This is a genomic window from Curtobacterium caseinilyticum, from assembly GCF_030363035.1.
In the GTDB taxonomy this organism is placed as follows: domain Bacteria; phylum Actinomycetota; class Actinomycetes; order Actinomycetales; family Microbacteriaceae; genus Curtobacterium; species Curtobacterium caseinilyticum.
The window spans coordinates 1-115343 of the sequence record NZ_JAUCMN010000010.1; the positions used below are offsets into that span (position 1 = coordinate 1).

General features: G+C 72.5%; 99 protein-coding genes and 1 tRNA gene (1 of these 100 running past the window's edge). 60 read left to right on the top strand and 40 right to left on the bottom strand.

Going from position 1 to position 115343, the window contains the following annotated elements:
* Positions 1 to 165: 165 nt before the first annotated feature.
* From QUG93_RS13410 to QUG93_RS13420, 3 genes are all read left to right on the top strand, one after another.
* Positions 166 to 1098: an NADP-dependent oxidoreductase gene (locus QUG93_RS13410; protein WP_289474631.1), complete on the top strand. Its 933-nt coding sequence runs from the start codon at positions 166 to 168 to the stop codon at positions 1096 to 1098.
* Between the two features lie 63 nt (positions 1099 to 1161).
* Positions 1162 to 1698, top strand: a complete 537-nt coding sequence (locus tag QUG93_RS13415; protein ID WP_353067772.1) for a DUF805 domain-containing protein — start codon at positions 1162 to 1164, stop codon at positions 1696 to 1698.
* On the top strand, positions 1695 to 2297 hold the full coding sequence (locus tag QUG93_RS13420) for a DUF805 domain-containing protein (protein ID WP_289474632.1): 603 nt from the start codon (positions 1695 to 1697) through the stop codon (positions 2295 to 2297). Before QUG93_RS13415 ends, QUG93_RS13420 begins: the two co-directional genes overlap by 4 nt.
* Positions 2298 to 2367: 70 nt before the next feature.
* On the opposite strand, the gene QUG93_RS13425 is transcribed toward QUG93_RS13420, so the two are convergent.
* From QUG93_RS13425 to QUG93_RS13450, 6 genes are all read right to left on the bottom strand, one after another.
* Positions 2368 to 3012 carry a TNT domain-containing protein gene (locus QUG93_RS13425; protein WP_289474633.1) on the bottom strand — a complete coding sequence of 215 codons (645 nt, stop codon included), beginning with the start codon at positions 3010 to 3012 and terminating at the stop codon, positions 2368 to 2370.
* A gap of 70 nt (positions 3013 to 3082) precedes the next feature.
* Positions 3083 to 3856, bottom strand: a complete 774-nt coding sequence (locus QUG93_RS13430) for a succinate dehydrogenase iron-sulfur subunit (protein ID WP_289474634.1) — start codon at positions 3854 to 3856, stop codon at positions 3083 to 3085.
* Complete coding sequence (gene sdhA, locus QUG93_RS13435) at positions 3856 to 5649, bottom strand: succinate dehydrogenase flavoprotein subunit (protein WP_289474635.1); 1794 nt, start codon at positions 5647 to 5649, stop codon at positions 3856 to 3858. Before sdhA ends, QUG93_RS13430 begins: the two co-directional genes overlap by 1 nt.
* Positions 5650 to 5734: 85 nt before the next feature.
* Positions 5735 to 6181, bottom strand: a complete 447-nt coding sequence (sdhD, locus tag QUG93_RS13440; protein ID WP_289474636.1) for a succinate dehydrogenase, hydrophobic membrane anchor protein — start codon at positions 6179 to 6181, stop codon at positions 5735 to 5737.
* 20 nt (positions 6182 to 6201) lie between these two features.
* Positions 6202 to 6651: a succinate dehydrogenase, cytochrome b556 subunit gene (sdhC, locus tag QUG93_RS13445; RefSeq protein WP_289474778.1), complete on the bottom strand. Its 450-nt coding sequence runs from the start codon at positions 6649 to 6651 to the stop codon at positions 6202 to 6204.
* A gap of 76 nt (positions 6652 to 6727) precedes the next feature.
* Entirely contained in the window at positions 6728 to 7966 is a 1239-nt protein-coding gene (locus QUG93_RS13450; RefSeq protein ID WP_289474637.1) for a glycosyltransferase family 4 protein, read from the bottom strand.
* Between the two features lie 250 nt (positions 7967 to 8216).
* On the opposite strand from QUG93_RS13450, the gene QUG93_RS13455 reads away from it, so the two are divergent.
* The 16 genes from QUG93_RS13455 (at position 8217) to QUG93_RS13530 (ending at position 25578) form a co-directional block, all read left to right on the top strand.
* Positions 8217 to 9332, top strand: coding sequence for a mannose-1-phosphate guanylyltransferase (locus QUG93_RS13455; protein WP_289474638.1), 1116 nt, complete (start codon positions 8217 to 8219; stop codon positions 9330 to 9332).
* A gap of 67 nt (positions 9333 to 9399) precedes the next feature.
* Positions 9400 to 11328 (top strand): alpha/beta hydrolase, encoded by a 1929-nt coding sequence (locus tag QUG93_RS13460; protein ID WP_289474639.1) that lies wholly within the window; start codon positions 9400 to 9402, stop codon positions 11326 to 11328.
* A 163-nt stretch (positions 11329 to 11491) separates the two neighbouring features.
* Complete coding sequence (locus tag QUG93_RS13465; RefSeq protein WP_289474641.1) at positions 11492 to 11896, top strand: hypothetical protein; 405 nt, start codon at positions 11492 to 11494, stop codon at positions 11894 to 11896.
* A gap of 151 nt (positions 11897 to 12047) precedes the next feature.
* Entirely contained in the window at positions 12048 to 12395 is a 348-nt protein-coding gene (locus tag QUG93_RS13470; RefSeq protein ID WP_289474643.1) for a hypothetical protein, read from the top strand.
* Positions 12396 to 12665: 270 nt separating this feature from the next.
* Positions 12666 to 13736, top strand: coding sequence for a BMP family lipoprotein (locus QUG93_RS13475; RefSeq protein ID WP_289474645.1), 1071 nt, complete (start codon positions 12666 to 12668; stop codon positions 13734 to 13736).
* A 95-nt stretch (positions 13737 to 13831) separates the two neighbouring features.
* The gene (locus tag QUG93_RS13480) at positions 13832 to 15352 is read left to right on the top strand and encodes an ABC transporter ATP-binding protein (RefSeq protein WP_289474646.1); all 1521 of its coding nucleotides are present in this window, start codon (positions 13832 to 13834) and stop codon (positions 15350 to 15352) included.
* Complete coding sequence (locus QUG93_RS13485; RefSeq protein WP_434533116.1) at positions 15349 to 16695, top strand: ABC transporter permease; 1347 nt, start codon at positions 15349 to 15351, stop codon at positions 16693 to 16695. The genes QUG93_RS13480 and QUG93_RS13485 overlap by 4 nt, the downstream gene beginning before the upstream one ends.
* Positions 16692 to 17978 carry an ABC transporter permease gene (locus QUG93_RS13490; RefSeq protein ID WP_289474648.1) on the top strand — a complete coding sequence of 429 codons (1287 nt, stop codon included), beginning with the start codon at positions 16692 to 16694 and terminating at the stop codon, positions 17976 to 17978. The genes QUG93_RS13485 and QUG93_RS13490 overlap by 4 nt, the downstream gene beginning before the upstream one ends.
* Positions 17979 to 18126: 148 nt before the next feature.
* Positions 18127 to 18525 carry a cytidine deaminase gene (locus QUG93_RS13495; protein WP_289474782.1) on the top strand — a complete coding sequence of 133 codons (399 nt, stop codon included), beginning with the start codon at positions 18127 to 18129 and terminating at the stop codon, positions 18523 to 18525.
* Between the two features lies 1 nt (position 18526).
* Entirely contained in the window at positions 18527 to 19816 is a 1290-nt protein-coding gene (locus tag QUG93_RS13500; protein WP_289474649.1) for a thymidine phosphorylase, read from the top strand.
* Between the two features lie 120 nt (positions 19817 to 19936).
* On the top strand, positions 19937 to 21049 hold the full coding sequence (locus QUG93_RS13505; RefSeq protein WP_289474650.1) for an adenosine deaminase: 1113 nt from the start codon (positions 19937 to 19939) through the stop codon (positions 21047 to 21049).
* A gap of 3 nt (positions 21050 to 21052) precedes the next feature.
* On the top strand, positions 21053 to 21499 hold the full coding sequence (locus QUG93_RS13510) for a PTS sugar transporter subunit IIA (RefSeq protein ID WP_289474651.1): 447 nt from the start codon (positions 21053 to 21055) through the stop codon (positions 21497 to 21499).
* Positions 21496 to 21774: a PTS sugar transporter subunit IIB gene (locus tag QUG93_RS13515; protein ID WP_289474653.1), complete on the top strand. Its 279-nt coding sequence runs from the start codon at positions 21496 to 21498 to the stop codon at positions 21772 to 21774. Before QUG93_RS13510 ends, QUG93_RS13515 begins: the two co-directional genes overlap by 4 nt.
* 100 nt (positions 21775 to 21874) lie before the next feature.
* Positions 21875 to 22702, top strand: coding sequence for a purine-nucleoside phosphorylase (locus QUG93_RS13520; protein WP_289474654.1), 828 nt, complete (start codon positions 21875 to 21877; stop codon positions 22700 to 22702).
* A gap of 74 nt (positions 22703 to 22776) precedes the next feature.
* A complete protein-coding gene (locus QUG93_RS13525) occupies positions 22777 to 24438 on the top strand; it encodes a phospho-sugar mutase (protein WP_289474784.1) in 1662 nt (553 codons plus the stop codon).
* Between the two features lie 201 nt (positions 24439 to 24639).
* Positions 24640 to 25578: a hypothetical protein gene (locus QUG93_RS13530; protein WP_289474655.1), complete on the top strand. Its 939-nt coding sequence runs from the start codon at positions 24640 to 24642 to the stop codon at positions 25576 to 25578.
* 107 nt (positions 25579 to 25685) lie between these two features.
* On the opposite strand, the gene QUG93_RS13535 is transcribed toward QUG93_RS13530, so the two are convergent.
* Together QUG93_RS13535 and QUG93_RS13540 are read right to left on the bottom strand one after the other, a co-directional pair.
* Positions 25686 to 27464: an acetyl/propionyl/methylcrotonyl-CoA carboxylase subunit alpha gene (locus tag QUG93_RS13535; RefSeq protein ID WP_289474656.1), complete on the bottom strand. Its 1779-nt coding sequence runs from the start codon at positions 27462 to 27464 to the stop codon at positions 25686 to 25688.
* A 79-nt stretch (positions 27465 to 27543) separates the two neighbouring features.
* Positions 27544 to 28353, bottom strand: coding sequence for a Maf family protein (locus QUG93_RS13540; protein WP_289474657.1), 810 nt, complete (start codon positions 28351 to 28353; stop codon positions 27544 to 27546).
* A gap of 14 nt (positions 28354 to 28367) precedes the next feature.
* On the opposite strand from QUG93_RS13540, the gene QUG93_RS13545 reads away from it, so the two are divergent.
* The 4 genes from QUG93_RS13545 to QUG93_RS13560 all read left to right on the top strand — a co-directional run bounded on the left by QUG93_RS13545 (position 28368) and on the right by QUG93_RS13560 (position 32812).
* Positions 28368 to 29627: a class I SAM-dependent RNA methyltransferase gene (locus tag QUG93_RS13545; protein ID WP_289474658.1), complete on the top strand. Its 1260-nt coding sequence runs from the start codon at positions 28368 to 28370 to the stop codon at positions 29625 to 29627.
* Between the two features lie 130 nt (positions 29628 to 29757).
* Positions 29758 to 30474 (top strand): response regulator transcription factor, encoded by a 717-nt coding sequence (locus QUG93_RS13550; protein WP_058728855.1) that lies wholly within the window; start codon positions 29758 to 29760, stop codon positions 30472 to 30474.
* Positions 30475 to 30479: 5 nt separating this feature from the next.
* Positions 30480 to 31763, top strand: coding sequence for a sensor histidine kinase (locus tag QUG93_RS13555; protein ID WP_289474659.1), 1284 nt, complete (start codon positions 30480 to 30482; stop codon positions 31761 to 31763).
* Positions 31760 to 32812: a DUF8320 family protein gene (locus QUG93_RS13560; protein WP_289474660.1), complete on the top strand. Its 1053-nt coding sequence runs from the start codon at positions 31760 to 31762 to the stop codon at positions 32810 to 32812. The genes QUG93_RS13555 and QUG93_RS13560 overlap by 4 nt, the downstream gene beginning before the upstream one ends.
* Positions 32813 to 33299: 487 nt before the next feature.
* Here QUG93_RS13560 and QUG93_RS13565 read toward each other — a convergent pair whose 3' ends face one another.
* Together QUG93_RS13565 and QUG93_RS13570 are read right to left on the bottom strand one after the other, a co-directional pair.
* Positions 33300 to 33581 (bottom strand): acyl-CoA carboxylase subunit epsilon, encoded by a 282-nt coding sequence (locus QUG93_RS13565; RefSeq protein WP_289474661.1) that lies wholly within the window; start codon positions 33579 to 33581, stop codon positions 33300 to 33302.
* Between the two features lie 31 nt (positions 33582 to 33612).
* Positions 33613 to 35208, bottom strand: coding sequence for an acyl-CoA carboxylase subunit beta (locus QUG93_RS13570; protein ID WP_289474663.1), 1596 nt, complete (start codon positions 35206 to 35208; stop codon positions 33613 to 33615).
* A 74-nt stretch (positions 35209 to 35282) separates the two neighbouring features.
* Between QUG93_RS13570 and QUG93_RS13575 the strand changes: the two genes are divergently transcribed.
* The 3 genes from QUG93_RS13575 to QUG93_RS13585 all read left to right on the top strand — a co-directional run bounded on the left by QUG93_RS13575 (position 35283) and on the right by QUG93_RS13585 (position 38137).
* Positions 35283 to 36170, top strand: a complete 888-nt coding sequence (locus QUG93_RS13575; protein WP_289474664.1) for a biotin--[acetyl-CoA-carboxylase] ligase — start codon at positions 35283 to 35285, stop codon at positions 36168 to 36170.
* Between the two features lie 4 nt (positions 36171 to 36174).
* Positions 36175 to 36723, top strand: coding sequence for a PH domain-containing protein (locus tag QUG93_RS13580; RefSeq protein WP_289474665.1), 549 nt, complete (start codon positions 36175 to 36177; stop codon positions 36721 to 36723).
* 106 nt (positions 36724 to 36829) lie between these two features.
* Complete coding sequence (locus tag QUG93_RS13585; protein WP_289474666.1) at positions 36830 to 38137, top strand: UDP-glucose dehydrogenase family protein; 1308 nt, start codon at positions 36830 to 36832, stop codon at positions 38135 to 38137.
* An 84-nt stretch (positions 38138 to 38221) separates the two neighbouring features.
* Here QUG93_RS13585 and QUG93_RS13590 read toward each other — a convergent pair whose 3' ends face one another.
* Both QUG93_RS13590 and QUG93_RS13595 read right to left on the bottom strand, forming a co-directional pair.
* Complete coding sequence (locus tag QUG93_RS13590; protein WP_289474667.1) at positions 38222 to 39784, bottom strand: DUF2142 domain-containing protein; 1563 nt, start codon at positions 39782 to 39784, stop codon at positions 38222 to 38224.
* Positions 39785 to 39819: 35 nt separating this feature from the next.
* Positions 39820 to 40314, bottom strand: a complete 495-nt coding sequence (locus tag QUG93_RS13595) for a GtrA family protein (RefSeq protein WP_289474669.1) — start codon at positions 40312 to 40314, stop codon at positions 39820 to 39822.
* 141 nt (positions 40315 to 40455) lie between these two features.
* Here QUG93_RS13595 and QUG93_RS13600 point away from each other — a divergent pair, with 141 nt between their 5' ends.
* The 4 genes from QUG93_RS13600 (at position 40456) to purE (ending at position 45078) form a co-directional block, all read left to right on the top strand.
* Positions 40456 to 41592, top strand: coding sequence for a 5-(carboxyamino)imidazole ribonucleotide synthase (locus tag QUG93_RS13600; RefSeq protein WP_289474671.1), 1137 nt, complete (start codon positions 40456 to 40458; stop codon positions 41590 to 41592).
* 209 nt (positions 41593 to 41801) lie between these two features.
* The gene (locus QUG93_RS13605) at positions 41802 to 43319 is read left to right on the top strand and encodes a glycoside hydrolase family 6 protein (RefSeq protein WP_289474672.1); all 1518 of its coding nucleotides are present in this window, start codon (positions 41802 to 41804) and stop codon (positions 43317 to 43319) included.
* 46 nt (positions 43320 to 43365) lie between these two features.
* The gene (locus tag QUG93_RS13610; RefSeq protein WP_289474673.1) at positions 43366 to 44559 is read left to right on the top strand and encodes a hypothetical protein; all 1194 of its coding nucleotides are present in this window, start codon (positions 43366 to 43368) and stop codon (positions 44557 to 44559) included.
* 9 nt (positions 44560 to 44568) lie between these two features.
* Complete coding sequence (gene purE, locus QUG93_RS13615) at positions 44569 to 45078, top strand: 5-(carboxyamino)imidazole ribonucleotide mutase (RefSeq protein ID WP_289474674.1); 510 nt, start codon at positions 44569 to 44571, stop codon at positions 45076 to 45078.
* Positions 45079 to 45202: 124 nt separating this feature from the next.
* Here the strand turns inward: purE and QUG93_RS13620 are convergent, their stop codons facing one another.
* On the bottom strand, positions 45203 to 46345 hold the full coding sequence (locus tag QUG93_RS13620) for a glycosyltransferase family 4 protein (protein WP_289474675.1): 1143 nt from the start codon (positions 46343 to 46345) through the stop codon (positions 45203 to 45205).
* Positions 46346 to 46478: 133 nt separating this feature from the next.
* Here QUG93_RS13620 and QUG93_RS13625 point away from each other — a divergent pair, with 133 nt between their 5' ends.
* Positions 46479 to 47609: a glycosyltransferase family 4 protein gene (locus tag QUG93_RS13625; protein WP_289474676.1), complete on the top strand. Its 1131-nt coding sequence runs from the start codon at positions 46479 to 46481 to the stop codon at positions 47607 to 47609.
* A gap of 198 nt (positions 47610 to 47807) precedes the next feature.
* Here QUG93_RS13625 and QUG93_RS13630 read toward each other — a convergent pair whose 3' ends face one another.
* From QUG93_RS13630 to QUG93_RS13650, 5 genes are all read right to left on the bottom strand, one after another.
* The gene (locus tag QUG93_RS13630) at positions 47808 to 48761 is read right to left on the bottom strand and encodes a lysylphosphatidylglycerol synthase domain-containing protein (protein ID WP_289474677.1); all 954 of its coding nucleotides are present in this window, start codon (positions 48759 to 48761) and stop codon (positions 47808 to 47810) included.
* Complete coding sequence (rfbD, locus tag QUG93_RS13635; protein ID WP_289474678.1) at positions 48758 to 49609, bottom strand: dTDP-4-dehydrorhamnose reductase; 852 nt, start codon at positions 49607 to 49609, stop codon at positions 48758 to 48760. The genes QUG93_RS13630 and rfbD overlap by 4 nt, the downstream gene beginning before the upstream one ends.
* The gene (rfbB, locus tag QUG93_RS13640) at positions 49606 to 50592 is read right to left on the bottom strand and encodes a dTDP-glucose 4,6-dehydratase (protein WP_289474680.1); all 987 of its coding nucleotides are present in this window, start codon (positions 50590 to 50592) and stop codon (positions 49606 to 49608) included. Before rfbB ends, rfbD begins: the two co-directional genes overlap by 4 nt.
* A 136-nt stretch (positions 50593 to 50728) precedes the next feature.
* Positions 50729 to 53602, bottom strand: a complete 2874-nt coding sequence (locus QUG93_RS13645; protein WP_289474681.1) for a glycosyltransferase family protein — start codon at positions 53600 to 53602, stop codon at positions 50729 to 50731.
* Between the two features lie 4 nt (positions 53603 to 53606).
* Positions 53607 to 54548: a glycosyltransferase family 2 protein gene (locus QUG93_RS13650; RefSeq protein ID WP_289474682.1), complete on the bottom strand. Its 942-nt coding sequence runs from the start codon at positions 54546 to 54548 to the stop codon at positions 53607 to 53609.
* Positions 54549 to 54747: 199 nt separating this feature from the next.
* Between QUG93_RS13650 and QUG93_RS13655 the strand changes: the two genes are divergently transcribed.
* The 3 genes from QUG93_RS13655 to QUG93_RS13665 all read left to right on the top strand — a co-directional run bounded on the left by QUG93_RS13655 (position 54748) and on the right by QUG93_RS13665 (position 58052).
* The gene (locus QUG93_RS13655; protein ID WP_111238994.1) at positions 54748 to 55356 is read left to right on the top strand and encodes a dTDP-4-dehydrorhamnose 3,5-epimerase family protein; all 609 of its coding nucleotides are present in this window, start codon (positions 54748 to 54750) and stop codon (positions 55354 to 55356) included.
* Between the two features lie 13 nt (positions 55357 to 55369).
* Complete coding sequence (gene rfbA / locus QUG93_RS13660; protein WP_289474684.1) at positions 55370 to 56233, top strand: glucose-1-phosphate thymidylyltransferase RfbA; 864 nt, start codon at positions 55370 to 55372, stop codon at positions 56231 to 56233.
* A gap of 76 nt (positions 56234 to 56309) precedes the next feature.
* On the top strand, positions 56310 to 58052 hold the full coding sequence (locus QUG93_RS13665; RefSeq protein WP_289474685.1) for a glycosyltransferase family protein: 1743 nt from the start codon (positions 56310 to 56312) through the stop codon (positions 58050 to 58052).
* A gap of 192 nt (positions 58053 to 58244) precedes the next feature.
* On the opposite strand, the gene QUG93_RS13670 is transcribed toward QUG93_RS13665, so the two are convergent.
* From QUG93_RS13670 to QUG93_RS13690, 5 genes are read right to left on the bottom strand one after another with little or no spacing between them, the layout of a single operon-like run.
* Positions 58245 to 59099 (bottom strand): glycosyltransferase family 2 protein, encoded by an 855-nt coding sequence (locus QUG93_RS13670; RefSeq protein WP_289474686.1) that lies wholly within the window; start codon positions 59097 to 59099, stop codon positions 58245 to 58247.
* Positions 59096 to 60256 (bottom strand): glycosyltransferase family 4 protein, encoded by a 1161-nt coding sequence (locus tag QUG93_RS13675; protein ID WP_289474687.1) that lies wholly within the window; start codon positions 60254 to 60256, stop codon positions 59096 to 59098. Before QUG93_RS13675 ends, QUG93_RS13670 begins: the two co-directional genes overlap by 4 nt.
* A gap of 59 nt (positions 60257 to 60315) precedes the next feature.
* On the bottom strand, positions 60316 to 61428 hold the full coding sequence (locus QUG93_RS13680) for a glycosyltransferase family 2 protein (RefSeq protein ID WP_289474688.1): 1113 nt from the start codon (positions 61426 to 61428) through the stop codon (positions 60316 to 60318).
* Positions 61347 to 62576, bottom strand: coding sequence for an ABC transporter ATP-binding protein (locus QUG93_RS13685; protein WP_289474689.1), 1230 nt, complete (start codon positions 62574 to 62576; stop codon positions 61347 to 61349). The genes QUG93_RS13680 and QUG93_RS13685 overlap by 82 nt, the downstream gene beginning before the upstream one ends.
* Positions 62577 to 62578: 2 nt before the next feature.
* Positions 62579 to 63481: an ABC transporter permease gene (locus QUG93_RS13690; RefSeq protein WP_289474690.1), complete on the bottom strand. Its 903-nt coding sequence runs from the start codon at positions 63479 to 63481 to the stop codon at positions 62579 to 62581.
* Positions 63482 to 63697: 216 nt separating this feature from the next.
* Between QUG93_RS13690 and QUG93_RS13695 the strand changes: the two genes are divergently transcribed.
* Both QUG93_RS13695 and QUG93_RS13700 read left to right on the top strand, forming a co-directional pair.
* Positions 63698 to 64297 carry a hypothetical protein gene (locus QUG93_RS13695; protein ID WP_289474691.1) on the top strand — a complete coding sequence of 200 codons (600 nt, stop codon included), beginning with the start codon at positions 63698 to 63700 and terminating at the stop codon, positions 64295 to 64297.
* Positions 64297 to 66738 carry a hypothetical protein gene (locus QUG93_RS13700; RefSeq protein WP_289474692.1) on the top strand — a complete coding sequence of 814 codons (2442 nt, stop codon included), beginning with the start codon at positions 64297 to 64299 and terminating at the stop codon, positions 66736 to 66738. Before QUG93_RS13695 ends, QUG93_RS13700 begins: the two co-directional genes overlap by 1 nt.
* Before the next feature lie 81 nt (positions 66739 to 66819).
* Here the strand turns inward: QUG93_RS13700 and QUG93_RS13705 are convergent, their stop codons facing one another.
* Entirely contained in the window at positions 66820 to 68109 is a 1290-nt protein-coding gene (locus tag QUG93_RS13705; RefSeq protein WP_289474693.1) for a glycosyltransferase family protein, read from the bottom strand.
* 251 nt (positions 68110 to 68360) lie between these two features.
* On the opposite strand from QUG93_RS13705, the gene QUG93_RS13710 reads away from it, so the two are divergent.
* On the top strand, positions 68361 to 70850 hold the full coding sequence (locus QUG93_RS13710; protein WP_289474695.1) for a glycosyltransferase: 2490 nt from the start codon (positions 68361 to 68363) through the stop codon (positions 70848 to 70850).
* 211 nt (positions 70851 to 71061) lie between these two features.
* Here the strand turns inward: QUG93_RS13710 and QUG93_RS13715 are convergent, their stop codons facing one another.
* A complete protein-coding gene (locus QUG93_RS13715; protein ID WP_289474697.1) occupies positions 71062 to 72363 on the bottom strand; it encodes an O-antigen ligase family protein in 1302 nt (433 codons plus the stop codon).
* A gap of 140 nt (positions 72364 to 72503) precedes the next feature.
* Here QUG93_RS13715 and QUG93_RS13720 point away from each other — a divergent pair, with 140 nt between their 5' ends.
* A complete protein-coding gene (locus tag QUG93_RS13720) occupies positions 72504 to 73862 on the top strand; it encodes a hypothetical protein (RefSeq protein ID WP_289474698.1) in 1359 nt (452 codons plus the stop codon).
* 78 nt (positions 73863 to 73940) lie between these two features.
* On the opposite strand, the gene QUG93_RS13725 is transcribed toward QUG93_RS13720, so the two are convergent.
* Together QUG93_RS13725 and QUG93_RS13730 are read right to left on the bottom strand one after the other, a co-directional pair.
* Positions 73941 to 75320, bottom strand: a complete 1380-nt coding sequence (locus QUG93_RS13725) for an O-antigen ligase family protein (RefSeq protein WP_289474699.1) — start codon at positions 75318 to 75320, stop codon at positions 73941 to 73943.
* 50 nt (positions 75321 to 75370) lie between these two features.
* On the bottom strand, positions 75371 to 77464 hold the full coding sequence (locus QUG93_RS13730) for an acyltransferase family protein (protein WP_289474701.1): 2094 nt from the start codon (positions 77462 to 77464) through the stop codon (positions 75371 to 75373).
* A 76-nt stretch (positions 77465 to 77540) separates the two neighbouring features.
* On the opposite strand from QUG93_RS13730, the gene manA reads away from it, so the two are divergent.
* The 5 genes from manA to QUG93_RS13755 all read left to right on the top strand — a co-directional run bounded on the left by manA (position 77541) and on the right by QUG93_RS13755 (position 84790).
* Complete coding sequence (manA, locus tag QUG93_RS13735) at positions 77541 to 78749, top strand: mannose-6-phosphate isomerase, class I (protein WP_289474702.1); 1209 nt, start codon at positions 77541 to 77543, stop codon at positions 78747 to 78749.
* Positions 78750 to 78803: 54 nt separating this feature from the next.
* A complete protein-coding gene (gene galE / locus QUG93_RS13740) occupies positions 78804 to 79766 on the top strand; it encodes a UDP-glucose 4-epimerase GalE (protein ID WP_289474704.1) in 963 nt (320 codons plus the stop codon).
* 178 nt (positions 79767 to 79944) lie between these two features.
* Positions 79945 to 80283, top strand: coding sequence for a WhiB family transcriptional regulator (locus tag QUG93_RS13745; protein WP_289474705.1), 339 nt, complete (start codon positions 79945 to 79947; stop codon positions 80281 to 80283).
* Between the two features lie 239 nt (positions 80284 to 80522).
* Positions 80523 to 83390, top strand: coding sequence for a glycosyltransferase family 2 protein (locus QUG93_RS13750; RefSeq protein ID WP_289474707.1), 2868 nt, complete (start codon positions 80523 to 80525; stop codon positions 83388 to 83390).
* Complete coding sequence (locus QUG93_RS13755) at positions 83387 to 84790, top strand: DUF5719 family protein (protein WP_289474708.1); 1404 nt, start codon at positions 83387 to 83389, stop codon at positions 84788 to 84790. Before QUG93_RS13750 ends, QUG93_RS13755 begins: the two co-directional genes overlap by 4 nt.
* A gap of 249 nt (positions 84791 to 85039) precedes the next feature.
* On the opposite strand, the gene QUG93_RS13760 is transcribed toward QUG93_RS13755, so the two are convergent.
* A complete protein-coding gene (locus QUG93_RS13760; RefSeq protein WP_289474709.1) occupies positions 85040 to 85480 on the bottom strand; it encodes a metallopeptidase family protein in 441 nt (146 codons plus the stop codon).
* Between the two features lie 80 nt (positions 85481 to 85560).
* Here QUG93_RS13760 and QUG93_RS13765 point away from each other — a divergent pair, with 80 nt between their 5' ends.
* Positions 85561 to 85821, top strand: a complete 261-nt coding sequence (locus tag QUG93_RS13765) for a DUF3499 family protein (protein ID WP_353067773.1) — start codon at positions 85561 to 85563, stop codon at positions 85819 to 85821.
* Between the two features lie 243 nt (positions 85822 to 86064).
* Positions 86065 to 87543 carry an adenosylhomocysteinase gene (gene ahcY, locus QUG93_RS13770; protein ID WP_289474710.1) on the top strand — a complete coding sequence of 493 codons (1479 nt, stop codon included), beginning with the start codon at positions 86065 to 86067 and terminating at the stop codon, positions 87541 to 87543.
* A 139-nt stretch (positions 87544 to 87682) separates the two neighbouring features.
* Here ahcY and QUG93_RS13775 read toward each other — a convergent pair whose 3' ends face one another.
* A complete protein-coding gene (locus QUG93_RS13775; RefSeq protein WP_289474711.1) occupies positions 87683 to 88552 on the bottom strand; it encodes an RDD family protein in 870 nt (289 codons plus the stop codon).
* Between the two features lie 79 nt (positions 88553 to 88631).
* On the opposite strand from QUG93_RS13775, the gene QUG93_RS13780 reads away from it, so the two are divergent.
* Positions 88632 to 89627 (top strand): stage II sporulation protein M, encoded by a 996-nt coding sequence (locus QUG93_RS13780; protein WP_289474712.1) that lies wholly within the window; start codon positions 88632 to 88634, stop codon positions 89625 to 89627.
* Positions 89628 to 89632: 5 nt separating this feature from the next.
* Here QUG93_RS13780 and QUG93_RS13785 read toward each other — a convergent pair whose 3' ends face one another.
* From QUG93_RS13785 to QUG93_RS13805, 5 genes are read right to left on the bottom strand one after another with little or no spacing between them, the layout of a single operon-like run.
* Positions 89633 to 90988 carry a DUF58 domain-containing protein gene (locus QUG93_RS13785; protein ID WP_289474713.1) on the bottom strand — a complete coding sequence of 452 codons (1356 nt, stop codon included), beginning with the start codon at positions 90986 to 90988 and terminating at the stop codon, positions 89633 to 89635.
* Positions 90988 to 91980, bottom strand: coding sequence for an AAA family ATPase (locus tag QUG93_RS13790; protein WP_289474716.1), 993 nt, complete (start codon positions 91978 to 91980; stop codon positions 90988 to 90990). Before QUG93_RS13790 ends, QUG93_RS13785 begins: the two co-directional genes overlap by 1 nt.
* On the bottom strand, positions 91977 to 93299 hold the full coding sequence (locus QUG93_RS13795) for a DUF4350 domain-containing protein (RefSeq protein WP_289474717.1): 1323 nt from the start codon (positions 93297 to 93299) through the stop codon (positions 91977 to 91979). The genes QUG93_RS13790 and QUG93_RS13795 overlap by 4 nt, the downstream gene beginning before the upstream one ends.
* Complete coding sequence (locus QUG93_RS13800; protein ID WP_289474719.1) at positions 93296 to 93934, bottom strand: DUF4129 domain-containing protein; 639 nt, start codon at positions 93932 to 93934, stop codon at positions 93296 to 93298. The genes QUG93_RS13795 and QUG93_RS13800 overlap by 4 nt, the downstream gene beginning before the upstream one ends.
* Positions 93931 to 95502, bottom strand: a complete 1572-nt coding sequence (locus QUG93_RS13805; protein WP_289474721.1) for a glycerophosphoryl diester phosphodiesterase membrane domain-containing protein — start codon at positions 95500 to 95502, stop codon at positions 93931 to 93933. The genes QUG93_RS13800 and QUG93_RS13805 overlap by 4 nt, the downstream gene beginning before the upstream one ends.
* A 145-nt stretch (positions 95503 to 95647) precedes the next feature.
* On the opposite strand from QUG93_RS13805, the gene mtrA reads away from it, so the two are divergent.
* From mtrA to secA, 6 genes are all read left to right on the top strand, one after another.
* Complete coding sequence (mtrA, locus tag QUG93_RS13810) at positions 95648 to 96322, top strand: MtrAB system response regulator MtrA (RefSeq protein WP_289474722.1); 675 nt, start codon at positions 95648 to 95650, stop codon at positions 96320 to 96322.
* Between the two features lie 134 nt (positions 96323 to 96456).
* The gene (mtrB, locus tag QUG93_RS13815) at positions 96457 to 98085 is read left to right on the top strand and encodes an MtrAB system histidine kinase MtrB (RefSeq protein ID WP_289474725.1); all 1629 of its coding nucleotides are present in this window, start codon (positions 96457 to 96459) and stop codon (positions 98083 to 98085) included.
* Positions 98085 to 99764, top strand: a complete 1680-nt coding sequence (locus QUG93_RS13820; RefSeq protein WP_289474727.1) for an LpqB family beta-propeller domain-containing protein — start codon at positions 98085 to 98087, stop codon at positions 99762 to 99764. Before mtrB ends, QUG93_RS13820 begins: the two co-directional genes overlap by 1 nt.
* Before the next feature lie 232 nt (positions 99765 to 99996).
* Positions 99997 to 100863 (top strand): ComF family protein, encoded by an 867-nt coding sequence (locus tag QUG93_RS13825; protein ID WP_289474729.1) that lies wholly within the window; start codon positions 99997 to 99999, stop codon positions 100861 to 100863.
* A 150-nt stretch (positions 100864 to 101013) separates the two neighbouring features.
* A complete protein-coding gene (gene hpf, locus QUG93_RS13830) occupies positions 101014 to 101742 on the top strand; it encodes a ribosome hibernation-promoting factor, HPF/YfiA family (protein WP_289474731.1) in 729 nt (242 codons plus the stop codon).
* Between the two features lie 143 nt (positions 101743 to 101885).
* A complete protein-coding gene (secA, locus tag QUG93_RS13835; RefSeq protein WP_289474734.1) occupies positions 101886 to 104669 on the top strand; it encodes a preprotein translocase subunit SecA in 2784 nt (927 codons plus the stop codon).
* 94 nt (positions 104670 to 104763) lie between these two features.
* Here secA and QUG93_RS13840 read toward each other — a convergent pair whose 3' ends face one another.
* Complete coding sequence (locus tag QUG93_RS13840; protein ID WP_289474736.1) at positions 104764 to 105285, bottom strand: Rv3235 family protein; 522 nt, start codon at positions 105283 to 105285, stop codon at positions 104764 to 104766.
* 109 nt (positions 105286 to 105394) lie between these two features.
* On the opposite strand from QUG93_RS13840, the gene QUG93_RS13845 reads away from it, so the two are divergent.
* Positions 105395 to 106900, top strand: coding sequence for a sensor histidine kinase (locus QUG93_RS13845; protein WP_289474738.1), 1506 nt, complete (start codon positions 105395 to 105397; stop codon positions 106898 to 106900).
* 73 nt (positions 106901 to 106973) lie between these two features.
* Here QUG93_RS13845 and QUG93_RS13850 read toward each other — a convergent pair whose 3' ends face one another.
* Positions 106974 to 107222: a WhiB family transcriptional regulator gene (locus QUG93_RS13850; protein WP_022904217.1), complete on the bottom strand. Its 249-nt coding sequence runs from the start codon at positions 107220 to 107222 to the stop codon at positions 106974 to 106976.
* A 256-nt stretch (positions 107223 to 107478) separates the two neighbouring features.
* On the opposite strand from QUG93_RS13850, the gene QUG93_RS13855 reads away from it, so the two are divergent.
* Positions 107479 to 107910 (top strand): hypothetical protein, encoded by a 432-nt coding sequence (locus QUG93_RS13855; RefSeq protein ID WP_289474740.1) that lies wholly within the window; start codon positions 107479 to 107481, stop codon positions 107908 to 107910.
* 78 nt (positions 107911 to 107988) lie between these two features.
* Here the strand turns inward: QUG93_RS13855 and bcp are convergent, their stop codons facing one another.
* Positions 107989 to 108459 carry a thioredoxin-dependent thiol peroxidase gene (gene bcp, locus QUG93_RS13860; RefSeq protein ID WP_289474741.1) on the bottom strand — a complete coding sequence of 157 codons (471 nt, stop codon included), beginning with the start codon at positions 108457 to 108459 and terminating at the stop codon, positions 107989 to 107991.
* Positions 108460 to 108572: 113 nt separating this feature from the next.
* Between bcp and QUG93_RS13865 the strand changes: the two genes are divergently transcribed.
* A tRNA-Lys gene (locus QUG93_RS13865) sits at positions 108573 to 108648 on the top strand.
* Here the strand turns inward: QUG93_RS13865 and QUG93_RS16035 are convergent.
* Entirely contained in the window at positions 108607 to 109542 is a 936-nt protein-coding gene (locus QUG93_RS16035; protein ID WP_353067774.1) for an IMPACT family protein, read from the bottom strand. The genes QUG93_RS13865 and QUG93_RS16035 overlap by 42 nt on opposite strands.
* An 82-nt stretch (positions 109543 to 109624) precedes the next feature.
* On the opposite strand from QUG93_RS16035, the gene QUG93_RS13875 reads away from it, so the two are divergent.
* The 4 genes from QUG93_RS13875 (at position 109625) to QUG93_RS13890 (ending at position 111881) form a co-directional block, all read left to right on the top strand.
* The gene (locus QUG93_RS13875; RefSeq protein ID WP_289474742.1) at positions 109625 to 110065 is read left to right on the top strand and encodes a hypothetical protein; all 441 of its coding nucleotides are present in this window, start codon (positions 109625 to 109627) and stop codon (positions 110063 to 110065) included.
* Positions 110062 to 110523: a M48 family metalloprotease gene (locus tag QUG93_RS13880; RefSeq protein WP_289474744.1), complete on the top strand. Its 462-nt coding sequence runs from the start codon at positions 110062 to 110064 to the stop codon at positions 110521 to 110523. Before QUG93_RS13875 ends, QUG93_RS13880 begins: the two co-directional genes overlap by 4 nt.
* On the top strand, positions 110520 to 111458 hold the full coding sequence (locus tag QUG93_RS13885; protein WP_289474747.1) for a hypothetical protein: 939 nt from the start codon (positions 110520 to 110522) through the stop codon (positions 111456 to 111458). Before QUG93_RS13880 ends, QUG93_RS13885 begins: the two co-directional genes overlap by 4 nt.
* 210 nt (positions 111459 to 111668) lie before the next feature.
* Positions 111669 to 111881, top strand: coding sequence for an SCO4848 family membrane protein (locus QUG93_RS13890; protein ID WP_289474748.1), 213 nt, complete (start codon positions 111669 to 111671; stop codon positions 111879 to 111881).
* A gap of 243 nt (positions 111882 to 112124) precedes the next feature.
* Here QUG93_RS13890 and QUG93_RS13895 read toward each other — a convergent pair whose 3' ends face one another.
* Both QUG93_RS13895 and QUG93_RS13900 read right to left on the bottom strand, forming a co-directional pair.
* Positions 112125 to 112430 (bottom strand): hypothetical protein, encoded by a 306-nt coding sequence (locus QUG93_RS13895; protein WP_289474749.1) that lies wholly within the window; start codon positions 112428 to 112430, stop codon positions 112125 to 112127.
* A 99-nt stretch (positions 112431 to 112529) separates the two neighbouring features.
* The gene (locus tag QUG93_RS13900; protein ID WP_289474750.1) at positions 112530 to 114077 is read right to left on the bottom strand and encodes an amino acid permease; all 1548 of its coding nucleotides are present in this window, start codon (positions 114075 to 114077) and stop codon (positions 112530 to 112532) included.
* 114 nt (positions 114078 to 114191) lie between these two features.
* On the opposite strand from QUG93_RS13900, the gene QUG93_RS13905 reads away from it, so the two are divergent.
* Positions 114192 to 115343 carry the 5' portion of a mechanosensitive ion channel family protein gene (locus QUG93_RS13905; RefSeq protein ID WP_289474751.1) on the top strand. It continues 27 nt past the right edge of the window, so the window shows 1152 of its 1179 coding nt (coding positions 1–1152); the start codon lies at positions 114192 to 114194; its stop codon lies beyond the right edge, outside the window.

Here is a 115343-nt window from a genome sequence, read left to right on the forward strand (position 1 = left end):
GGTGCGCCTGGCGATCGGCACCCTGGGGGTGGTGCGGGCCGCCGGCCCCCCCCCCCCCCCCGGCGGGGGGGGGGGGGGGGGCCCGGGGCCACCGCGCCTCCCGTCCGTCCGCGGGTCGTGTCCAGGGCTGAGGATGCCGGAGCCCGGCGGCGTACCGTCCACACCATGACGAAGCACTGGGTCGCCCCCGAGTTCGGCGGCAGCGAGGTCCTCGAGTACGTCGACACCGAGGTGCCCGCTCCCGGCACCGGCGAGGTCACCATCGACGTCCGCGCCGCGGGCATGAACCCCGCCGACACCAAGCACACCCGGCAGGGGGACCCGTCCGACCTGCCGATCCCGGTCGGCTACGAGGTCTCCGGGGTGATCAGCGCGATCGGCCCCGACACCGAGATCGCCTCCGGCGGGGGAGCGGTCGGCGACGAGGTCCTCGCCTTCCGCGTCGAGGGCGGCTGGGCCGAGCGCATCACCGTCCCGGCCGCGGACGTCTTCGCCAAGCCGGCGTCGCTCGATCACCCCCAGGCGGCGAACCTGCTCCTCGCCGGGACCACCGCCGCCGACATGATCCGCGTCACGCGCGCCGAGGGACGCGACACCGTGCTGGTCCACGGCGCCTCCGGCGCGGTCGGCGTCGCCGCCCTCCAGCTCCTCCGCCAGCTCGGCACCCGCGTCATCGGCACCGCCTCCGAGCGCAACGCCGACACCGTCCGCCGCTTCGGCGGTGAGTGGATCGCGTACGGCGACGGCCTGGAGGCACGCCTCCGCGACCTCGCACCCTCCGGTGTGGACGTGGCCCTGGACTGCGTCGGCACGGACGAGGCGGTCGACGTCTCGTTGGCACTCGTGGCCGACCGGTCGCGCATGGTGACGATCGCGGCCTTCGGGCGCGCGCAGCAGGACGGCTTCCCGGCCGTCGGCGGTGGCCAGCCGGAGAGCCAGGCCTTCCGCGACTCCGTCCGACAACGGCTGGTCGACCTCGCGGCGGCGGGGCAGCTCGAGGTGCCGGTGGCCCGGACGTTCCCCCTGACCGAGGCGAAGGCCGCGGCGGAGCTGCTCGAGTCGCAGCACCCCGGTGGGAAGCTCGCGCTCGTGCCGTGACGGGCGTCACTTCTGGTTGACTCGTGGGGTACGTCGCACGACCGACACCACGAGGGGGAACACGTGAGCGACCACATGACGTCCGACCAGCCGTACCCGAGCGCACCGCCGCCGCAGCAGCCGTACCCGACAGCGGGCGGGGAACCCCCGCGGTGGGCCCCGCGCTACGGCGCCTCCTTCGGGCAGGCGCTCGGCCGGTTCTTCGGCAAGTACGCGACCTTCTCCGGGCGGGCCAGCCGCAGTGAGTTCTGGTGGCCCTACCTCGTGGTCACCGTGGTGGGGCTGGTGCTGGCGACGATCCCGTTCGTGTACCGCTTCGCCACGATCGAGTACACGACGGTCGACCTGAGCGGCGTCGAGTACCGGGTGACGAACCCGCCGTCGCCACTGTTCTGGGTGCTGCTGGTGCTGCCGGCGATCTGGTGGCTCGCGACGATCGTGCCGTCGCTGGCGCTCGGCTGGCGGCGGCTGCACGACGCGAACCTGCCGGGAGCGCTCTGGATCATCGCGGTCTTCGTGGGCCTCGTCGGCATCGTCTTCGGGCTCCTGCCGTCGAACCCGCAGGGCGCACGCTACGACCGACCGGACGGCGCACGATGAGCGACGACCGGCGCGGGCAGCAGCCGCAGCAGCCGTACGGGCAGCAGCCGCAGCAGCCGTACGGACAGCAGCCGCAGCAGCCGTACGGACAGCCGTACGCGCAGTACCAGCAGCAGGCGCCGGTCCCGGTGGACGCCAGTGGTGCCCCGCCGCTCTGGGCGCCCTGGTACGGCATCGGGTTCCTCGACGCGTTCACCCGGTTCTTCAAGAAGTACGCCCGCTTCGACGGCCGCGCGAGCCGCAGCGAGTACTGGTACTGGGTCCTCGCGAACGCGATCGTCACGATCGTGCTCTACGGCGGCGGCATCGCCGGCATCGTCGGCTGGAGCGCTGCGAACTCGTCGACCGACGAGTACGGGTACACCCAGACCGTCGGCTCACCGCCGGCGTGGGCCCCGCTCCTGCTCGGCCTCTTCGGCCTGTGGTGGCTCGCCACCATCGTCCCGAACCTCGCGCTCGCCTGGCGTCGCATGCACGACATCAACCTGCCCGGCCCGCTGTGGTTGATCTCGATCATCGCGTGGCCGGCCGCGATCGTGTTCGCCTGCATCGCGCCCAACCCTGCTGGCGCGCAGTACGATCGGCCCGACGCTCCCTGACCGTCGTCACGATGAAGCGGCCCGCCCCGGGGAGGGCCGGCCGCTTCGTCGTGACGCGGTGGCCGGCGGCTCAGACCACCCGGAGGCGGACCAGGGAGCCGTCGACGACCAGGTCCCGCACCGTGACGGACTGGTCGGCGGTCGCGAAGCGGAGCGCGCCTCCCGGCTGGTCGAACCAGGGCTGCGCGAACGTGACCGTGACCAGGAACGGCCGGTCGACCACGTAGCGGTGCACCTCGGGGGCTGCGGCGACGTGCGGCGGCAGCGACCGCTGGGGGAGCGGCGTGTCGAGCGGGTGCAGCAGGTACCCGTCCGGGCCGCCCACGCGGTCCACCGGCACACCGGCCGGGACCTGGATGGTGAGCCCCTGCGGTCCGGCCTGGGCGACCTGCTGCGCGAGCTGCGGGTACGACGACGCCGCACGGTCCCGGAGCCCGTCGAGCTCGTGCCGGGGGATGTCGCGCGGGGCGGGGAACGCCCGGTTGAGGAACCGGCGGAGCATCTCCACCGCGTCCGCCTCGCCCCGAGCGGTGGCCAGGCGGCGTGCGGTGCCGTAGTCGACGACCTCGAGCGCGAAGTCGCCGTGCGTCTCGGCCGGGACGACACGGAGCGCACCCTCCACCGGCGGCTCGGTGAGCGCCTCTCCGGGGAGCTGCACGTACCGGATCGTGTAGCCGAGCTGGTCGAGGATGGGGCGGGTCTCCGCGAACGTCATGCGCGCGAGCCTACCGGCCGGTTGCATGCCGTTCGCCGAGACACCGCCGCGCGACCGGTGTGACGACCGGTCACGCGCCGCCGCGCATGATCGCCTGCTTGACCTCGGAGATCGCCTTCGTCACCTGGATGCCGCGAGGGCAGGCGTCGGTGCAGTTGAAGGTCGTGCGGCAACGCCACACGCCCTCCTTGTCGTTGAGGATGTCGAGCCGGACGTTCGCCGAGTCGTCACGCGAGTCGAAGATGAACCGGTGCGCGTTCACGATCGCGGCCGGGCCGAAGTACTGCCCGTCGGTCCAGAACACCGGGCACGACGACGTGCACGCTGCGCAGAGGATGCACTTCGTGGTGTCGTCGAACCGGGCGCGGTCGGCGACGGACTGGACGCGCTCCTTGCCCTTCTCCGGCTTGCTGGACGCCTGCAGGAACGGCTGGACCTCGCGGTAGGACTGGAAGAACGGCTCCATGTCCACGACCAGGTCCTTCTCGAGCGGCAGGCCCTTGATCGCCTCGACGTAGATCGGCTTCGACACGTCGAGGTCCTTGATCAGGGTCTTGCACGCGAGCCGGTTGCGGCCGTTGATGCGCATCGCGTCCGAGCCGCACACGCCGTGCGCGCAGGACCGACGGAAGGTCAGCGACCCGTCCTGCTCCCACTTGATCTGGTGCAGCGCGTCGAGGATGCGGTCCGTCGGGAGCATCATGACGTCGAAGTCCTGCCAGCGCGGCTCGTCGTCGACGTCCGGGTCGAACCGGCGGACGATGATCGTGACCGGGAACGAACCGGGAGGGGCGCTCTGCACGGTGTCGGTGCGCGGGCTGTCGGAGACCAGGGTGTCGGTCATCAGTACTTCCTCTCCATCGGCTGGTACCGGGTCACCACGACGGGCTTCCAGTCGAGCGTGATGTGGTCGTCGGCGAGTGACGAGTGGGGGTCGCCCGTCAGGTACGCCATGGTGTGCTGCATGTAGTGCTCGTCGTCGCGCTTCGGGTAGTCGTCGCGCATGTGACCGCCGCGGCTCTCCTTGCGGTTCCGCGCGGAGAACACGACGACCTCGGCCAGGTCGAGCAGGAAGCCCAGCTCGACGGCCTCGAGCAGGTCGGTGTTGAACCGCTTGCCCTTGTCCTGGACCGCGATGTTCAGGTAGCGGTCGCGCAGCTGGTGGATCGTCTCGGTCATCTTCGCGAGCGACTCGTCGGTGCGGAACACCTGCGCGTTCTTGTCCATCTCGTCCTGCAGCTCCTTGCGGAGCACCGCGATGCGCTCGGTACCGGTCGACGCGCGGAGCTGGTCGAGCATGCCGCGGACGCCGGCTGCCGGGTCCTCGGGGAGCGGCAGGAACTCGGCGGTCTGCACCCACTCGGCGGCGTTGTTGCCGGAGCGCTTGCCGAAGACGTTGATGTCGAGCAGCGAGTTCGTGCCGAGGCGGTTCGAGCCGTGCACCGAGACGCAGGCGCACTCGCCGGCGGCGTAGAGCCCGGGCACGACGGTGGTGTTGTCGTACAGGACCTCGGCGTTCGTGTTCGTCGGGATGCCGCCCATCGCGTAGTGCGCGGTGGGCATCACGGGCACGGGCTCGACGACCGGGTCGACGCCGAGGTAGGTGCGGGCGAACTCGGTGATGTCCGGCAGCTTCGTCTCGAGCACCTCGGCACCCAGGTGCGTGCAGTCGAGCAGCACGTAGTCCTTGTTCGGGCCGGCGCCGCGCCCCTCGGCGACCTCCTGCACCATGCAGCGCGCCACGATGTCGCGCGGCGCCAGGTCCTTGATGGTCGGGGCGTACCGCTCCATGAAGCGCTCACCGGACGCGTTGCGGAGGATCGCGCCCTCGCCGCGTGCGCCCTCGGTGAGCAGGATGCCGAGACCGGCCAGGCCGGTCGGGTGGAACTGGAAGAACTCCATGTCCTCGAGCGGCAGGCCCTTGCGCCACACGATGCCGACGCCGTCGCCGGTCAGGGTGTGCGCGTTCGAGGTCGTCTTGTACATCTTGCCGAAGCCGCCGGTCGCGAAGATCACGGCCTTGGCGTGGAAGACGTGCAGGTCACCGGTGGCGAGCTCGAACGCGACGACGCCCGCGGGCTGCTGGCGGGTCACGCCGTCCTCGCCGACCACGTCCACCATGACGAGGTCGAGGGCGTAGAACTCGTTGTGGAACTCGACGCCGAGCTTCACGCAGTTCTGGAACAGCGTCTGCAGGATCATGTGGCCGGTGCGGTCCGCCGCGTAGCAGGCTCGGCGGACCGGGGACTTGCCGTGGTCGCGCGTGTGGCCGCCGAAGCGCCGCTGGTCGATCTTGCCCTCGGGCGTGCGGTTGAACGGCAGACCCATGTTCTCGAGGTCGATGACGGCGTCGATCGCCTCCTTCGCCAGGATCTCCGCGGCGTCCTGGTCGACCAGGTAGTCACCGCCCTTGATCGTGTCGAAGGTGTGCCACTCCCACGAGTCCTCCTCGACGTTGGCCAGGGCAGCGGCCATGCCGCCCTGCGCCGCTCCCGTGTGCGACCGCGTCGGGTACAGCTTCGAGATGACGGCCGTCTTCGCCTTCGGGCCGGCCTCGATGGCGGCGCGCATGCCGGCGCCGCCCGCGCCGATGATGACGATGTCGTGCTGGTGGTGGTGAACGGTGGTCTCGGTCACTGGGGCCTTTCAGGGTGGGTCAGCGCGACGGCAGCGGTGTGCGCGGCGTGCTCGGAGGTCGTGGCGGCTGCTGGTGCCCGGCGGACTACTGCGCGGGGCAGAACGACGGCAGGTCCGCCGCGGCAGCGCCGGCGGGGCACGGGTCGAAGGTCCAGCAGACGAGCAGGCCGAGCACGACCAGCGCGACGCAGGCGATGAGCACCGCGAGCAGCAGGGTCTTCCGGATGCCGGGCTTGGCGACGTAGTCGTTGATGATCGTCCGCATGCCGTTCGAGCCGTGCACGAGGGCGAGGACGAGCATCAGCGAGTCCCACACCTGCCAGAAGGGGTTGGCCCACTTGCCGGCGACGAAGGCGAAGTCGATCTGCTTGACGCCCTCGCCGGCGACCATGTTCACGAAGAGGTGGCCGAAGATGAGCACCACGAGCAGGACGCCCGAGGCGCGCATGTAGATCCACCCCCACTTCTCCCAGTTGGTGGTGCGGTGGGCTGCGGCGGCCGAACGGGGCGCCTCGACGGTCTGTGTGGTCATGTCCGTGTCCGTCCCGTCGCCTACTGGAAGTCCGCGACGAGGTTCATGAGCTGACGGGGCAGGAAGCCCGCGATGAGGATGGCCCACACGACCATGACGATCCAGAACATGGCCCGCTGGTACTTGGGGCCCTTCGACCAGAAGTCGACCAGGATGATCCGCAGCCCGTTGAGTGCGTGGAAGACGATCGCCATCACGAGCGCGATCTCACCGAGGTTCATGATCGGCGTCTTGTAGGTGCCGATCACGGCGTTGTACGCCTCCGGCGACAGCCGCACGAGTGCGGTGTCGAGGATGTGGACGAGCAGGAAGAAGTAGATCGCGACACCGGTGATGCGGTGCAGCACCCACGACCACATGCCCGTGGACCCGCGGTAGAGCGTCCCCTCGAGCTTCCGAGAAGCGCGGGGCGCCTCGATCGTCACCTTCGGTTCGACGATCGTCGTCCCGCCTGCGGTCTGCTCGGCCATGAGCAAGTCCTCCCATAGGACGGGCTCGCCGATCGGCGAGCCCTTGCCGTTCGTGTTCGTGTGGAACACGTCCATCCTATGCGCGCGCGCTGACACTCTCGTCCCACCCGGCGCGGACCGCGCGGGTCGCCGCCGGCGGGGCACCGATGGTGCGGGCCGTGTCGTGGTGTGCGAGGAGCTGGTCGCCGACCGCCTCCCAGGTGGTCCCCTCCACCCGGAGCCGTCCCGCGGACCCCATCCGCGCGGCCGCTGCCGGGTCGCGCACCAGGCCCAGGACGGCTCGTCGCAGGGCCTGCGGTGCGTCCGGGTCGTAGAGCTCCCCGTCGAGCCCGGGGGCGACGAGGTCGATCGGTCCGCCGGACGCCGGGGCGACGACCGGCAGGCCGCTCGCGTGCGCCTCCTGCAGCGTCTGCCCGAACGTCTCGGCGGGTCCTGTGTGCACGAAGACGTCGAGCATCGCGTACGCATCGGCGAGGGCCTCGCCGCGCAGCGGACCGGTGAACGTGACGTCGAGGTGCCGCAGCCGGCGCTCGAGGAACGCCCGCGACGGACCACCGCCGGCCACGACGAGCCGGATGCCGGGGAGTCCACCGAGCTCGGCGAGCCGCTCGACCTCCTTCTCCGGGGCGAGCCGTCCGACGTACCCGACGATCGTCTCGCCGCTCGGCGCGATCCGGCGGCGGGCGGCCCGGACCTGCGCACCGGCACGGCGACCGGGGTGGAACAGCTCGGTGTCGACGCCCCGGCCCCATCGTGCGACGCGCGGCACGCCGTCCTCGGCGAGCATCGCCGCGGTCGCGCTCGACGGGGCGAGCGTCAGCGACGCCCCGGCGTGGATGCGGCCCAGGATCCTCCTGACCAACGGGACGGTCGCGGTCAGGCCGTTGCGGCGGGCGAACCCGGCCACGTCGGTCTGGAAGACGGCGACGGAGGGGATGCCGAGCCTCCCGGCCGCCGTGATGGCGCGTCCGCCCAGCAGGAACGGACTGGCGGCGTGGAGCACGTCGGCGCCGGAGGCGGCGAGGATCGTGTCGAGCACGGGGTGGGGGAGGGCGACCGGGAACTGCCGGTACGCGACCGCGGGCACCCGGTGCACGTCGAAGGACCGGTACCGCTCGACCTGCGACCTGGACCGGAACTGCGCGAGTCCCGGGGTGTCCGGGGCGATCACGACCGCGCGGTGGCCGCGGCGCTCCAGGTGGTCGAGGACCGCGAGGACGCTGGTCGTCACGCCGTTGAGGGTGGGCAGGAAGCTCTCGGTCACGACGGCGACGGTCCGCTGGGACGTGCCGCGCTCCACGCTGCGTGCGCTCATGGTGCTGCCCATGCTCCGCGCGTGCCGTGACCGGCCGGGGCGGGCCGGGTGAACGGCCGGCACGCAGGCGGTGAACTCGACGGGGCGGGTCCGGTGGCGGGTCGGCGGGGATGGCGGACGGGAGGCACGGCCTCCGCCCGGCGGGTCCCGTGCGGTCCGTCCGTGGTCGGTGCACCCACCGTGCGGGCTTCCGCACGCATCGTGCGGGTGACGTCCAGGCCCCGTCCGGCTGCACCGGTACGGTGAGCGGGTGGCAGACGCACTCGAGGACTTCTACGCGATCATCCCGGCCGGCGGCATCGGTTCCCGCCTCTGGCCGCTCTCCCGCGCGGACGCGCCCAAGTTCCTGCACGACCTGACCGGCTCCGGCACGTCGCTCCTGCGTCAGACGTGGGACCGGTTGGCGCCCCTCGCCGGCGACCAGCGGATCATGGTCGTCACCGGTCGGGCGCACCGGGTCGCGGTCGAGTCGCAGCTGCCGGGGGTGGCCGACCACAACGTCGTGCTCGAGAGCGAGCCCAAGGACTCCACCGCGGCCATCGGCCTGGCGGCGGCGATCCTCCGCCGTCGTGAGCCCGACGTGGTCATCGGCTCGTTCGCCGCAGACCACGTCATCGGGGATGCCCGCGGCTTCCGCCGGTCGGTGCGCGAGGCCGTCGCCGCCGCCCGTGCCGGGTACGTGACGACCATCGGCATCACCCCGACCGAGCCGGCGATCGGCTTCGGGTACATCCACGCCGACGGTGAGGCGCTCGACGTCGAGGGCGCCGCGACCGTGCACGCCGTGGAGTCCTTCGTCGAGAAGCCCGACCTGGAGACCGCCACGGCGTACCTGGAAGAAGGCAACTACCTCTGGAACGCGGGCATGTTCATCGCCCGCGCCGACGTGCTGCTCGCCGAGATCGGTCGGACGAAGCCGGAGCTGCTCGCGGGCATCGAGGAGCTCGCCGCGGCCTGGGACACCTCGTCACGCGGTGCCGTCGTCGACGCGATCTGGCCCGGGCTCGAGAAGATCGCGATCGACTACACCGTCGCCGAGCCGGCCGCGGCCGCCGGCCGCATGGCGGTCGTGCCGGGCGACTTCGACTGGGACGACGTCGGAGACTTCGCCTCGCTCGCGAAGCTGCAGTCCGGCGGTCGGGCGAACAACCTCGCCGTGCTCGGCGACGGCGCCCGCATCCTCGCCGACTCGTCGAGCGGCATCGTCGTGGCGCACAGCCAGCGGCTCATCTCGCTCATCGGGGTCGAGGACATCGTCGTCGTCGACACCCCGGACGCCCTGCTCGTCACCACGAGCGCGAACGCGCAGCGGGTCAAGGGTGTGGTGGACGCGCTGAAGATCAGCGGCCGGGGCGACGTGCTCTGAGGTTCCGCGGACCTGGTGTACGGTGATGTTCCGGTCGCGGGGGCCGGGCTGACTCGGGGGAGTGCTGATGGGGGACGTCCAGTTCGACGCTGCGGACGCGAGTGCGCTCGCACGCGTCGCGCGGCGAACGGCTGGCACGTTGCGGGGGCAGGCCGGTCCGCGGTCGGGCGCCGTCGCATCGGCGCTCGACGACTTCGAGGGGGCCTACGCCGACCGGTTCCGTGACGCCGCCGTGGTCGAGGCCGAGGACCGGGCACGACTGGCGGGCGTGCTGGTCGACCTCGCCGACCAGATCGACGCCGCGGTCGCTGCTGCGGAGCGTGAACGGGAGCGCCAGCGTGACCACGCCGACTGGAAGGCACGTGACGCCGACCGGAAGCGGGCGGCGTCCGTGGCCGAGGCCTTCGCCGGTTCCGCAGGACGGTCGGTCGTCGACGCACTGGAGCGCTTCACCGATCCCGAGCCGGCGACCGAACCCGAGCCGAGGCCGGAGGTCGACGCTGAGTTCCGAGGTCGGGAGCGTGCGCGCTACGGCGACGGAGCGAGCCGCGGCAGGAGTTCTGCCGATCCGGGCGCGCTCCGGGCCTTCTTGACGACGACCTCGGGACTGGACACGACCGCGTCGGCCGAGTCCGAGCGCGTGCGATCGGCGTGGTCCTCCTTCCGGTCCTCCTGCGCCTGGGTCACGGTCGACCGCGCGAGCATGCCGGCGGGTTTTGCGCGCTACGTGCGCGAGAACGACGAGGACCGGAGATGGATCGGCAGGATCGCCGACGCCTTCGAGGCCGCCGGCGGCAGTGGGTCGCTGTCGAACGCGGCTCTCGACATCGCGGCGACCGGACAGGCGGCGCCTGCCCTCCAACGGCTGTTCGCGGAGCACCTGACGCCGACGGAGGTCGCGGAGCGCTGGGCTGCGCTCGGGCTGACGACGGCCGACGCCAGCGTGTTCGACGGTTTTCCGACGGACGTGCTCGCGCGACTCGGGAACCTCGAGGGTGTCCCGTACTGGGCGCGGAGTACGGCGAACGCCCTCGTGCTGAACCAGCGACTGGTCGACGTGGAGCGCCAGATCGAGCAGCTGGAGCGGACGGTCGCATCGGCGGGTGACGGCTCACGGGTGTTGGCGCGGGAACTCACGGCGCTGTACGCGGACCGCAAGGCCCTCCGGAACGTCAATGCTGCGTTGACGAAGAAGGGTTCCGACGGCAAGCGCTTCCTCATCGCACTCACCGACGATCGACCGCCGCTCGCTGCTGTCTCGATCGGCGATCTCGATCGTGCAGATTCGGTGACCTGGGCTGTCCCGGGGATGAACACGACGTCCGCGGACATGACGATGTGGTCGAGAGGCGCCCAGAACATCTACCAGGAGCAAGCCCGTCGCCCGGGATCTCCGTCGCACGCGGTCGTCGCGTGCATCGGCTACGCGACCCCCGACGAGAAGGACGTGCTGTTCATGGGCAAGGCGAAGAAGGGCGGCGGACAGTTGGCTGACGCGCTCCGGGGACTCGACGCGGTCCGTGCGGGTCAGGTGCCTGAGACGAACGTCGTGGCGCACTCGTACGGCACGACGACCGCGGCCGTCGCCCTCGCAGAGCAGGGTGTCCACGTCGATCGCTTCGTCGCTCTGGGCTCGGCCGGGCTTCCGGATCACCTGCGCTCGATCACCGACATCCACGCGGACCACGTGTACGCAGCACGGGCGAAGGACGCGCCGACCGGCAAGGAAGGTCTGGGGGACGAATGGGCCGAGTTCGGCCGTGAACAGAGTTACGCGCACCACGTGGACCCGACACGCGACATCTTCGGCGTGAACGTGTTCGGAGTGGACGGCGCGACGGCTGCGGACGGGACAGACCTCGCACCGGTTCTCCATCACGATCCCTTGAGGAGTGACCTTCGGGGGTACCTCGACCGAGGTACCGAGAGTCTGCGCAACGTGGGACTCGCGACCACGGCCCGCGATGCCGAGCTCACACCGGCGTCATCAGGATGAGCGGCCGGAGAGCCTCGAGAGGAGACGAATGTCTGCCCAGCTGACCGTGCGGCGCCTGACGAGCGTTGCCCTCACACCCCTTGCACTGCTGATCTTCATCAGCGGTTGCGCTCGACATCCTTCGGTAGGCGAGACGCCATCCGGAGACGGAAGGACGGCCCAGATGGACCCCGAGACTGCTCAGCGGAAGATGACCGAACTCGTCGACAGGACCGCGTCGGAGCTCCGGGGCGAGTGGGTCACCACGCAGGGTCCGGATTACGTCGACAGCTGCACGCTCCCCGACGGTGGAGAAGGAGCCAACTGGGTCTACCTGATCACCAGGACGGACGAAGGTGGCAGTCCGGACAACGACGCTGCGACGGTCACGAGTACCTGGCAGTCCGCGGGCATGACCGTCGAACGAGTCGCGGATCCTGACGGCCCGGTCGTCGTCGGACGAGGTGGAGCGTCGACCGCGTTGATCGATCTGTACGCGTTCCCTGGCAAGTACACCTTGGAGGCCGAATCGCTCTGCTTCCCGGGGAGTGCCGATGAGATCGAAGAGGAGCAGAGCAGCGGGTCCTGAGCTGGCCCGACGGATGCTCAGGCACTTGCCCGCGAGACGTCCTGCCTGTCGCATCACCACGGTCACGGCGCTGCTGCTGCTGTCTGCGGTCACGACCGTCGGCTGTGCCGGTCAGCGCGGTGCAGCCCCATCGACCGAGAGGATCACGCCTGTGGACGCGGACACGGCTCAGCGCACCAGGATCGACATCGTCGATGAGACGACCGGTGCGCTCGGCGGCGAAGGGGCAACGCGGACGTCTCCCGACTACGTCGAGAGCTGTCAGCTGACGAGCGACGAAGAAGGAGCCCGGTGGGTGTACCGAGTTGCGCGATCAGAGTCGGGTGACGCGCAGGCCGATCCTGTTGCTGCCTCCGACATCTGGAGACCCGCCGGCATGAGGGTGGACCGTCTTGTCGACGCCAAGGGGCCAGCGATGGTCGCTCGCGGCGGCGATCGCGTCTCGCTGTGCTTCCCCGGCGACGCTGACCGCATCACGGAGCAGCAGGCTGACGAGTGACGCTCGGATCGACGTCTGGTGCTTCCGTGCACGATCGACGGCAGGTGTCGCCCGCTGTAGCGCTCCACCACGAAATCCCCGGATCGTCCCCCAGACCGAGTCCCCGGGGGACGTCGGCGTTACGGGCGCGTTTCGTCGGGGTCGCGATCGGGTAACTGATCCCAGCAGTCCCTCAGGGGCGTTCTGTACCGGCCCGACGGTCGTGTACTGTCGCCACGATCGCCCGGAACAGCACGTGGTCCGGGCACCGCCCCCCGGAGGAACCAACCCGTGACAACTCGTACCCGTCAGGTCGTGCTCAGCGGCCTCGCGCTCGCCGGCACCATGGCCGTCCTGGCCGGCTGCTCGGCCGCCCCGTCCGACACCGCCTCGGCGAAGAAGACCGACTTCCGCCCCTGCATGGTCTCCGACGCCGGTGGCTTCGACGACAAGTCCTTCAACCAGCTCGGCTACGAGGGCATGGTCGACGCCGCGAAGGACCTCGGCGCCGACTACAACAAGGCCGAGTCCAAGGACGCCACGGTCTACGACTCGAACATCGAGCAGCTCGTCAACCAGAACTGCAACCTCATCGTCACGGTGGGCTTCAACCTCGCCGACGCCACGAAGAAGCAGGCTGCCGCGAACCCCGACACCGAGTTCGCGATCATCGACGACGCGTCGATCGACGCCAAGAACGTCAAGCCGATCACGTTCGACACCTCGCAGGCGGCGTTCCTGGCCGGCTACGCGGCCGCGTCGTACTCGAAGACCGGCGTCGTCGGCACCTTCGGTGGCATGCAGATCCCGACCGTCACCATCTTCATGGACGGCTTCGCGGACGGCGTGAAGTACTACAACGAGCAGAAGAAGAAGGACGTCAAGGTCGTCGGCTGGAACGTCGAGACCGGCAAGGGCTCCTTCACCGGTGGCTTCGAGGCGGGCACGCAGGCCAAGTCGGTCGCGCAGACCCTGCTCGACCAGGACGCCGACGTGATCCTGCCCGTCGGTGGCCCCATCTACCAGTCGGCTGCCGAGGCGATCAAGGACGCGAACAACGGCTCCGTCCTCATCGGCGCGGACAGCGACCTCTACGAGGCCGACCCGCGCTACAAGGACATCGCCTTCACCTCGGTCATGAAGGGCATGCGCCCCGCCGTCAAGGACGTCGTCGAGCAGGCCGCCGACGACAAGTTCTCGAAGGAGCCGTACGTCGGCACCCTGAAGAACGAAGGCGTCGGCATCGCACCGTTCCACGACTACGAGTCCAAGGTCGACTCGGGTCTGCAGGGCGAGCTCGACACCATCAAGTCGGGCATCATCGACGGCTCGATCACGGTCGAGACGCAGTCGAACAAGTAGTCGGGTGAACGCGGGCGGGGGATCGATCCTCCGCCCGCGTTTCCGCGCGCTGACCGACGGGTCGCGTGCTGACCAACAGAAACGCAGTTGAGAACATGAAGCTCGAGCTCCGCGGCATCACCAAGCGGTTCGGCCCGCTGGTCGCGAACGACCACATCTCCCTCACCGTGGAACCCGGTGAGGTGCACTGTCTCCTGGGCGAGAACGGTGCGGGCAAGTCCACCCTGATGAACGTGCTCTACGGCCTGTACCAGGCCGACGAGGGCGAGATCCTGCTGGACGACGTCGTCCAGGACTTCGACGGCCCCGGTGACGCGATGCGCTCGGGCATCGGCATGGTGCACCAGCACTTCATGCTCGTGCCGGTGTTCACCGTCGCCGAAAACGTCATGCTCGGTCAGGAGCAGACGACCTTCGGCGGACGACTCGACCTGGCCGGCGCCCGCAAGCGGGTCCGCGAGATCAGCGACCGCTTCGGGTTCGACGTCGACCCGGACGCCCGCATCGAGGACCTGCCCGTCGGCGTGCAGCAGCGCGTCGAGATCATCAAGGCGCTGTCCCGCGACGCGAAGGTGCTCGTGTTCGACGAGCCCACCGCCGTGCTCACGCCGCAGGAGACCGACGAGCTGATGGGCATCATGCGCCAGCTCCGCGCGGCCGGCACCGCCATCGTCTTCATCACGCACAAGCTGCGCGAGGTCCGCGAGGTCGCCGACCGCATCACGGTCATCCGGCTCGGCAAGGTCGTCGGCGAAGCGTCGCCCACCGCGACGAACAACGAGCTCGCCGCCCTCATGGTCGGCCGGGCCGTGTCCCTCGTCGTCGACAAGACGCCCGCGTCCGGCGGCGAGGACGCCCTCGTCGTCGACGGTCTCACCGTCACCGACCCGTCCGGCGTCGTCCTCGTCGACGACGTGTCGTTCACCGTCCGCCGCGGCGAGGTCCTCGCCATCGCCGGCGTGCAGGGCAACGGGCAGACCGAGCTCACCGAGGCGATCATCGGGCTCGAGCCCGTGCACGCGGGACGCATCACACTCGACGGCAAGGAGCTCACCGGTCGCACGGTGAAGCAGGTCCTCGACGCGGGCGTGGGCTTCGTGCCCGAGGACCGCAAGGAGGACGGCCTGGTCGGCGAGTTCACCATCGCCGAGAACCTCATGCTCGACCGCGCGGACCACGACGAGTTCGTGCGCGCCGGGACCATCCGGTCGGCGGAGCGCGACGCGTTCGCCGACGAGAAGATCGCCGAGTTCGACATCCGCACGCCCTCGCGCACCACCGCGGCCGGTCGGCTGTCCGGCGGCAACCAGCAGAAGATCGTCCTCGCCCGCGAGCTGAGCCGCGAGCTGCGGCTGTTCGTCGCCGCTCAGCCCACGCGCGGCATCGACGTCGGCTCGATCGAGTTCGTGCACAAGCGCATCGTCGCGACCCGCGACACCGGCGTCCCGGTCATCGTCGTCTCCACGGAGCTCGACGAGGTCGTGGCGCTCGCCGACCGGATCGCGGTCATGTACCGCGGCGGCATCGTCGGCATCGTCCCCGCGGACACCCCCCGCGACGTCCTCGGCCTGATGATGGCCGGGGAACTGCCCGAAGGAACGGAGCTGGCAGCGTGAGCACCCCCACGCCGGACAACGCACGGCCGGTGACCCCGGTCGACGCACCCACCGACGACCGCCTGCAGGACGTCGAGGGCACCCCGCACCTCATGACCGACTCCGCCGCCGACACCGAGCGCCGCGCCGGCGGCGGCGACCGCTGGAGCACCGCGCTGCAGAGCATCGTCAACGGCTCCGTGCTCGTCACGGTCCTCGCCGTCGTGCTCGCCCTGGTCGCGTGCGGTGTCCTCATCGCGGTCACCGACGAGAACGTCCGCGCTGCGGCCGGGTACTTCTTCGCCCGCCCGTCCGACACCTTCCAGGCCGTCTGGACGGCCGTCGGCGGCGCGTACTCCTCGCTCTTCCAGGGCTCCGTCGTGAACTTCGGCGCGAGCTCGTTCGCGCAGGCGATCGCCCCGATCACCCGCTCGGTCGACTACGCCGTGCCGCTCATCGCCGCGGGCCTCGGCATCGCCCTGTCGTTCCGCGCCGGCCTGTTCAACATCGGCGGTCAGGGACAGATCCTGATCGGCGCCGCCGCGGCGGGTTGGGTCGGGTTCTCGTTCGACGGCCCGGCGGCGGTCCACATCCCGCTCACCGTCCTCGCCGGCATCGTCGGCGGTGCGGTGTGGGGCGGCATCGTCGGGATCCTCAAGGCACGGACCGGTGCCAACGAGGTCGTCCTGACGATCATGCTCAACTACGTCGCGCTGTACCTGGTCAGCTACCTGCTCCGCACCCCGGGGCTGCTGCAGGCCCCCGGCAGCTCGAACCCGATCTCGCCCGCCACGAAGGAGAGCGCGGTGTTCCCGGCGCTCTTCGGTCCGCGGTTCGGCATCGACCTCGGCTTCGTCGTGGCCCTCGTGGCCGTCGTCGTGGTCTGGTGGCTCGTCAACAAGTCGTCCCTCGGTTTCCGCTTCCGCACGATCGGTGAGAACCCGCGTGCGGCCCGCGTGGCCGGCATGAGCGTCCCGGCGCTGACCATCTGGGTGATGGTCATCTCGGGTGCGCTCGTCGGCATCGCCGGCGCCTACCAGGTGCAGGGCGCCGTCACCTCGGGCTTCACCTCGGGCATCGACGCCGGCATCGGCTTCGACGCGATCACGGTGGCGCTCCTCGGCCGGTCGAAGCCGTGGGGCGTGTTCTGGGCCGCGATCCTGTTCGGCGTGCTGAAGAACGGCGGCTACGCGATGCAGGCCGCCAACGACATCCCGATCGACATCGTCGGCGTGATCCAGGCGCTCATCGTCCTGTTCATCGCCGCGCCGCCGCTCGTCCGTGCGATCTTCCGCATCCCGCAGCCGGGTGCGCGTCGCCGTGGTCGTGCCGCGAAGAACTCCCGGAAGGCGGTCGCCGCATGAGCACCACCACCACCGCGGCGCCCGCACCGGCGCTGTCCGACCGTCCGATCGAGACGACCCGGAGCTGGAAGGCCCCGATCGGCTTCGGTGTCTTCACCCTGCTCGCGCTGCTCTTCTTCGGCGTGCTGCACCGGGCCGGGGAGACCACGTTCCGGCTGGCGAACGGCGGCGACTTCTTCGCACTGCCGAACGTGCCGCTGCCCGCCACGGGCACCGGGATCGTCGTCATCGTCCTGCTCGCCCTCGCCACGGTGTACGCCGTCGTCGAGGTGCGCGGAGCACGGAGGATCCCGCTCTGGCTGACCGCGGTCTTCGCGATCGTGTTCGTGGTCGGCTTCCTCACGTGGTCGGCGGCGGGGGACACCATCCCCGTGCCCGGTCTGCTCGTCGGTGCGCTGGGCCTGAGCGTCCCGCTCGTGTTCGGTGCCCTCGGCGGCGTGATCTCCGAGCGCGTCGGCGTCGTCAACATCGCGATCGAGGGCCAGTTCCTCGCCGGTGCGTTCACGTCGGCGATGATCGCCTCGCTCACCGGCTCCGCGTGGGTCGGCCTCGTCGGTGCGCTGATCGCCGGCGTGCTGGTGTCGTTCGTCCTCGCGGCGTTCAGCATCAAGTACCTGGTCGACCAGGTCATCGTCGGTGTCGTCATCAACGCGTTCATCTCCGGCCTGACCGGCTTCCTCTACTCGCAGGTGCTGTCGCCGAACGAGCAGACACTCAACGTCGGCGTGCGCTTCCCGAAGATCGAGATCCCGGTCCTGCACCAGATCCCGGTCATCGGGCCGGTGTTCTTCGAGCAGACCGTCGTCGTCTACCTGGCCTACGTCGCGGTCGCGGTCGTCACCTTCGCCCTGTTCAAGACCCGCTGGGGCCTGCGCCTCCGCGCGGTCGGCGAGCACCCGCAGGCGGCGGACACCGTCGGCATCAACGTCGCGCGGACCCGCTTCTGGAACGTCTCGCTCGCCGGTGCGATCGCCGGCCTGGGCGGCGCGTACTTCACGCTCGACGCTGTCGGCCCGTTCACGAAGGACATGACCGCAGGCGCCGGCTACATCGCGCTCGCGGCCGTCATCTTCGGACGCTGGGACCCGATCCGGGCGACGCTCGCGGCACTGCTGTTCGGCTTCGCGTCGAACCTCCAGAACATCCTCGGCGCGATCGACTCGCCGGTGCCGAGCGAGTTCCTGCTCATGCTGCCCTACGTCGTCACGATCTTCGCGGTCGCCGGCCTGGTCGGGCAGTCGCGCGGACCGGCGGCCGCCGGCAAGCCGTACACGAAGAGCTGACGGACGGGAGGCACGACACATGACCCACACGGACCCTGCGGACGGCGACGGGGTCGCCACCGACCCCGCGACCGGCGAGCCGTCCTGGACGGACCCGGCCACGAGCCTCCAGGCCGAGACCGACACCGTCCTCGACGCGCGCGTCGACGTGGACTGGAGCGCGCTGCGCGAGGCGGCGACCGCCGCCATGCGACGCGCCTACGCGCCGTACTCGTCCTTCCCGGTGGGCGCCGCGGCGCTCACCGACGACGGACGCATCGTCTCCGGCTGCAACATCGAGAACGCGTCGTACGGGGTCACCCTGTGCGCCGAGTGCTCGCTCGTGTCGCAGCTGCACATGACCGGCGGCGGCAAGCTCGTCGCGTTCACGTGCGTGGACGGCGACGGCGCGACGCTCATGCCGTGCGGCCGGTGCCGGCAGCTGCTGTTCGAACACTCGACCGAGGGCATGCTCCTCGAGACGGTCTCGGGCATCCGCACGATCGACCAGGTGCTGCCCGACGCGTTCGGGCCCCGCACCCTCGCGACCTACCAGCAGGAGCACTGACATGGCAGTCGAGCCCTTCGACACCGTCGACCTCATCCGCACCAAGCGCTCGGGTGATGCCCTGGCGACCGCCGAGATCGACTGGCTCGTCGACGCCTACACGCGCGGCTACGTCGAGGACCCGCAGATGGCGGCGTTGGCGATGGCGATCTTCCTCAACGGCATGGAGCGGCGGGAGATCAAGGACCTGACGCTCGCGATGATCGCGTCGGGGGAGCGGATGTCGTTCGGCTCGCTCGGCAAGACGACCGTCGACAAGCACTCGACCGGTGGTGTCGGGGACAAGATCACGCTGCCGCTCGCACCGCTCGTGGCCTCGTTCGGCGTGGCCGTGCCGCAGCTGTCCGGGCGCGGACTCGGCCACACCGGCGGCACGCTCGACAAGCTCGAGTCGATCGCCGGCTGGCAGGCGTCGATCTCGAACGACCGCATGATGCAGGTGCTGTCGGACGTCGGAGCGGTCATCTGCGCCGCCGGCTCCGGCCTGGCCCCGGCGGACAAGAAGCTCTACGCGCTCCGGGACACCACCGGCACCGTCGAGTGCATCCCGCTCATCGCGTCGAGCATCATGTCGAAGAAGATCGCCGAGGGCACGGGCGCGCTCGTGCTCGACGTGAAGTTCGGCTCGGGTGCCTTCATGCCGACCTACGAGGCGTCGAAGGAACTGGCGCAGACGATGGTCGACCTCGGGAACGACGCCGGGGTCGCGACCTCGGCGCTGCTCACCGACATGGAGGTCCCCCTCGGCATGACCATCGGCAACGCGCTCGAGGTGCGGGAGTCGGTGGAGGTGCTGGCCGGTGGCGGTCCGGCGGACGTGGTGTCGTTGACCGTCTCGCTCGCGGAGGAGATGCTCCGGCTCGCCGGGCTGCCCGACGCCGACCCGGCGGCGGCGCTGGCCGACGGGCGGGCGATGGACACCTGGCGCAGGATGATCGAGGCGCAGGGCGGCGACGCGTCGGCACCGCTTCCGGTGTCCCGCGAGCAGCACGTCGTCACCGCTCCCTCCTCCGGCGTCCTCACCGAACAGCAGGCGTTGCCGTTCGGCATCGCCGCGTGGCGCCTCGGCGCCGGTCGGGCCCGTGCGCAGGACCCGGTGCAGGCGGGCGCCGGCATCGAGCTGCACGTGAAGCCGGGCGACACCGTGACGGCGGGGCAGCCGCTGTGGACCCTGCACACCGACGAGCCGGCGCGGTTCGAGCGTGCGCTGGAGTCGCTCGACGGTGCGTGGGCGATCGGGACGACCGCGCCCGAGCGTGGGCCGATCGTGCGCGAGCGGATCACCGGCTGACCACACCGTCCCGACGACCGGAGGCTCCCCGCACGGCTGTGGGGAGCCTCCAGTGCGTCGTGGCTGCTCTTGTCCACAGGCACCTGCGCCGAGTCGGCGACCACCGATAGCCTGGATCGCATGAGCGCCGACGCCCCCACCTACCGCCTGCCCGACGCCGGAGCGGTCATCGACGACCTGCCCAAGGTCTCGCTGCACGACCACCTCGACGGCGGCCTGCGGCCCGCGACGATCGTCGACCTCGCGGACCAGGCCGGGGTCTCGCTGCCGGTGACGGATCCGGAAGCACTCGGAGCGTGGTTCGCCGAGCAGTCGAACAGCGGTTCGCTCGTCGAGTACCTGAAGACCTTCGACGTCACCACGTCGGTGATGCAGACCGCTCCCCAGCTGCACCGCGTTGCGAAGGAGTTCGTCGAGGACCTGGTCGCCGACGGCGTCGTCTACGGCGAGGTCCGGTGGGCGCCGGAGCAGCACCTGCGCGGGGGCCTGACCCTCGACGAGGCGGTCGAGGCGGTCCAGGCCGGCATCGCCGAGGCCGTCGACGCGGCCGACGGGTCGATCCGCATCGGACAGTTGATCACCGCGATGCGCCACGCCGACCGGTCGCTCGAGATCGCCGAGCTCGCCGTCCGGCACCGTGACCGCGGCGTCGTCGGCTTCGACATCGCCGGGGCAGAGGCCGGCTTCCCGCCCGCGGACCACCGCGCGGCGTTCGACCACCTGGCCTCCGAGCTCTTCCCGACGACCGTCCACGCGGGCGAGGCGGACGGCCTCGCGTCCATCCGCTCGGCGCTCGTCGACGGGCGGGCGCTCCGCCTCGGGCACGGCGTGCGGATCTTCGAGGACATCAGCCTCTCCGACGCGGGCGACGGCACCACCTTGGCATCGCTGGGCGAGGTCGCGTCGTGGGTCCGTGACCGTGAGATCCCGCTCGAGGTCGCGCCGTCGTCGAACCTGCAGACCGGTGCGGTCGCCGCGTGGGGCGACGACCTCGCCGACCACCCGTTCGACGTGCTCTACCAGCTCGGGTTCCGGGTCACGGTGAACACCGACAACCGTCTGATGAGCAACACCTCGCTGTCGAAGGAACTCGCGCTCCTCGCCGGCACGTTCGGCTACGACCTCGACGACCTGGCCGCGTTCCAGATCAACGCCGCGCTCGGGTCCTTCCTGCCGCTCGAGGACCGCGAGGAGATCATCGCGACCATCACCGCCGGACACCAGGAGGCCTAGCCGATGCCACTGCCGCCGCTGCCGGACGACGCCGTGGTGCTCGGAGCGAGCGCGTCCTCGTGGCGCGAGGCGCTCCGGCTCGCCGGTGGTGCGCTCGTGTCCTCCGGGTCAGCGACGCCGCCGTACACCGACGCGATGATCGCGCTCGTCGAGGAGCACGGGCCGTACATCGTCATCTCCCCGGGGCTGGCGTTCGCGCACGCCCGACCCGGGCCCGCGGTGCTGCGCGACGGGCTGGCGGTGGTGACCCTGCGTGAGCCGGTCACGTTCGGGCACCCGCACAACGACCCGGTGTCGGTCGTGCTCGGGCTCGCGGTGGCCGCGGTCGGCACGCACCTCGAGGCGATCGGTGAGATCGCGAACACGTTCAACGACGCCACCGCGACCGGGCGGTTGGCCGCAGCTGCCTCGGCGGACGAGGTCCGGGCGATCATGGGGGTGCGGGCATGAAGATCGTGACCATCTGCGGTGCGGGCATCGGCTCGAGCGGGATCCTCAAGGTGAACGCCGAGAAGGCCCTCGACGCACTCGGGCTGTCGGCATCGGTCGTGGCGGCCGACGTCGCGTCCGTGCGGGCCGTGGCCGACGACGCGAACGTGATCCTGACGAGCGCGGAGTTCGTCGAGGCGATCGGGGACACCTACGCCGAGGTCATCGTCATCCGCAACCACTTCGACCAGGGCGAGATCACCATGGCGGTGGACCGGGCACTCGGGGAGCACTGAGCGGGTCCGGTGTTCCTGCACCGGACCTGCTCGCGCCCGCCCGTCCACACCGGTGGCGTGCCCGGCCCGGTCCGGGAGCGCCTCGCCCTAGGATCGGGGCATGAGCACGGAGAACCCGCTGAACGACCCCGCCGCCGACCCGTTCGAGGTCGCGCGCGACGCCGCCGCCGTCATCGCCGACCGGTCCGGCATCGAGCGGCACGACATCGCCCTGACCCTGGGCTCCGGCTGGGGAAAGGCCGCCGACATCATCGGCGAGACGGTCTCGACGATCGACGCTGCCGACGTCCCGGGCTTCAGTGCCTCGGCCGTACCGGGGCACTCGGGCACGGTCCGGTCGATCCGGCTCGAGGACGGCCGGCACGCGCTCGTCATCGGCGCACGGACGCACTACTACGAGAACCACGGCGTCCGCCGTGTCGTGCACAGCGTGCGCACCGCCGCGGCGACCGGGGCGTCGATCATGGTGCTGACGAACGGTGCCGGTGGCATCAAGGAGACCTGGAAGCCGGGCACGCCGGTGCTCATCAGCGACCACATCAACCTCACCGCTGACAGCCCGCTCGAGGGTGCGACGTTCGTCGACTTGACCGACCTGTACTCGGCCCGTCTGCGCGAGGTCGCCAGGTCGATCGACCCGTCGCTCGACGAGGGCGTCTACACGCAGTTCCGCGGCCCGCACTACGAGACCCCGGCCGAGGTCCAGATGGCGAAGACCATCGGCGGGCACATCGTCGGCATGTCGACCGCGCTCGAGGCCATCGCCGCCCGTCAGGCCGGCATGGAGGTCCTCGGCTTCTCCCTCATCACGAACCTCGCTGCGGGCATCCAGAAGACGCCGCTGTCCCACGCGGAGGTCCTCGAGGCCGGTCGCGAGGCCGAGCCGGTCATCGCCGACCTGCTCGCCCGCGTGGTGGCCGCGCTGTGACCCGCCACGAGGGCGCGTCGGACGGCGCGATCGCGGACGGCGACCTGGGCGAGGGCGCCGAGCCCCGCGACGGTCTGGGGGCGCTCCTCGCCGCCGCCAGGTCGTGGTCGGCTCAGGACCCGGACGACGAGACCCGGGCCGAGCTCGACGCGCTCGTCGCCTCCGCCTCGTCCGGGGACACCGCAGCGGCGGACTCGCTGCACGAGCGCTTCTCCGGGCGTCTGGCATTCGGCACCGCGGGGCTCCGCGCCGAGCTCGGGGCCGGCCCCCAGCGGATGAACCGCGTCGTCGTGACGCAGGCCGCCGCCGGACTCGGCCGCTTCCTCATCGACACCGGCCGTGACCGCAGCGTCGTCATCGGCTACGACGGTCGCGTGAACTCGGACGTCTTCGCCCGCGACTCGGCCGAGGTCATGCGCGGCCTCGGGCTCGACGTCACGCTGCTGCCGTCGGCGCTGCCGACGCCGGTGCTCGCGTTCGCCGTCCGGCACCTCGGGGTCGGCGCGGGCGTCATGGTGACGGCGAGCCACAACCCGCCGCGGGACAACGGCTACAAGGTGTACCTCGGCGGTGAGGACGACGGTTCCCAGATCGTCCCGCCGGTCGACGGCGAGATCGCCGCAGCGATCGACGACGTCGCGGCGGGCGACGTGCGCGACCTCGCTCGGGCGACCGACTACACCGTGGCGGGCGACGCCCTGGTGCGGGCGTACGTCGACGCGACGGCCGCGACCGTGCCGACCCCGCGCCTCCCGGTCGACGCGCAGCCGAAGGTCGTGTACACGGCGATGCACGGGGTCGGGTGGGAGACGGCCCGCGCCGTCTTCGCAGCGGCGGGCTTCGCCGAGCCGGTCGTCGTGCCGGAGCAGATCGAGCCGGACGGGGCGTTCCCGACGGTGTCGTTCCCCAACCCGGAGGAGCCCGGCGCGATGGACCTGTCGGTCGCGCGCGGGGTGGCCGTCGGAGCGGACCTCGTCATCGCGAACGACCCGGACGCCGACCGCCTCGCGCTGGCGATCCCGGACGGTACGGGCTCCTTCCGCCGGCTCTCCGGCAACGAGGTGGGCTGGCTGCTCGGGTGGCGGGCGGCCGCTCGCGCGCAGGCCGCGGGTTCGTCGGACGGTCCTGGCGTGCTCGCCGCGTCGATCGTGTCCTCGCCCGCGCTCGCTCGTGTGGCCGAGCGGTACGGGCTCGAGTACCGCGACACGCTGACTGGCTTCAAGTGGGTGTCGCGCGTGCCCGGGCTGGTGTTCGGGTACGAAGAGGCCCTCGGCTACCTCGTCGATCCCGACGTGGTGCGGGACAAGGACGGCATCTCGGCGGCGCTCGCACTCCTCGACCTCGCGGTGGGGCTCGCGGCGTCCGGCAAGACGGTCGCCGACCAGCTCGACGCATTCGCGGCGGAGTTCGGGGCGTTCGCCTCGGGGCAGGTCGCCACCCGCGTGGACGACCTGTCGCGCATCGGAGCGATCATGACGTCCCTGCGCTCGTCGGCACCGGATTCGCTCGGCGGCCTCGACGTGGTCGGTGTCACGGACTACTCGGACGGCGTCGAGGGGTTCCCGCCGTCCGACATCCTCCGCTACGACCTCGACGGCGGCGCGCGCGTCATCGTCCGCCCGAGCGGTACCGAGCCCAAGGTGAAGGTCTACATCGACACCGTCGCGGCCACCCCCGCCGAGGCCCAGGCGCTCGTCGACGCCCTCGCCGCCGACGTCCGCCCGCTCGTGTCGTAGCGCACCGGCCCGCGCACGGAACCAGGTTCCGGACACAGCACCGCGCTTCCGCGCGGTGCTGTGTCCGTTCCCCGGTGTCCGGCGACCGCTGCCCACCCGCTAGCAGCTGAAGTCGTCCTGCACAGGGCTGTGCGCAGCACGTCGGTCCACCGATCGAGTTGCTCACGAAACCGCAGGACCGGAGCGGGCGATCGTCAGGGGATGGAACGACTCCCACTGCTCCTGACACCGGCCGACCATGCCACCGCGCGCGCGATCAGACGGCGAGTCCAGGACGGCGAACGGGTCAAGGTCGGCCACGGCGTCACGACCTCGGCAGAAGCCTTCGCAGCGGCGTCGGAGGCCACGCGTCATCGCGCCCGCATCGACGCCGTGGTCGCCCGCCAGAGGCCAGGTCTGATCGTGTCGCACGAATCGGCGGTCGTCATGCACGGGCTGCCGTGGTTCGGGCCGTTACCCGAACGGGTCCTGCTCACCGACCCGACGCGAGACCGGGCACAACGGCTGCGGTTCAGTGACAAGGTCCCCGCTCGGGGGCGGTCCGTGGGCACCGCCGTCGTGGACGGGGTCCTGACGACTGATCTCGTCGAGACGGCCGTGGACGTCGCCCTCCGATGCGATCGCGGGCACGCGGTCGTCGTGCTCGATGCCGTGCTCAGGAGGGGCGTTGCACGGGAAGCGCTCGTCGCCGAGCTCGACCGGAGACCGGTGCGACGAGGCAAGGTTCGAGCACACCGGCTCGTCGACGTCGCAGACGCGCGGATCGAGTCTCCGGGTGAGAGCCTGACGAACCTGGTCGTGCACGACCTCGGATTGCCGACACCGGTCCTGCAGCACGAGTTCCGAGTCGGCGCGCAGCTCGTGGCACGGGTTGACTTCTGGTTCCCCCAGCAGGGCGTGGTGGTCGAGTTCGACGGCCTCGCGAAGTACCGCGATCGGCGTCTGCGCGGTGGGCGTTCGGCCGAGGAGGTCGTCGTCGAGGAGAAGCTCCGCGAAGATGCAGTGCGGGCATTGCCGGGAGTCGACGGCGTCGCCCGTCTGGTCTGGCGCGACGTCCTGCCCGGCGGTGCCGCTCCGCTGATGCTCGCACGCGCCGGACTGCCGGTGCCCTCGGCGACCGAGAGAACACCGCCGTGGTGATCGAGCGGCGCGGCTCACACCGTGGAACGGACACAGCACCGTGGAAGTCCACGGTGCTGTGTCCGGAACCTGGTTCCTGCGGGTCCGAGCGCCGCGCGCGCCGCGCGCTACGCCAGCTCGAGCAGCACGTGGCCGGACGAGACCGTCTGGCCGACGGGGGCGTTCAGCCCGGTGACGACACCGTCGCGCGGGGCCTGCACGGGCTGCTCCATCTTCATGGCCTCGAGGACGACGAGCAGGTCGCCCTTCACCACGGTGTCACCCTCGGCGACCGCGGTCTTCACGACCGTCGCCTGCATCGGCGAGGTCACCGAACCCGAGGAAGCGATGCCGCCGCGCACGCCGGACGAGCGACGCTTCGGGGGAGCGGAGGGACCGGCCGGGCGACGACCTGCGCCACCCGCGGCGCCGCCACCGACGATCGAGGGCATGGTGACCTCGATGCGCTTGCCCTGCACCTCGACCACGACGCTCTCGCGTGCAGCCGGGGCCGGGATCTCCTCGGGCGAGCCGCTCCAGGCGGGGATGTCGTTCTGGAAGTCGGTCTCGATCCACTGCGTGTAGACGCTGAACGGGGTCTCGTCGTCCGTCGCGAACGCCGGGTCGGCGACGACCGCGCGGTGGAAGGGCAGCACGGTCGGCAGGCCGGTGACCTCGAACTCGGCGAGGGCACGGCGCGAGCGCTCGAGCGCCTCTTCGCGGGTGGCGCCGGTGACGATGAGCTTCGCGAGCATCGAGTCGAACGAGCCGGAGACGACGTCCCCGGAGACGACACCGGAGTCCACGCGGACGCCGGGACCGGAGGGGGCGGTGAACGCGTGCACCGGGCCCGGTGCCGGGAAGAAGTTGCGACCAGGGTCCTCGCCGTTGATGCGGAACTCGAAGGAGTGGCCGCGCGGCGCCGGGTCCTCGTAGTCGAGCTTGCCGCCCTCGGCGATGCGGAACTGCTCGCGGACGAGGTCGATGCCGGTGACCTCTTCCGAGACGCAGTGCTCGACCTGCAGGCGGGTGTTGACCTCGAGGAACGACACCGTGCCGTCGGCACCGATGAGGAACTCGCACGTGCCCGCTCCGACGTAGCCGACCTCGCGGAGGATCGCCTTCGACGACTCGTACAGGCGCGACTCCTGGTCCGGCGTCAGGTACGGCGCGGGGGCCTCTTCCACGAGCTTCTGGTGGCGACGCTGCAGCGAGCAGTCGCGCGTGGAGACGATGACGACGTTGCCGTGCTCGTCGGCGAGGCACTGGGTCTCGACGTGCCGCGGCTTGTCGAGGTACTTCTCGACGAAGCACTCGCCGCGACCGAACGCCGCGATGGCCTCACGCGTCGCCGATTCGAACTGCGAGGCGACCTCGTCGCGCGTCCGTGCGACCTTCAGGCCACGGCCGCCGCCGCCGAAGGCCGCCTTGATGGCGACCGGCAGACCGACCTCGTCCGCGAACGCGATGACCTCGGCAGCGTCCGCGACGGGCTCGATGGTGCCCGGCGCGAGCGGCGCGCCGACCTTCTCGGCCACGTGGCGGGCGGACACCTTGTCACCGAGCTGCTCGATCGACTCCGGCGACGGGCCGATCCAGGTCAGCCCGGCATCGATGACGGCGCGGGCGAAGTCGGCGTTCTCGGCGAGGAACCCGTAGCCCGGGTGCACCGCGTCCGCGCCGGAGCGGCGCGCCACCGAGATGATCTTGTCGATGACGAGGTAGGTGTCGGCGCTCGTGGTGCCGTTCAGCGCGTAGGCCTCGTCGGCGAGGCGGGCGTGGAGGGCGTCACGGTCCTGGTCGGCGTAGACCGCGACCGATGCCTTGCCTGCGTCGCGGGCCGCGCGGATGATGCGGACGGCGATCTCGCCGCGGTTCGCGATGAGGACCTTGCTGATACGGGGCATGGTTCGTCAGCCTATTCGTGCCCCGGCACTCGGAATTGACCGGCACGTACAAAGAAACCGGGCCGAGCAGTGTGGATGTCTACAGTGCCCAGAGGTCGTGCCAGGAAACGCCGAAGCCGCGGAGCAGCATCGCGCGCAGCACCGGGAGTGACAGCCCGACGACGGCCGACGGTGCGCCGTCGATGCGGGCGATGTACGCCGCGGCCCGCCCGTCGATCGTGAAGGCCCCGGCGACCTCGAGCGGCTCGCCCGTCGCGACGTACGCGTCGATCTCGTCGTCGCTCACGTCCTCGGCGAAGGTGAGCACCGCGCTGTCGACCGCCACGACGTGGTCGCCGGCGGCGACCAGGGTCGACCCACCGGGCGCGACGTGGTCCAGGTGACCGGCCACGCCGAGCGCCCCGCCGCCCGACGCGTCCACCTGTCGGACGGGAGGCACGGTGCCCGCCCGCCCCGCGCCTCCCGTCCGGCCCGTGGCCGAGTCCGCGCCCGTCGCCAGCGAGCGGTCCAGCCGCCGGTCGACGACGCAGTGGCCGCTCCACAGGGTGCCGCCACCGGCGGCGAGCATCTGCCGCCACCGCGCCCGCGCGACGTCGGGGTCGTGGGGCTTGCCGTAGAGGACGCCGTCCACCTCGAAGGCGGAGTCGCCGCCGAAGACGAAGCCGTCGACGGGGGAGCCCGCGATCCGTGCGTCCGCGACGGCGTCCGCCTTGGCGACCGCGAGCAGCCCGACCAGCTCCGGACCGGTCAGGTCCCGCCCGAGCGACGCTGCCGCGGACGCGACGGCCGCGTCCTCGTCCACCCCGGGCGCGACGAGCACCGGCTCGATGCCGGTCTGGGCCAGGAGCGCACGACGGGCGGGGGAGGTACTCGCGAGGTACAGACGCATGGGAACATCGAACCATGGGTGAATCCGTCGGCACGCTGCTCGAACTCGACGTCACCGGGATCGCCCACGGCGGCATCTCGGTGGCACGGCACGAGGGGCGCGTGGTCTTCGTCTCGGACGCGGTGCCGGGTGAGCGCGTCGTCGCTCGGGTGACGGAGGACCGGAAGAAGTCGTTCTGGCGTGCCGACACGGTGTCCGTCGTGACGCCGAGCGAGCACCGCGTCGACCACGTCTGGCCCGAGGCCGCACTCGACCGGGACCCCGCCGTCCGCGCCGGCGGCGCCGAGTTCGGGCACATCGCGCTCCCGCACCAGCGGACGCTCAAGCACGACGTCCTGGTCGACGCCTTCGCGCGCTTCGCCCGCACCGACCTGACCGAGGTCCTCGGGCACGACGTCACGGTCGAGGCCGCACCCGGCGACGACGAGGCGAACGGGCTCGGGTGGCGCACCCGGGTCCGTCTGCACGTCGACGAGGACGGGACCGCCGGACCCTTCGCCGCCCGGTCGCACACCGTGGTGCCCGTGACCTCCCTGCCGCTGGCGTCGCAGCGCGTGCAGGACAGCGCTCCCCTCGGCCGTGGGGCGATGCCCGGCGCCAGCGTCGTGGACGTCCTCGCGCCGAGCGGAGCCGAGGGCGCCCGTCTCGTCATCGACGAGCAGAAGCCGACCGTCGTGACCGAGACCGTGGGGGACCGGTCGTTCACCGTCGACGACAACGGGTTCTGGCAGGTGCACCGGCAGGCCCCAGCGGTGCTGACCGCCGCCGTGCAGGACCTGGTCGACCGCGAGCGGCTGGACCCCGAGGGACAGCACCTCGACCTCTACGGCGGTGTCGGACTCCTCGCCGCCGCGCTCGGCGACGTCGTCGGTCCGAAGGCACGGATCACGAGCGTCGAGAGCGCGCCGCGGGCCACCGAGCACGCGCAGGAGAACCTGGCCGAGTGGATCGGTGCCCGTGCGGAGACCGGCCGCGTGGACCGCTGGCTGGCCCGTACGGCGGCCGACGCGTCGCGCTCGGAGCTCCAGCGCTTCCGAGCGGGCACCGTCGTGCTCGACCCGCCGCGCTCGGGCGCCGGGCGCGAGGTCGTCGTGCAGGTCGCGGCACTCCAGCCGGCACAGGTCGTCTACGTCGCCTGCGACCCGGTCGCCCTGGCCCGCGACGTGGCGACGTTCGCCGACCTCGGGTACCGCCTCGAGGCGCTGCGGGCCTTCGACCTGTTCCCGCACACGCACCACCTGGAGGCCGTCGCACGCCTCGTGCCGATCGCCTGAGCGCCGAGCGCACGACGCGCAGTGTGACGCGGTGACCAGGAACCCCGTTGCTGGGTCCGACCTGGGTATCCTTGGTCGGTGATCGCTCCCGGCGACAGGGGCCGGGCGTGCATCGGAACGAGAGGCCACCGTGGCAGCAGACACGAACACCAGCAGCGGAGCGACCGGACTGGCCACCAGGCCCGTGCGCGTCGCGATCGTCGACGACCACGAGTCCGTGCGGCTCGGCATCCAGGCAGCGTGCCAGAACGAGGGCTTCGAGGTGGTGCTCACCGCCGCGAGCGTGCCCGAGTACGTCGCGCAGCTCGGCGGGCGCGAGGTCGACGTCGTCGTGCTCGACCTGTCGCTCGGCGACGGCTCCACCGTGACCGCGAACGTGAAGGGTGTGCAGGGCACCGGTTCCGCGGTCCTCGTGCACTCGATCGCCGACCGGGTCGCCAGCGTCCGCGAAGCCCTGGCGGCAGGGGCCGCCGGGGTCATCCCGAAGTCGTCGGCCACGAAGACCGTGATGGCGGCCGTCGCCACCGTCGCCCGCGGCGACGTGCTCAACAACCTGGAGTGGGCGAGCGCCATCGACGCCGACCGGGACTTCGCGAAGGCGCAGCTCGGTCGCCGGGAGCGCGAGATCCTGCACCTGTACGCCTCGGGGCTCCCGCTCAAGCTCGCGGCGCAGCAGCTCGGCATCGGGTACTCGACCGCACGGGAGTACCTCGACCGCATCCGCGTGAAGTACGTCGAGGTCGGCCGACCCGCGCCGACGAAGGTCGACCTGCTCCGCCGCGCGGTCGAGGACGGCATCCTCCCCGGGCTCGACTCGGGCATCGACCCCGACACCGACGGCCGCTGACCCCGATGGCCACCACGGCCGAGCCGGCGCGGGCTGCGGACCGGCCCGCCGCGACACCCCCGGTCGCAGACCCGGCGGCGGAGCCGGCCCCCTTCGGGGTCGACCCGCTGCGCGGTCTGCGTCCGGCGATCACCCAGGCGTCGGTCGAACGCCTCTTCGCGGTCCTCATCGCCGTCGCGGCGGTCGGCTACGGCGCCGTGTACGCGCCGTCCGTGATCGGGCAGCTGCCGTACCTCGACCCCGTGTGGGGCACGGTCTCGGCGGCCCTCCTCGGGGCGTCGTTCCTGTTCGTCGGGGTGTCGGCCTTCGTGCAGCGGCTCGCGCAGGTCGCCCAGATCGTGTGCGCGCTGCTGTTCCTCGTGGTGCTGGTCACCTGGCCGCTCACGGTCCGCGAACCGATCCCGGCCGGCCAGGTGCCGTGGCCGTGGTGGTACTGCACGGTGGGGTCGACGGCCGCGGCGATGGGGTTCGCCCCGTGGCGCGCGACGGTGTACACCGCGCTCGTGCCCGCCGTCTACGTCGTCGTGCGCATGACCCCGCTCGGCGGCGATGCCGGGGTCAGCGCGGTGCTGCAGGGCGTGTTCAGCGCGATCCTCAGCGGGGCGGTGCTCGTCATCGCCGTGCTGCTGCGCCGTGCCGCCGCGTCCGTCGACGCCGCACAGGCCACCGCCATCCGCCGGTACTCGCACGCGATCCGCGAGCACGCGACCGAGGTCGAGCGGGTGCAGGTCGACGCGATCGTGCACGACAGCGTCCTCACCACACTGCTCTCCGCCGCCCGTGCCGAGACACCCGAGGCGAAGGCACTCGCGGCCCGGATGGCGCGGAACGCGATCGACCACCTCGGCGCCGCGGCCGCCGACCTGCCGGGTGAGGCGCCGCCGGTGACCGTGCACGAGCTCCGGGCGCGGATCGCCGACGCCGTGGAGGCCCTCGCGGCACCGGTCGTCCTCCGCGACGCACCGGTCGGCGGTCTGCGGGTGCCGGCGACCGTCGCCGACGCCCTGGCCTCGGCCGCGCTGCAGGCGTCGGTCAACAGCGTGCAGCACGCCGGCGGCCCCGACGTCGAGCGGTGGGTCCGCGTCGAGCAGCGGGGGAGCACCGTGCACGTCGAGGTCGGCGACTCCGGCAGGGGCTTCGACCTCGCGGCCGTCCCCGCGGCACGGCTCGGTGTCCGCCGCTCGATCATCGAGCGCGTGCAGACCGTCGGCGGCCGCGCCGTCGTGGCGAGCAACCCGGGCGCGGGCACCCGCATCCGGCTCGAGTGGACCGCGGGAGGCCACGCGTGAGGGTCTCACTGCCGGCCGGCATCGCCATCGGGCTCGCCGCGCTCTTCTCCGTCTTCCACCTCGTGCTCGCCGTGGCGTCCTTCGCCTCCGTCAGCGACGTCGGCCCGGTGGTGGCCTGCATGGCGCTGTACGCCGCTGCCAGCGGGGTCGCGATCTTCCTGCCAGGACGGGTGCTGCCGGTGTGGGCGGCGTGCTTCGCGCTCGCCACGGCCCTGGTGATGCCGGTGATCGCCGCACCGGTCGTGGACCTGTCCGACAACAACAGCGACGCCACCACCTGGTGGGTCGCCGCCGTCGGCACCCTCATGGTCGTGCTCGTCGTCCGCGGCCGACGGGCGTTCGCGTGGGTCGGCGTCGGCTTCCTCACCCTGTTCGTCGTCGCCTGGGCCGGACCGGGCGCCTTCGGCGCACTCGGGGTCGTCGGCGACCTGACCTGGGTCGCCATCGCGACGGGGTTCGCGGTGGCCATGGGGCGTGCGACCCGCGCCACCCGTGACTTCGTCCGTGCCGAGCAGGAGACCGTGGACTGGCAGGCCGCCCAGGACGCGCACGTCTTCGAGCGGCAGTTCCGCCTGAGCCAGACGACGCGGATGGCGCTGCCGATGCTGCAGCAGATCATCGAGTGCGGCGGGGACCTCACCGACGACGAGCGCGCGGAGTGCCTGCACCTCGAGCAGGCGATCCGTGACGAGATCCGCGGCAGGTCGCTGCTGTCCGACGACGTCCGCGATGAGGTGATGCGCCTGCGACGACGCGGCGCGACGGTCCAGCTGCACGACGACGGCGGGCTCGACGACCTCGAGGTGGACGACCTGCGCCGCGTGCACGCCCAGGTGGCGGACGCCCTCCGTCGTGCTCGCGACGCGGACAACGTGATCGTCCGGACGGCGGGCGAGGGGTCGGACTCCGCGGTGACGATCGTCGGGCTCCGGCTCGACACGGCGGCGAGTGAGTCGGCGGCGCTCGGGGCGGGGCTCGACGACGAGGACGGCGACGAGGACGACTCCGTCGTGCTCTGGCTCGAGATCCCTCGACACGCGACCGTCTAGGGCGAGCGGCGAGCTGGCAGCCGGGGACGGGCCGGCAACGTGGGACGTCCGGAAACGGCGACGTCCGGAAACGGGGAACGGGCCGGTCTCGAGGAGACCGGCCCGTTCACGACCCGAGCCTGAGCGACAACCCGAATATCGCCCTGGCTCGTAGCTGGTCGGAGGCGTCGTACCCTAGTCGGCCACCGACCAACGATGTTCTTCGTAGAAGGACACCGAACACGAACTACTATGCCCGCTCCCGCAGGACGTGTCAGTCGTCATTTCGGGGGACAATTCCTGCCGCTGAACGGCCGTACCGGCGCTGGTGTCCCCCGATCGAGGGGAGACCGACCGGGAAGTGCACGCTGCAACCCGGATGTGGGGCCGGTGTCGCCTCGGCGGCTCGGGGTACATCGTCGCCCGCGTCCGCCGGACGCGCAAGACCCCCGCCGGTGAACGGCGGGGGTCGTGCGGTCGACCGCCGGGTGCTGCGGGATCGCCTGGTTCAGCGCAGGGAACGACTCCAGGCGCCGTGTCCGTGCTCGAGCGTTCGTCGGAGGCCCCGAGCCGACGCGTCCCACCCGGCGCGCGGCGAGACGGTCACCTCGGCACGACCGAGCGCGGCGGCCTCGTCGGCCTGGCGCTGCAGCACGGCGACGACGGCCGCGAGTTCCTCGGGGGACGGGTCGCCGGCGACGACGCGGACGTCCGCCGTCACGGGCTCGGCAGCCGCGTCGACCGGCGAGGGGGCAGCGTCCGCGGGGACGGCGGCGGCGTGGCGGCCCATCAGCGGGCGCCCTGGGGGCGGTGGGCGGTGGTCACAGCGGGATGTTCCCGTGCTTCTTCGGCGGCAGCGACGCGCGCTTGCCCCGGAGCGCCCGCAGCGCCTTGATGACGGACACGCGGGTGGCGTGCGGCTGGATGATCCCGTCGAGCTCACCACGCTCCGCCGCCAGGTACGGCGACGCGACGTTGTACGTGTACTCGTTCGCGAGCTTCGCGCGGACGGCCGCGACGTCCTCGCCGGCCTCCTCGGCGCGCTTGATCTCGGCGCGGTACAGGATGTTCACCGCGCCCTGGCCGCCCATCACGGCGATCTCGGCGGTCGGCCATGCCAGGTTGATGTCGGCGCCGAGCTGCTTCGACCCCATGACGATGTACGCGCCGCCGTACGCCTTGCGGGTGATGACCGTGACGAGCGGCACGGTCGCCTCGGCGTAGGCGTACAGGAGCTTCGCACCGCGGCGGATGACACCGGTCCACTCCTGGTCGGTGCCGGGCAGGTAGCCGGGGACGTCGACCAGGGTCAGGATCGGGATGCCGAAGGCGTCGCAGAACCGGACGAACCGGGCGGCCTTCTCGCCGGCGTCGATGTTCAGCGTGCCGGCCATGGCCTGCGGCTGGTTCGCGATGATGCCGACCGTGCGGCCCTCGACCCGACCGAAGCCGATCAGGATGTTCGGCGCGAAGAGCGGCTGGACCTCGAGGAACTCGCCGTCGTCGACGACGTGCTCGATGATCGTCGTGACGTCGTACGGCTGGTTCGTGGAGTCCGGGATGACCGTGTCGAGGTCGTGGTCCGCGTCGGTCGTCTCGAGCTCCGGGGCGACGTCGTACGCGGGCGGGTCGGACAGGTTGTTGTCCGGCAGGAACCCGACCAGCGACCGGGCGTAGTCGAGCGCGTCGGTCTCGTCCTCGGCCAGGTAGTGCGCCACACCCGAGACGGCGTTGTGCGTCTGCGCGCCGCCGAGCTCCTCGAAGCCGACGTCCTCGCCCGTGACGGTCTTGATGACGTCCGGGCCGGTGACGAACATGTGGCTCGTCTTGTCGACCATGATCACGAAGTCGGTGAGGGCGGGGGAGTAGACCGCACCGCCCGCCGCCGGACCCATCACGATCGAGATCTGCGGGATGACCCCGGACGCCTGCGTGTTGAGGCGGAAGATCTCGCCGTACTTGCCGAGGGCGACGACGCCCTCCTGGATGCGGGCGCCGCCGGAGTCGAGGATGCCGATGATCGGGACGCCGGTCTTCAGCGCGTGCTGCATGACCTTGACGATCTTCTCGCCGGCGACCTCGCCGAGCGACCCGCCGAAGACGGTGAAGTCCTGGGCGTAGACCGCGACGTTGCGGCCGTGGATCGTGCCCACGCCGGTCACGACCGCGTCGCCGTACGGGCGCTTGGCGTCCATGCCGAACGACGTCGTGCGGTGGCGGACGAACTCGTCGAACTCGACGAAGGAGTTCTCGTCGAGGAGCTGCTCGATGCGCTCGCGGGCGGTGCCCTTGCCCTTCGCGTGCTGCTTCGCGATGGCGGCTTCGCCCGCGGCGGTCACGGCCTCGTGGTAGCGGTCGCGGAGGTCCGCGAGGCGACCGGCCGTGGTCGAGAGGTCGGGGGTGTCTCCTGTGGTCACCCGCTCACCCTACCGGCGGGCAGGACGGCCCCGGTTGGAGGACCCCCACGGTTCCTGCCCGTAGATTTGCGTGCATGTCCACACCCGTGCCGCCGGTCCTGCCCCGCGCCCGCGCCGTCGTCGAGGCCGCCGGTGCGGTGTTCGAGGCCCCTGCGCGGACGGGTTCGACGAACGCGGACCTGCTCGCCCTCGCGACCGAGCGGCCGCACGGCAGCGTGGTCGTCACCCTCGACCAGACCGCTGGTCGGGGGCGCCTCGACCGGACCTGGACCGCACCGGCCGGGCAGGCGCTCGCGGCGAGCCTGCTCGTGCGTGCCGACCTCGACGACCGCGACCGCGGATGGCTGCCCCTGGTGGCCGGACTCGCGATGCGCGACGCGGTGGCCGCCGTGCTGTCCGACGCGGCGGACCGGACCACCGCCTCCCGACCGACCGGGTCGACCGAGACGACTGAGACGACCGAGACGACCGAGGCGACCGGACCGGCCGAGCCGCGCGTCCTGGTGAAGTGGCCGAACGACGTCCTGGTCGACGGCCGCAAGGTGTGCGGCATCCTCTGCCAGGTCGCCGCGGACGGCAGCGTCGTCGTCGGTGCCGGCGTCAACCTCACGATCCCGGCGGACGCGCTGCCGACCCCCACCGCCACCTCGCTCGCCGTCGCCGGCGCGGTCGACGACGCGGCGGACCTGGCCGACGCGGTCCTGTCCGCCTTCACCACGGCCGTCCTGGAGGCGGTGCGCGCCCTGGTCGACGGTGGTCCCGCCGCCGGGGCGGTGCGGTCCCGCGTGCGGGCCGCGTGCGGGACGATCGGTCGCCGCGTGCGCCTGGAACTGCCCGACGGCACGGTCGACGAGGTCGACGCCGTCGGCATCGACGACGACGGCCGCGTCACGATCCGGGATCGGGACGGCAGATCCAGGGGCGTCGCGGTGGGGGACCTCACCCACCTGCGGTATGCATGACGGCATGACCGCCGAGCCGCCGCCCGAACGCGTCGTCGCGCGGCTCCGACCGCACGCACGCCGGCTCGTCGGTCCCGCCCTGTTCGTCGTGCTCGTCGCGATGGCCGGCGGGTTCGGGTTCGGCGTGTTCCGCGCGCAGCTCGCCTGGCTGAACGCGGTGGTCGCCGGGACCACGCTGTTCCTCGTCGTCCTCGGCGGCGTCGTCCCGCTGCTGCGGTGGATGTCCGAGCGGTACGTCGTGACGACCAGGCGGCTCGTCGTGGTGCACGGGCTCGGCACGCGGACCCGACGGGAGCTGCTGCACTCGCGTGGCTACGACGTGACGGTGCGCCGCCGCGGGCTCCAGGGCGTGTGGCGGTCCGGGGACGTGCTCGTCTTCCCGGGGGACGACACCCCCGTCGTGCTCGCGGACGTCCCGCACGCCGACCTCGTCGTGGCCGTGCTGCACGACCTGGTCGAGACGTACGAGGCACGGCGGCGTCACCGCGAGCCCGACTGGGACGAGATCGTCGGGGGGCCGGCTCGTCCGCCGTGGGGCGACACCGGCCGCTGACCGGCGGTGCGGGCCCGTACCGTCGGCACCGAGCCGTCCGGCCCGCGGCCCCGCGGTCGTGCCGTCGGGATTGGGCTCGGTCACCGGGACCCGGTACCGTCGTCCCGTGCGTATCTCCGTCATCGGCTGCGGGTACCTCGGTGCCGTGCACGCCGCCTCCATGGCCAAGCTCGGGCACGAGGTCGTCGCCGTCGACGTCGACCCCGCCAAGATCGAGCGACTCGCGGCGGGCGAGGCCCCGTTCTTCGAACCGGGACTGCCCGAGATCCTCGACGAGGCGCTCGCCTCCGGCCGCATCCGCTTCACCACCGACATGGCCGAGGTCGCCGGGTCGACCGTGCACTTCCTCGCCGTCGGTACCCCGCAGGGACCGACCGGCGCCGCGGACCTGACGTACGTCGACGCAGCGGTCGCCGCGCTCACGCCGCACCTGGCGCCCGGCGAGTTCGTCGTCGGCAAGTCGACGGTCCCGGTCGGCACCGCCGCTCGGCTCGCCGCCGAGGTCGAGGCGGCCGTGCCGGGCGCGACGCTCGTCTGGAACCCGGAGTTCCTGCGCGAGGGCTTCGCGGTGCAGGACACCATCTCGCCCGACCGCTTCGTGTACGGCGTCCCGGAGGGGGCGGACGGCGAGCGTGCCGTGGCCGCGCTCGACGAGGTCTACGCGCAGGCGCTGGCCGCGGGCACCCCGCGGCTGGTCGTGAACCTGCCGACGGCCGAGCTCGTGAAGATCAGCGCCAACGCCTTCCTGGCGACGAAGATCTCGTTCATCAACGCGATGGCGGAGATCGCCGAGGTCGCGGGCGCGGACGTGACGGCGCTCGCCGACGCCATCGGCCACGACGACCGCATCGGTCGCAAGTTCCTCAACGCCGGCCTCGGCTTCGGCGGCGGCTGCCTGCCGAAGGACATCCGGGCGTTCCAGGCCCGTGCGGACGAGCTGGGCGTGGGGGAGTCCCTCGCGTTCCTCGCCGACGTCGACGCCACCAACCTGCGCCGTCGTGCCCACGTGGTCGACCTGGCCACGGAGCTGCTGGGCGGCTCGGTCGCGGGCAAGCGGGTCGCGGTGCTCGGGCTCGCGTTCAAGCCGAACTCGGACGACGTCCGCGACTCCCCGGCGCTCGACATCGCTGCCCGGCTGCAGGAGCTCGGCGCGTCGGTCGGGGCGTACGACCCGGAAGCGGTCGAGACGGCCCGCCGTCTGCACCCCGAGCTCGACTACGCGGCGTCGGCCACGCAGGCCCTCGAGGGTGCCGACCTCGTCCTCGTGCTCACCGAGTGGACGGTGTTCCGCGAGCTCGACCCGGCCGAGGTGGCGTCGCTCGTGGCCAGTCCGGTCGTCGTGGACGGTCGCAACTGCCTGGACCGCGACGCCTGGACGGCAGCGGGCTTCACGTACCGCGGCATGGGGCGCTGACCGCAGCACCACCGACCCGACGACGGCCGGCGAGCACACCGCGTGCTCGCCGGCCGTCGTCGTCGGGCCGCCTCGGCGAGGCCGTCAGTCGGCTGCGTCCGACAGCTCCCCGGGTGTCCGGGCGACCCGGACGACCGACCAGACGCAGCCGACGGCGACGAGCACGAGCAGGACGCCGACCACCCAGGCGGGCACCGGCCCGGCGGCCGCGTACCGCTCGAGCCCCGTCGCGCTGAGCGGCCCGCGCGCCGCGTTCCAGAAGTACGCGGACACGACGGCGAGCCCGTACCACCCGAGCACGACCGATCCCGCCGCGAGGACCGTCGCCAGCACGCCCCGCCCGCGCGCCGACCTGGGGATGCGGCGCCAGGCGACCGCGCTGAGGGCGACGAGGCAGACGATCGCCGGGAAGTAGTAGCGGCCCTGCGTGGCGGCGACGAACGTGGTCGACAGGTACGCGTGCGCGCTCGTCCACGTCTGCCCGGCGACGAGCAGCGCCGGGAACACGGCGAGGCACACCACGGCCGGACGCACCGGCGAGCGACGGAACGCCCACACCAGCACCACGCCGAGCGCCACCACGGTCAGGACCGCCGTGAGCAGGTTGCCGATGCTGACCTGCGCACCACCGCCGGGGCTGCCCCAGAACGTCCGGGTGATGGTGCCCCAGCTGACGTCGAGGAAGGTCCGGAGGCTCGGGCCCTCGCCCGGCGGGAACGGCTTGGGCGGACGGTACTGCTCGTAGCCGTTCGGCTGCAGGTGCCCGGTCGTGACGAGGTTGTGCAGCCACCACCAGGCTCCGACCGCGCCGGACACCACCATCGCCGACACGGTCCGCCCGACCCGGCGCGCGAGCGGCAGCACCCCGGCGCCCGCGACGAGCACGACGACCGCCACGAACGGGACGGCCGGCAGCCCGGTGCCCTTGCACCAGACGAGGGCCCCGAGCGCGATCGCCGTGCCGATCAGGGTTCGGCGCCGCAGGTCACCGGTGAGCATCCGGGTCGCGAGCCAGGTGACCACGGCACCGAACAGCATCACGGGCGCGTCGTTCGACACGGAGGACGCGATCGACGCCAGCTGCGGGGTGGCGAAGAGGGCCAGGGCGCCGACGAGTGCCGCGCGCGGCGACCGGGTCAGCCGGCGCACCGTGGCCCACGCGAGCACGGGGAGGGCTGCGGTCCACGCGACGTCCACGAGCCGCAGCACCTCGACCGCGCGGTCCCACCGGAGGTCACCGTAGTGCGCGACGCGGAGCGCAGCGGCACCGACCAGGTACGCCGTCGGCGGGTGCTGCGTCATCTGGTCGACGGTGCCGCTCGTCCCCGGCGCCCGCGCGAGCAGCTCGGTGACGGTCGACCAGGTCGACGCGGGTCCCGTGGCCTGCTCCTGCTGCGCGGCCATCACGGCGTTCAGGATCCGCAGGTCACCAGGAGCCGCCCAGTCGTTCCCGAGCGCGACCTGCACCGTGGCGTCGACGTGCGCACGCTCGTCGGGCGCCTGGAACGCGGGCACCACGAGCGCCCAGACGACGAGCCACAGGGTGAAGGTCACCGTGACCACCCCGACGGCAACCCGCTCCCACGGTGCAACCGGCCGAGCCGTCCCGGTCGACGGGGCGCGGGCGGGGACTCGGGTGGACGTCACCAGGACACGCTATTCGACCCTGGACGACCCGCGGGTCAGACGCTCGTGGAGACGCGGTCGCCCTCGGCGTCCGACGCCGCACCGTCGGTGGCCCCGGCGGTGCCTGCGCGCTCCGGGTGGTACACCCAGACCTTGTACAGCCAGAACCGGAACGCGGTGCCGAGCGCGAGACCGATCACGTTGCCGGAGATGTTGTCGGCGAGGGCGGAGGTGAGCCCGAACACGTAGTGGGAGAGCCCGAGGCAGCCGAGCGAGATGAGCATGCCGCCGAGCGACACGACCACGAACTCGATCCCCTCCCGCGTCGCGACCGCTCGCCGCTGGTCGCGGAAGGTCCAGTACCGGTTGCCCATCCAGTTCACGAAGATCGCGACGACCGTCGACACGACCTTCGCCCAGAACGGACCCGAGTGGACCTCGTCCGGGCTGAGCACGGTGGCGCGCAGCAGGTTGAAGATGGTGAAGTCGACGACGAAGCCGACGGCGCCGACGACACCGAAGCGCGCCAGCTGGGCAATGAGTCGCCGCACGGGGTCTCCAGGATCCGTAGAGTTGTCGCTGACCGTGCAGGGCACGGGCCGCACCGCGCTCGCGAGGGCGCCGGCGGCGAAGACCGATTCTAGACGGAGCGGGCTCACCGGCCGGTGGGAACGACGGAGGGAACACACAGCATGGCGTTGCGCGTCGGGGTCATCGGTGGGGGACAGCTGGCACGGATGATGGTGCCGGCGGCGGTCGAGCTCGGACTCGACATCCGCGTCCTGGCGGAGGGGCCGCACATGTCGGCGGACATCGCGGCCACCGCCGAGGGCGACTACCACGACGCCGACACCGTGCTCGCGTTCGCCCGCGACGTCGACGTCGTGACGTTCGACCACGAGCACGTCCCGCAGGACGTCCTCCGGGTCCTCGTGGACGCCGGGGTGGCCGTGCACCCGGGGCCGGACGCGCTCGCCGTCGCCCAGGACAAGATCACCATGCGCCGTCGGCTCAGCGAGCTGGGCGTGCCCGTGCCGGACTGGGCCGCCGTGCAGGACGCCGCCGAGCTCCGTCGGTTCCTCGACGACCACGGCGGGCGTGCCGTCGTGAAGACCCCGCGCGGCGGCTACGACGGCAAGGGTGTCCGGGTCGTGTCCGACCCCGCCGACGTCGAGGACTGGTTCCTCGCCGTCGCCGAGGCCGCCGGGGACCAGGCGCTCCTGGTCGAGGAGCTCGTGCCGTTCACCCGCGAGCTCGCGCAGTCGGTGGCCCGGCGTCCCTCCGGCGAGGTCGTCGCCTGGCCGCTCGTCGAGACCGTGCAGCGCGACGGCGTCTGCGCCGAGGTCATCGCGCCCGCGCCGGACAGCGCCGGTCGCCTCGCCGACGCCGCCGAGGACCTGGCGGTGCGGGTCGCCGAGGCGCTCGGCGTCACCGGCGTGCTCGCCGTCGAGCTCTTCCAGACCGACGACGAGCGCATCCTGGTCAACGAGCTCGCCATGCGCCCGCACAACACCGGACACTGGACCATCGACGGCGCGACGACCAGCCAGTTCGAGCAGCACCTGCGAGCCGTGCTCGACCTGCCGCTCGGCGCGACCGGCGCGCACGCGCCCGCGGCCGTGATGATCAACGTGCTCGGCGGTCCCGCTGACGGCGACCTGGCCGGCCGCTACCCGGACGCGCTCGCCGCGCACCCGGAGGCGAAGTTCCACTTCTACGGCAAGGCGCCGCGGCCGGGCCGCAAGATCGGGCACGTGACCGTCATCGGTGACGACGTCGACGACGTCGTCTACCGGGCGCGCGCGGCCGCAGCCCACTTCGACGACTGAGGCGGCGTCCGCGCCGGCGGCGTGACGGACGGGAGGCCCGTGGCGGGACCGCCACGGGCCTCCCGTCCGTCGTGGGCCCCCGTCGGGGCGTGGGCTGTGTCCGCAGGATCGCGGACACCCGCTCGGGTGGCACCCGATCTGGCGAGTGGTCGGCGGGACGGTCGCGTGGTGTCCTGGTGGGACCCCGTCCGCCGTCCAGGGAGTCCGCCATGCGCCGCGCCGAGCGCCGCCCGCCCGTCCGCCGCAGCACCGTCGAGCACCGCACCGCCGTCGCGCACGCCGCACTCCGGCGCGCAGCCGGCGCGGTCGTCGCCCTGACCGCCGGTGCGCTCGTCGTCGGCGTGCTCACGCCCACCACCGCGGTCGCCGCTCCGGACGTGCGGACGCTGACCGCCGCGCAGCTCTACGGCGCCGGACCGTACCGCTCGGACACGAGCGAGGCGGCTCGCGCGGCCACCGCCCTCGCCGCGACCGACCCAGCCGGTGCCGCCGCGGCCCGCACCATCGCGCAGTACCCGGTGGCGACGTGGCTCGGCGACTGGACGACCGGGACCACCCTCACGCGGACGATCGACGCGGCGCTCGCCGGTGCGGCGAAGGACGGCACGACTCCGGTCTTCGTCACCTACGCGATCCCGCACCGCGACTGCGGCGGGTACTCCGCGGGCGGCTTCGACGAGACGACCTACGCAGCGTGGGTCGACCAGATCGCCTCGCGCCTGGCCGGCCACCGCGCCGCGGTGATCGTCGAACCGGACTCGCTGGCGATGCTCAGCAACAGTGCGTGCGACGCCACGCTCGGCCAGCAGCGCTCGCGGATCCTGTCCCGCGAGGTCGACGCGTTCGCCGCCGCCGGTGTCGCCGCGTACCTCGACGCCGGGAACTCGAACTGGGTCCCGCCCGCGGTGATGGCCGCGCGCCTCGACGCGGCCGGCGTGCGGAAGGCGCGGGGCTTCTTCACCAACGTCGCGAACTACTACCCGACCGACCGGGAGCAGACGTACGCCGAGCGGGTGTCCGCCGCGACGGGAGGATCCCACTACGTGATCGACACGTCGCGGAACGGGCAGGGCTGGCGGGGCACCTGGTGCAACGGTCCCGGAGCAGGGCTCGGCACCACGCCCCGCGTCGTGGCGGACGGCAGTCACCTCGACGCCCTGCTCTGGGTGAAGACCCCCGGGGCGAGCGACGGCACGTGCGGCGGCGGCCCGGCCGCCGGGAAGTGGTGGTCGGCGTTCGCGCAGGCCCTGGTCGCGAACGCGCGGCTCGGCACGCCCGCCCCCGCGCCGAAGGCGTCCGCGACCCCGAGTGCGAAGGTGACCGCGGCGCCGAAGCCGACCGCGACGCCGACGCCGAAGCCGGCCGTGACGCCGAAGCCGACCGCGACGCCGAGGCCGGCCGCGCCGGGCGTCCGACCCACCGTGCACCGCGACCAGGCCGTGTCCGCGTCCGCGCGTCGGCTCACCGTCCGGGGCTGGGCCTTCGACCGCGACGACCTGCGCCGCGCGGTGTCCGTCCGCGTCCTGGTCGACGGGCGGACGGTCACGACCGTGGCTGCGGCCGGTTCCCGTCCGGACGTCGACCGGGCGTACGGGGTCGGTGCCACGCACGGCTTCCACACCACGGTCTCGGCGGCGAGCGGGAAGCGCAAGGTGTGCCTGACGGCGGTCGGCATCGGCGCGGGCGGCGACACGAGCACCGGCTGCGTGGTCGTCACCGTCCGCTGACCCCGGCGGTGCCCGGCGACCGCCGCCGGTACGGCAGGATGGCGGCATGCCGAACGACCTGGTCCGCCGAGCCGTCGGCCGGCTGCGCCGCACCCTGACCGGCGGCCGGCCGGCCCCGGGACCCCCGCAGCCGCCCGTCGTCGGGTACGTCGTCGCCGGGGCCGACGGCGCCCACCCGGCCTCGGCGCACGTCCGGGTCGTGCGTCGGACCGAGCACCTCGCCGCGTCGGGGACGGCCCGCGTCCGACAGGTCGACCCGGCGGCGGTGGTCGACGGTTCGGACACCACGCCCTACCGGTCGGTCCTCGTGCAGCGTGACGTCCTGCCGCGTGCCCTCGTCGCCCCGTTCGCCGAGGCGCTCCGAGCACGGGGGACGCGGCTCGTGGCCGAGGTCGACGACGACTTCTTCACCGAGTCCGGACGCCAGCGGCTGGCGCGGGCGGAGTACGACCCGGACCGGCTCGCCTCGATCGACGCCCTGGTCCGGACCGCGGACACCGTCGTCGTGAGCACCGACGAGCTCGACCGTGTGGTCCGTCCGCTCGCCCGGCGCACGGTCGTGGTGCCGAACGCGCTCGACCCGACCCTCTGGACGGTCCCGGACGACGGGGCGGCCCCGTCCGGTGCAGCTCCGTCCGGTGTGGACGCGTCCGGTGTGGACGCGTCCGGCGCGGACGCGCCCGGTGTGGAGGCGTCCGGTGTGGACGCCGTCCGCCCGACGGGGGAGCACCGCGTGCTGTACATGGGGACGCTCACGCACGGCGCCGACCTCGCGCTGCTCCGGGACGTCTTCACCGACCTCGTCGCCCCGGACGGGCTCCCGGTCCGGCTCGAGGTGATCGGCGTGACGGAGGACCCCGACGACGGCTGGTACCGGCGGATCGAGGTGCCGGACGGGCACTACCCGGCGTTCGCCCGGTGGCTCGTCGCGCACCGCGGACGCTGGCGGGCCGGCGTCGCCCCGCTCGAGGACGCCGTGTTCAACCGGGCCAAGAGCGACCTCAAGGCGCTCGAGTACACCGCGCTCGACCTGCCCGCGGTGGTGTCGGCCCGTCCCTCGTACCGGGTCGCCGGCCAGCACGGCATCACCACCGTGCCGGACGACCCGGGCGCGTGGCGCGCTGCCGTCACGGCCGCCGTCGCCCGCGGGTACGCCGACCCGACCGCCGCGGACTGGGTGCGGCGGGAACGGTTCATCGGGCGTGACGGCGACACCTGGCGGGACGTGCTGCTCGGCTAGGCTCGTGCCGTGACCGACTCCGCAGCCGCTCAGCCCCTCGTCTCGATCATCATGGGTTCCGACTCGGACTGGCCGACGATGCGTGCCGCCGCCGAGACGCTCGAGCAGCTCGGCATCCCGTTCGAGGCGGACGTCGTCTCGGCGCACCGCACCCCGGACAAGATGGTGCGCTACGCGCGCGCCGCCGCCGGTCGGGGCATCCGTGTGGTCGTCGCCGGTGCCGGTGGTGCCGCGCACCTGCCGGGCATGGTCGCCTCGATGACGACGCTGCCCGTCATCGGCGTCCCGGTGCAGCTCGCGCGGCTCGACGGCATCGACTCGCTGCTGTCCATCGTGCAGATGCCGGCCGGCATCCCGGTGGCGACCGTCGCGATCAACGGCGCGGCGAACGCGGGCCTCCTGGCTGCGCGCATCATCGGCTCGGCCGACCCCGAGGTGGCCGAGCGACTCGCCGCGCACGCCGCGGAGCTCGAGCAGCTGGTCGAGGAGAAGGCCGCCCGGCTGCGCGACGCGCTCTGACGGGTCGCCCGACCGGCCGACGGCGACGGACGGTCGCACCGCGCTGGTGCGACCGGCCGCGAGCGTCGGACGGTCGGCGCGGCGCTGGTGCGCCCGGGCTCGAGCCGCGGACGGTCGCGCCGCGTCAGAGGTCGGCGTGCAGCTGCCAGGTCTCCGTCGCGGCGTCCTGCCAGTCGTACATCCGCGCCCGGTCCGGCCCGGCGACCGCCAGGCGTTCGGCGAGCGTGCGGTCGTTCGCGACCTGGTAGACCGCCTGTGCGAGTCGCTCCGGGTAGGAGTCCCGCGGCTCCCGCGCCACCATCACCCCGGCGTCCGCGGCCACCTCGCGCACGGCGGCGTCGTCCGAGTGGACGACCGGTGTGCCGAAGTGCATCGCCTCGATCACGGGGAGCCCGAACCCCTCGGCCAGGCTCGGGAAGACGAACAGCGTCGCCCGGTCGTACGCCACCGCGAGGTCGGCGTCGTCGAGACGGCCGAGCACCATGAGCCGGTCGCGCGCCAGACCGGCGGACTCCGCCAGGCCGTACACGTCGACGTCCCCCCAGCCGTCCGGGCCGGCGACGACCAGCGGCACGTCGCTCGGGGCCTCGGGGTGCGCCATCGCACGGACGAGGTACGCGAGGCCCTTGCGGGGCTCGAGGGTGCCGACGGCCAGGACGTAGCGCGGCGGCAGCCCGAGCCGCTCGGCGCGCAGGTCGGCGTCGACCGGCACCTGCAGTCGGGGGCTCGGTGCGCCGCCGATGACCCGCAGCCGGTCGTCGAACCGGCGGATCTCGTTGAGCTCGGCAGCGACCGCGTGGGTCGGCACCACGACGGCGTCGGCGTGCTTCCAGGCCCGGTGCACCATCGCCTTGTGGAAGTGCACGCCGCGCGGGGTGAGCGTCTCCGGGTGCGTCCACGGCACGGTGTCGTGCACGGTGACGACGACCTGCTTGCCCGGCTCCGTCCGCCGGTCGTGCTTCACGAGGGGAGCGAGGACGCTCGGAGCGTGCACCAGGCCCTCGGCCGCGGAGCCGACCATGCCCGCCTGCCAGGCCAGCGACAGTTCGCGACGAGCCAGCGGCAGTCGGTGGAGCTCGGCCAGGCCGGGCAGCAGGGTGGTGAGGCGGTCGAGCTCGGCACGAGAGCACGCGGAGACCACGGCCTCGACGTCGCAGCCGGCCGGAGCGGTGGCGATCAGCTGTCGCGTGAGTTCCTCCGCGTAGCGGCCGATGCCGCCGGGGACCGGTGCGATGACCTGGTCCAGGATCACGCGGAGCGTCGTCATGGCGGGCTGGTTCCTTCCGTCCGACACGGTCCGTCGCGCGGTCCGTGGCGCCCCGACACTACCAGGGCACACCCGTGAGCACGGGCGCCGTGACGCCCCCGGACGCCGCCGTGACGGCCGTTATGCTCGTCGGGTGACCCGCTCCCTCCGCATCGCGATCGTCGGGCCCACGCACCCGTTCTCCGGCGGCATCGCGACCCACACGACCTCGCTCGCGCACCGGCTGCGCGACGCCGGCCACGACGTCCGGCTGCTGTCCTGGAAGGCGCAGTACCCGAAGTTCCTCAGGTCCGGCACGACGCGCGTGCCGGAGGCCGAACCCGAGGTGCGTCCCTTCGACGGGAGCACGGCCACCCTCACCTGGTACAACCCGCTCACCTGGTTGCGCGCGGGGTGGTCGCTCCGCCGCGCCGACGTCGTGCTCGTGACCGCGGTGACCCCGTACCACGCGGTGCCGTACGCCGTGGTGCGCCTGGCCGCCGGCTGTCGGCCGCGCGGGGTCGTCCTCGCCCACAACGTGCTGCCGCACGAGCACGGTCGCTTCGACGAGGCCCTGGTCCGGGTGCTCTACCGCCAGTACGGCGCCGTGCTCGTGCACAGTGACGAGCAGGCGGCACTCGCGCGGCGGATCCTCGGTGCGGACAGCCCGGTCGAGGTCCGCGTGACGCGGCTCCCGCTGGCCGACCTGCTCCTCGGCGACCCGGGTGACGCGGAGCGCCCTGTGCCGGCCGGCACCCCCGAGGACCCCGTCACGGTCGGCTTCTTCGGCATGGTGCGGCACTACAAGGGGGTCGACCAGCTCATCGCGGCGGCTGCCCGCGTCCCCGGTGTCCGCGTCGTCGTGCGCGGTGAGTTCTGGCAGCCGGTCGAGGAGTACCGGGAGCAGGTCCGGTCGCTCGGCGTCGAGGACCGCGTCGAGCTCGTCGACGGGTACGTGGCGATGTCCGACATGGCGGCCGTCATCACCGGGTTCGACGTCGTCGTCCTGCCCTACCGGACCGCGTCGTCGTCGATCAACGTCGCGCTCGCGCACCGCTTCGGCGTCCCCGTGGTCGTCTCCGACGCGGGCACGCTGCCGCTCGACGTCCGCGACGGCGTGGACGGCCTGGTCGTGCCGGCCGACGACGTCCCGGCGCTCACCGCCGCGCTCGAGCGGCTCGTGCAGCCCGGGGGACTCGAGCGGCTGCGCGCGGGCGTGGACGCGGCCGGGGCGGACCGGCGCTGGGCCGAGTACACGGACACCGTCGCCGCGTTCGCGCGCTGACCCGACGGGCGGCACGGATCAGCCCACCGGCGCCGTGCGCCGACGACGACCGTGCGCCGACGACGACCGTTGACGGCGGGCCGCCGACGACGCCCGCCGGGCGGGTGGGGCGGTGGACACGACCGGACGACGGACGGGAGGCGCGGTGCCAGCCAGCACCGCGCCTCCCGTCCGTCGGTCGGACCGTCGGGCTGTCGGTCAGCCGCGCGACGCCCGTCGTCGTCCGACGGCCGCGGCGATGCCGGCCAGTCCGAAGTCGGCGACCGCGTACAGGAGCCGGGACAGGATCGCGGCGGTCGCCGCGACACCGGCCGTCGTGACCGACGCGAGCACGAGGGCGATGACGACCTCACGCACGCCGAGCCCGGCCGGGAACGGGATGAGGAGCACCCCGAGCGCGAACGCCAGGGCGAAGCCGGCGACCGCGGGGACGAAGCTCCGCGCCGGGTCGACCCCGAGACCGACGAGCACGAGCCAGAGCTGCACGCCGCCGAAGAGCCAGTTCGTCACCTGCAGCCCGGAACTCGAGGCTGCGACGCGCCAGCCGTAGTCGAAGGGCGCGTCCGGCCGACGGAGCACACGGAGTGCCAGGCGGACGCCGAACCGCATCACGGGCGGCGTCAGGCAGACCAGGAACGCGACGCCCACGATCGGCAGCCACCAGTAGTCCTGCAGCAGCCGCACGTCGATGAAGGGCAGGAGCACGGCACCGACGCCGAGACCGGTCGCGATCGACACGAGCATCGCGATGAGGCTCAGCACGATCGACGACGACCTCGCCAGTCCGACCTCGCCGGCCATCTGGGCCTGCGCCGCGATCGGCCACACCGACCCCGGCAGGTACTTGCCGAGCTGGCTGACGAAGAAGACCCGAGCGCCGCGCAGCACCGGCAGGCGGACGCCGAAGGCCGGCCAGACCACGATCCACGACAGCATCGAGACCACGAGCGCCGCGACCACGGACACCAGGGCCAGCACGAGCAGCCAGGGGTCCATCGAGGTCAGGGCGTCGGACACCTCGCCCCACCTGCCGACCACGAAGAGCACGCCCGCGACGACGACGGCGACCATGAAGGCGATCTTCACGCCGTTCACCGCCCACCGGCGCCAGCGGGGGCGGTCGGCGGGCGGTGCGACCTGCGGGGCCGTCACCGGGTGAGCGCTCCGGCCCGCACGGCGGCGGCGAGGGCCTCGCGCCAGTCGCGCATCGGCTCGAGGCCGGCACGGGACCAGCCGTCGTGCCCGAGGACGCTGTACGCCGGGCGCGGGGCCGGACGCACGAACGCGGCGCTGTCGGTCGGCAGGACACGCTCCGGGTCGAGGCCCGCCTCGGCGAAGATCGCCTTGGTGAACTCGTACCAGGACGCCTGTCCGGAGTTCGTGCCGTGGTAGACGCCGGCCGGGGCGTCGGCGTCGACGAGCTCGACGATGCGCGCCGCCAGGTCGCCCGTCCACGTCGGCTGACCGACCTGGTCGGTGACGACGGACACGGTGTCGTGGCTCGCCGCCAGGCGGAGCATCGTCGCGGCGAAGTTCGGTCCGTGCGCGCCGTAGATCCACGCGGTGCGCACGACGTAGGACGAGTCGGGGGCGATGCGGCGGACCGCTTCCTCGCCCGCGGCCTTCGTGCGTCCGTAGGCGTTCAGCGGGTCGGTCGGGGCGTCCTCGGCGTAGGGCGCCGTGCCGTTGCCGTCGAAGACGTAGTCCGTCGAGACGGTGACGAGCTTCGCGCCGTGCCGGACGGCGGCCTCGGCCAGCAGTGCCGGTCCGGTCGCGTTCACGGCGGCGGCCTCGTCCTCGTGGGTCTCGGCGTCGTCGACCTTCGTGTACGCGGCGGAGTTGATGACGACGTCGTGCCCGGCCACGGCCGCGTCGACGGCGTCCGGATCGGTGATGTCGAGGTCCGCGCGGCCGAGCGCGGTGACGTCACGACCCTGCAGCGCGAGCTGCAGGTCGCGACCGAGCATGCCGGCGGCGCCGGTGATCAGCGTGCGGCTCATGCGAGTGCCGCGCGCTCCTTCAGCGGCTCCCACCAGGCGCGGTTGTCGCGGTACCACTGCACGACGTCGGCCAGGCCCTGCTCGAACGGCACCTGCGGCTCGTAGCCGAGCTCGGCCTGGATCTTGGAGATGTCGACGGAGTAGCGCAGGTCGTGGCCGAGGCGGTCCTGCACGTGCTCGACGGACGACCAGTCCTTGCCCGTCGCGTCGAGGAGCAGCTGCGTGAGCTCCTTGTTCGTGAGCTCGGTGCCGCCACCGATGTTGTAGATCTCGCCCGCGCGCCCCTTGGTCAGCACCAGTGCGATGCCACGGGTGTGGTCGTCGACGTGCAGCCAGTCACGGATGTTGTTGCCCTCGCCGTAGAGCGGGACGCTCTTGTCGTCGATGAGGTTCGTGACGAACAGCGGGATGACCTTCTCGGGGAAGTGGTACGGCCCGTAGTTGTTCGAGCAGCGCGTGATCGAGAGGTCCAGCCCGTGGGTGCGGTGGTAGCTGCGGGCGAGCAGGTCGCTGCCGGCCTTCGACGCCGAGTAGGGCGAGTTCGGCTCGAGCGGACGCTCCTCGTCCCACGAGCCCTCGCTGATCGAGCCGTAGACCTCGTCGGTGGAGACGTGCACGAAGCGCTCGGTGCCGTGGCGGAGCGCTGCGTCGAGCAGGCGCTGCGTGCCGACGACGTTCGTCTCGACGAAGATGCCGGAGTCGCGGACCGAGCGGTCGACGTGGGACTCGGCGGCGAAGTGCACGATCGCGTCGATGCCGGGGACGACCTCGTCGAGCTTCGCGGCGTCGCGGATGTCGCCCTGCACGAAGGAGTAGCGCGGGGAGTCGGCCACCGGCGCGAGGTTCTCGAGGTTGCCGGAGTACGTCAGCGCGTCGTAGACGACGACCTCGGCGCCCTCGAGGCCGGGGTAGGCGTCCTGCAGGGTCCGGCGGACGAAGTTCGAGCCGATGAAGCCGGCCCCTCCGGTGACGAGGATCTTCACGAGGTCTCCCTTTTCGGGGTCGGTGGACGGAACGAGTGTCGATTGTAGTGGGCGGGCCCGCCGCCGAGGTGGCTGAGCGGGCCGGGAGGACCGGCGGCGGGCCGCCGCGCGGACCGCCGCCGGTGCCGGGCCGGTGTCAGGTGGTGCGGCGTCGGCGACGGCGACGCAGCAGCAGGACGGTCGCGCAGGTCCCGGCCGCCACGGCCGCGGTCACGGCGCTGAGCAGGATGCCCTCGCGGATGCCCGGCGTGTGGTACTGCAGCTCGACGGTGTGCTCGCCGGCCGGCACCCAGACCGCACCGCCGACGCTGTCCGCCCGCACCAGGTCGGTCGGCTCGCCGTCGACGGTGGCGCTCCAGCCGTCACGCTGCAGCGAGTCGGCGACGACCACCCAGCCGCCGCCGGTGGCGTCGACCCGGGCGACCGTGCTGTTCACGTCGCTCGGCTCCAGCGTCACGCGGGCGGTGGCGTCCGCGTCGGCGCGGTGGACCGGGCGCTCGCTGAGCACCACGGTGTCGTCCGGCAGCGACTGGTCGGCGAGCGTCCGCAGGAGCCCCTCGGTGGTCGGCTCGACGACGGCGCTCGACGCCCACCGGACACGGGGGAGCGCGTTGCCGCGCTGGTAGATCGTCGCGTCGCCGGTGTGCACGACGCTGACCCGGTCCGCGGCGACGGGGCGGGCGATGCTGATGACCGCCTTGCCGTCGTCGTCGGTGCCGATCGGCACCACGGACTGCTGTCCGGTCACCGTGAGCACGAGGTGCCACGCGGTGTCGTCCGGGATGTCGGACCCCTGCAGGGCCACGTTGCGCGGGCCGCCGAGACCGGGGACCCAGCTCTCCGTGGACGCGAGCGTCTCACCGGAGTCGTCGGCGACCACGGCGACGGTCAGCTGCATGCCGCCCGGCGCCAGCGTGGTCGCCGGCGGACCGGTGAAGGTGATGCCGTTCAGCGGCCCGCGCTGCGACGCCGACTCGATCGTCGTGCGGTCGGCGGTCAGGTCGGTCCAGGTCGTGCGCTCGGGCGCGGCCTCGGTCTTCCCGGCGAGCGGGGCGGAGGGGTCGGCGATCATGTACTCGGTCGCGAGGCGGTCGAGGATGCCGGACTCGGCCAGCTGCGGCATGAGGTTCGGCTCGAGGGTCAGGTAGGTCGCGGTCGGGTAGGTGTCCGGGTCGACCGCGCGCATGAGCTGCTTCCACTCGCGGGTCTGGAACGTGTGGCCCGTCACCGACCGGATGCCGAAGTACGACGCCGCGCCGAGCAGCGTCGCGTTGCCCGTCGTCGTGTACCGGTCCTGGTCGGTCATGTGGTCCTGCAGGTACGTGATCGCCGGCGCCTCCGGGAAGAAGGTCGACGCGGGGGCGAGCGGCCACCACGGCTTCGTCGCGGTGATCGCGGGCACCGCCACCATCGCGGCGACGGCACCCAGGGCGACCGTCCGCACGACCCGGTTGCGGGTGGCCCAGACGACGAGCACCGCGACCACGGCGGCGACGCCGAGCACCCCGACGACGAGCACCTCGAGCTTGGTCGCGTGCACGTACTGCTCCGGCACGAGCTCGAGGGCGCGGAAGGTCAGGAGCGCGACCCCCACCGCGACGAGCAGGACGACCAGGACGACCGCGACCCGGCCGACGCGGGCACGGGGGGAAGCCGTCCGGAACCGGGCGAGCTCGCCGCGCAGGTGCTCGGCGTCGGTGAGCCGGCCGAAGCCCACGCCGGCCGTGGCCGCCGCGAGGAAGAGCACGACGCAGCGCGCACGACCGATCGGGTTCGAGTTGAAGACGGGGAGTTCGCGGACCAGGGTCAGCAGCGGTCCACCGAGGTAGACGACCACGACGCTGAACGCCAGGACCCCCGCGACCACCCAGACGGTGCCGACCGTGCGTCGGGCGCGCCGGGTTGCGGCGTCGCGCTCGGCGTCCGTGGCGTCGTCGGGGAGGGTGACCGGGCGCAGGACCGGGCGGACGAGCAGCGCGGCCGCGACGAGCACGAGGGCGGCGACGCCCAGGAACGAGTACTCCTCGACCGGGTTGCGGGTTCCCCACGCGGCGCCGCTCGCCTGGGCGAACGAGATGTCCGGCACCCACGACGTCACGAGCGGGACCTGCCCGAGCCCGTTCGGCCCCCGCTGGGCACGGCCGGAGAAGTCCACGACGCTCGCGGCGTTGAGCGCGAAGGGCACGAGCTGCCAGGCGGTGAGCAGGACTCCGACGACGATGCCGCCGACGGCGATCCCGGCGCTCGCCAGGACCCGGAGCAGCGAGCGGTGCGCGACGATCGTGCGGGCGAGGAAGAAGACGCCGCCGAAGAACAGCGCGTACCCGACGATGGCGGGGAAGCCGCCGAGCAGCATCGCGGAGACCGCGCCACCGACGCTGAGCAGGTCGCGCTTGCGGAGCTCGACCGCGGCCCGGTCGATCGCCCAGAACAGCAGCGGCAGGAACGCCGCGACCCGGGTCTGGGGCCAGTTCGACCACGCCACCATGAAGCCCGAGGCGGAGTACAGCAGCGCCGCGATCGGCCAACCGGCGCGCGGCACGCCCCACCGGCGGAGCAGCAGCGACATGCCGATCGTGATGACGACGATCTCGAGGAACTTCACCGCGCCCGGGGCGTACGACAGCGGCAGGATCCACCACGGCAGCGACAGGGGCGACCACTGGCCCGAGTCCGGCACGCCGCCCAGGACGGTGCCGCCGGCGACGTAGGGGTCCCAGGCTGCGAAGACGCCCGCGTGGGCGAGCCGGACGAGCATCGACGTCTGCGGCGCGTTCGAGTCGAGCGGGTCGCTCGTGTAGACGTTCGTCGAGCCGCCGTCCGCGCCGAGGGTCTGCGCCCACGGCGTGTAGCGGCTGAGCAGCCCGGTGTTGAGGAAGGTCGCGTGCCCGGTGAGCGCCGGGCCGAGGGTGGCCACCACGAAGGCGGCCAGGGCCGCCCAGGCGATGATCTCGATCCAGGCGGACGGGCGCCGGATCCAGGTGGACGGTCGGCTGGTGACGGTGCTCACGCGCTCAGTCGCCGTACCGCTGCAGCTTCTGCAGGTCGAGCTGTTCCTCGGTGAGCGTGCGGTTCAACCGGGTCAGGTCCGCGACGACGCCGATCACCATCGACAGCACCGCGGTGATGAGGAGCACGACCCCCAGGATGATCGACTGCAGGTGGTTGCCGCCGGTGTCCATCGCGAGCAGCACCAGGTAGCGGACGAGCGGCCAGAGGCCGAGCACGCCGAGCACGGCGGCGACCCAGAGGAAGAGTGCCATCGGGCGGTACATGAGGTACACCCGGGCGATCGCGGACCCGGACTGGAACATGTGCTGCCAGATGTTCTTGAAGAGGCGGGACTCCCGCGTCTTCGGGTTCGTCGTGATCGGGATGCTCGCGATCGCCAGGCGCTTGTAGCCGGCCTGCACGATGGTCTCCATGCAGTAGCTGAACCGCGTGACGATGTTCAGCCGGATGAGCGAGTACTTCGAGTAGGCGCGGAAGCCGCTCGCCGCGTCGGGCAGGTCGAGACCGGCGGCGCGGGAGGCCACCCAGGAGCCGAACTGCTGCATCGCCTTCTTGAACCCGGAGAAGTGCTCGATGGTCCGGGTCTGGCGGTCGCCGATGACGATGTCGGCCTCGCGCCGGACGATCGGTTGGACCAGCTCGGCGATCTGCGCCTGCGGGTACTGGTTGTCGCCGTCCGTGTTCACGACGATGTCGGCGCCGTGCAGCAGTGCGTAGTCGACACCGTCGCGGAACGACCGGGCCAGGCCCATGTTCGTGGTGTGCCGCACGAAGTGCCGGACGCCGTGCTCCTTCGCGACCTCGACGGTGCGGTCGGTGCTGCCGTCGTCGATGACCAGGATCTCGATCTCGTCGATACCGTCGATCTGCTCCGGGATCGAGTCGATGACGCTGGCGAGGGTGTTCTCCTCGTTGAGGCAGGGGATCTGGACGAATAGCTTCACGGGCTCGCTGGATCTCGTTTCAGGGACGTCGTCGGGGCGCGCGCTCCGGGTGCGCAACCAGGGCAGCCTAATCGACCGGCGTGTCCAGGTCGCCACGCCACCCTCCACGGGGCCCCGCGCAGTCCGGGTGGTGGGCGGGGTCGGACCGCCACGCACGGCGCTCGGACTCCGGCGTGGCACCCCTTGCTAGGCTGCCCCGGTGCAGATCCGCGAACTGAAGATCCCCGGCGCGTGGGAGTTCACGCCCGTCCAGCACGGCGACGCACGAGGAGCATTCCTCGAGGCGTACCGTGCCGACGTCCTCGAGGAGACGGTGGGCCACCCGCTCGACCTCCGCCAGGTGAACATGTCGATCTCGTCCGCCGGCGTCGCCCGGGGCATCCACTACGCCCTCGTGGCGCCGAGCCAGGCGAAGTACGTCACCGCCGTCCGCGGCGCCTTCATCGACTACATCGTCGACATCCGCGTCGGGTCCCCGACCTTCGGCCAGTGGGACAGCGTGCGCATCGACGACGTGGACCGCAAGGCCGTGTACCTGTCGGAGGGCCTCGGCCACGCGATCGTCGCGCTCGAGGACCGCTCGACCGTGAACTACCTCGTCAGCGCCCACTACGACCCGCAGCGCGAGAAGGGGATCACGATCCTCGACCCGACCGTCGGGCTGGAGCTGCCGGAGGGCCTCGGCGAGCCGGTGCTGTCCGAGAAGGACACCACGGCGCCGACGCTCGAGCAGGCCGCGGAGCAGGGACTCCTGCCGACCTACGAGGAAGCGGTCGCGTACACCGAGTCGCTCCGGACGAAGAAGTAAGGGAGAAGACCCGATGAAGGGCATCATCCTCGCCGGTGGTTCCGGCACCCGCCTGTGGCCCATCACCAAGGGCATCAGCAAGCAGCTCATGCCGATCTACGACAAGCCGATGGTCTACTACCCGCTGTCGACGCTCATGATGGCGGGCATCCGCGAGGTCCTCGTCATCACGACCCCGGAGTACAACGAGCAGTTCAAGGCGCTCCTCGGCGACGGGTCGAGCCTCGGCATGGACATCCAGTACGCCGTGCAGCCGAGCCCGGACGGGCTCGCCCAGGCCTTCGTCATCGGCGAGGACTTCATCGGCGACGACAGCGTCGCACTCGTCCTCGGCGACAACATCTTCCACGGCACCGGCCTCGGCACCAACCTGCGGAAGAACACCGAGGTCGACGGCGCGACGATCTTCGCGTACCACGTGGCCGACCCGACCGCCTACGGCGTGGTCGAGTTCGACGACGACTTCACGGCCGTCTCCATCGAGGAGAAGCCGACGCAGCCGAAGTCGAACTACGCCGTCCCCGGGTTGTACTTCTACGACAACAAGGTCATCGAGATCGCGAAGACCATCGAACCGAGCGCCCGCGGGGAGCTCGAGATCTCGACGGTCAACGAGCGCTACCTCGAGGCGGGGGAGCTCGGTGTCCAGGTCCTCGACCGCGGCACCGCCTGGCTCGACACCGGCACCTTCGAGTCGATGATGCAGGCGTCCGAGTACGTCAAGGTCATCGAGGACCGTCAGGGCTTCAAGATCGGCTGCATCGAGGAGATCGCCTGGCGCAACGGCTGGATCGACGACGCACAGCTCGCCGAGCTCGCCGCGCCGCTGGTCAAGGGCGGGTACGGCGTGTACCTGCAGCGTCTGCTCGACGCCTGACGCCGCCGTGTTCGGCAGACGCCGCCGTCGCGATGCGCCGCCCTCCGGCTCCGGCCTGGAGGCGCGCCCCGCGTCCGTGACGGCGGCGCCCGTCGTCCGGGTGGCCGGGTGGGACGGCCCGCTGCCGCGGTCGGACGCACCCGTCACCGTGGTCGTCACGACCCGGTCGGACCGGCACGCCGAGGTCCCGCGGCTCGTCGCGACCGTGCGCGCGGCCTTCGGCGTCGACGCGGACGTCCGCGCCGCCTCCTACGTCGCGGACGCCTCCCCGCGTGACGCCTTCGACCCCTCGCTGCCGTGGGTCCGCTCGGAGCACGTGGACGGGATCGGCTCCGCGGTGAACGCCGGAATCGCCCTCGGCGTGGGGCGGGTGCTCGTGCTGGTGGACACGTCGGTGGTGCTCGACGCGGGGCCCCTCCGCGACCTCGTCGCGACGGCGGACCGCCTGGACGCGCCCGTCCAGGCCCGCGCGACGACGCCCGACGGTTCCCGGCGCAACGGTGCCCGGCTCCTCCGACCCGGCGCACTGCCCTGGTCCGACGACCGGACCGAGCCCGCGGACGACCGGGTCCTGGGCGCCGACCAACCGGTGGTCTCGATGCCGCAGCGTGCGGCGGTGCCGGCCCCGTGCCTCCCGGACGAGCGGACGGTCCTGACGGCGTGGACGCTCGCGGCGGCGCAGGCGGTGTCGTCGACGGTGCGGAGCCGCGACGTCGGTGCGGTCGTGCGGACCGTCGAGCCGGGCCGAACCGTGGACGCCGCGGTGGTGGACGTCGTCGCGTCGTGGCGAGACCGGTCCGGCGGACCCGGGCCGGTCGTCGCCGGTCCGCCGCTGCCGCCGTGGGGCGCGCGGCCGGTGACGCCGACCGTGCGGCAACGTGACGAGGACGACGACGTCCTGACCTGGGCGCTGAAGATCGCCGCGCCCGCAGGCCCCGAGGGCGACGGCTGGGGGGACGTGCACTTCGCCGCGGAGCTCGCGGGTTCCCTCGAGCGGCTCGGGCAGCAGGTGCGGATCGACCGGCGGGACGCCCACGTGCGGGACGACGACGCCGAGGACGACGTCACGGTGGTCGTGCGCGGGCTCGATCGGGTGCCGCCGAACCCCGCCTCCGTGAACCTGCTCTGGGTGATCAGCCACCCCGACGACGTCGCCGACACCGAGCTCCGGTCCTTCGACGCGGTCTTCGCCGCGGGCCCGGTCTGGGCGGCCGCCGCGGCCGAGCGTTCCGGCGCGCCGGTGCACACGCTGCTGCAGGCGACCGACCCGTCGGTGTTCCACCCGCCGGCGGCCGGGGAGCCGGGCGGACCGGACGCGGGCCACGTCGTCTTCGTCGGCTCCACCCGCGGTGCCGACCGTGCCGTCGTGCGCGACGCCGTGGCGCTCGGGGTCGACCTGCGCGTGCACGGCCCCGGGTGGGACGGCCTGGTGCCCGCGGCGTCGCTCGGGTCGTCGTCGCTGTCACGGGCCGAGGTCGCCCGCGCGTACGCGTCCGCCCGGGTCGTGCTGAACGACCACTGGCCGGACATGGCTGCGGGGGGCTTCGTCTCGAACCGGGTGTTCGACGTGCTGGCGTCCGGCGGCGTGGTCGTCACGGACGAGGTCGTCGGGCTCCGGCAGGTGCTCGACGTCCCGACGCTCGCGGTCGCACGGTCGCGGCACGAGCTCGCGACCCTGCTCGATCCGGCGCAGGCGTGGCCGAGCGCCGACGAGCGGGCCGCGGTCGCCGCGACGGTCGCCGCGGCGCACTCGTTCGACGCGCGCGCCCGCGTGCTGCTCGACGTGGCGCGGGCCGAGCGCGCGCGCCTGCGCCGCTGACGCACGCTCTGCTCACCGGTCTGCGTCGCGCCGCGGAGCCCGCGAGCTGCTCGCCGGTCTGCGCCGGTGTCGCACCCCGGCGCGGACGTCCCGCCCCGGTACGGCGGGGTGCGACGTCCGAGACGGGGTGCGATCGCCCCGCGGCCCCGCGGCCCCGCGGCTCCGCAGCCCTGCGGCCCGCGGCCCCGCGCGCTACTTGCGCGTGACCCAGCGCGCGCGCACCGACAGGCCCGCGCGCAGCACCAGGCGGAGCGGCCACAGCCACCACGCCCGGTACTTCCGCGACAGGTAGCGGTAGGCGCTGCGGTGGTGCTCGATCTCCATGCGGCGCCGGTTCGACGAGGTCGAGTGCGCCCCGGTGTGCGTCACGACGGCGCTCGGCACGTACACGTTCGTACGGCCCGCCAGACCGACACGCTGCCCGAGGTCGACGTCCTCGAAGTACATGAAGTACGACTCGTCGAAGCCGCCGAGCTCCCGGAACAGGTCGGTCCGGACGAGGAAGCACGCCCCGGACAGCCACCCGGCCTCGCGCTCCACGACCTGCGTCGTCGACCAGTACCGCTGGCTCCACGGGTTCGCGGGCCACAGTCGCGAGAACGCGGCGTGGCCGAGCCCGGTGCGGAGCGAGGGGAGTCGACGGGCCGAGGGGTACGTCTCCCCGTGCTCGTCGAGGATCTGCGGTCCGAACGCTCCGCCGTCGGGCAGCCGGTCCGCTGCGGCCACGAGCTCGTCGACCGAGCCGGGGGCGAGCACCACGTCGGGGTTGGTGACGAGCAGGAACTCGGGCTGGACGTCGGGCAGCACGTCGTCGAGCGCGGCCAGGGCAGCGTCGATGCCCCCGCCGTAGCCGCGGTTGCCGCCCGAGGACACCACGACGGCGCCGTAGGACTCGCCGATCGCCCGGAGCGTGTCGACGTCCGCCGAGCCGTTGTCCGCGATGACGACCGCCAGCTCTGTCGACGACGCGTGCCGGGTGCTCTCGAGGAACGGCCGGATCGTCTCGCCGGTGTTGTAGGTGACCGTCAGCACCGCGACCCTGGTCACCGCGCACCTCCGGCTGCGACGCTGCGGTATGCGTCGGCGTGCACGGCGGCGGTCGCGTCCCACGTGAACCGTCCCGCGCGCTCGAGCGCCGCACGACGGTGGGCGGCCACGCGGTCCGGGTCGTCGAGGAGCGCCGCGAGCGTCGTGGCGAGGGCCTCGGCGTCGGGCTCGGTGTAGACCGCGGCGTCGCCGCCGACCTCGGGGAGCGACAGTCGTCGGGTGGTGACGACGCACGCGCCGGTGGCCATCGCCTCGAGCACCGGCAGGCCGAACCCCTCACCCAGCGACGGGTACACGACGAAGGACGCCCCGCCGAGGAAGCCCGACAGGTCCTCGAGCGGCAGGTAGCCCGCCTCGACCACGTGGTCCGCGTCCTGCAGCGCGTCGAGCCGGGCGACGGCGTCCTCGTCCCAGCCCCGCGCGCCGGAGAGCACGAGCCAGGGCGTGGGGGAGCCGGTGGCCCCACGGGCCGCCCGCACGGCGGCGTACGCGTCGAGGAGGGCGGGGACGTTCTTCCGCGGTTCGATCGTGCCGAGGAACGCGATCCACTCGGCGTCCTCGGGCAGGCCGGCGGCGATGCGGGCGTCCTCGACCTCGGCCACGGCGGGCTCGTGGAACCGGTCGCGGTCGACCCCGAGCGGAGCGACCCGGACGTCGGCCCGGATGCCGGGGACGACCCGGGCGGCCTCGGTCGCGGTGGCCGCGCTCGGCAAGACGACGACCGGCCGGCTGCGGAGCGACCGACGGCTCCACCAGGTGAAGAAGGTCCGCTTCAGCCGCGAGTGCCACTCCGGGTTCGAGAAGAACGTCGCGTCGTGCAGGGTCACGACCGAAGCACCGCGCCAGGCGAACGGGAACGTGTAGTGCGGGGAGTGCAGGACGTCGGCACCGAGTCGGCGGGCGAGCGCGGGGAGCCCGGTCTGCTCCCACGCGAACCGGAGCGGCACGGAGTCGGTCCAGGCGGGGGCGCGGTGCACGGTGACGTCCGGGGCGACCGCGGAGAAGTGGTCCGCGTGGACCGGTCGGACCACCAGGTGCACGTCGAGGCCGGGGTCGCTCGCGACGAGGTGCGAGACGACGCCCTCGACGTACCGGCCGACGCCGCCGAGGTCGCGCGGCACCGCGGTCCCGTCGATCAGGACGGAGAGTTGCGGCACGCGTGGATCCTTCCGGCCGGGGCCGTCGACGGGGGAGCCACCAGGATAGCCGGGCGCGCTCACGTGCTCGGGTCCACCGCGCGGCGGGGCACCGAGGCGCGGCGTGTCTCGTGGCGGCGACGGACGAGGTGCCGGGGGAGGTGTCCGAGGACGTCGGCCAGCGCTGCGGCGACGAGCCGTGCCTCCCGACCGTCCCCCGCGAGCCCGCAGCGGACGATGCGCCCGACGGTGCGGACGGTGGCACGCACCACCGTGCCCCACGGCGCGTGCCAGAGGGCGACGACCAGGCGGTTCCGCGCGTTCCGGCGCACGAACAGGGCGCTGGCCACGCCGGACGAGGCGGAGTGGTCGTGCCGCACGACGGCGCCGGCGGCGTACTGCACCCGCCAGCCGCGGCGGCGGAGCCGCCAGGCGAGCTCGGTGTCCTCGTAGTACATGAAGAGCGACTCGTCGAGCAGGCCGACGTCGTCGAGCGCGGTCCGGCGGAACGCCGCGGCGCCGCCGGATGCACCGAAGACGTCGACGGACGCGACCCGCTCGACCGGTGCCAGCCAGTCGCGGTCGGCACCGTTGCCGTCGCGGTCGATCACGACCCCGGTCGAGTTGAGCCGCTCCTCGCCGTCGGCCGACGGCGTCCACGCGCGTCCCGCGTGGTCGCGGAGCACCCGGGCCCCCGGCGTCGGCGCGGCTCCGGTCGGGAGGCTCGTCCAGCGTCCGGCGAGCACGATGCGGCCCGTCACCGCGGCGACGTCCGGCGGTGCGGCAGCCAGGTGGTCGCGCAGCGCGGCGACGAAGCCGGGGGCGGGCACCGCGTCGTTGTTGAGCAGCACGACGACGTCGGTGTCGGCCCGGCGGACGCCGGCGTTCGCCCCGACGGCGAACCCGCCGTTGCGGGGCAGGGCCACGACGGTGGCCTCCGGCAGTGCGTCGCGCAGCACGGCGAGCGAGTCGTCGGTCGACCCGTTGTCCACGACGACGACGCGGTCGGCCGTGCCGTCGTCGAGCACGGCCCGGGCAGCGCGGACGGTCAGGTCCGCCCGCTCCCAGTTGACGATGACGACCCCGGTGGTCGGGGGCGTGCCGCTCCCGGTCAGTCGAGCTCCTCGATCGAGGGCTTCGCGTAGACCGTGCCGACGGCGTCGCCGAACGAGGGGACCTCGAACGAGTCGCACTCCGGCAGGTCGTGCAGGTGCCGGCCGGCCGAGTCCATCATCGACACGTTGATGAAGTACTTGCCGGTGCCGAAGTTCGTGTCGGCGATGCGGAGGCGCAGCTTGCGGCGGCCGTGCAGGGGCTCGAGGTGGATGCCCATGATGCCGGTCGTCGTGCCGTAGACCACCTGACCGCCGGTGTTGTTGATCTGCACCGCGGCCTCCCAGTCGGCGACGCCGTCCAGGTGCTCGAACTCCATGTCCACGACGAGGTCGTCGCCCGGTGTGACGCCGTCGCGCGGTCCCTTGCCGTCCGCCTGCACCGAGGCGCCGAGCACCGTGCCACGGCCGACCGCGACGTCGGCGCTCAGCTCGCCCGCGCGGCGCTCCTCGAGCACGTCGCGGAACAGGCTGACCGCGGCGATCGGGTCGCCGTCGTGCAGGACCTTGCCCTTGTTGAGCAGGACCACGCGGTCGCACATCTCCTGCACCTGGCTGAGCGAGTGCGTGACGATGATGATCGTCTTGCCCTGCTCCTGGAACGACCGGATGCGGTCGAGGCACTTGCGCTGGAACGCCTCGTCGCCGACCGCCAGGACCTCGTCGACGAGGAGCACGTCAGGGTCGGTGTGCACGGCGACCGCGAAGGCGAGCCGCACGTACATGCCCGACGAGTAGAACTTCACCTGGGTGTCGATGAAGTCACCGATGCCGGAGAACGCCAGGATGTCGTCGAAGCGCTCCTCGGTCTCCGCGCGGCTCAGCCCGAGCAGGCTCGCGTTGAGGAAGACGTTCTCGCGGCCGGACAGGTCCGGGTGGAAGCCGGCGCCGAGCTCGAGCAGCGCGGCGAGGCGTCCGCGGCGGGACACCGTGCCGGACGTCGGCTGGATGATGCCGCCGATCGCCTTGAGCAGGGTCGACTTGCCGGAGCCGTTCTGGCCGATGAGCCCGACCGTGGAGCCGGCCTGGATGGTCGTCGTGACGCCGTCCAACGCCCAGAAGTCCTGGCGGTGCTTCCGTCCGGCGCGGCCGAGGGTGACGATGCGCTCGCGGATCGTGTTGTCCTTGCGGACGGTGAAGCGCTTGCGGACCTGGTCGATGACGATGACGTCGGGGCGCTCGGCGTCCGGGGTCGGGGTGCCGGACGCGGTGGGGATGCTGATGGCCATGACTAGAGCTCCTGCGCGAAGTTGCCCTGCAGGCGGGAGAAGACGCGCTGCGCCCCGATGAGCAGGAACAGCCCGATCACGAAGGCGACGAGCAGCCGCAGCATCAGGTGTGACGGGTAGGTGACGTCGGCCGGGTCGTGCAGCCAGATCGCGTTCTGCATGCCGAGCACGGACAGGGTCAGCGGGTTGTTCGTGTAGACCGCGAGCAGCCAGTCGACCTTGAGCCGCTGGATCACCATCGAGTACGAGTACACGATCGGCGACGCCCAGAGCAGCACCATCAGGCCGACGTCGATGACGAACTGCACGTCGCGCAGGTAGACGTTGAGCGCCGCGAGCACGAGACCGATCGCCGCACCGTAGACCAGGATCACCAGCAGCGAGGGGATCAGGTAGACGAGTCCGGCGTGCCAGGGGAACACCCCGATCACCAGGGTCGCGACGATGAGGATGCCGAACTGGATCGTGTAGTTGACCAGGGCGGCGCCGACGCTCGCGAGCGGGAAGACCTCACGCGGGACGTAGACCTTCTTGATGAGGCCGGAGTTGCCGACGATCGAGCCCGTCGAACCGGCCACGATCTCACTGAACAGCGTGTAGGCGCTCAGGCCGGTGAAGACGTAGATCGCGAAGTTGTCGATGCCCTTGGCCGCACCGAGGATCTGGCCCATCACGAAGTAGTAGATGAGGAGCTGCGTGAGCGGACGCACCAGCGTCCAGACGAACCCGAGCGCCGAGTCCTTGTACCGCGCCTTGAGGTCACGGCGGATGAGCATCCCGAGCATCTCGCGCTGCCGGAAGACGTCGCGGAGTTCACGCCAGGTGCCACGGAAGGCGCTCGTCGGAGCGCCGACCACGACGAGGGGCTCCTTCGCGAGCGCCGCCATACGGGCTTGATCGACCATTCGTCTCTTCGTTCGTGGGGGCAGGACCGGAACAGCATACTCACCGGGCCTCTGCGGGCCGCTGGCCGACCGGCGTCCGACCCCGGCCGTGCACGACACGTGCCGTGCACCCCGACCGGGGGTGAATGTTGCTCGATCCAACCCTCGACCTTGAGTTTGGGGTTACCGTTGTCGCAACCCGGACCCTTGTCAACATCCACAGGACGGCCCGTCAGCATGCAGCTTGCTCCACGGCCGATCGCTGCGCTTGCGGTGGTCGGCGTTCTCACGTTCCTGACGGCGGGTTGCTCCGCCGGCCAGGACGACCCGGATCCCTCCGTCTCCCCGACCCGGACCGCCTCGGCGTCCGCGTCCGCCACACCGACGACCGCGCCCACCCCGACCGCCACCGCCACGACCCCGGCGACGGCCCCCACCAGCGGGACCGGCGGCGCGACGGACGACGGCGGCGACGACACCCCCGGCGCGTTCCCCGGCACCGGTCAGACCACCCAACCGGACACCGACCCCGGCGAGTACCCCGCCACCGCGGTCGTGTCGTTCTCCGGGTGGGACACCGGCAGCAGGACGCTGCAGGCCGGCGGACTCGTCACCGGCACGGTCGACGCATCCGGCACCTGCACGTTCACCGCGACGAAGGGCGGCACCACGCGCACCGCGACGAGCGCGGCCGAGGCCAGTGCCTCGTCCGTGAACTGCGCGCAGGTCTCCTTCCCTGCGGCCCAGGTGTCATCCGGCACCTGGTCGATCACCCTGCGGTACGCGGTCGGGTCGAAGTCGACCACGTCCGAACCGATGACGGCGGAGGTGCCGTGATGCGAACCACCACGAAGGACGGACGGCGTCGTCCGTTCCGCGCGGCGCTCGGCATGGTCGCTGCGCTCGCGATCGCCGTCAGCGGCCTGACCGTCGGCACGCTGCTGTCCGAGGAGACCACGACCCAGCCCGCGTCGGCCGCGGTCGCGTCGGCCTTCGACCCGGGCAACATCATCAGCGACGCGAACTTCTACAACGGCTCGGCCATGAGTGCGTCGAGCGTGCAGTCGTTCCTCAACAGCGTCGGCGCGAACTGCCGGCAGCAGTCCGGCGGTCCCGTCTGCCTGAAGAACTTCACGCAGAACGTGAACACCATCGGCGCCGTCTCCGGTCGGTGTGCGGCGATCGCCGGCGGCAACAAGTCGGCGGCGACGATCATCGCCCAGGTCGGTGCCGCGTGCGGCATCAGCCAGAAGGCGCTCCTCGTGCTCCTGCAGAAGGAGCAGGGCATCGTCGGGACCAACGCGCCCACGAACTGGATGTACCAGCACGCCACGGGCTTCGCGTGCCCGGACACCGCGCCGTGCGACCCGAAGTTCCGCGGGTTCGCCCAGCAGGTGTACGCCGCGGCGCTGCAGTTCAAGCGCTACCAGGCGAGCCCGACCTCGTGGGCGTACCAGGCAGGTCGCAACAACTCGATCCTGTACAACCCGAACGCCGCCTGCGGCCGCAAGACGGTCTACATCAAGAACCAGGCGACCGCCGGACTGTACATCTACACCCCGTACACGCCGAACAAGTCGTCGCTGGACAACCTCTACGGTTCGGGCGACTCCTGCGGTGCCTACGGCAACCGCAACTTCTGGCGCATGTACACCGACTGGTTCGGCTCGCCCACGGGCGGCTCGTCGCCGATCGGCTCGCTCGACACCCTCCAGCCGGGCTTCCGGCAGGTCACGGTGAGCGGCTGGACCGCCGACCCCGACACCACGGCGTCGATCAAGGCCCAGATCTACGTCGACGGCGCCGGCAAGGCCTCGGTCCTGGCGAACGGCAACCGGACGGACCTCGCCCAGCGGCTCGGCGCGAACAACACCGCACACGGCTACTCGACCACCATCACCGGGCTGAGCGCGGGCAACCACAACGTCTGCGTCTTCGGCATCAACACCGGTGCGGGGTCCAACACCCTGCTCGAGTGCCGCAACGTCAGGATCGCCGGCGGGACCCCGACCGGCGCGATCGACGCGGCGTCCGCGGTGGCCGGCAAGCTGACCATCCGTGGATGGGCGATCGACGGTGACACCGCCTCGCCCACCCAGGTGCAGGTCCGCGTCGGCAGCAAGGTGCTCGGCACCCTGAAGGCGGACCAGCAGAAGAACGGGCTGGACGCCTCGCGGCCGGGGTACGGCGACAAGCACGCCTTCAACGGCTCGGTGACCGGGTTCCCGGCGGGGAAGCAGACCGTCACCGTGTGGGCGAAGGACCTGTCCGCGAACAAGTGGGTGCAGGTCGCGTCGAAGGCCGTGCAGCAGGCAACCGGGTACCCGTGGCTCGCCGTCGACGAGGTGTCGTCGAAGGCGCCGGGCACGCTCGTCGCCCGCGGCTGGGCGATCGACCCCGACACCACCGGGACCGTGCAGGTGCACTTCTACCTGGACGGCAAGGGCCTCGCGTCGATCCGGGCCGACCAGACGAAGTCCGGGCTGAACAGCGCCAAGCCGGGCTACGGCGACCAGCACGCCTACCGCCTCGACCGGACCGGCATCAGCGCGGGGACGCACAAGCTGTGCATCATCGCGATCAACGTCGGACCGGGCAGCTCCAACGCGAGCATCTGCAAGTCGTTCTCGACGCCCACCGGGTCCCCGAAGGCGACGATCGACCAGGGGAGCGCGAGCGGCCTCGGCGCGATCACGGTGAGCGGGACCGCCTACGACCCCGACACGGTCTCGCCGGTCTCGCTGGCCTGGACCGTCGACGGGAAGGCCACCGGCGTCACCACGTCCGCGAACCAGACCGCGAGCGGGTTCGACAAGGCCCACCCGGGCTACGGCGACCGGCACGGCTACCAGCAGAAGCTGACGGGCATCGGACCGGGGAAGCACACCGTGTGCGCCGTCGCGAAGAACACCGGTGGTGGGTCGGACACGAAGACCTGCTCCACGGTAGCCGCGACGAGCGGCAACCCGACCCTGCTGCTCGACGAGGTCTCCTCGCCGGCGACGAACCAGGTGCGGGTCCGCGGCTGGGCGATCGACCCGGACACCACGAAGGCGCTGAACGTCGACGTGTACTTCAACGGGAAGAACGGCAAGCGGCTCCTCGCCGACCAGGCGAAGCCGAGCCTGGCGTCCACCTACGCCGCCTTCGGCGCCGGTCACGCCTTCGCCTCGACGGTCGCGAACATCCCGTCGGGCGCGACGCAGGTCTGCGCCTACGCCATCAACCGGGGCGCGGGGCAGAACACGCCGGTCTGTCGGTCGCTGACGGTGCAGTAGGACGTCACCCCACGACGGACGGGAGGCGCGGTGCCAGCTGGCACCGCGCCTCCCGTCCGTCGTGGGGTCGTCCCGGACGCCTCAGCCGCGTCGGCGCACGGCGCGGGCCACCCCGCCCAGGCGGTCGAGCACGCGGAACTCGGCGGAGCGGGTCAGCGTGTCGTAGCGGAGCGCGACCGCGTCGCGCTCCGCCTCGGCGGCCTTGCGGGCGTCGTCGATGACCGCCACGGCCTCCTCGGAGACGATGAGCCGCTGGTTGATCTCCTCGACGCCCGAGCGGTGCACGTCGCGCTCCGCCGCGGTCGTGCGGAGCTCCTCGCGCAGGAGGGTCGCCCACCGCAGGAGCGCCGAGCGGTCGCCGTCCCGCCGGGCGGCCTGCGCGATCGCACGGTCGAGCGACGGGCCGACCGCGGCAGCGCGGACCGCGTACGTGTGGCGGTCGAGCACGACGGCACGGAGCCGCTCGACCAGGGCGGTGCGCTCCTCGGCGGGCATCGCCAACGCCTGTTCGAGGGACGCGGCGTCCGAGAAGACCGGGACCTCGCCGAGCCCGAGCTCCTCGAGCCCGGTCGCGCAGTCGGTGACGGGCAGAGCCCCGCAGGCGAGCGACTCGTACAGCCGCGAGTTCAGGGTGCCGTACTCGGCGGCGGGGGCGATCACGTCGTCGACGACGAACGCGGCCGCCCGGTAGACCTCCGGCAGGGCGAAGAACGACACGGCGGGGCGCAGCTCGACGCCGTCCGACGCCTCGACGTGCTCGACGTTCGCGGCGAACCAGACGATCGGCTCGGGCGGCGCGACCTCGAGCAGGACGTCCTGCACGGCGCGCCGGGCACCCCAGAAGTTCACCGTGGTGACCGTGCGGTCGGTCCGCGTCGTCTCGTCGCCGGTGGTGAACAGCTCGGCGTCGACCGCGATCGGGACGACCTCGACCGGGCCGTCGTAGGCGGCGCCGACGGCGTCGCGGGCGGCGCGGGACGAGGTCCACACGGCGTCGAACTCGTCCAGGTAGGGGGCGGACGCCCAGGCGGCCGTCCAGTTGCGCACCCACGCCACGATCGCGGTGCCGGCCGGCACGAGACCGGGCACGAAGGACTCGATCATGCTCACGAGCACGGCGGTGTCGGCGGGGACCTCCTCGGCCCAGCGCGTGATCGGCCAGGTCGCGACGCCCCAGCCCTCGGCGCGGAGCGCCCGGGCGAGTCCGAGGGCGACGAACAGGTCGCCCTTGCCCTCGGCGGGGTCGTCGGTCGAGACGGCGAACCGGACGGTGCCACGGGGACCGGCGGCGTGGTCGCCGCGCGCGAGGGCCGCGTACTCGGCGGCGAGGGGGGAGGGCGTCGGGTCGTTCGGGATCGAGTGCTGCGGCACGGGTGCTCCGGTTCGGCTGGTGACGGCACGACGGTCAGGGGGTCGTCGCGCACGAGCGGCCTGGGTGGTGGCCGTCGCCCATTGTGCACGACCCGCGGCGGCGGGGAGGTGGACGCGCGGGGTCGTTGCCCGTGCGTGTGCCAGCACGACCGGCACGGGCCGGGCTTGTACAGTGATGACGGCCGGCGCCTCCCGTCGGCCTCGCACCACCGATCCCCGCCGCTGACCGCGGCACGCTGGAGGAACCCGCCGTGACAGAGCGCAAGCCGGGAGTCGTCTCCGTCGTCCTCGTGAACTACAAGGGCACCGACGACACCCTGACGAGCATCGCCGAGCTCCGCAAGCAGGACTGGCCGCAGGACCGCCTCGAGGTCATCGTCGTGGACAACGGCTCCGGTCCGGAGCACGTCGGTCGACTCAAGGCCTCGGACCTCGACTTCACGTTCGTCGACTCGGGGGCCAACCTCGGTTTCACGGGCGGCTGCAACCTCGGCGTCGAGCACTCGTCGGGCGAGATCGTCGCCTTCCTCAACAACGACGCCCGCCCGGACGCCGGCTGGGTGCGTGAGGCGATGGCGACCTTCGCCTCCGGGGCGGACATCGGCGCGGTCGCGTCGAAGGTCCTCGACTGGGAGGGCGTCAACGTCGACTTCACCGAGGCCGCGATGACCTGGTACGGCATGGGCTACAAGCCGTTCGCCGGGTCGCCCGACACGGGCCGCTGGGAGTCGGAGACCGACGTGCTCTTCGGCACCGGTGCTGCCATGTTCATCCGCGCGGAGCTCTTCGAGCAGCTCGGCGGGTTCGACGACCGTTACTTCATGTTCTACGAGGACGTCGACCTCGGGTGGCGTCTCAACCTGCTCGGGTGGCGCTTCCGGTACCAGCCGAAGTCCGTCGCGTTCCACAAGCACCACGCGTCGATGAACAAGTTCGGCGACTTCCGCGAGACCTACCTGCTCGAGCGGAACGCGCTCTTCACGCTGTACAAGAACCTCGGCGACGAACAGCTCGCCGCCGCGTTCCCCGGCTCGCTCGCACTGGCCGTCCGCCGTGCCGTCGGACGCGGGGAGCTCGACTCGACCGCGCTCGACCTGCGGAACCCGGGCGACGACAGCGTGCCGACGATCCCGGTCCCGAAGACGAGCATGGCGGGCATCTACGGCATCGACCAGTTCGTCGAACAGCTGCCCTCGATGACCGAGTCGCGCCGCGAGATCCAGGCCAGCCGCGTCCGCAGCGACCGGGAGCTCCTGCGCCTGTTCGGCAACCGCGACGAGCCGGCGTACCCGATCGAGGACTACCTGGCGGGCTACGACAAGATCGTGCACTCGCTCGGTGTGCTCGAGGTCGGCACCCGTCGGCGCATCCTCATCGTCACCGGTGACGCGATCGGCGAGAAGATGGCCGGGCCGGCGATCCGCGCGACGCAGATGGCGAAGCAGCTCGCCGGCGAGCACGACGTCCGGGTGATCAGCCTCACGCGCTCGACGCAGGTCGACCCGTCGTACGAGGTCGTCACGGTCCCGCACCGACACCCGCGCCAGATGGTCGAGCACGAGGCCTGGGCCGACGTCATCGTCGTGCAGGGTCACGCGCTCCGCCTGTTCCCGGTGCTCGAGGCGACGCAGAAGATCCTGGTCGTCGACGTCTACGACCCGCTGCACCTCGAGCAGCTCGAACAGGGCCGCAGCGACGACGTCGACCAGTGGAACCGGCAGATCCTCGACGCCTCGGACACGCTCAACCACCAGCTCGAACTCGGTGACTACTTCATCTGCGCCTCGGAGCGCCAGCGCATGTTCTGGCTGGGCCAGCTCGCCGGCTCGGGCCGGGTCAACGCGCGTACCTACTCACGCGACCCCGACCTGCGTTCGCTGATCGGCGTGGTGCCGTTCGGTCTGTCCTCGACACCGCCCGTGCACGACCAGCAGCGGGTGAAGGGTGTCTTCCCGGGCATCGGGAAGGACGACAAGCTCGTCGTCTGGGGCGGCGGGATCTACGACTGGTTCGACCCGATCACCCTCGTCCGCGCCGTCGGCGAGCTCGCGGTGCGCCAGCCCCGGGTCAAGCTCCTGTTCATGGGCGTGCAGCACCCGAACCCGGACGTGCCCGAGATGGACATCGTCGCGAAGGTGCGTGCCGAGGCCGACGCGCTCGGTCTCACCGGGAAGCACGTGTTCTTCAACGACACGTGGATCCCCTACGAGGAACGCGGTGCCTACCTGCTCGAGGCCGACGCCGGCGTCTCGACGCACTACGAGCACCTCGAGACCACGTTCTCGTTCCGTACCCGCATCCTCGACTACCTGTGGGCACGCCTGCCGATCGTGACGACCGTCGGCGACTCCTTCGGCGACCTGGTCGCCGAGGAGCACCTCGGGGTCGCGGTGCACGAGCAGGACGTCACGGGCCTGGCGGACGCGCTCGAGACGGCCCTGTTCGACGAGGACGCCCGCGCCGGCTTCATCGGCAACGTCGACCGCGTGCGCGAGCAGTTCACGTGGGAGAACGCCCTGGCGCCGCTCGTCGAGTTCTGCCGCAACCCCGTCCGGGCGGCGGACAAGTCGGTGCGGGAGAACTCGACCGCGGTCGAGGCCCACCAGATGCGGGTCCGCGTGCCGGACCGCAAGAAGCTGTACGGGGTGCGCCACGACCTCGGTCGCGCCGTGCACTACCTGCGCACGGAGGGGCCGCGCAGCGTGGCGGCGAAGGTCGCGCACCGCATCCGCAACCGCTGACGCGGGCCACCTGACCCGCGGCCGCCGACCCGCCGACCGCTGACCCTCCGGTCGGGTCCGCGGTCGCTGGCTTGCCGGTCGGGTCCGCGGTCGCTGGCTCGCCGGTCGGGTCCGCGGCCGCTGGTCCGCCGGTCGGGTCCGCACGATGCACGACGCCCGTGCCACGCTCCTGCGAGGCACGGGCGTCGCCGTGCACCGGGGAGGCCTGCCGTCAGACGCGGGGCAGGTGCCGGCGCCACGACCGGCGCCGCGCGGCGACCACGAGCACCGTCGTGAAGAGCATGAGCCCGGCGCCGTGCAGCAGGTAGCTCTCCGCCGTGCTCGTCACCGCCAGGAGCACCAGGACCGCCGCGGGCCACACGTAGGCCACGCCGGGGAACGTCGTCGCCGTCACCCACGCCCGTGCGAACGCCAGGAGCGCCGCGACGCCGAGGATGATCGTGCCGGCGAGCCCGATCTGCAACCAGGCGTCGATGAACGCGTTGAGACCGGACGGGTACCGGACGCCGGACGGCGCGATGAACGTGACGTACGGCACGACGGGCTCGTGCGGCCAGGTGCCGACCCAGCCCCAGCCCTGGATCGGGTACTGCGCGATGAAGGTCCGGATGTCGGACCACAGCTGCAGTCGTGTCGCGGTCCCGCCCGCCGCGCCGATCTCCGCGAGCACCCGTTGCCGCGCGGCGATGCCGACCGCAGCCATGAGCACCACCGTCGCGCCGAGCACGCTGTTCACCACCGGCCGTGTGGTCGGTCGCGCGTGCCGGAGCGACCAGAGCGCGAGCGCCACGACCGCGAGGGCGATCATCGCCAGGCCGGTGATCGGGGACTGCACGAGCATGAGGGCGATCACCGCCAGGGCCGTCGACGCCACCGCGCGGCCGGTGCTCACCGAACGCGTGAGGAACTCCACGACGAAGGTGACGAGCGCGGTCGCGGCGATGAAGCCCATGAAGTTGCGGGTGCCGCCGACGCCCTGGATCGGGCCGCCGTAGGCGATGTCGCCCTGGATCCCGAGGCCGGGGATCGGCAGGTCGAGCACCAGCCCGGACAGGACCTCGAGCCCGAGTGCCACGACGAGCAGGATCCGGAAGGCGTCGCCCGAGGCTCGGATCACCTGCACGAGGTCGCGGCCGAGCGCGAGGTACAGCCCGAGCCCGATGAAGCAGAGCGTGCCCACGAAGCCGCGCAGGGCGACCCACGAGTACTGGCTCCACAGCACGCTGAGCGCGCAGTAGCCGACGAAGGCCAGCAGGGACAGGGGGAGCACCCCGTGCCACTCGATGCGGTAGCGCTGCCCGAGCAGACTGAGCCCGGCCAGCACGACGAGCGTGACGAGCACGGCCCAGTCGCCGGCGGTCCCGACGAGCCGTTCGACCGTCGGCTGTCCGAACGCGAAGAGGACGATCGTCGTCGCGAGCGCCTGGCTGAAGCGCCCGCCCGCCGAGAAGCCGATCCACGCGGACAGGTACCGGCGTGCGAGCACGTGCCTGGTCACCCGTCCGTCGCTCACGGGTCCATCTTCTCCTACTCGTCGCCGGGCGCCGCATCCGGTGGTGGCTCCTGGACAGCGGGTGTCCTCCGGGCGTGCGACGGGGAGCGCCGGCACGGCGACATCACGGATCGGCGATATCGCACTATCGTCGATCCGCGATGGACGAGCGACGACGGGCGAGGACGGCGGTCGGTCTGCTCCGTGTCGCCGCAGTCGTCGGCATCGGTGCGGTCGCCGCCCTGGTCGCGGCCTGGCGGCTCGGCGCGGTCAGCCGCGGCACCGCGTGGGCCGAGGACGCCGGACTGTTCCTGCGGGAACGGCTCGCACTCGGACCCGTCGACTCCCTGCTGCACCCGTACGCCGGGTACCTGCACCTCGTGCCGCGCCTGTTGGTCGACGTCGCGTGGGCCGCGCCCGTGCAGTGGTACGCGGTGACCATCTCGCTCGGCGCGTGCGCGGTCGTCGGGTCGGTGTCGTCGGCGGTCGTCGTCCTGGCGCGCGACGTCGTGCCCTGGTGGCCGGCGCGCACGGTCCTCGCGCTCCTGCCCGCACTGCTGCCGCTCGGCCCGTACGAGATCAGCGGCAACGCCGCGAACCTGCACTGGTTCCTCCTGTTCCTCAGCCCGTGGCTGTTCGCCCACCGACCGCGGACCTGGTGGGGCGCCGGCGCCCAGGCCGCCCTGACCGCGCTCGTGGTCCTGAGCGAGGTGCAGACCGTCGTGTTCCTGCCGGTGCTCGCCCTCGCCTGGGTCGGTCGTCCCGGTACCGGCCGACGCCTCCGGGCGCTCCCGGTGACGGTCGTCGCGCTCGCGGGCGCCGCCGCGCAGGTCGTCACCGCCCTGACCACGCAGCGGGACTCGCAGCCCGGCTCGCCCGCGTTCACGGACGTCGTCGCGGGCTGGTTGCTGCAGCCGGTTGCCGCGCTCTGGCGCCCCGACGTCGCCTCGGTGGTCCGCGCCGTGGTCACGCACGGGTGGTCCGTCGTGCTCGTCCCGGCGGGCGTGCTGCTGGTGCTGCTCGTCGCGGCCGTCGTGGCGGCACCCTGGCGGACGCGCTGGTTCGTCGTCGCCCTGACCGCGGTCTCGTTCGGCGTGTGGTGGGCGGCGCTCCTCGTGAACGGCGTCGGGGAACTCCCGTGGGCCCAGGCGCGTCAATCGCTCGCGGCGATCCCACCGCTCCGCTACGCCGCGGCCTCCGGCCTCCTCCTGCTCGCCGCGGCCGTGGTCGCCGCGGGTGCGCTCGCGGGGCGCCCGGCGCCGGCGCACGACGGGGGAGCGGGACGCCGTGCGGTGTCGGTCGTGGTGCGGACCGCGGGCTGGGGGCTCCTCGGCGCGGTCCTCGTCGCGACGCTGGGCAACGCCGCGCAGGGCCCGACGCGGCGCAGCGACGGACCGGTGTGGGCGGACCAGGTCCCCGCGGCGCGCGCGGCGTGCGAGCGGGACCCGGACGGCACCGTGGTCATCCGGGCGGCACCGTGGAACGCCGACGTCCCCTGCGAGCGCCTGGTCGGGCGCTGACGGCCCACCCCGAGCGGCGTGGTGGCCGGTGCGTCCGACGGTCCCGGGCGCGCCAGCCCGGACGCGTCGACCCGGTGCTCAGCCCACCGCGCGCCGGCGGAACTCGCGCTTCGTGCGCGGGGTCCTCGTGCCGTCGCCGGTCGACGGCGGTTCGTCACCGACGAGCACGTTCCGCGTCTTGATCGCGACCAGCGCCAGCAGGACCCAGTTGCCCTGGTACAGCAGCCGCGACTCGGCCACCGACTGCACGAGCAGGGCGACGACGACGAGGAGCGGGAACAGCGACACCGGGTCGAACGGGCGGGGGCGCAGCGCGGCGTCGTACCCGATCCGGGTCGCCGAGGCCCACGACCGGAGCAGCGTCGTCAGCGCGTACACGGCGAACAGCACCAGGCCGACGATGCCGGTCTGCATCCAGACGTCCAGGTACGCGTCGTGGGCCTGCAGGTAGGTCACGCCGTTCCGGTGGTACAGGTCGGCGAGCGTCGGGATGTCCGGCCACCAGTAGCCGATCCAGCCCCAGCCCACGACCGGGTGCTGCTCGACGAGCCCGAGCACGCGCTCCCAGATGACCCCGCGCCCGGTGGCGTCCGTCCCCTTGCCGAGGACCTCGGAGACGATCCCGCGCCCGAGCACGCCGCCCACGACCACCACGACGGCACCGACGACGAGCAGCAGCGACCGCGGACCCCGCTGTCCGTCCGGCACCCGTCGCATCCACAGCGCGACGAACAGGGCGGCGACGACCGCGAGCGCGGCCACGAGCACGGTCGACGACCGGGCGACCACGAGCGCGACCCCGAGGACGACGAACCACGCGATCGCACGGTGCGGGCGCATGCGGGCCTCGGCGAACTGCACCCCGACGGCGATCGCGGCGAGCAGGGCCACCATGGCCAGCAGGTTGCCGTTGCCCGGCAGGCCCTGCACCTGCCCGCCGGTGAACAGTGCGGCGCGTGATGCGTAGAAGGCGTCCGGGACGTCGCGCGACCCGTAGTCGGTCCAGACCGGAGCGACCGGGTGCCGGACCACGACGGCGACGAAGGCCTCGAACACGAGCGAGAGCAGCACGACCCACCGGAAGGCCAGGCTCGCAGCGTCGGTGATGCGCCGCCAGCTGAGGGTGGACGCGATCGCGAACGCCACCGCTGCGCAGACGACCTGCACGGTGAGACTGGCGAGCGTCGCCGGTCGCCAGTGCGACCAGACGACCGAGACGAGGCACCAGGCGAGGAACAACCAGAGGGACCGTGGGGTGCGGGCCGACGACGGACGTGCGCGTACCAGCACGGTGACGCCCCAGACCGCCAGGAGCCCCCACAGCACGCCGGCACCCCACCACGTGAGCACGTTCGGCACGGCGTCGCCGGCGAACAGCACGAACAGGACGGTCGCGCCGAGGGCGAAGGCCTCGCGTTCGGGGACCGTCCCGCGGGACAACGGCCAGGTGTTCGTCACGGTCGCAAGGCTACCGGCGTCCGCCTGCCGTCCCGTCGGCCCTGTCCCCGTCACCCGCGGTCCGTGGCCTCGAGGGCGCGTGCGATCTCGGCGCCGAGGTACGGCGCGAGCGTCACGGCGAACGTGTTCGTGAGGTGCGTGGCGTCCCGGTGCACCAGCACGCCGCCGATGACCGCGGGGCAGACCGTGTCCGTGCAGTAGTACGGGGTCAGGTCGACGAGTCGCGCCGTACCCGCCGGCATCCGGGCCACGGCTTCGGCGCTGCCGTCGAACAGTGCGAGCGCGGCACCGCGCGAGCTGTCGCAGGCGTTCGTCGTCGGGCCGGTCATCTGCCCGACGCAGGCCACGACGTCGGGGCGGGCCGTCGGGTTGTCGCGCAGTGCGACGACCGGGATCCCGGCGTCCGCGGCGACCTCCCACGCGCCGACGAGTCCGTCGACGACCGTGTCGTCGGCAGACCGCCCGCCGCTCGCCACGACGCGGCCGTTCCCGGTGGAGTGGGTCACGAGCAGGCCGTCGAGGTCGGGGTGCGCGCGGATCCAGTCGAGCGCGTTCTGCTTCCAGCCGTCGCAGTCGGCCACCTGCTGCGCCGTCTCCGCGGGCTGCTGCGCCGTGGTGAGGTAGCAGCTGATGTGCCCGGCGAGGTCGATCCGCCAGTGGTGCTCCTCGGCGATCCGTTCGTAGGTGTCCACCAGCACGTTGTTGTGCGAGTCGCCGATCGCGACGAGGTGCTTCGTCCACCCGGTCGCCGGTCCGAGCGTGCAGACGTTGAACGCATCGGAGTCGTTCGACCAGCACGCGGCCCGGTTCGAGTTGTCGTCGACGGCGTTCGCAGCGGCCGGCACCCGGACCTCGGCCAGTGCCGGGTTCACGCAGGGCTCCGGGGACGAGATGCGCGCGGCGGCCCCGAAGCACCGGACGTCGCCGGAGTCGAGCCGGTCCGCGAACGCCGCGGCCTCGGTCTGCTGCACGTGCAGCGCGACGAGGGACGACGCCCCGAGCGCGACCACGAGCACCGTCGCGACCGCGCCCGCGAGCGCGACCGCACGCGGCCGGAGCGCCTGGACCCAGCGCGAGAACCGGAGCGGTTCCTCGACGAGCAGGGTCGTCAGCGAGGCCAGCACGAGCGAGGCGACGAGCACCGCGAGCCGGTCCTTGAGCCCGAGCTCGTGCCGCAGTGCGATCGGGAGCAGGACGACGAGGGGCCAGTGCCAGAGGTACACCGCGTACGAGACCCGGCCGACGAACGCGACCGGGCCGAGCCGTCCCAGTACCGGCAGCCCGCTGTGCGCGCCGAGGAGCACGACGAGCGTCGCCCCGACGACGGGCAACGCTGCGGCGGCACCCGGGAACGGCGTCGATCCGGTGATCACCACGAGCGAGAGCAGCAGCATGCCGACGCCGACCCATGCGCCGACGACCCGGACCGAGCGCGCGACGGTGGTGCGGGGCCGACCGAGCGGCAGGGTCGCGGCGAGCCCGCCGAGTGCGAACTCCCACGCCCGGGTCGCGGTCGAGAAGTAGGCGACGCCGGCGGCGCTCCCGGTCTGCACCACGCTCCACGCGAGCGACAGGACGACGACGGCGCCGAGGAGCACCCGCGCCGTGACGACCGGCGAGGTCGCACGCCGCACCCGGCGCGCGACCCAGAGCGCCGCGAGCAGCACGAGCGGCAGTGCGATGTAGAACTGCTCCTCGACCGACAGCGACCAGAAGTGCTGGTACGGCGACGGCTGGTTCCCCTGCGCCAGGTAGTCCACCGCGTCGGCGGCCAACTGCCAGTTCTGCACGTAGACCGTCGACGTCACGAGTTCGCGCGCGTACTGGCCCCACAGTGCGCTGGGCACCCAGACCAGCACCGCGACCCCGGTCGCCGCGATGGTGAGGAACGCGCCCGGCAGCAGCCGCTTCGCCCGCCGGGCCCAGAACGACCCGAGCCGGATCCGGCCGGTCTCGACCACCTCGCGCAGCAGGTGCCCGGTGATGAGGAAGCCCGAGATGACGAAGAAGACGTCGACGCCGACGAAGCCGCCCGGCAACCGGGCGGGCCAGAGGTGGTAGAGCACGACGGCGAGCACCGCGAACGCCCGGAGCCCTTGCACGTCCCAGCGGGTCGACTCGGAGCGGCGGCGCGGTTCGGACATCGCGCGAGAGTCTACGGACAGCGGGCGACATCCACGAGACCGGCGGACGGCCGGGCGCTGCCGGTACGCTCAGGGCATGTTCCTCGGCATCACCAACACCCCGCGCGACTACGCCTGGGGCTCGGTCACCGCGATCCCCGAACTGCTCGGTCGCACCGTCACCGGAGCGCCGCAGGCGGAGCTGTGGCTCGGCGCCCACGCCGGCAGCCCCAGCGTCGTGGTGAACCCCGCGATGGTCGGCGGCGCCGACACGCTGCGCGACTGGATCGAGCGCGAGCCCGAGGCCGCGCTCGGCCCGGACCGGAGCGGGCTGCCGTTCCTGCTGAAGCTGCTCGCGGCGGCCGCACCGCTGTCCCTGCAGGCGCACCCGACGCCCGAGCAGGCGCAGGAGGGCTTCGCACGCGAGGAGGCCGCCGGCATCGCCCTCGACGACCCGGCACGGAACTACAAGGACCCGTTCCCGAAGCCGGAGCTCGTCGTCGCCCTGAGCGAGCGGTTCGAGGCACTCAGCGGTTTCCGGCCCGTCGCCGACACCACGTCCGAGGTGCAGGCGCTCGACGCCGGTACCGGGCGGCTCGGACCGCTCCTGGTCCACCTGTCCCACGGGCTCGAGGACACCGTCCGCTGGCTCGAGACCGCCGACGCCTCGGCGCTCGCCGTGGTGCAGGCCGCCGCCGACCTGGCGGCCGGGACGGCCGAGGCCGACCGGACCCCGAACGTGCAGACCGTCGTCGACCTGGCGGCCGCCTACCCGGGGGACCCCGGGGTCGTCGTCTCGCTCCTCATGCACCGGGTGACCCTGGGCACCGGCGAGGCGATGTACCTGCCGGCCGGCAACGTGCACGCCTACCTCGACGGCCTGGGCATCGAGCTGATGGCACCGTCGGACAACGTCCTCAGGGGCGGCCTGACGTCGAAGCACGTCGACGTCCCCGAGCTCCTGCACGTGCTGGACTTCACCGCGTACCCGGCCCCGGTCCTCACCCCGGAGCACCTCGACGCCGGGGTCGACCGCTTCGCGCCCGACGGCGTGGGCTTCGCCCTGGTCCGGGTCACCGGAGACGGTCGTCCGGTCGGGCTCGGCACCGGCGGGGTCGCGCCGTTGTCCGGCCCGTCCATCGCGGTCTGCACGTCCGGCGCGGTGACGCTGGTGGGCGCGACCTCGGCCACGCTGCTCCGGCAGGGCGAGTCCTGCTTCATCACCCCCGACGAGGGCGACGTGACGGTCGAGGCCGACGCCGCGACCGGTCTGACGTCGACGGTGTTCATCGCGACCGGTGCGTGAACACGCAGCGACCTGCGGACCGGCGGGACGTCCCGGTCCGCTAGCGTGACGAGCATGAGTTGGCTGGTCACCGGCGGTGCCGGGTACATCGGGTCCCACGTCGTCCGCGCGCTCCGCGCCGCGGGCATCGACACGGTCGCGTTCGACGACCTGTCGAGCGGCTTCCGCGCGTTCGTGCCCGAGGACGTGCCGTTCGTCGAGGGGACCATCCTCGACCAGGACCTGGTCGCCCGGACGCTCCGCGAGCACGAGGTGACCGGTGTGGTGCACGTCGCCGGCTTCAAGTACGCCGGGGTCTCCGTCGAACGGCCGCTGCACACCTACGAGCAGAACGTCACGGGCACGGCCACCCTGCTGCGCGCGATGGCGGAGAACGGCGTGACGAAGGCCGTCTTCTCGTCGAGCGCCGCGGTCTACGGCACGCCCGACGTCGACGTCGTGGTCGAGGACACCCCGAAGGCCCCGGAGTCGCCCTACGGCGAGTCGAAGCTCATCGGCGAGTGGCTGCTGCGCAACATGGAGGTCGCGGCGGGCTTCGCGACCACCTCGCTGCGCTACTTCAACGTGGTCGGCTCGGGTGAGCCGGACCTGTACGACGCGAGCCCGCACAACCTGTTCCCGCTCGTCTTCGACGCGCTGCTCGCCGGTCGGACCCCCCGCATCAACGGCACCGACTACGACACCCCGGACGGCACCTGCGTCCGCGACTACATCCACGTCGCCGACCTCGCGCACTCCCACGCGGTCGCGGCGCGGAAGCTCGAGGCGGGGGAGCAGCTCGAGCGCGCCTACAACCTCGGCAGCGGCGACGGCGTCAGTGTCCGGCAGATCATGGACGCGATGGCTGCCGGCACCGGGATCGCCTTCGAGCCCGAGGTCGCGCCGCGCCGCCCCGGTGACCCGGCACGCATCGTCGCCACCGGCGAGGCCGCCGCGCGCGATCTCGAGTGGGCGATGCGGCACACGCTCGACGAGATGGTGACCAGCGCGTGGGAGGCCCGCCGCCGCGTCTCCTGACGCACCAGCGGCCGCTGCGTGTCCCCCGTCCGCCGGACAGAACCGGCGCGACACGCCCGTACGGGGGACATGACACGCCGGATCGTCCAGGTGCTCCTATGATCCGCGACTTGACTCAGGCGAATGACACCGCTGTAATTACAGGCAACGACCTCGGTCGTTGCAGGCCGTCGTCGACATGTCAGGGGTGATCAGGGTGAACGGTTCCGACTTCCACGCCGGCGTACCGGAGGACTGGCACGTCGACCCGGTGTCGCTGGGCGTCCCCGGGGTCCGACGTCCCGAGGCCGACGACGAGAACCCGCTCGCCTGGCAGGTCGACTCGCTGTGCGCGCAGACCGACCCCGAGGCGTTCTTCCCCGAGAAGGGCGGCTCGACGCGCGAGGCCAAGAAGATCTGCACCTCCTGCGAGGTCCGGTCGCAGTGCCTCGAGTACGCGCTCGAGAACGACGAGCGGTTCGGTATCTGGGGCGGCCTCTCCGAGCGCGAGCGCCGGAAGCTCCGCCGCCGCGCCTGACGGACCGCGCCGCCGCGACCGGCGGCGTCCGCTGCAGAGCAGCGCGCGACGCGCGGCGGACGGACGGGAGGCACGCCCCGCGTCCGCACCGCAGCCCGCGGTCCTGATCCCTCGTCGCTGGCTCCTCGGCGCGCCCTCGCACGGCGCTGGCGCGCCGTGACCGCTCGGACGCGCAGGTTCACGGCACGCCGTCGTCGCAGACGGGAGCCGCGCCTCCAGACCGTAGAGTGACGCGCGTCATGCAGCCCAGTCCCGCGCAGCCCCGGTCCGCCCGACCCCACGTCACCGCGGTCCTCGTGACCGCGAACGGTGGCGAGCACCTCGACCGGACCCTGGACGCCCTCGTCGCCCAGACCCGGCACCCCGACAACCTCGTCGTCGTCGACGTCGGGTCCACCGACGGGTCGACGGCCGACATCGCACTCGGGGGCTCGGCCGGACTGGTGCGCCTGCCGGCGGGTCGACCGTTCGGCGAGGCCGTCGCAGTGGGGGAGCGCGAGGCACCGACCGCCGACCCGGACGAGCCCGTCGACGAGTGGCTCTGGCTGCTCGGGCACGACAACGCTCCCTCGCCGACCGCCCTGGCGGAGATGCTCTCAGCCGTCGAGATCGCCCCGTCGGTGGTGGTCGCCGGGCCCAAGCTCGTGTCGACCGAGGACCCGTCGCTCATCCGCGCCTTCGGGGAGAGCACCACGCGGTCCGGCCGCTCGCTCGCCCTCGTGCACGACGAGCTCGACCAGGGGCAGCACGACCGGCACACCGACGTCATGGGCGTCTCGGCCGGCGGCATGCTCGTCCGGCGCTCGGTCTGGCGTGACCTGCGCGGCTTCGACCCGGCGCTGCCCGACGTCGACGCCGCCCTCGACCTCTGCATCCGCGCCCGCCTGGCCGGGTACCGCGTGGTCGTGGTGCCGGAGGCCCGCGTGACGAGCGCCGGACCGGTCGAGGAGTTCGGGCGCAAGCGCGTCTCCGAGGCCCGACGGGTGCGACTCCACCGGCAGGCGCAGCTGCACCGTCGGCTGACGTACGCGCCCGCCGGGCTCCTCTGGCTGCACTGGCTGCTGCTCGTGCCGACAGCGGTCGTCCGCGCGGCCGGTCACCTCGTCGCGAAGCACCCCGCTGCCGTGTCCGGCGAGCTCGCCGCGGCCTTCGCGGTGGCCTTCGGCGGCGGCGTCGGCCGTGCCCGACGCAACGCCGCCAGGACCCGACGGGTCGGCTGGGCGGCGGTCGAGCCGCTCCGGGTGAGCTGGCGGCGGCTGCACGAACGTCGGACGACCTCGCGCGACGTCGAACTCGCCCGGGTGGAGGACGCCCCGATCGCCCGGGCGTCGTTCCTCGGCGACGGCGGTGTCTGGGTCGTCCTCGCGGCCGCGGTGCTCGGCGTCGTCACCCTGTACCCGCTGCTCGGCAGCCCCGCGGTCACCGGCGGCGGACTGCTGCCGCTGAGCACCTCCGTCGGGCGGCTCTGGCAGAACGTGGGCTACGGGTGGCACTCGATCGGCACGGGATCCACGGGTCCGAGCGACCCGTTCGCCGCGGTGCTGGCGGTCCTCGGCTCGATCACGGCATGGTCGCCGTCGACCTCGGTGGTCCTCGTGCTCCTGCTGGCCTTCCCGCTCTCGGCGCTCGGTGCCTGGTTCGCGGTCCGCAAGGTCACGACCCGCACCTGGGTGCCCGTCGTGGGCGCGGCCCTCTACACGATCGCCCCGGCGCTCGTCGGCGCGGTGACGACCGGTCACCTCGGGGGAGTGATCGCGCACGTGCTCCTGCCGTGGCTCCTGCTCGCCGTCCTCGAGGCGCACCGGTCCTGGGCGTGGGCCTCCGGCGCCTCGCTCCTGTTCGCGGTCGTGGCGGCCTCGGCGCCGTCGCTGCTGCCCGTGCTCCTGGTCGGCTGGGTCGTCTCCCTCGTGGTCGGGTGGCGCCGTGCGCACCGGCGTGTCTTCATCCCGGTCCCAGCGGCCGTGCTCTTCCTGCCGCTGGTGCTGGCGCAGCTGGCCAGGGGCAACCCGCTCGCCGTGTTCGCCGACCCGGGCGTGCCGTCCGCGACCCGGGCCCCGTCGGCACTGCAGCTCGCGATCGGGCAGCCGCTGCCGGACTGGAGCGGCTGGCTCCCGGCGACCGCGTCCCTCGGCCTCCCCGCGCTGGTGCTGCCGGTCGCGATGGCCGTCCTCGCCCTGCCGGTCGCCCTGCTCGCGATCGGCGCGGTGCTCGGGCACCGCTGGGCCGTCGCCGGTGCGGCACTGCTGCTGGCGCTGCTCGGCTACGCCACCGCCTTCGGCGCGACCCACGTCACCGTCACCGGCGTCGGCTCGACGACGACGATCGTCTGGCCCGGGAGCGCCCTGTCGGTGATGGCGCTCGGCATGGTCCTGGCCGCCTCGATCGGCGTCGACGTCCTGCCCCGGACCGCTCCCGTCGCGGGCCTCGTCGCCGCCGTCCTCGCCGGGGTCACGGTCGCGCCGGCCTTCGCCGCGTCGGTGCTCGGCGACACGCTCGTCCAGCCCACCACGGGACGCGTGCTCAGCGCGTACGTGAACGCGGAGGCACAGGCCAACCCGGACGTCGGCACGCTCGTCGTCGACCCGCAGACCGACGGGTCGCTCGCCGTGTCGCTCGAACGCGGACAGGGGTCGACGCTCGACGACCAGACGACGCTGGACGCCACGGCGCTCCGCCTGAGCCGTTCGGGCGCGCAGCTGGCGACGCTCGCGGGCAACCTGGCCAGTCGCAGCGGGTACGACCCCGAGCTGGCGCTGCGTGAACTCGGCATCTCCTTCGTGCTGCTCGACGACCCGGTCGACGACGCCGCGGCCGAGGCCGTGCACGACCGGGCCTCGGGCGCCATCGGCCAGGACGCCCGCTTCACGAGCATCGGTGAGACCGCGACCGGCCGACTGTTCCACTACGAGGGCGACGTCGACCGCGTCGCGACCGGGTCCGCCGCCACGCAGGCGACGCACGTGCTCTACCTGATCGTGCTGGGTGTGGTGTTCGGCGCAGCGGCCCTGCTCGCCGTCCCCACGGCGCCGCGCCGTCGCCGCGCCACGTCGAACGTCATCGAGGCCGAGGAACCCGCCACCACCTTCGACGAGGAGCGCGACGAATGAGCACCACCACCGGCTCCGTCCGACGCTGGGTCGTCCGCGGCACCGCGACCGCGGTGGCCGTGGTCGTCGCCGCCGGTGCCGTGACCGCGGCGCACGCCATCGGCACCGAGAGCACCCCCGCACGTCCGGCCGGGCGCACCGTCACCCCCGTGCCCGCCGACGCACAGCGCGTCTGTGCCGGCAGTGCGCTGCGGCTCTCCGACGACTCGGGGAACGACGCGACGACGGCGAGCACCGTCGGGTCGTCGAAGGTCGCCACCGCCACCACCGGTTCGCGGGTGGACCGGTCGACGCTCCGGTCGTCCGCCACCGGGGGCAGCGACCCGCAGCTCCTCACGGCGCCCGCGGGGGAGTCGACCCCGCAGGTCGCCGGCAGCACGTCGCAGAGCGTGTCCTCGGGTGACCTCGTGGGCTTCGCCGCCGCCTCCTGCGACGACCCGGGTCAGTCGACGTGGCTCGTCGGCGGCTCGACCGAGACCGGCCGCACGAGCCTGGTCACCCTGTCGAACCCGACGGACGTCAACGCGACCGTCGACCTCGCCGTGTACGACTCGTCGGGCACGGTGTCGGCCCCCGGCACGACCGGCATCGTCGTGGCCCCGAACACGCAGAAGGTCGTGCCCCTGTCCGGCTTCGTCTCGGACCAGGGCTCGACGGTGGTGCACGTGACCTCGTCGGGCGGTCAGATCGTCGCGCACATGCAGGAGAGCATCGTCCGCACGCTGGTGCCGGGCGGGTACGACATCGTCTCCGGCGGTGCCGCACCGGCGCGCACGCAGATCATCCCGTCGGTGGTCCTCCGCGACGCGCAGCAGGCCCAGCGGGGGGACGACGCGGCGGACGCGGCACCGGTGCTGCGCCTGTTCGTGCCGGGGGACCGTGCCGCGCGCGTGACGCTCGGGATCACCACGGCGGACGGCGGCGGTTCGACGGTCAACGCGACCGCTGAGCCGGGCGTGGTCACCGACGTGGCGCTCGACGACTTCCCGGACGGCCGGTACTCGTTCGCGGTCACCTCGACCGAGCCGGTCGTCGCGGGCGCGCGGACGACGGTGCCGACGGACGACGACCGCACGGACCTCGGCTGGTTCGCCTCCGCGGAGCCACTCGGTGACGAGGCGGTCACCGCGGTCGCGCCCGGCGGCGACCCGAAGATGAACCTGGTCAACCCGACGCGGTCGGACGCCCGGGTGACGATCCGCTCCGGTGACCGCGAGCAGCAGGTCGACGTGGCGTCGGGGAGCACGGCGACCGTGCAGGTCCCGGTCTCCACGCAGCTGGTGGTCACGGGCGCCGAGGGGCTCGTCGCCGGGGTCAGCTACGACGCGGACGACGGGGTCGGCGGCTTTCCGGTGCGGCCCGAGACCGAGGTCTCCACACCGCTGCGCGTCTACCCCTGACGGACGGACCCGCGTTCGGGGTGGGGTCCGGCCGTGGGTGCTGTGTCCCTGTCGGGCTCGCCGGTGCCGGTGCCGGTGGCGGTCCGGGGTGCGGTCCGGCCGTGGGTGCTGTGTCCCTGTCGGGCTCGCCGGTGCCGGTGGCGGTCCGGGGTGGGGTCCGGCCGTGGGTGCTGTGTCCCTGTCGGGCTCACCAGTGCCGGTGGCGGACCGGGGTGGGGTCCGGCCGTGGGTGCTGTGTCCCTGCCGGGCTCACCAGTGCCGGTAGCGGTCCGGGGCGAGGTCCCACGGATCCTTGTCGATCAACTCACCGACGGCGCGGAACACCGCGGTCTCGATCACGATCCGCTTGTCGGTGTCGTCCTTCTCCGGGCTGCGGGTGACCCGTTCGACCGGGATGCGGAAGAGCGTCACGCGTCGGGCGTCCCGGTCGACGCGCCACCGTGGCAGCCGGTCGGGGAGGGACTGGTCGGTCGGCATGTCCGCGACCTGGAACACGACGCCCGCGAGCTCCTCCGGCCAGAGCCCGACCAGGTAGTGCGCACTGTCGCCGACGATCCGGTCGAAGGTCTCGGCCCGGGTGATGACGGGCGCCAGGTCCGGACCGGTCACGCTCGACCGCCCGCCGCGCCCGTGCCGCGACCGTCCCCGGGCGCGGTCGACGGGGCTGACGGTACGAGGCTTCCGACGCATCCCGCCATCGTACGCGGCGGGGTGCGCCGCACCGGTCGGCACCGGCGACCGCGTGGGCGGACGGTAGGGTCGGTGCCGGTATGGACGTACGGATCTGCAGCAAGGTCGCCTGTGGCGCGAGCGCGTCGGCGACCCTGACGTACGACTACGCCGACTCGATGGTGGTGGTCGGCCCGCTGTCCACGCGCGTCGAACCGCACGGCTACGACCTGTGTGCCCGCCACGCGGCGGGCCTGCGCGTCCCGCGCGGCTGGGACGTCGTGCGCCGCGCGCCCCTCCGTCGTGAGACGGGCCGGGCGGCCGTGGACGGGCCCGGTCCGCAGGAGGACCCCCGGTCCTGACGCGGGGCCCGCCGGGCGCGACCCGGGACAGGACGGTGATCCGTGCCTCCCGGGTGTGACCGGACGACGACCGGACCCTGCCGGGCGTGGGCCGACGCAGGACGGCGACCCGCGCCTCCCGGGTGTGACCCGACGACGACCGGACCCTGCCGGGCGTGGGCCGACCCAGGACGGCGACCGCGCCGCCCGGGCGTGACCCGACACCACCAGCCGACCGCGCCCCCACCGTGCCAGACTGGCGCCATGCCGACCGAGACCCGTACCGACTCCCCGTTCCGCGTCGCCGACCTCGCCCTCGCGGAGGCGGGCCGACACCAGATCCGCCTCGCCGAGAACGAGATGCCCGGGCTGGTCTCCCTGCGCCAGGAGTTCGGCGCCGCGCAGCCACTCGCCGGTGCGCGCATCGCGGGGTCGCTGCACATGACGGTGCAGACCGCCGTGCTCATCGAGACGCTCGTCGCGCTCGGCGCACAGGTCCGGTGGGCGAGCTGCAACATCTTCTCCACGCAGGACGAGGCCGCAGCCGCCGTCGCGGTCGGCCCGACGGGGACACCGGACGCCCCCGCTGGCGTTCCCGTCTTCGCGTGGAAGGGTGAGACGCTCGAGGAGTACTGGTGGTGCACCGACCGCATCTTCGACTGGAGTGCCGAGGCGGCCGCGGCCGGAGCGGACTGGTCGGGGCCGAACCTGATCCTCGACGACGGTGGTGACGCGACGATGCTCGTGCACACGGGGGCCGAGGCCGAGGCAGCGGGCCGTGTCCCCGCGGCCGGGTCCGACGCGAGTGCCGAGTGGCGGATCGTGCTCAGCACCGTCGCCGCGTCGCTCGAGCAGTCGCCGGACCGCTGGACCCGGATCGCGTCCGAGATCGAGGGCGTGACCGAGGAGACCACCACGGGTGTCCACCGGCTCTACGAGCTGTCGCGGAAGGGCGAGCTGCGCTTCCCGGCGATCAACGTCAACGACTCGGTGACGAAGTCGAAGTTCGACAACAAGTACGGCATCCGGCACTCGCTGCCCGACGGCCTGAACCGTGCGACCGACGTGCTGATCGGTGGCAAGGTCGCGTTCGTCGTCGGGTACGGCGACGTCGGCAAGGGTGCTGCCGAGGCGCTGCGCGGCCAGGGCGCCCGCGTGGTCGTCTCCGAGGTCGACCCGATCTGCGCGCTCCAGGCGGCGATGGACGGGTACCAGGTGGCTCGTCTCGCGGAGGTCGCCGACCAGGTCGACATCGTCGTCACCTGCACCGGCAACCTCGGTGTCGTGGGCGTCGACGAGATGCTCGCACTGAAGCACCTGGCGGTCGTCGCGAACGTCGGGCACTTCGACAACGAGATCGACATGGCGGGACTCGAGGCGCTGCCCGGCGTCGAGAAGGTCGAGATCAAGCCGCAGGTGCACGAGTGGCGTCTGCCGAACGGCCGGTCGATCCTCGTGCTCAGCGAGGGGCGCCTGATGAACCTCGGCAACGCCACGGGGCACCCGTCGTTCGTGATGAGCAACTCGTTCACCAACCAGGTGCTCGCGCAGATCGAGCTGCACACCCGGCGCGAGGAGTACCCGACGGGTGTGTACGTGCTGCCCAAGCACCTGGACGAGAAGGTCGCCCGGCTGCACCTCGACGCGCTCGGCGTGCGGTTGACGACGCTGCGTCCCGAGCAGGCGGCGTACATCGGCGTGCCGGTCGAGGGGCCGTACAAGCCGGAGCACTACCGGTACTGAGCCCGCTCGGGCCTCGGGCCTCGGGGACCGCGCGTGGGGCCCGGGGAACCACGTTCCGGACACTGCACCGTGACCTTCCGCGGTGTCGTGTCCGCTCCGCGGTGTCCCGCCCGCAGCGCCGCGCCGCCGCGCGCCTGTCTCAGCGTGGGAAGCCGGGCGGCCGCGCCGTCGCCGTCACGCCCGCCCGGTCGAGCAGCGCAGCCCGCCCGCGGAGCGCCTGCTCGTCGCGAGCACGACGCAGGACGGTGACCCCGGCGAGGAACGGCTCGGCCGGCACGGGCGGCACCGGGTGCACGTACGGCACGACCTCGGCTGCGAGCCGCTGTGCGACCGCGGCCCTCGCCTCCGGGCGCATGTCCGCGGCCCCCCGGAAGAACGCGCCGAGCCGGTTCTCGAGCCGCTGCGGCAGCGCGGCGACGTCGGCGATGCCGGCCCACCCCGACAGCTCGACCGGCAACAGCACCTCGACGGCACGTGCGCGGGGCGCGCGTTCGTGCTGCACGAAGGTCCCGGCGAGCAGGTCACCGAGCCGCCGCGGTCGGGTGCCGAACAGCGCGACGAGCAGCGCGATCGAGCCGAACGTCGTCCAGAGCTCGAGCAGCCCGACGAGCGAGCGGGTGATCGCGTGGCGGAAGCCGATCGCACCGCCGTCGACCCGGACGACCCGGGTGCCGGTGGCGTACCGGCCGACGCTCCTGCCGCGGGTGACCGTCTCGACGGCCGCTGGGACGAGCACGAGCACGGCCACGGTCGAACCGACCTGCAGCGGGACGAACCACGCTCCGTCGAGGTCCGACGGCAGGACGCGGCCGAGGCCGACGAGCAGCAGCACGAACAGCACGACCAGGCAGAGGGCGTCGAGCAGGGCCGCGGCGAGCCGCAGCGCGATGCCCGCCGGCTGCACGTCGAGCGCGACGGCTTCACCGACGACGAGCTCGTCGACGGCCTCGTCCAGGGTCGCCCCGAAGCGGGCGTCGGCCAGGTCGCGCGGCACGCGGGTCTTCGACATGGGATCATTCTGACGGAGCACGTCGCCGACCGCCCGGGCGGACCCGGCGGGGCGTGCGCCGGACGGACGGGGGAGTCACGTGGACCTGGAGGCCTACAGCGCCGTGCACGGCGACCGCTGGCGGGAGCTCGACCGGCTCGCCCGGGCGCGCCGGACGACCGGTGCGGACGCCGACCGGCTCGTCGCGGGCTACCAGGAGGCAGCCACCGACCTCGCCCGCATCCGCGGCGCCGCTCCCCGGACCGCGACCGGGGACCGCCTGTCCCTCGTGGTGTCCCGCGCGCGGCTGCGCTTCACGGGCACGCCGGTGGACCCGCTCACCGCGCTGACGACGTTCTTCGTGCGACAGCTGCCGGCCGCGATGTACCGCATCCGCTGGACCACGCTCTGGGTCGGTGCGGCAACGGCGGCCATCGCCGCGATCGTTGCGGTCTGGATCGCGACGACCCCCGGGGCGACGGCCACCTTCGGCACGCCCGCGGCGCTCCGGCAGTACGCGACGGAGGACTTCCAGGCGTACTACTCCGACCACGGCCTCGGCGCGTTCACGGCGCAGGTGTGGTCGAACAACGCCTTCATCGCGGCCCGCATGGTGGCCTTCGGCATCACCGGCCTGTACGTGCCGTACTCGATCGTGCAGAACGCCGTCAGCCTGGGCGTCTCCGCCGCGATCATGCACTCGCAGGGGCGGCTCGGGGACTTCTTCCTCTACATCGCCCCGCACGGGCAGCTCGAGCTGTACTCGGTGTTCCTCGCCGGCGCTGCCGGGCTGGTGATCGCCTGGTCGTGGATCGCCCCGGGCGCACGGACCCGGGCACAGGCCCTCGCCGAGGACGGCCGCGCACTCATCACGGTCGCTGCCGGTCTCGTCCTCACCCTGCTGCTCTCCGGGCTCGTCGAGGGCGTCGTCACCCGCCAGGCGTGGCCGTGGCCCGTCAAGATCGGCATCGGCACGGTCGCCCTCGCCGCGGTGCTCTGGTACCAGTGGGTGCTCGGCGGGCGCGCCCACCGCGCGGGCGAGCGGGGCGACGTCGAGGAGTTCGAGCGCGGTGCGACCGCGCTCACGGCCGGCTGACCGCGTCAGATCCGCCCGGTCGCCTTCGCGCGGATGTACGCGTCCGCCACGCCGGGTGGTACCTGGTCCGGGGTGGCACGGACGACCTCGGCACCCGCCCGGCGGGCCACCTCCCCGACGCCCTCGGCGTCGAGCAGGGTCCGGGTCGCGGCAGCGCGCCGGTGGACGTCGTCCGCGCCACCACCGGACGGGAGGCCCGGCACGAGCCCGCGACGCCCCTCCTGTCGGGCGTGGCCGGGCTCCGGGTCCCCGCTCGCCGTCCGCTCGACGGTCGGGTCGACGACGCTGGTCACGACGACCGCGTGCCGTCGGGTGAGCCGTGGGAGCACGGCGAGCAGGTCGGCCGAGGCGCCCACCGAGTCGAGGCTGGAGACGAGCACGACGAACGACCGCGAGGTCGTCACCGCGTCGAGCAGCGCCGGTACGGCGTCCCAGTCTGTGGCTGCGAACCCGGGCTCCGCGAGTGCGAGGGTCTCGCCGAAGCGCCGGACGACGTCGCTCCGGGCTGCGCCGTGCACGCGTCCCCGCACACCGTCGTCGAGCACGACGAGGTCCACGCGGTCGCCCGCGGCCGAGGCGAGGGCACCGAGGAGCAGCGCGGTCTCGATGGAGGTGTCGAGACGGGGTTCGTCCTCCACGCGGCCGGCCCCGGACCGTCCGGCGTCGACGACCACGACGACCCGCCGGTCCCGTTCCGGTCGCCAGGTGCGGACGACCAGGTCCTGCCGCCGGGCGGTGGCGCGCCAGTCGATCGACCGGACGTCGTCCCCGCGGACGTAGTCGCGCAGGGAGTCGAACTCGGTGCCGTGGCCGCGGAGCTGCAGGGTGGTCTCGCCGTCGAGCTCCCGCAGTCGGGCGAGCCGCGAGGGCAGGTGGCGGCGGGAGCGGAACGGCGGGGTGACGACGAGTTCCGCCGGGGCCGTGACGACCCGCTGACGGGCTGCCAGTCCGAGCGGCCCCGTCGCCCGGACGGCGACCCCGGTGGTCGAGCGCCGCCCCCGCCGGAACGGCTCGAAGCGGATCCGGGTCGCCCGGCGTTCCCCGGCCGGCACCGCGGTGCGGATCCGACGTGGCGTCTGCCCGGCCGACGGCTCCCACATGTCCCGGGCGACGGCGCGGAGCGTGCGGGCGCCGTCGTTGACGAGGACGAGCGTGCCGTCGGCGGTCGTGCCGCGGCGGGCGAGCCGGGGCATCCGGCGCTCGATGCGGACCTGCCGCAGGTCCGCGGCGAGCAGCACGTCGAGGGCCGCCGCGAGCACGACGACCAGCGCCCACGCCGCACCGGCCCATGCGCTGCCGAGCAGCACGGTGGGGACGATCGCGACCGCGAGGAGCGCCACGAACCGGCCGGAGAGCGCCACTAGAACGGGACCCGGACCTGCTCGACGACCTGCTGCAGCACGCCGTCCGCGCCCACGCCCTCGAGCTCGGCGTCCGCGGCGACCCGCAGGCGGTGGCGCCAGACGGGCAGGAGCATCGCCTGCACGTGGTCGGGGGTCACGGCGTCGTACCCGGTGAGCCACGCCCACGCCTTCGCAGCGGCGAGGAGCGCGGTCGCACCGCGGGGGCTGACACCGACCCGGACCGAGGGCGCCTGACGCGTCGCACGGGCGAGGTCGACCACGTACGCGAGGACGTCGTCGCGGGCCCCGACCGCGCGCACCGCCCGCTGGGCAGCGAGCACCTCGTCGACGCCGAGCACCGGCTCGACGCCGGCGGACCGGACGTCGCGGGGGACGAACCCGTCGGCGTGCCGACGGAGGACCTGCCACTCGACGTCACGAGGAGGCACGTCGAGCGTGAGCTTGACGAGGAAGCGGTCGAGCTGCGCCTCGGGCAGCGTGTAGGTGCCCTCGAACTCGATCGGGTTCATGGTCGCGGCCACGAAGAACGGGTCGGGGAGCCGTCGAGCGGCGCCGTCGACGCTGACCTGGCGCTCCTCCATCGCCTCGAGGAGCGCCGACTGCGTCTTCGGGGGCGTCCGGTTCACCTCGTCGGCGAGCAGCACGTTCGTGAACACCGGGCCCTCGCGGAACGGGAACGTGCCGGTGGACGCGTCGAAGACGAGCGACCCGGTGACGTCACCGGGCATCAGGTCGGGCGTGAACTGGATGCGCTTCGTGTCGAGCGACATCGCGGCGGCGACGCTCCGGACGAGCAGGGTCTTGGCGACACCGGGGACGCCCTCGAGCAGCACGTGTCCCTGCGCGAGGATGCCGACGATCATCCCGGACACGGCACCCTCCTGCCCGACGACGGCCTTGCCGACCTCGGCGCGGAGTCGACCGAAGGCGTCGCGGAGCGGGTCCGGGCCGACGGGGGTCGGGGTCTGGGCGGGTGACGGATCGGTCACGATCGTGCTCCTCGTCGGTTGCGGTGGTTCGTGGTGGTGCCGGTGCCGGTGCCGGTGCCGCTCCGCCGTCCGACGGGAGCGCCGGTCGCCGTCTGGACGGCGCGCTCGAGTTCGTCGAGGGCGGCGGCGCCGTCGACGAGGGCACGGTCGTCGCGGGTGGGGCCGCCGACGAGCACGGCGCCGACGGCGGCGTCCGCGCGCCCGGTCGCGCGGGCGGCGGCCCGGACGACCTCGTCGACGTGCACGCCGGGCGGCAGCCCCAGCCGACGGGCGGTCCGACGGATCGCGGCGATCCGCAGCGTGTCGAGCGAGTGGGTGCGGTCGCGGGCACGGGCGTACAGGCGGGCCCGCCCCTCGGTGGTCTCGGCCGCGCGCACGACGACGGGCATGCGCTCGACGACCAGCGGACCGAGCCGTCGACCGCGCCACACGCCGGCGGCGACGGCGACGAGGGCGAGCAGGAGGATCGCTCCGGGCACCCACGGCGGAGCCAGCGAACCGAGCGTCGGCGCGGCGTCGGCCGAGGTGCTGGTCGGGGTGTACCAGACGAGCCGGTCCTCCGACCCGAGCAGGCCGAGGGCGAACGCGGCGTTGCCCGCGGTGGTGATCGTGTCGTTCCGGAGCGCCGCCGAGGTGCCGACGAGGGTGACGTCGCCGCCGGGCGTCGACGTGCGGACCAGGCCCGCGAGCCGGTCGTCGCCGTCGCCGGTCGGCACGCAGAAGTCGGTGGCCGCGGGCGCCCGGGCGGTGTCCGGCGGGCGGTAGCCGTCGCCCGTGCTCGTGATCCGGCCCGCGGCCTCGGCAGCCGGGATCGCGCACCCGGTCGTGGAGACGACCGCGTCTCCCGTCACCCGACCGGCGGGTTCCACCCCGAGGCCGAGCGCGTCGAGCGCGGACCGGTCGGTGGAGAGCAGGACGACGTGACGGGCCTCGCGTCCGAGCCGCGCCGCGACGGTCGCGTCGAGCGCGCTGGCGGAGTCGTCGACGAGCACCGTGGCGTCCCGGAGGTCGTCGGTGTCGAGCCGGTCGACCCGGTCCACCACGTCGACGGCAGTGCCCTGCTGCTCGAGCACGCGGACCAGGGCCTTCGCTCCGCTCGCGGAGGCCGACCGCGGGTCGAGCGGATCGCGGGACGGCCCCGTGGACGACTGCACCACCGCCGTCAGCGCGGCGAGCAGCAGGCCGACGAGCACGATGACGACCCAGAGGACGACGCGGCCACCGCGACCCGTCCGGCGGTCGTCGGTGCGGCCGCCACGGGTGTCATCGTCGGTGGGGCGTCCGTCGGCGGTGCCCCGATCGGCGGTCGTGGCGCTCATGCGGGGACCGTCGGGGCGGTCCGTGGGCGTGCGGTCCGCACGGCCGTCTCGGTGTCCAGGACCGCTCGTGCCGCTCCCTCGTCCGCCGACCGGCCGAGGTAGCGGACGTCGTCGAAGGTGCGCGCGGCGGCGTCGATCCGGTCCGCCTGCTCGGGGAACAGCGGTGCGGCGCGGCCGGCGACCGCGCGCGCCGTCGCACCCGGGACGTCACGGACGAGGTCGCGTTCGCCGAGGCCGCGCGCCAGGGCCCGGTACCCGTCGAGGACGGCGGCGGACCAGTCGCCGGTGCGCAGTGCGGCGCGGGCGGCGTCACCGAGTTCCCGGGCGGAGCGCTGGTCGTCGTCGTCGAAGACACCGCCGTCGGCTGCACGCTGCGCTCGGGTGCGGCGGCGGGGCAGGCCGCGGGCGACGACGACGACGACGAGGACCACGACCGCGACGAGCACGACGACCGCGATCCACAGGAAGGTCTGGCCGAGGGCAGGGGAGTCGAGGCCGCCGATGCGCAAGGAACCGAGCCAGTCGAGGAACGCCCGGGACGCGCGGTCCCACCAGGTGACGTGTGCGCCGTCGTACTCGGACCGCTCCAGTTCGCGCTCCAGGAGCCGGCGTGCCTCGTCCGCGCCGAGGCTCACGCGCCGCCGCCCGACCGGGACCGGTCGTCGTCCGCGTTCGGGTCCTGCGGGCCGCGCCACTGCTGTGCTCCGCCGGAGGACGGGTCCGCCGGCCACTGCGGTTGCTGCGTGGGCGGCTGCTGCTGCCACTGTTGCTGCGGGCCAGCCGACCACTGCTGCTGGCCAGACTGCTGCTGGCCAGACTGCTGCTGGCCGGACTGCTGCTGGGCCGGCCACTGCTGCTGGGCCGGCCACTGTTCGGTCGGCTGCTGCTGGCCCGTCCACTGCTGTTGCGCGGGCCACTGCTGTTGCGCGGGCCACTGCTGCGCGCCGCCCGACCACGACCGTCCGGGCCAGGACGACCGGTCGACCGGCGCTGCCGGCCCGAAGGGGTCTGCGGGCTCGCCGGTCTCGAGGTGCGCTGCGATCCGCTGGTCGAGCCCCTCGGTGCGGATCCGCCGGTCGATCGCCAGGAACGTCACGATCGACGCGCTCAGCACGTCGGTCGTGCACTGCACCGCGATCGTCAGGAGCGCCCCCACGACGATCCCGACGACCGCCCCGACGCCGATGCCGGCACCCGCGTCGGTCTGGCCGAGCGGATCGAGGGTCCCGCTGGCGAGCACCGTGGCGAAGGTCAACGGTGCGGACGCGATCGACGCGGCGATCCCGAACGCCACCTGCACGAGCAGGACGATGCCGAACGTCCGCCAGAAGGCACCGCGGGTGAGCCGCCACGACTGGGCGGCGGCCGAGAAGACGCCCCGGCCCTCGAGCGCGATGGTCGGCACGGTGAACACGAACTTCGTCGCGAGCCACGCGATCACGAGGGCGGCGCCGACGAACAGCACCAGGAAGACGACGATGTACCCGCCGACGTCCGATCCGCCCGCCGCCAGCCCGGCCGCCACCCCGACCAGCACGAGGAAGAACACGATGCCCAGGACCACGCCGGCGGCGAGCTGCAGCAGGATCCAGGCCACGACGGACCAGCGCCGACCGACGAGCAGCGCCCACAGGCCACGGAAGCTCGCGCGACGGCCGAGCATCCGCTGCCCGGTGTCGACCGCGACCGGCGCGACCAGGAAGGCGCGGCCCAGGTAGGCGAGGAACGGGAGACCGGCGGAGACGAGCAGGAAGAGGGTGACCGAGCCGGCGATCACGTCCTCGGACCCGGTGCCGCTGTCGACGGCGCTGGAGATCCGCGACTGGACGGCCTGTTGCCCGAGCGCGCTCGCGAGCGTCGACACGAGTCCGAGCACCCCGCTGAGCAGCAGGCTCCAGAGCAGCAGGACGCGCGGGTTCCGCCGGAACACCGTGAAGGCACCGGCGAGCACGTCCCCGAACCCGAGCGGGCGGAGCGGGACGACCGGCCGCTGCGGCGGTCGGGGCGGCTGCGGCGACCGGGGCGGCTGCTGCTGCGACCGGGGGTGCTGGCCGGGCCACCCACCGGACGGCTGTCGTGCTGCCGGGTCGACGGCGGGCTGCTGGCCCTGCCACCCACCGGACGGCTGCTGCCCCGGGAGCCGGGTCGGGCCTCCTGTCCGGTCGTCGCCGTCGCGTGAACCCGGAACCTGCCAGTCGGACATCGCCGCCCCCTCGTCCTGCACCTGCCGCGCAGCGGAACGCGCGGCGGTACCCATCCTGCCGGAGATCCCCGCTCGCCGGGTGCTCGGCTATCGTGACTGTGGGTGCCGGTCCGGCACCACCGCCCGTGACACGGAGTCCATGCACATGACACCGCGCATCCTCGTCGTCGACGACGACCAGGCCCTCGCCGAGATGATCGGCATCGTCCTCCGTTCCGAGGGCTACGAGCCGGAGTTCAGCGCCGACGGCAACGACGCCGTCGAGGCGTTCCACAGCACGAAGCCCGACCTCGTGCTGCTCGACGTGATGCTGCCGGGCATCGACGGCATCGAGGTCTGCAAGCGCATCCGTGCCGAGAGCGGAACGCCGATCATCATGCTGACGGCCAGGGGCGACACCGCCGACGTCGTCGCCGGGCTCGAGAACGGCGCCGACGACTACGTGGTGAAGCCCTTCAACCCCAAGGAGCTCGTCGCGCGCATCAAGACCCGGTTGCGCCCGAGCGCGGCCGACGCCACGGTGCTGCACGCCGGCGACCTGACCGTCGACGTCGCCGCGCACGAGGTCCGCCGTGGGGACACCGTCATCGCGCTGACCCCGCTCGAGTTCGACCTGCTCCGGGCGCTCGCCGAGAAGCCGAACCAGGTCTTCACCCGCGAGATGCTCCTCGACCAGGTGTGGGGCTACCACTACAAGGCGGACACCCGGCTCGTGAACGTCCACGTGCAGCGCCTCCGCGCGAAGATCGAGCACGACCCGGACAACCCGCGCATCGTCACGACCGTCCGCGGCGTCGGCTACCGGGCCGGAGGGGCCTGAGCACCGTGCCGTCGGCGCCGCCGAGCACGGGGTCGGGCACGGGCGCGGGCACGGGGCCCGGCCCCACGCCGTCCCCTCGGGCCGCCGAGCCCCGCCCCGGTCGCGACCCGTACGCGCGGGGACGAGCTGCGCGCGTGCGCCGACGGCTGCGCCGGTGGGTCCGCCGCGGCTGGTACGCGGTCGCCTGGCTCTGGCGCCGTTCGCTCATGGTCCGCTCGGTCGCGATCACCGTCGCGACGAGCGGCCTGGCCGTCGCGATCATCGGCACCGCCGTCATGATCAGCATCTCGAACAACGTCTACGCCCAGCGGCGTGACCAGATCGAAGCAGAGTCCGCCCGCGCCACCGTCGTGGCACAGGGCATCTTCGACGCGGCCACCGCGGCCGAGGACAACAACCAGACCGAGCTCGAGACGCTGCAGAGCGAGGCGCAGGACGCGATCCTCTCGAACACGACCAGCCCAGGGGGCACACGGATCGCGATCGAGCGGACGCCCGGGCAACCGGGGCCGCAGGTGCTGCAGACGCTCGCCAGTCGCGACTTCCCCGACGAGGTCATCACCGACGCGCTCCGCCGCGAGGTCGGGAAGGACACCGGTCGGCTCAGCCTGCAGCCCGTGCAGCTCGACGACGACGGTCGCCGCGAGCCCGGACTGGCCGTCGGCTCCGTCCTGCAGATCCCCAGCGCCGGGCAGTACGAGCTCTACATCGTCTACGACCTGTCGGATGCGCAGCAGACGCTCGACTTCGTGTCCCAGACGCTGTCGATCGGCGGTGTCGCGCTCATCGTCCTCATCGCCCTCGTCACGTCGCTCGTGGTCCGGCTCGTCGTCGTCCCGATCCGCGGCGCCGCCGAGACGAGCCGGAAGATCGCCGCCGGCCGGCTCGACGAACGCATCCCGGTGCGCGGGCACGACGACATCGCGATCCTCGCGCGGAGCTTCAACGACATGGCCGATGCGGTGAGTCGGCAGATCACCCAGCTCGCCGAGCTGTCCCGCGTCCAGCAGCGCTTCGTGTCCGACGTCTCGCACGAACTCCGCACGCCGCTCACCACCATCCGGCTCGCGGGCGACATGCTCTTCGACTCCCGACACGCGTTCGAACCGTCGGTCGGTCGCTCCGCGGAACTCCTGCACGCCCAGGTCGAACGCTTCGAGCTGCTGCTCGCCGACCTGCTCGAGATCTCGCGGTACGACGCCCAGGCAGTGCAGCTCGACACCGAGCCCGTCGTGCCGGCGTCGCTCGCCGTGGACATCGTCGAGGAGTTCCGACCCCTCGCCGAGCGTGCCGGCACCGAGCTGCAACTCGTCACCCCCGGTGGGCACACGACCATGCAGCTCGACGCGAAGCGGATCCGGCGCATCCTCCGCAACCTCGTCGGCAACGCGATCGAGCACGGCGACGCGAAGCCCGTGCAGGTGGTCGTGGACAGCGATGCCCGCTCGGTCGCGATCGCCGTGCGCGACCAGGGCGTCGGCATGCCGCCGGAGGACGCCGCCCGGGTGTTCGACCGGTTCTGGCGAGCGGACCCGAGCCGGAAGCGCACCATCGGCGGCACGGGCCTGGGCCTGGCGATCTCGCTCGGCGACGCGAACCTGCACGGTGGACGGATCGACGTCTGGTCCCGCCCCGGCGAGGGCTCGACGTTCGTGCTGACCCTGCCCCGCGGCGAGGCCCTCGGCACCGCGACGTCGGCCATCCCGCTGCCCGAGCTCGACGAGACGTACGACGGCCCCCGTGCCGTCCGGGAGGACCGCTGATGCGCGCACGACTCCGCACCGTGGTCGCGACGGCGCTCGCGGCACTCACCGTCGTCGCGCTGACCGCCTGCGCGGCGATCCCGACGGGTGGTGGCGTCCGCACCGGCCAGTCGATCAAGGACGAGTCCATCTCCGGTGTGGACTACCGTCCGGACAGCCCGGTGCCCGGTGCCGACCAGACCGCGATCCTGCGCGGGTTCGTCGCCGCCGGCACCGGCGCCCAGGACGACTACGAGATCGCGCGCGCGTTCCTGGCGAAGGGCTTCGCCTCGCAGTGGGACCCGCGTCGCAGCGTCACGGTCCTGCAGGGGAGCGGCACCGTCGACCGGGTGGCCGAGCGCGAGCTGACGTACACGCTCACCGCGAGCGCCACGGTGGACGCCGACGGCGAGTACACGCAGGCCGTGCGCCCGACCACGTCGACCCTGACCTTCCAGTTCGTCCGGGAGGACGGCGAGTGGCGCATCGCCTCCGCCCCGGACGGCATCATCCTGACGCCGGTCAGCTTCCGGTCCGTGTTCCAGCAGCACGCCCTGTACTTCTTCGACCCGACGAACACCTTCCTCGTGCCCGACGAACGCTGGTTCCTCGCCCGCTCCTCGACGAGCACGCGCATCGCCAGCGCCTTGCTCGCCGGTCCCTCGGACTGGCTCAGGGGTGCCGTCGTGACGGCGTTCCCCGAGGGCACGCAGCTGTCGCTCAACGCCGTCACGATCGAGAACGGCACCGCCGTCGTGGACCTGTCCACCGACGCACTCCGCTCGAGCAACGACGACAAGCAGCGGATGCGTGAGCAGTTGGCCCGCTCGCTCGCCTCGGTCGCGTCGGTGTCGTCGGTCTCGATCACCTTCGAGGGGGCGACCTACAGCGCTTCCCGCCCGGACGGCACGCCGGCGAAGGTGAACCCGGACGTCGACCCCCGCCCGCTCGTCGACCGCAAGGACCAGGTCGGCCACGCCACGACGAACGGCAAGGTCGCGACGCTCGGTGGTGACACGAGCGCGACGATCGCCGCGCTCGACCCCACCTCGTTCTCGCTCTCGGCGTCCGGGTCCGTCGCAGTCGTCGGCAACGCCAGCGGCGTCGTGGTCGTGCGGGGACGCGACGCCACCCGTGTCGACGCGACCGACGACCTCGTCCCCCCGACGATCGACGACCTCGGGTTCGTCTGGGTCGGCCGCGAGGGCGACACCAGCCGTGTGACGGCCTACGGCCTCGGCGGCGATCCGCACCAGGTCGCCACGAAGCTGCCCCGCGGTTCGCTGGTCGCGTTCCAGGTCTCCCGCGACTCCACGCGGGCGCTCGCGCTCATCGAGACCGCGGACGGTCCGGCGCTCTACGTCATGGCGATCGTGCGCGGGGACGACCGCACGCCGACGACGCTCGGCCCCGCGGTCCGGGTGCAGGCCGCGTCCGGACGCGCGGTCGGTGCGGCCTGGGTCAACGACAGCGACGTGGTGTCGGTCGGCCAGACGGACTCCGGCACCGAGGTGGTCCGCTCGACGGTCGGCGGGCAGTCGACGACCCTGCCGGAACCGGACGGGAGCGCGCGGTCGGTCACCGGGGGGAGCGGCGGGTCGATCCTGCTCCGCATGTCCGACGGCTCGGTGCTGCAGTCGACCGGTGGACGCTGGGACACGACGGGCGTGACCGCGGACGTGCTCGGCACGCAGCGCTGAAGCGGCTCGCGCTCGTCCTGCACAGCAGGCACGGCCAGGAGGCCCGTCCACCGGCCGCCCCGCCGCCGCGGGCGGGCGCGTGGCCGGCTGCGAGCGTCGGTGCATGTCCCGTACGACGCCTCCCGTCCCCAGCGCCCCGCCTGGCGCCCCGCCCGGCTCCGCCCCGCCCGGCTCCGCCCCGCCCGGCTCCGCCCCGACCGGCCCGCTCCCGGTGGAGTCCCGCGCAGGCAGCGTGCGGGACCGACCGTGGGTCGACGCGGTCCTCGCCGTGCTCGGACTCGTCCTGCCCGTCTCGTGCGTCGGCTGCGGCGCACCGGACCGTGCGGTGTGCCCGAGGTGCCGCGCGGACCTCGACGCCCGGCCCCTGCGCACCCGACTCGTCGCGGGCGTCCGGCTCGACGCCGCCTTCGCGTACGAGGGCCTGGTGCGGACCCTGGTCCTCGAGCTGAAGCTGCGCGGTCGGACCGACCTCGCCCCGGTGCTGGCCGCCAGGTTCGGGGTGCTCGTGCGCCGGGCGCTGGCCGCTTCCCCGGGCGCGGTGCTCGTCCGCGTCCCACCCTCGCGGAGCGGTGCCCGACGCCGCGGGTTCGACCCCGTCGTCCTGCTGCTGCGGCGGTCCCGGCCGGGGGCGCCGGGTGGACGGGCCCCGTCCGCGACCGTACCGACCCGGGAGCGGCCGGTGGCGGTGTACGGGTCGCTGCCGAGTGGCCGGGGGCTGCCGGGTGGCCGGAGGCTGCCGGGTGGCCGGGGGCTGCCGGTGGAGCGGGCCCTGCCGCTGCGCTGGTCGCTGCCCTTGGCCGGGGCGCGCACGCTGCGTCGGGTCCGCCGACCTGCTGCGTCCGTGCCGACCGCTCCCGGACCGTCCCCGAGCGTGCCGCCGGCGGGTGCGTCGTCCCACGGACAGAAGGAGCGCACGGCGCTGGAACGCGTCGAGGCGACCGTCGGCACGTTGCGCGCCTGCGGGGTGCAGGGCCGCGACGTCGTCGTCATCGACGACGTCGTGACCACCGGCGTCACGATGGCCGAGGCGGTCCGGGCGGTCCGCGCCGCGGGCGGCCGGGTGGTGCGGTGCGTGGCGCTCGCCGAGGTCGAGGAGTGAACCCCCGGTGTCGGCTGAGTGTCCGGTGGGTGTCCGTCCGACCCGCCGGTGGGCGGTGACGCGGTGCGGTGCCGGGGTCTAGCCTCGCGGCAAGGCGTTCGGGATCGCCGGATGGAGGCGACGCGCCGGAGTACGGATGGGAGCCGCCACATGGACGTGACGATCACAGGACGGAACGTCGGGGTCACCGATCGATTCCGCACCTACGTCGAACAGAAGTCCGAGAAGATCGACGTGCTCGCCGACCGCGCCCTCGCCTTCGAGGTGCGCCTCAGCCGCCACAACGAGAAGTCCGGCGGCAGCGGTGGCGAGGACCGCGTCGAACTGACGCTGATCGGCCCCGGGCCCCTCGTGCGGGCCGAGTCCGCTGCATCGGACAAGTACGCGGCCTTCGACCTGGCGTTCGCGCGCATCACCGAGCGTCTCCGCCGGGCTCGCGACCGCCGCAAGGTGCACCGTGGTCGGCACCGCCCGACGTCCGTCGCCGAGGCCGCCGGCAGCGGGTTCGAGCACATGGACGTCACCCCGGCCGACGGACGGCTGATCGAGACCGTCGCGACGGGTGCGGTGCCCGTGGTCGAGGAGGCCCACGAGGACGACACCGAGGTCTACTCGCCCGTGGTCATCCGGCACAAGGTCTTCCAGGAGGCCCCGATGACCGTCGACGACGCGCTCTACCGCATGGAGCTCGTCGGCCACGACTTCTACCTGTTCGTGGACCAGGAGACCCACCGTCCGAGCGTCGTGTACCGCCGCAAGGGTTGGGACTACGGCGTCATCGGCATCGACGACGGCACCACCGGTGCCGGGCCGACCGGAGCCGAGGACGCGGACGCGAACGCGGACGTCGCAGCGTCGCGCTCCGCCGCGATCGCCTAGCCGCTCCGGCAGCACGGGTGCGCGGGGTCGGTCCGGCCGCGCGCACCCGTCACGCTCCCAGCGGCGCCGTCCGCCGGGTTGCTAGCATGACTGGCTGTTCGGATCGCGCAGGTCGCGCGCGACGACCCCCGTAAGGAGCTCACGTGGCAAACGTGCTGGAGAAGGTCCTCCGCATCGGCGAAGGACGCACCCTCCGTCGGCTGAAGGCGTACGCCTCGGCCATCAACGACCTCGAGGACGACTTCGCGAGCCTCACGGACGAGGAGCTCCAGGACGAGACGAAGGAGCTCCGCGAGCGGTACGCCAACGGCGAGACCCTCGACGACCTCCTGCCCGAGGCGTTCGCCGCCGTGCGCGAGGCGGCCAAGCGCACCCTCGGCATGCGGCACTTCGACGTCCAGCTGATGGGCGGCGCAGCGCTCCACCTCGGCAACATCGCCGAGATGAAGACCGGTGAGGGCAAGACCCTCGTCGCGACGACGGCCGCGTACCTCAACGCGATCCCGTCGCGCGGCGTGCACGTCATCACCGTCAACGACTTCCTCGCGTCGTACCAGTCCGAGATCATGGGCCGCGTCTTCCGGGCCCTCGGCATGACGACCGGCTGCATCATCGCGAACCAGTCGCCGGCCGAGCGCCGCGAGCAGTACGCCGCGGACATCACCTACGGCACGAACAACGAGTTCGGCTTCGACTACCTGCGCGACAACATGGCGTGGCAGGCGTCCGACATGGTGCAGCGCGGTCACTTCTTCGCGATCGTGGACGAGGTCGACTCGATCCTCATCGACGAGGCCCGGACGCCGCTCATCATCTCCGGCCCGTCCTCCGGCGAGGCGAACCGCTGGTTCACCGAGTTCGCGTCGATCGCCACGCGCCTGATCCCGGGCGAGGACTACGAGGTCGACGAGAAGAAGCGCACCGTCGGTGTGCTCGAGCCCGGCATCGAGAAGGTCGAGGACTACCTCGGCATCGACAACCTGTACGAGTCGGCCAACACCCCGCTGATCTCCTTCCTGAACAACTCGATCAAGGCAGTCGCCCTGTTCAAGAAGGACAAGGACTACGTCGTGATGAACGGCGAGGTGCTCATCGTCGACGAGCACACCGGCCGCATCCTGATGGGCCGCCGCTACAACGAGGGCATCCACCAGGCCATCGAGGCCAAGGAGGGTGTCGAGGTCAAGGCGGAGAACCAGACGCTCGCGACCGTCACGCTGCAGAACTACTTCCGCCTGTACCAGAAGCTCTCGGGCATGACCGGTACCGCCGAGACCGAGGCGGCCGAGTTCATGTCGACCTACAAGCTCGGCGTCGTCCCGATCCCGACCAACAAGCCGATGCAGCGCATCGACCAGACCGACCTCGTCTACAAGAACGAGAAGGCGAAGTTCGAGCAGGTCGCCGTCGACATCGCCGAGCGCCACGAGAAGGGCCAGCCGGTCCTGGTCGGCACCACGAGCGTCGAGAAGTCCGAGTACCTGTCGAAGCTCCTCGCCAAGAAGGGCGTCAAGCACGAGGTCCTCAACGCGAAGAACCACGCGCGCGAGGCCGCCATCGTCGCCCAGGCCGGTCGACTCGGCGCGGTCACCGTCGCCACGAACATGGCCGGCCGCGGTACCGACATCATGCTCGGCGGCAACTCCGAGTTCCTCGCCGTGCAGGAGATGCACGCGAAGGGACTGTCCCCGACGGAGACGCCGGAGGAGTACGAGGCCGCGTGGGACGAGGTCTTCGCGGAGATGAAGCGGACCGTCGAGGAAGAGGGCGACAAGGTCCGCGAAGCGGGCGGCCTCTACGTGCTCGGCACCGAGCGCCACGAGTCCCGTCGCATCGACAACCAGCTGCGTGGTCGCTCCGGTCGTCAGGGTGACCCGGGCGAGAGCCGGTTCTACCTGTCGCTCACCGACGACCTCATGCGCCTGTTCAACTCCGGCGCTGCCGAGAGCCTGATGGGCCGCTCGAACGTGCCGGACGACATGGCGATCGAGAACAAGCTCGTCAGCCGCGCGATCCGCTCGGCGCAGGCGCAGGTCGAGGGCCGCAACGCCGAGATCCGCAAGAACGTGCTGAAGTACGACGACGTCCTGAACCGCCAGCGCGAGGCGATCTACAGCGACCGCCGGCACATCCTCGAGGGCGACGACATCCACGACCGCGCCCAGTCGTTCCTCAAGGCCGTGGTCGACGACGTCATCGACACGCACACCGGCGAGGGGTCCCCGGACGACTGGGACCTCGACGCCATGTGGACGGAGCTCGGCACGCTCTACCCGATCTCGATCTCGATCGACGAGGTCATCACCGAGGCCGGTTCGAAGGGCAAGGCGACCCGGGAGTTCCTGGGTCGCGAGATCCTCTCCGACGCGAAGCTCGCGTACAGCAAGCGTGAGGAGCTCCTCGGCGAAGAGGCCATGCGTGAGCTCGAGCGACGCGTTGTCCTGTCGGTCATCGACCGCCGCTGGCGCGACCACCTGTACGAGATGGACTACCTCAAGGACGGCATCGGACTCCGCGCGATGGCACAGCGCGATCCGCTGGTCGAGTACCAGCGCGAGGGTTACGCACTGTTCCAGAGCATGATGGGCCAGATCCGCGAGGAGTCCGTCGGTTACCTCTTCAACCTCGAGGTGCAGGTGCAGTCGGACGGCGACAACGCGGTGATCGAGGCGAAGGGCCTCGACGAGAACGAGGCCACCGGGCTCGAGTACTCGGCGCCGTCGATCGACGGCGAGGTCGAGGTCCGCGACGAGCGCGGCCGTCTCGAGCAGGCGGCCACGGCGCGAGCGCAGCGTGCGCAGGCCGAGGCAGAGGCCGAGGCGACCGGTCCCGAGCAGGGTTCGGCGTTCGGCAACGCGGCGACCGCCTCCGGCCAGGCCGCGGCGAGCAACCGCGCAGAGCGTCGCCAGGCCGCCAAGAAGGGCTGACGCCACCACAGGACGGACGGGAGGCGCGGTGCCGGCTGGCACCGCGCCTCCCGTCTGTCCGGCCTCGCCCGGACGCCGCGGTGCCGGACGCAGCTCAGAGCACGCCCACGGCGGTGGCACGCCACCGGCCCTGCCGGAGCTCCAGTCGGAGCGCCACCGCCCGGGCATGACTGCGCGTGTGCACCACCACGGCGGCCTCGGCCACACCGGGGGCCGGTTCGCAGACGACGACGCTGCCGACCTGCAGCGCGGGGCGGGCACGTGAGCGTTCGCCGAGCGAACGAGCCCGGGCCGCGAGCGCCGCACGCTGGAGCAGGTGTCGCTGGACGTCCTCGGTGACCCACCGGGCGATGCTGTCGACCTCGCGTCCGCCGGTGAGGACCTCGACGACGCACAGGCCCAGCGCTCGCGCGGTCACTCGCGCGTCCGGCGCCGCTCGCGCGTCCGCCACCGCTCGCGCCTCCGGCACCGCTGGCGCGGCCCCCTCGGCCGGACCGTCGGCCTCGGCCCGTGGTGCTCCCGGCTCGATCGTCCTCCCGGACAGTGGGACGAGCGCCCGCCGCGCGGGCTCCCGTTCGTCGTCGTCCGCGATCGGACGTGCCTCTCCTGCCGCCATGTCCCCTCCGCCCCCGAGCGTACGGATGAACAGAACATGTGAAATACGGATGGTGACGTGCTGTGGAGGAGCGACGCTGTCCACAGTGCAGCGCACCTAGAATTGCCGGGTGTCGACCCTCAGTGACCTCGTCCTCGCGCAAGGCCGATCCTCCGAAGCGGACGTGGAGTGGCTCCACCTGCTCGTGGGGGACTGGCAGCTCCTCGCCGACCTGTCCTTCGCCGACATGGTCCTGTGGGTACCGACCGCCGAGGACGGTTCGTTCGTGGCCGTCGCGCACGCCCGACCGAGTTCGGCGGCGACGCTGTTCTACCGCGACATCGTCGGGCAGGAGATCCGCGAGGAGTGGCGCGACCAGGTGACCCGGTGCTTCGCGAGTGCCACGGTCGTGGACTCCGCCGAGCCGGACTGGTACGAGGACACCCCGACCCGTGTCCGGGCGATCCCGGTGCTCCGCCGTCTCAGCGCGAACAGCGCCGAGACCACCGACCGGCCGATCGCCGTCGTCACCCGGCACTCGAACCAGGACGAGATGCGGACCCCGAGCCGCCAGGAGCTGAACTTCACCGCGAGCGCGAACGACCTGTTCGGCATGATCGCGACCGGCGACTTCCCGGACCTGGGCGCCCCCGCTGGCCCGCGTCGCGGCGCGCCCCGCGCGAGCGACGGTCTGCTGCGGCTGGACACGAACGGCACCGTGACCTTCGCGAGCCCGAACGGCCTGAGTGCGTTCAACCGCATGGGCTTCGAGGGTGAGCTCGAGCGGAAGTCGCTCGCCGAGGTCACCACCGAGCTCATCGGCGCGAAGCTCGACGTCGACGAGTCCCTGCCGCTCGTCGTCACGGGCCGCGCACCGTGGCGGGCCGACGTCGAGGCGAAGGGCGTGACGGTGTCCCTCCGGTCGATCCCGCTGCGCGACCACGGTGAGCGGATCGGAGCGATCGTGCTCTGCCGCGACGTGACCGAGCTCCGGCACCAGGAGCGCGAGCTCATCACCAAGGACGCGACGATCCGCGAGATCCACCACCGCGTCAAGAACAACCTGCAGACCGTGGCGTCGCTGCTGCGCATCCAGGCCCGCCGCACCCACTCCGACGAGGCCCGGACGTCCCTGCAGAACGCGATGCGTCGTGTCGCGGCCATCGCGGTCGTGCACGACACCCTCTCGACGGGCCTCAGCCAGAACGTCGACTTCGACGAGGTGTTCGACTCGGTGCTCAAGCTCGTCACCGAGGTCGCCGCGTCGCACAACACGACGGTGCGGCCGAAGAAGACCGGCGAGTTCGGCGTGCTGCCGTCCGAGGCCGCCACTCCGCTCGCCCTCGGGCTCACCGAGCTCGTGACCAACGCGGTCGAGCACGGGCTCGACGGGCGGGACGGCGAGGTGGAGATCGTGGCCGAGCGTGCCGACGACCACCTCGACATCCAGGTCCGCGACAACGGCGTGGGGCTGCCGGAGGGCAAGGTCGGCTCGGGGCTCGGCACGCAGATCGTCCGGACGCTCATCCAGGGCGAGCTCGGCGGCACGATCGACTGGCACACGCTGACCGGCAGCGGCACCGAGGTCACCATCACGATCCCGTTCCGCTGGCTCACGGCCGCGGCTCCGGCGTAGCGGGACGTTCACACACGACGACGCCCGCCGCTCCCCGGGGGGAGCGACGGGCGTCGTCGTCAGGCGTGCTGCGTCAGGAGGCGCGGCGGGCGCGGGCGGCGCGGCGCTTCAGCGCACGACGCTCGTCCTCGCTCAGACCGCCCCAGACACCGGAGTCCTGGTTGTTCTCGAGGGCGTACTGCAGGCACATCTCGGTGACGGTGCACCGCGCACACACCGACTTGGCCTTCTCGATCTGGTCGACGGCGGGTCCGGTGTTCCCGACGGGGAAGAAGAGCTCGGGGTCCGCGGTGAGGCAGGCTGCCTGGTCACGCCAGTCCATGTGTGGTGCTCCTTGATGTCGATGCTCGAACGGCAGGCCGGGGCCGCGGCTCGGGGATCGGAACGCTGGCATGCACAGGGCACGAGGGGAACCTGTGGGGGAGGCTTCCGCTGGGAGCGAGTCTGACGCCCGCTGAACGCCCGGGGGAGGAGCGTCGAACCGCGGGAGACGCACACCACATCGTGCCGTCCAAACGACCTCCAATATCGTTCCATACTGATAGGGCCAAATCAAGGGTCCCGACTGGAGGCTTGCTGTGCCCGACACCACCCCGACCGGACCGCGCCCCGTCGCCGGGCGGTCGCCGGCCGTCCTCGCCCTGCTCGTCGTCGTGGGGCTCGAGGCCCTCGCGCTCGTCGTGGTGACGGTCGTCCTGCTCGTCGAGTCGATCGTCGCGCCGTCGTCGAGCATCGCCTCCGCGGTCGCGCTCACCCTGCTCAGCGCCGTCGCGGCGCTCTGGCTCGTGTCGCTGTTCATCGGCCTCCGGAACCGTCGTCCCTGGGTGCGCTCCGGCATCATCGTGTGGCAGGTCATGCAGGGCGCACTCGCGATCGGTGCCTTCCAGGGCGTCTTCCGCGTCGCCTGGGTCGGGTGGGTGCTCCTGCTGCCGGCCCTGCTCGGCCTCACCCTGGTGCTGTCGCGGCCGGTGACGGCCTCGCTCGTGCCCCGCGAGCAGCGCGACGACTGACCGGGCCGGCGTGACGGACGGGAGGCCCGGTGCCAGCTGGCACCGGGCCTCCCGTCCGTCCGTCGGTCCCGCGGGCGATCAGACCAGCCCGAGCTTCTTCCGCAGGCTGGCGACGTGGCCGGTGGCCTTGACGTTGTAGAGCGGCAGCTCGACGCGGCCCTCCTCGTCGACGACGATCGTCGAGCGGATGGTCCCCGTGACGATCTTCCCGTAGTTGTTCTTCTCGCCCCAGGCCGCGTAGGCGCGGTGCACCGCGAGGTCCGGGTCGCTCAGCAGCGGGAACGTGAGCGCCTGTTCGTGCTGGAAGGTCTTGAGCTTCGCCTGCTCGTCCTTCGAGACGCCGAGGACCTCGTAGCCGGCCGCCTGCAGCGACGACATGTTGTCGCGGAAGTCGCACGCCTCGGTGGTGCATCCCGGCGTCGAGGCCGCCGGGTAGAAGTACACGATGACCTTGCGCCCGCGCAGGTCGGCGAGGCTGTGCTCGACGCCGTCCTGGTCGGGGAGGGTGAAGTCGGGGGCGGTGTCGCCGGCGGCGAGACGGTCCGTCATGGGGCTCCTTGCTGGTTCCGGTGCCCGAGTGGTCGTGAGCACGCGAAACCCATGCTATTGTTGTTTCCCGTTGCAGCACGGAAGTGCGAGAGCGACAGACAACTGAACAGCACGCGCCTCTAGCTCAATTGGCAGAGCAACTGACTCTTAATCAGTGGGTTCTCGGTTCAAGTCCGAGGGGGCGCACCAGCAAGGCCCGGTCGGATCACTCCGACCGGGCCTTCTTCGTTCCCCGGGACGGGCCGATCGCCACGACACGCGCGGGCTGCCCCCGGCGCGCAGATCCGTCGCACGTCTCCTCGGTGCCGATCTGGTGGGCGTCCGCCGTGCAGGTCCGACGAGCGTCTCCGCCGAGCCGAGCCGAGTCGAGCCGAGTCGAGCCGAGTCGAGCCGAGTCGAGTCGAGTCGAGTCGAGCCGAGTCGAGCCGAGTCGAGTCGAGTCGATCCGATCCGATCGGATCCGAGCCGATGGTCGGTGTCGCGGGGCGCCGGGGTCGACGCGGCCGCGTCAGCGCGCAGCCGGTCGAGCTCGTCCTCCGGCACCCAGAGCGTGAAGGTGACCTCGGCGCCGTACGTCGGGTCGTCGAAGGTGGCGCCGTGGTGGCGCACCCACTCCCGCAGCACGTTGTCGATGCACCCGGCGTCGGCGTGCGGCGCCGCGACGTCCACCCGCGTGAGTTCGGTGCGCCGGACGGTCACGGCGACGTCGAGCGCCTCGGAGACCGAGGTCGAGTACGCCCGGACGAGGCCGCCGGCGCCGAGCTTCACCCCGCCGAAGTACCGCGTGACGACGGCGACGACGTCGGTCAGGTCGCGGCGTCGCAGGACCTCGAGCATCGGGACCCCGGCCGTGCCCGACGGTTCGCCGTCGTCCGACGACCGGGCCTGGTCGCCGAGGAGGCCCGTCACCATCGCGGAGCAGTGGTGTCGCGCGTCCCAGTACCGTCGCCGGACGTCCGCGATGACCCGTTCCGCGTCCGCGACCCCGGAGACCGGCGCGACGGTGGTGATGAAGCGCGACCGGGTGACGACGACCTCGTGCTCCACCGGCTCGGCGACGGTCGACGGGAAGAGGCGGGGCACGCACCGAGCGTACCCACGGCGGGTCGGGGGCCCGCGCTACCATGACGAGCACCGCCGACGACTGGGGAGGAGTCCGATCGACATGACGACCGTGGATCCCAAGGGGGGCGCGCTCGACGCGGCCGAGCTCGCCCGTCGCCTCAACCTGCTCCTCGACTTCGAGGAGTCGCAGCGCGGCGCCCCGGTGCCGTTCGCTGCGATCGAGGAGTACGTCGCGGCGCAGGGCGGCTCGCTCTCGCGGGCGAAGTGGACGTACATGCTCTCCGGTGACGGTCGGCGCAACCGCGACAGTGAGCTCCTGCGTCTGCTCGCCGGGTTCTTCGAGGTCGACGAACGCTTCCTGCTCGAGGACAGTGCCGTCCCGGAGCGCATCGGGGCGCAGATCGAACTCGTGCGCGCGCTGCGATCGGCCCGCGTGAGCGGGTTCGCGGCCCGGACGTTCCCGGGGGAGCTGTCGCCCGAGGCCCTGCGGCGCATCGCCCAGGTGCTCGAGGAGGAGTCGGCTCGAGGGGGTGTCGCGTGACGGACGCGTCGGTCGAGTCGTTCTGGGCACGCGGGGTCGCCGAGGGGTGGTCGGACATCGACGAGGCGGTCGCGGCCGCCGCCGACCACGTCGGCAAGCCCGTCGTCGTGCGCGAAGAGGCGTTCCTCAGCACCGAGCCGGTGTGCGGGTTCGTGGCGACGCTCGAGCACCAGCACCTGGTGATGATCTCGCCGACCACGTCGGAGACGTTCCGCTCGTTCGTCATCGGGCACGAGCTCGGTCACGTCCTGCACCGGCACCACGAGCACGCAGCGCAGTCGGCGTACGTGCGCGACGTGATCCCCGACGTGCCGGAGTACAAGGTCGAGCGTGCGCTGGCCCGCGGGCTGTTCTCGAACGACTACGAGCACGAGGCGGAGCTCTTCGCCGACCGGCTCGCTGCCCTGATCCGCTCGAACCGCGGTCGTCCGAGCGCCTTCCGCGGGGTCTTCGGGTGATCGTCTCCGTCGCGATGGCGGTGGTCCTCGTCGTCGGGACGGCGGTGCTGTTCCGTCTGCAGCGCGCGCAGGACCGCACGCTCGCGGTGACGTTCCTGCTCTTCACCGCGACGATCGTCGCGAACGTCGATCCGTTCTACCGCTGGATCGATCCGCTGGTGGGTGGTCGCAACGTCGTGACGGTCGTCGCCGACTGCTTGATGATCGCGGGGACGAGCACGCTGCTCTGGGGCGTCGCGAAGGCGGTCGGTGCGGCGTGGCCCTGGCTCCGCACCACGATCGCCGTCGCCTTCCTGGTCGTCGTGGTGGTGGTCGTGTCGGCGTTCGTCCTGCTCGACCAGCCGCCGACGACCACGACCTTCATGCTCGTCGCGGGGCACCAGCCGGCCGCGGCCGTCTACTCGATCGCGCAGACCACCTACCTCGGGACCGCGGTCGGTGCGACGGCGGTCATCTGCCTCCTGCGCCTGCGTGAGGCCCGGACGCGGGCGGACCTGGTCGGGCTCTGGGTGATCGTCCTCGGCGGCGTCCTCGGCGTCGTCCGGATGGTCGTCGTCGCGGTGATGGACGTCGCCCACGTGGTCGGTCGGACCGACGTCACCCGTGCCCTCACCCCGCCGTACGACGTGACCACGCCCGGAGCCGTGCTCTGCATGGCGTCCGGGATGCTGTTGCTCGTCATCGGTCACCAGCTCTCGCGTCGGCGTCGAGCGCTGCGCCTCGACGCCGCCCTGGCCGCCCTGGCGCCGCTGCACGAGCGCATCGGGACGGACAATGCGTACCCGGCGTCCGAGGACACGGCGACGCGCCTGAGCCGCACCATCGTCGAGATCAACGACGGTGCCCGTCGCGCACGGACGCCGCTCGGCGCCGACGAACGCGCGGTGCTCGCAGCGGCGGAGTCGGCGCTCGAGGACGCCGGCGGACCCGCCTGACGCGACCGTCCTGCATCGGTACGGTCACGTTCCCGAGGAGCGCTCGACCTCAGCCGGTACAGCCGTGTAGGGTCTGTAGCACGTGCTACACAGCGGGATCCCCGCGCTGCAGCACGCCGGGGAGGTCTCGGCCGCGTTGGGGGCGGCCGAGCACCCCCGGACCCACGCCGTCGTCCGGGCGGCGTGCTGCGTGCTGTCTAGACTCGTCGGGTGACCGTCTTCGCCGCCATCGTCCTGTTCGTCGCCGCCGTCTTCAACGTCGTGACCTGGCCGCGGTTCTTCCAGCGGGTCGCGAAGGACCCCCGGGCGCGTGACGCGGCCGGCAAGCCGACGACGTTCTGGACCGTCCACCTCGTGCTGCTGCTGATCGCCCTCGCGATCGCCCTCGCCGCCGTGGTCGCGGGCATCCTGCTGTTCGTCTGACGGACCGGCGCGACCGCCCACCGGACGGGAGGCGCTGGGCACGTCCGGCACCGCGCCTCCCGTCCCGTCTCCTGGTCCGGCAACCCCGTGGGGCGTCCCGCCCGTCGTGGGGCGTCCCGCCCGTCGTGCGACGCCCGGCCCGTCGTGCGACGCCGCAGGATCCGGCGGTGCGTCGCCGTCCCGGCGGCGTCCCGACGTGCCAGGCGTGCCGCCGTGCCGTCGGCGTCTCGTACTCGCGCCGCCTCAGGACGCCGCAGGCAGCGGCGCACCGAGCGCCCGCCCGAGCCCGAGCCGCACGACCCGCTCGTCGCTCGTGTCGAGCAGCACCCGGAAGGTGTCGTCGGCGCAGACGAACTCCACGCAGACCGCGTCGAAGTCGCACGGCTCGATGCGCCATCCGCTGCTCTGCTCGACCGGCACCTGCGTCAGGCCGTCGCGTTCGAAGCTCGTCTCGGCGCGCACGGTGTCTGCGTAGACCCGGATCCGTCCGAAGGTGCCACGCCACGTCAGCTGCACGTCGAGGGTGGGGGAGACAGAAGGGTCCGGCACGCGCCGATCGTACCGGCGCGCACCGGACCCTGCTCGCCCGGCGGACGAGAACGCTGCGTCGCCGGGATCATCCCGGCTCCGAGCGCCCGTCGTCCTGGGTCATCCGCGGTCGTCGCCCCGGTCCTCCGCGCCGTCACGACGGACCTGGTTCGCCGGGTTCCGGACCCCGATCGGGTACGGACCGGTGACGCCCTCGCGGAGTGCCGCGATGCGGAGGATGCGGTCGCGCTGCAGGAACCAGCCGACGACCAGCAGCGGGATGATGACCACGAGCGAGGCGATCGTGTACGTGCCCACCGGGTAGTCGATCGCCATGAGCACGATCACCGAGGCGAGGAACGCGAGCGTCAGCCACGAGGTCACCGGAGCACCCGGCAGCTTGAACGACGGCTCCTTCGCGAGACCCTGCTTCGCCCACTGCCGCAGCTTCATCTGGCAGAGGATGATCGTGCCCCATGCGGTGATGATGCCGAGGCTGGCGACGTTGAGCGCGATCTCGAACGCCTGCTTCGGCACGAAGTAGTTGAGCGCGACCCCCGCGACCGTGAACGCCGCCGTCAGCAGGATGCCCGCGTAGGGCACGCCGCCCTCCGACATCTTCGTGGTCCACTTCGGCGCGGAGCCGTTCATGCCCATCGAGTGCAGGGCGCGACCGGTCGAGTACAGCCCGGCGTTGAGCGAGGACAGCGCGGCGGTGAGCACGACGAAGTTCATGATCGATCCGGCGACGACCCCGACCTGCGGGTTGCCGAGCGACGAGAAGAACGTGACGAACGGGCTCTGCCCGTCCTTGTACGAGGTGTACGGCAGGAGCAGGGAGAGCAGGACGACCGACCCGACGTAGAAGACCGCGATGCGGAAGACGACGGAGTTGATGGCGCGGGGGATGACCTTCTCGGTGTCCTGGGTCTCGCCGGACGCGGTACCGACGAGTTCGATGGCCGCGTAGGCGAACACGACGCCCTGGACGACGAGGACCGCGGGCAGCACACCGTTCGGGATGAGCCCGCCGTTGTCGGCCCAGATCGAGAAGCCCGTGCGGACGGCCTCGCCACCGGTCTCGACCGGGAAGGCGAAGACCAGCCACACGAGCGCGATCACGAGGAACGCCACGAGTGCGGCGACCTTGATGAGCGCGAACCAGAACTCGAGCTCGCCGAACACCTTGACGGCGACCATGTTGGCGGCGAGCACGACGACGAGCGCGATGAGCGCGAGCAACCACTGCGGTGCCGCGGTGAACGCGCTCCAGTAGTGGAGGTACAGCGCGACGGCGGTGGTGTCCACGATCGAGGTCATCGCCCAGTTCAGGAAGTACATCCACCCGGCCGCGTAGGCGAACTTCTCGCCGTAGAACTCGCGGGCGTAGGAGATGAACGACCCCGATGAGGGGCGGTGCAGCACGAGCTCGCCGAGCGCGCGGAGGATGAAGAACGCGAAGACACCCGCGATCAGGTAGGTCACCGCCAGGGCCGGACCCGCTGTGTTCAGCCGGCCACCCGCGCCGAGGAAGAGTCCGGTGCCGATCGCCCCGCCGATCGCGATCATCTGCAGTTGCCGGGGCTTCAGACCGTGCTGGTAGCCCTCCTGCTCGTGCGAGAAGTCGTTCGCGGGCTTCGCAACACCCGTGTCGTTCTGCGCTGTCATGCGCGCCAACCTACATGCGCTGACAGCCGCGGGCGGACCCCGGCGCCGGTCTGTACGAGCCCACAGGTGGACCACGCTGAGTGTCGCGGAGCCCGGCTCCGACACCATGGACGGATGGACATCCTCCTCCGACTCCTCGTCGCGATCGGGTTCGCCCTGCTCGTGACGGCCGCCGCGGCGCTCGTCCTGCACCTGGTCCTGCGCACGATCGCACGCCGGGAACGATGGGCCGCCGTGCTGTCCCGACGGACGAAGCACCCGTTCCGCACGATGCTCCTCGTGGCGATGCTCTGGGTCGCGTTCACGTCGAGCATCCCGCACCACGAGGACACGTACCCGTGGCGCGACGAGGTCTCGCACGCCTTCCTCATCGCGACGATCGCCCTCGGGTGCTGGCTGGCGTGCGAGATCGCGATCTTCCTCGAGGACCTCGGCCTGCACCGGTACCGCGTGGACGTGCCGGACAACCGGGTCGCGCGCCGCATCCGGACCCAGGTCCTCATCATCCGGCGGCTCACCGTCGCCGTCCTCGTCATCATCGCGGTCGGCGCGATCCTGCTGACCTTCCCGGGCGTCGAGGCCGCCGGCGCCAGCGTCCTGGCGTCGGCCGGGCTCATCTCGGTGGTCGCCGGCCTGGCGGCGCAGTCCACCCTCGGCAACGTGTTCGCGGGCATGCAGCTGGCGTTCTCCGGGTCGATCCGCGTCGACGACGTCGTCGTGGTCGAGCAGCAGTGGGGGCGCATCGAGGAGATCACCCTCACCTACGTCGTCGTCCACCTGTGGGACGACCGTCGGTTCGTGCTGCCGTCGACGTACTTCACGTCGACCCCGTTCGAGAACTGGACCCGGACCGGCAGCGAGCTCCTCGGGGCCGTCGAGTTCGACCTGGACTGGCGGATCAGCCCCACCGAGATGCGCGGGGAGCTCGACCGCATCCTGTCGACGTCGACCATCTGGGACGGCCGCACGAAGGTGCTCCAGGTGACCGACGCCGTGAGCGGGCTCGTCCGGGTCCGCATCCTGGTGTCCGCCCCGGACGCCGGCGGCCTGTTCGACCTGCGCTGCTACGTCCGCGAGGAGATGGTCGAGTGGATCCAGCGCGAGCACCCCGACGCGCTGCCCCGCCAGCGGGTGCAGGTCACGCAGGGCACCGAACGGGTCGGCGAACGCCGTCCGCGCACCGAGGAGCAGGACGCGGCGCTCTTCCGCGAGGGCGACGAGCGCACCGCGCTCTTCACCGGCCCGATCCAGACGTCCGGCATCCGA

Bases quoted from the DNA above. Each gene is read 5' to 3' on its own strand.
- galE (WP_289474704.1), top strand. From the start codon at position 78,804: ATGAGTTGGCTGGTCACCGGCGGTGCCGGGTACATCGGGTCCCACGTC.
- QUG93_RS13820 (WP_289474727.1), top strand. From the start codon at position 98,085: ATGCGCGCACGACTCCGCACCGTGGTCGCGACGGCGCTCGCGGCACTC.
- QUG93_RS13490 (WP_289474648.1), top strand. From the start codon at position 16,692: ATGAGCACCACCACCACCGCGGCGCCCGCACCGGCGCTGTCCGACCGT.
- QUG93_RS13505 (WP_289474650.1), top strand. From the start codon at position 19,937: ATGAGCGCCGACGCCCCCACCTACCGCCTGCCCGACGCCGGAGCGGTC.
- QUG93_RS13420 (WP_289474632.1), top strand. From the start codon at position 1,695: ATGAGCGACGACCGGCGCGGGCAGCAGCCGCAGCAGCCGTACGGGCAG.
- QUG93_RS13430 (WP_289474634.1), bottom strand. From the start codon at position 3,856: ATGACCGACACCCTGGTCTCCGACAGCCCGCGCACCGACACCGTGCAG.
- QUG93_RS13875 (WP_289474742.1), top strand. From the start codon at position 109,625: ATGACGACCGTGGATCCCAAGGGGGGCGCGCTCGACGCGGCCGAGCTC.
- QUG93_RS13750 (WP_289474707.1), top strand. From the start codon at position 80,523: ATGCAGCCCAGTCCCGCGCAGCCCCGGTCCGCCCGACCCCACGTCACC.
- QUG93_RS13840 (WP_289474736.1), bottom strand. From the start codon at position 105,285: ATGGCGGCAGGAGAGGCACGTCCGATCGCGGACGACGACGAACGGGAG.
- QUG93_RS13775 (WP_289474711.1), bottom strand. From the start codon at position 88,552: ATGTCGAAGACCCGCGTGCCGCGCGACCTGGCCGACGCCCGCTTCGGG.
- QUG93_RS13460 (WP_289474639.1), top strand. From the start codon at position 9,400: ATGGGGGACGTCCAGTTCGACGCTGCGGACGCGAGTGCGCTCGCACGC.
- sdhC (WP_289474778.1), bottom strand. From the start codon at position 6,651: ATGGCCGAGCAGACCGCAGGCGGGACGACGATCGTCGAACCGAAGGTG.
- QUG93_RS13500 (WP_289474649.1), top strand. From the start codon at position 18,527: ATGGCAGTCGAGCCCTTCGACACCGTCGACCTCATCCGCACCAAGCGC.
- QUG93_RS13515 (WP_289474653.1), top strand. From the start codon at position 21,496: ATGAAGATCGTGACCATCTGCGGTGCGGGCATCGGCTCGAGCGGGATC.
- hpf (WP_289474731.1), top strand. From the start codon at position 101,014: ATGGACGTGACGATCACAGGACGGAACGTCGGGGTCACCGATCGATTC.
- QUG93_RS13610 (WP_289474673.1), top strand. From the start codon at position 43,366: ATGCCGAACGACCTGGTCCGCCGAGCCGTCGGCCGGCTGCGCCGCACC.
- mtrA (WP_289474722.1), top strand. From the start codon at position 95,648: ATGACACCGCGCATCCTCGTCGTCGACGACGACCAGGCCCTCGCCGAG.
- manA (WP_289474702.1), top strand. From the start codon at position 77,541: ATGTTCCTCGGCATCACCAACACCCCGCGCGACTACGCCTGGGGCTCG.
- ahcY (WP_289474710.1), top strand. From the start codon at position 86,065: ATGCCGACCGAGACCCGTACCGACTCCCCGTTCCGCGTCGCCGACCTC.
- QUG93_RS13690 (WP_289474690.1), bottom strand. From the start codon at position 63,481: ATGGTCGATCAAGCCCGTATGGCGGCGCTCGCGAAGGAGCCCCTCGTC.
- QUG93_RS13600 (WP_289474671.1), top strand. From the start codon at position 40,456: ATGGCGTTGCGCGTCGGGGTCATCGGTGGGGGACAGCTGGCACGGATG.
- QUG93_RS13620 (WP_289474675.1), bottom strand. From the start codon at position 46,345: ATGACGACGCTCCGCGTGATCCTGGACCAGGTCATCGCACCGGTCCCC.
- QUG93_RS13540 (WP_289474657.1), bottom strand. From the start codon at position 28,353: ATGCGTCTGTACCTCGCGAGTACCTCCCCCGCCCGTCGTGCGCTCCTG.
- QUG93_RS13850 (WP_022904217.1), bottom strand. From the start codon at position 107,222: ATGGACTGGCGTGACCAGGCAGCCTGCCTCACCGCGGACCCCGAGCTC.
- QUG93_RS13765 (WP_353067773.1), top strand. From the start codon at position 85,561: ATGGACGTACGGATCTGCAGCAAGGTCGCCTGTGGCGCGAGCGCGTCG.
- QUG93_RS13555 (WP_289474659.1), top strand. From the start codon at position 30,480: ATGGCCACCACGGCCGAGCCGGCGCGGGCTGCGGACCGGCCCGCCGCG.
- QUG93_RS13465 (WP_289474641.1), top strand. From the start codon at position 11,492: ATGGACCCCGAGACTGCTCAGCGGAAGATGACCGAACTCGTCGACAGG.
- QUG93_RS13450 (WP_289474637.1), bottom strand. From the start codon at position 7,966: ATGAGCGCACGCAGCGTGGAGCGCGGCACGTCCCAGCGGACCGTCGCC.
- QUG93_RS13575 (WP_289474664.1), top strand. From the start codon at position 35,283: ATGTCCACACCCGTGCCGCCGGTCCTGCCCCGCGCCCGCGCCGTCGTC.
- rfbA (WP_289474684.1), top strand. From the start codon at position 55,370: ATGAAGGGCATCATCCTCGCCGGTGGTTCCGGCACCCGCCTGTGGCCC.
- QUG93_RS13545 (WP_289474658.1), top strand. From the start codon at position 28,368: ATGGGTGAATCCGTCGGCACGCTGCTCGAACTCGACGTCACCGGGATC.
- QUG93_RS13755 (WP_289474708.1), top strand. From the start codon at position 83,387: ATGAGCACCACCACCGGCTCCGTCCGACGCTGGGTCGTCCGCGGCACC.
- QUG93_RS13745 (WP_289474705.1), top strand. From the start codon at position 79,945: ATGTCAGGGGTGATCAGGGTGAACGGTTCCGACTTCCACGCCGGCGTA.
- QUG93_RS13565 (WP_289474661.1), bottom strand. From the start codon at position 33,581: ATGGGCCGCCACGCCGCCGCCGTCCCCGCGGACGCTGCCCCCTCGCCG.
- QUG93_RS13730 (WP_289474701.1), bottom strand. From the start codon at position 77,464: ATGTCCGAACCGCGCCGCCGCTCCGAGTCGACCCGCTGGGACGTGCAA.
- QUG93_RS13480 (WP_289474646.1), top strand. From the start codon at position 13,832: ATGAAGCTCGAGCTCCGCGGCATCACCAAGCGGTTCGGCCCGCTGGTC.
- QUG93_RS13900 (WP_289474750.1), bottom strand. From the start codon at position 114,077: ATGACAGCGCAGAACGACACGGGTGTTGCGAAGCCCGCGAACGACTTC.
- QUG93_RS13510 (WP_289474651.1), top strand. From the start codon at position 21,053: ATGCCACTGCCGCCGCTGCCGGACGACGCCGTGGTGCTCGGAGCGAGC.
- QUG93_RS13685 (WP_289474689.1), bottom strand. From the start codon at position 62,576: ATGGCCATCAGCATCCCCACCGCGTCCGGCACCCCGACCCCGGACGCC.
- QUG93_RS13530 (WP_289474655.1), top strand. From the start codon at position 24,640: ATGGAACGACTCCCACTGCTCCTGACACCGGCCGACCATGCCACCGCG.
- QUG93_RS13700 (WP_289474692.1), top strand. From the start codon at position 64,297: ATGCGAACCACCACGAAGGACGGACGGCGTCGTCCGTTCCGCGCGGCG.
- QUG93_RS13410 (WP_289474631.1), top strand. From the start codon at position 166: ATGACGAAGCACTGGGTCGCCCCCGAGTTCGGCGGCAGCGAGGTCCTC.
- QUG93_RS13760 (WP_289474709.1), bottom strand. From the start codon at position 85,480: ATGCGTCGGAAGCCTCGTACCGTCAGCCCCGTCGACCGCGCCCGGGGA.
- QUG93_RS13520 (WP_289474654.1), top strand. From the start codon at position 21,875: ATGAGCACGGAGAACCCGCTGAACGACCCCGCCGCCGACCCGTTCGAG.
- sdhD (WP_289474636.1), bottom strand. From the start codon at position 6,181: ATGACCACACAGACCGTCGAGGCGCCCCGTTCGGCCGCCGCAGCCCAC.
- QUG93_RS13605 (WP_289474672.1), top strand. From the start codon at position 41,802: ATGCGCCGCGCCGAGCGCCGCCCGCCCGTCCGCCGCAGCACCGTCGAG.
- bcp (WP_289474741.1), bottom strand. From the start codon at position 108,459: ATGACGGACCGTCTCGCCGCCGGCGACACCGCCCCCGACTTCACCCTC.
- QUG93_RS13695 (WP_289474691.1), top strand. From the start codon at position 63,698: ATGCAGCTTGCTCCACGGCCGATCGCTGCGCTTGCGGTGGTCGGCGTT.
- QUG93_RS13535 (WP_289474656.1), bottom strand. From the start codon at position 27,464: ATGCCCCGTATCAGCAAGGTCCTCATCGCGAACCGCGGCGAGATCGCC.
- QUG93_RS13580 (WP_289474665.1), top strand. From the start codon at position 36,175: ATGACCGCCGAGCCGCCGCCCGAACGCGTCGTCGCGCGGCTCCGACCG.
- QUG93_RS13425 (WP_289474633.1), bottom strand. From the start codon at position 3,012: ATGACGTTCGCGGAGACCCGCCCCATCCTCGACCAGCTCGGCTACACG.
- QUG93_RS13720 (WP_289474698.1), top strand. From the start codon at position 72,504: ATGGACGAGCGACGACGGGCGAGGACGGCGGTCGGTCTGCTCCGTGTC.
- rfbD (WP_289474678.1), bottom strand. From the start codon at position 49,609: ATGAGCCGCACGCTGATCACCGGCGCCGCCGGCATGCTCGGTCGCGAC.
- QUG93_RS13805 (WP_289474721.1), bottom strand. From the start codon at position 95,502: ATGTCCGACTGGCAGGTTCCGGGTTCACGCGACGGCGACGACCGGACA.
- QUG93_RS13795 (WP_289474717.1), bottom strand. From the start codon at position 93,299: ATGAGCGCCACGACCGCCGATCGGGGCACCGCCGACGGACGCCCCACC.